108 protein-coding genes and 1 tRNA gene (1 of these 109 cut by a window edge) are annotated in these 111,439 nt (G+C 71.6%); 49 read left to right on the plus strand and 60 right to left on the minus strand.

The features are described from left to right. Positions 1-393: 393 nt before the first annotated feature. The 3 genes from ACTOWY_RS36490 to ACTOWY_RS36500 all read right to left on the minus strand — a co-directional run bounded on the left by ACTOWY_RS36490 (position 394) and on the right by ACTOWY_RS36500 (position 3,657). Positions 394-1,272 carry a glycosyltransferase family 2 protein gene (locus tag ACTOWY_RS36490; protein WP_441314150.1) on the minus strand — a complete coding sequence of 293 codons (879 nt, stop codon included), beginning with the start codon at positions 1,270-1,272 and terminating at the stop codon, positions 394-396. 19 nt (positions 1,273-1,291) lie between these two features. Beyond that, the gene (locus ACTOWY_RS36495; RefSeq protein WP_441314249.1) at positions 1,292-2,422 is read right to left on the minus strand and encodes a glycosyltransferase family 4 protein; all 1,131 of its coding nucleotides are present in this window, start codon (positions 2,420-2,422) and stop codon (positions 1,292-1,294) included. A 104-nt stretch (positions 2,423-2,526) separates the two neighbouring features. After that, positions 2,527-3,657 carry a glycosyltransferase family 4 protein gene (locus ACTOWY_RS36500; RefSeq protein WP_441314151.1) on the minus strand — a complete coding sequence of 377 codons (1,131 nt, stop codon included), beginning with the start codon at positions 3,655-3,657 and terminating at the stop codon, positions 2,527-2,529. A gap of 42 nt (positions 3,658-3,699) precedes the next feature. Here ACTOWY_RS36500 and ACTOWY_RS36505 point away from each other — a divergent pair, with 42 nt between their 5' ends. After that, complete coding sequence (locus ACTOWY_RS36505; RefSeq protein WP_441314152.1) at positions 3,700-4,614, plus strand: glycosyltransferase family 2 protein; 915 nt, start codon at positions 3,700-3,702, stop codon at positions 4,612-4,614. Here ACTOWY_RS36505 and ACTOWY_RS36510 read toward each other — a convergent pair. Then, positions 4,611-6,743 carry a tetratricopeptide repeat protein gene (locus ACTOWY_RS36510; RefSeq protein WP_441314153.1) on the minus strand — a complete coding sequence of 711 codons (2,133 nt, stop codon included), beginning with the start codon at positions 6,741-6,743 and terminating at the stop codon, positions 4,611-4,613. The two genes, ACTOWY_RS36505 and ACTOWY_RS36510, sit on opposite strands and share 4 nt — an antisense overlap. Next, positions 6,740-7,258 (minus strand): ClpX C4-type zinc finger protein, encoded by a 519-nt coding sequence (locus tag ACTOWY_RS36515; RefSeq protein ID WP_441314154.1) that lies wholly within the window; start codon positions 7,256-7,258, stop codon positions 6,740-6,742. Before ACTOWY_RS36515 ends, ACTOWY_RS36510 begins: the two co-directional genes overlap by 4 nt. A gap of 135 nt (positions 7,259-7,393) precedes the next feature. Here ACTOWY_RS36515 and ACTOWY_RS36520 point away from each other — a divergent pair, with 135 nt between their 5' ends. From ACTOWY_RS36520 to ACTOWY_RS36535, 4 genes are all read left to right on the plus strand, one after another. Continuing rightward, complete coding sequence (locus ACTOWY_RS36520; protein WP_441314155.1) at positions 7,394-9,907, plus strand: glycosyltransferase; 2,514 nt, start codon at positions 7,394-7,396, stop codon at positions 9,905-9,907. A gap of 14 nt (positions 9,908-9,921) precedes the next feature. Beyond that, a complete protein-coding gene (locus ACTOWY_RS36525; protein ID WP_441314156.1) occupies positions 9,922-11,013 on the plus strand; it encodes a glycosyltransferase family 4 protein in 1,092 nt (363 codons plus the stop codon). 122 nt (positions 11,014-11,135) lie between these two features. Then, positions 11,136-12,485, plus strand: coding sequence for a hypothetical protein (locus ACTOWY_RS36530; protein WP_441314157.1), 1,350 nt, complete (start codon positions 11,136-11,138; stop codon positions 12,483-12,485). A 25-nt stretch (positions 12,486-12,510) separates the two neighbouring features. Continuing rightward, positions 12,511-12,584: transfer RNA gene (locus ACTOWY_RS36535), tRNA-Glu, on the plus strand. A gap of 202 nt (positions 12,585-12,786) precedes the next feature. Here the strand turns inward: ACTOWY_RS36535 and ACTOWY_RS36540 are convergent. Beyond that, positions 12,787-14,766, minus strand: coding sequence for a hydantoinase/oxoprolinase family protein (locus tag ACTOWY_RS36540; RefSeq protein ID WP_441314158.1), 1,980 nt, complete (start codon positions 14,764-14,766; stop codon positions 12,787-12,789). A gap of 103 nt (positions 14,767-14,869) precedes the next feature. Further along, positions 14,870-15,514: a GntR family transcriptional regulator gene (locus tag ACTOWY_RS36545; protein ID WP_441314159.1), complete on the minus strand. Its 645-nt coding sequence runs from the start codon at positions 15,512-15,514 to the stop codon at positions 14,870-14,872. A gap of 127 nt (positions 15,515-15,641) precedes the next feature. On the opposite strand from ACTOWY_RS36545, the gene ACTOWY_RS36550 reads away from it, so the two are divergent. After that, positions 15,642-16,526, plus strand: coding sequence for a hydroxymethylglutaryl-CoA lyase (locus tag ACTOWY_RS36550; RefSeq protein WP_441314160.1), 885 nt, complete (start codon positions 15,642-15,644; stop codon positions 16,524-16,526). Between the two features lie 52 nt (positions 16,527-16,578). On the opposite strand, the gene ACTOWY_RS36555 is transcribed toward ACTOWY_RS36550, so the two are convergent. From ACTOWY_RS36555 to rfbB, 3 genes are all read right to left on the minus strand, one after another. Beyond that, the gene (locus ACTOWY_RS36555) at positions 16,579-17,232 is read right to left on the minus strand and encodes a hypothetical protein (protein WP_441314161.1); all 654 of its coding nucleotides are present in this window, start codon (positions 17,230-17,232) and stop codon (positions 16,579-16,581) included. 132 nt (positions 17,233-17,364) lie between these two features. After that, positions 17,365-18,282 carry a dTDP-4-dehydrorhamnose reductase gene (gene rfbD, locus ACTOWY_RS36560; protein WP_441314162.1) on the minus strand — a complete coding sequence of 306 codons (918 nt, stop codon included), beginning with the start codon at positions 18,280-18,282 and terminating at the stop codon, positions 17,365-17,367. A gap of 4 nt (positions 18,283-18,286) precedes the next feature. Continuing rightward, positions 18,287-19,279, minus strand: coding sequence for a dTDP-glucose 4,6-dehydratase (gene rfbB, locus ACTOWY_RS36565; protein ID WP_185001713.1), 993 nt, complete (start codon positions 19,277-19,279; stop codon positions 18,287-18,289). A 167-nt stretch (positions 19,280-19,446) separates the two neighbouring features. On the opposite strand from rfbB, the gene ACTOWY_RS36570 reads away from it, so the two are divergent. From ACTOWY_RS36570 to ACTOWY_RS36580, 3 genes are read left to right on the plus strand one after another with little or no spacing between them, the layout of a single operon-like run. Next, positions 19,447-21,216: an LCP family glycopolymer transferase gene (locus ACTOWY_RS36570; RefSeq protein ID WP_441314163.1), complete on the plus strand. Its 1,770-nt coding sequence runs from the start codon at positions 19,447-19,449 to the stop codon at positions 21,214-21,216. 47 nt (positions 21,217-21,263) lie between these two features. Continuing rightward, positions 21,264-22,901, plus strand: a complete 1,638-nt coding sequence (locus ACTOWY_RS36575) for an LCP family protein (RefSeq protein ID WP_441314164.1) — start codon at positions 21,264-21,266, stop codon at positions 22,899-22,901. A 13-nt stretch (positions 22,902-22,914) separates the two neighbouring features. After that, the gene (locus ACTOWY_RS36580; protein ID WP_441314165.1) at positions 22,915-23,619 is read left to right on the plus strand and encodes a TIGR03089 family protein; all 705 of its coding nucleotides are present in this window, start codon (positions 22,915-22,917) and stop codon (positions 23,617-23,619) included. On the opposite strand, the gene ACTOWY_RS36585 is transcribed toward ACTOWY_RS36580, so the two are convergent. The 3 genes from ACTOWY_RS36585 to ACTOWY_RS36595 all read right to left on the minus strand — a co-directional run bounded on the left by ACTOWY_RS36585 (position 23,616) and on the right by ACTOWY_RS36595 (position 25,516). Continuing rightward, positions 23,616-24,032 carry a DoxX family protein gene (locus ACTOWY_RS36585; protein WP_441314166.1) on the minus strand — a complete coding sequence of 139 codons (417 nt, stop codon included), beginning with the start codon at positions 24,030-24,032 and terminating at the stop codon, positions 23,616-23,618. The two genes, ACTOWY_RS36580 and ACTOWY_RS36585, sit on opposite strands and share 4 nt — an antisense overlap. A gap of 104 nt (positions 24,033-24,136) precedes the next feature. Next, positions 24,137-24,565 (minus strand): DoxX family protein, encoded by a 429-nt coding sequence (locus ACTOWY_RS36590; protein ID WP_441314167.1) that lies wholly within the window; start codon positions 24,563-24,565, stop codon positions 24,137-24,139. Positions 24,566-24,814: 249 nt separating this feature from the next. After that, entirely contained in the window at positions 24,815-25,516 is a 702-nt protein-coding gene (locus ACTOWY_RS36595; protein WP_441314168.1) for a hypothetical protein, read from the minus strand. Between the two features lie 132 nt (positions 25,517-25,648). Here ACTOWY_RS36595 and ACTOWY_RS36600 point away from each other — a divergent pair, with 132 nt between their 5' ends. The 4 genes from ACTOWY_RS36600 (at position 25,649) to ACTOWY_RS36615 (ending at position 28,549) form a co-directional block, all read left to right on the plus strand. Next, positions 25,649-26,722 carry a sensor histidine kinase gene (locus tag ACTOWY_RS36600; RefSeq protein WP_441314169.1) on the plus strand — a complete coding sequence of 358 codons (1,074 nt, stop codon included), beginning with the start codon at positions 25,649-25,651 and terminating at the stop codon, positions 26,720-26,722. Next, the gene (locus ACTOWY_RS36605; protein WP_441314170.1) at positions 26,719-27,381 is read left to right on the plus strand and encodes a response regulator; all 663 of its coding nucleotides are present in this window, start codon (positions 26,719-26,721) and stop codon (positions 27,379-27,381) included. Before ACTOWY_RS36600 ends, ACTOWY_RS36605 begins: the two co-directional genes overlap by 4 nt. A gap of 197 nt (positions 27,382-27,578) precedes the next feature. After that, a complete protein-coding gene (locus ACTOWY_RS36610) occupies positions 27,579-27,974 on the plus strand; it encodes an SMI1/KNR4 family protein (RefSeq protein WP_441314171.1) in 396 nt (131 codons plus the stop codon). Beyond that, entirely contained in the window at positions 27,971-28,549 is a 579-nt protein-coding gene (locus ACTOWY_RS36615; RefSeq protein ID WP_441314172.1) for a DUF3885 domain-containing protein, read from the plus strand. Before ACTOWY_RS36610 ends, ACTOWY_RS36615 begins: the two co-directional genes overlap by 4 nt. A 20-nt stretch (positions 28,550-28,569) precedes the next feature. On the opposite strand, the gene ACTOWY_RS36620 is transcribed toward ACTOWY_RS36615, so the two are convergent. After that, a complete protein-coding gene (locus tag ACTOWY_RS36620; protein WP_441314173.1) occupies positions 28,570-29,727 on the minus strand; it encodes an acyl-CoA dehydrogenase family protein in 1,158 nt (385 codons plus the stop codon). A gap of 144 nt (positions 29,728-29,871) precedes the next feature. Between ACTOWY_RS36620 and ACTOWY_RS36625 the strand changes: the two genes are divergently transcribed. Then, the gene (locus tag ACTOWY_RS36625; RefSeq protein ID WP_441314250.1) at positions 29,872-31,113 is read left to right on the plus strand and encodes a pyridoxal phosphate-dependent aminotransferase; all 1,242 of its coding nucleotides are present in this window, start codon (positions 29,872-29,874) and stop codon (positions 31,111-31,113) included. Continuing rightward, a complete protein-coding gene (locus tag ACTOWY_RS36630) occupies positions 31,097-31,936 on the plus strand; it encodes a MurR/RpiR family transcriptional regulator (protein WP_441314174.1) in 840 nt (279 codons plus the stop codon). Before ACTOWY_RS36625 ends, ACTOWY_RS36630 begins: the two co-directional genes overlap by 17 nt. Before the next feature lie 5 nt (positions 31,937-31,941). Here the strand turns inward: ACTOWY_RS36630 and purE are convergent, their stop codons facing one another. The 3 genes from purE to ACTOWY_RS36645 are packed head-to-tail and all read right to left on the minus strand — an operon-like array spanning position 31,942 to position 34,495. Further along, on the minus strand, positions 31,942-32,442 hold the full coding sequence (gene purE / locus ACTOWY_RS36635; protein WP_441314175.1) for a 5-(carboxyamino)imidazole ribonucleotide mutase: 501 nt from the start codon (positions 32,440-32,442) through the stop codon (positions 31,942-31,944). Between the two features lies 1 nt (position 32,443). Beyond that, entirely contained in the window at positions 32,444-33,637 is a 1,194-nt protein-coding gene (locus ACTOWY_RS36640) for a 5-(carboxyamino)imidazole ribonucleotide synthase (protein WP_441314176.1), read from the minus strand. A gap of 30 nt (positions 33,638-33,667) precedes the next feature. After that, complete coding sequence (locus tag ACTOWY_RS36645; protein ID WP_247763341.1) at positions 33,668-34,495, minus strand: GGDEF domain-containing protein; 828 nt, start codon at positions 34,493-34,495, stop codon at positions 33,668-33,670. A 186-nt stretch (positions 34,496-34,681) separates the two neighbouring features. On the opposite strand from ACTOWY_RS36645, the gene ACTOWY_RS36650 reads away from it, so the two are divergent. From ACTOWY_RS36650 to ACTOWY_RS36660, 3 genes are all read left to right on the plus strand, one after another. Beyond that, positions 34,682-36,907 (plus strand): sigma-70 family RNA polymerase sigma factor, encoded by a 2,226-nt coding sequence (locus ACTOWY_RS36650; protein WP_441314177.1) that lies wholly within the window; start codon positions 34,682-34,684, stop codon positions 36,905-36,907. Between the two features lie 114 nt (positions 36,908-37,021). Continuing rightward, positions 37,022-37,606: a GtrA family protein gene (locus ACTOWY_RS36655; protein ID WP_441314178.1), complete on the plus strand. Its 585-nt coding sequence runs from the start codon at positions 37,022-37,024 to the stop codon at positions 37,604-37,606. Positions 37,607-37,642: 36 nt separating this feature from the next. Continuing rightward, complete coding sequence (locus tag ACTOWY_RS36660; protein ID WP_441314179.1) at positions 37,643-38,302, plus strand: GtrA family protein; 660 nt, start codon at positions 37,643-37,645, stop codon at positions 38,300-38,302. A 3-nt stretch (positions 38,303-38,305) separates the two neighbouring features. On the opposite strand, the gene ACTOWY_RS36665 is transcribed toward ACTOWY_RS36660, so the two are convergent. Together ACTOWY_RS36665 and ACTOWY_RS36670 are read right to left on the minus strand one after the other, a co-directional pair. Then, positions 38,306-39,583, minus strand: a complete 1,278-nt coding sequence (locus ACTOWY_RS36665; RefSeq protein ID WP_441314180.1) for a sensor histidine kinase — start codon at positions 39,581-39,583, stop codon at positions 38,306-38,308. A 19-nt stretch (positions 39,584-39,602) separates the two neighbouring features. Further along, positions 39,603-40,277 carry a response regulator transcription factor gene (locus ACTOWY_RS36670; protein WP_441314181.1) on the minus strand — a complete coding sequence of 225 codons (675 nt, stop codon included), beginning with the start codon at positions 40,275-40,277 and terminating at the stop codon, positions 39,603-39,605. 17 nt (positions 40,278-40,294) lie between these two features. Between ACTOWY_RS36670 and hisN the strand changes: the two genes are divergently transcribed. Beyond that, positions 40,295-41,086, plus strand: a complete 792-nt coding sequence (gene hisN / locus ACTOWY_RS36675) for a histidinol-phosphatase (protein WP_441314251.1) — start codon at positions 40,295-40,297, stop codon at positions 41,084-41,086. 73 nt (positions 41,087-41,159) lie between these two features. Here hisN and ACTOWY_RS36680 read toward each other — a convergent pair whose 3' ends face one another. Genes ACTOWY_RS36680 through ACTOWY_RS36695 form a run of 4 tightly spaced genes read right to left on the minus strand, consistent with a single transcriptional unit; the run spans position 41,160 to position 44,353 of the window. Continuing rightward, positions 41,160-41,441, minus strand: a complete 282-nt coding sequence (locus ACTOWY_RS36680; protein WP_185001696.1) for a hypothetical protein — start codon at positions 41,439-41,441, stop codon at positions 41,160-41,162. After that, positions 41,438-43,579 carry a glycohydrolase toxin TNT-related protein gene (locus tag ACTOWY_RS36685; RefSeq protein ID WP_441314182.1) on the minus strand — a complete coding sequence of 714 codons (2,142 nt, stop codon included), beginning with the start codon at positions 43,577-43,579 and terminating at the stop codon, positions 41,438-41,440. The genes ACTOWY_RS36680 and ACTOWY_RS36685 overlap by 4 nt, the downstream gene beginning before the upstream one ends. Positions 43,580-43,616: 37 nt before the next feature. After that, positions 43,617-43,925 carry a WXG100 family type VII secretion target gene (locus ACTOWY_RS36690; RefSeq protein ID WP_441314183.1) on the minus strand — a complete coding sequence of 103 codons (309 nt, stop codon included), beginning with the start codon at positions 43,923-43,925 and terminating at the stop codon, positions 43,617-43,619. Continuing rightward, positions 43,922-44,353 (minus strand): YbaB/EbfC family nucleoid-associated protein, encoded by a 432-nt coding sequence (locus tag ACTOWY_RS36695; RefSeq protein WP_441314184.1) that lies wholly within the window; start codon positions 44,351-44,353, stop codon positions 43,922-43,924. Before ACTOWY_RS36695 ends, ACTOWY_RS36690 begins: the two co-directional genes overlap by 4 nt. A 99-nt stretch (positions 44,354-44,452) precedes the next feature. Between ACTOWY_RS36695 and ACTOWY_RS36700 the strand changes: the two genes are divergently transcribed. Both ACTOWY_RS36700 and selD read left to right on the plus strand, forming a co-directional pair. Beyond that, entirely contained in the window at positions 44,453-44,899 is a 447-nt protein-coding gene (locus ACTOWY_RS36700; RefSeq protein WP_441314185.1) for a MaoC family dehydratase, read from the plus strand. Between the two features lie 8 nt (positions 44,900-44,907). Next, a complete protein-coding gene (gene selD / locus ACTOWY_RS36705; RefSeq protein WP_441314186.1) occupies positions 44,908-45,879 on the plus strand; it encodes a selenide, water dikinase SelD in 972 nt (323 codons plus the stop codon). Here the strand turns inward: selD and ACTOWY_RS36710 are convergent. From ACTOWY_RS36710 to ACTOWY_RS36730, 5 genes are read right to left on the minus strand one after another with little or no spacing between them, the layout of a single operon-like run. Continuing rightward, the gene (locus ACTOWY_RS36710; RefSeq protein ID WP_441314187.1) at positions 45,852-46,400 is read right to left on the minus strand and encodes a hypothetical protein; all 549 of its coding nucleotides are present in this window, start codon (positions 46,398-46,400) and stop codon (positions 45,852-45,854) included. The two genes, selD and ACTOWY_RS36710, sit on opposite strands and share 28 nt — an antisense overlap. Positions 46,401-46,418: 18 nt before the next feature. Further along, complete coding sequence (locus ACTOWY_RS36715) at positions 46,419-46,565, minus strand: hypothetical protein (RefSeq protein ID WP_441314188.1); 147 nt, start codon at positions 46,563-46,565, stop codon at positions 46,419-46,421. Continuing rightward, positions 46,562-47,098, minus strand: a complete 537-nt coding sequence (locus tag ACTOWY_RS36720) for a hypothetical protein (protein WP_441314189.1) — start codon at positions 47,096-47,098, stop codon at positions 46,562-46,564. Before ACTOWY_RS36720 ends, ACTOWY_RS36715 begins: the two co-directional genes overlap by 4 nt. After that, on the minus strand, positions 47,095-47,577 hold the full coding sequence (locus tag ACTOWY_RS36725) for a hypothetical protein (RefSeq protein ID WP_441314190.1): 483 nt from the start codon (positions 47,575-47,577) through the stop codon (positions 47,095-47,097). The genes ACTOWY_RS36720 and ACTOWY_RS36725 overlap by 4 nt, the downstream gene beginning before the upstream one ends. Further along, the gene (locus ACTOWY_RS36730; RefSeq protein ID WP_441314191.1) at positions 47,577-48,275 is read right to left on the minus strand and encodes a hypothetical protein; all 699 of its coding nucleotides are present in this window, start codon (positions 48,273-48,275) and stop codon (positions 47,577-47,579) included. Before ACTOWY_RS36730 ends, ACTOWY_RS36725 begins: the two co-directional genes overlap by 1 nt. Positions 48,276-48,494: 219 nt before the next feature. Between ACTOWY_RS36730 and ACTOWY_RS36735 the strand changes: the two genes are divergently transcribed. Further along, positions 48,495-51,230 carry an ATP-binding protein gene (locus ACTOWY_RS36735; RefSeq protein ID WP_441314192.1) on the plus strand — a complete coding sequence of 912 codons (2,736 nt, stop codon included), beginning with the start codon at positions 48,495-48,497 and terminating at the stop codon, positions 51,228-51,230. Here ACTOWY_RS36735 and ACTOWY_RS36740 read toward each other — a convergent pair. The 5 genes from ACTOWY_RS36740 to ACTOWY_RS36760 form a co-directional block, all read right to left on the minus strand. Beyond that, a complete protein-coding gene (locus ACTOWY_RS36740) occupies positions 51,199-51,837 on the minus strand; it encodes an adenosylcobinamide amidohydrolase (RefSeq protein WP_441314193.1) in 639 nt (212 codons plus the stop codon). The genes ACTOWY_RS36735 and ACTOWY_RS36740 overlap by 32 nt on opposite strands. Beyond that, positions 51,834-52,784, minus strand: a complete 951-nt coding sequence (locus ACTOWY_RS36745) for a hydroxymethylglutaryl-CoA lyase (protein ID WP_441314194.1) — start codon at positions 52,782-52,784, stop codon at positions 51,834-51,836. The genes ACTOWY_RS36740 and ACTOWY_RS36745 overlap by 4 nt, the downstream gene beginning before the upstream one ends. Continuing rightward, positions 52,784-53,314, minus strand: a complete 531-nt coding sequence (locus tag ACTOWY_RS36750; RefSeq protein ID WP_441314195.1) for a PH domain-containing protein — start codon at positions 53,312-53,314, stop codon at positions 52,784-52,786. Before ACTOWY_RS36750 ends, ACTOWY_RS36745 begins: the two co-directional genes overlap by 1 nt. Positions 53,315-53,397: 83 nt before the next feature. After that, positions 53,398-54,279, minus strand: coding sequence for a biotin--[acetyl-CoA-carboxylase] ligase (locus tag ACTOWY_RS36755; RefSeq protein ID WP_441314196.1), 882 nt, complete (start codon positions 54,277-54,279; stop codon positions 53,398-53,400). Between the two features lie 35 nt (positions 54,280-54,314). Continuing rightward, complete coding sequence (locus ACTOWY_RS36760; protein WP_441314197.1) at positions 54,315-55,067, minus strand: CAP domain-containing protein; 753 nt, start codon at positions 55,065-55,067, stop codon at positions 54,315-54,317. Positions 55,068-55,234: 167 nt separating this feature from the next. On the opposite strand from ACTOWY_RS36760, the gene ACTOWY_RS36765 reads away from it, so the two are divergent. After that, positions 55,235-56,611, plus strand: a complete 1,377-nt coding sequence (locus ACTOWY_RS36765) for a sigma-70 family RNA polymerase sigma factor (RefSeq protein WP_441314198.1) — start codon at positions 55,235-55,237, stop codon at positions 56,609-56,611. On the opposite strand, the gene ACTOWY_RS36770 is transcribed toward ACTOWY_RS36765, so the two are convergent. Next, positions 56,608-57,654, minus strand: a complete 1,047-nt coding sequence (locus ACTOWY_RS36770; RefSeq protein WP_441314199.1) for a questin oxidase family protein — start codon at positions 57,652-57,654, stop codon at positions 56,608-56,610. The genes ACTOWY_RS36765 and ACTOWY_RS36770 overlap by 4 nt on opposite strands. A gap of 108 nt (positions 57,655-57,762) precedes the next feature. Between ACTOWY_RS36770 and ACTOWY_RS36775 the strand changes: the two genes are divergently transcribed. Both ACTOWY_RS36775 and ACTOWY_RS36780 read left to right on the plus strand, forming a co-directional pair. Next, complete coding sequence (locus ACTOWY_RS36775) at positions 57,763-59,412, plus strand: acyl-CoA carboxylase subunit beta (RefSeq protein ID WP_247763318.1); 1,650 nt, start codon at positions 57,763-57,765, stop codon at positions 59,410-59,412. 85 nt (positions 59,413-59,497) lie between these two features. After that, complete coding sequence (locus ACTOWY_RS36780; RefSeq protein ID WP_441314200.1) at positions 59,498-59,710, plus strand: acyl-CoA carboxylase subunit epsilon; 213 nt, start codon at positions 59,498-59,500, stop codon at positions 59,708-59,710. 1 nt (position 59,711) lies between these two features. On the opposite strand, the gene ACTOWY_RS36785 is transcribed toward ACTOWY_RS36780, so the two are convergent. Further along, complete coding sequence (locus ACTOWY_RS36785) at positions 59,712-61,256, minus strand: carboxylesterase/lipase family protein (protein ID WP_441314201.1); 1,545 nt, start codon at positions 61,254-61,256, stop codon at positions 59,712-59,714. After that, positions 61,232-61,849: a TetR family transcriptional regulator gene (locus ACTOWY_RS36790; RefSeq protein ID WP_441314202.1), complete on the minus strand. Its 618-nt coding sequence runs from the start codon at positions 61,847-61,849 to the stop codon at positions 61,232-61,234. The genes ACTOWY_RS36785 and ACTOWY_RS36790 overlap by 25 nt, the downstream gene beginning before the upstream one ends. A 137-nt stretch (positions 61,850-61,986) precedes the next feature. Here ACTOWY_RS36790 and ACTOWY_RS36795 point away from each other — a divergent pair, with 137 nt between their 5' ends. Then, positions 61,987-63,933: a Xaa-Pro dipeptidyl-peptidase gene (locus ACTOWY_RS36795; RefSeq protein ID WP_441314252.1), complete on the plus strand. Its 1,947-nt coding sequence runs from the start codon at positions 61,987-61,989 to the stop codon at positions 63,931-63,933. Between the two features lie 965 nt (positions 63,934-64,898). On the opposite strand, the gene ACTOWY_RS36800 is transcribed toward ACTOWY_RS36795, so the two are convergent. Beyond that, a complete protein-coding gene (locus ACTOWY_RS36800; RefSeq protein ID WP_441314203.1) occupies positions 64,899-66,044 on the minus strand; it encodes an ROK family protein in 1,146 nt (381 codons plus the stop codon). Positions 66,045-66,111: 67 nt separating this feature from the next. On the opposite strand from ACTOWY_RS36800, the gene ACTOWY_RS36805 reads away from it, so the two are divergent. The 4 genes from ACTOWY_RS36805 to ACTOWY_RS36820 all read left to right on the plus strand — a co-directional run bounded on the left by ACTOWY_RS36805 (position 66,112) and on the right by ACTOWY_RS36820 (position 70,124). Continuing rightward, complete coding sequence (locus tag ACTOWY_RS36805; protein WP_441314204.1) at positions 66,112-67,914, plus strand: alpha-galactosidase D; 1,803 nt, start codon at positions 66,112-66,114, stop codon at positions 67,912-67,914. A gap of 43 nt (positions 67,915-67,957) precedes the next feature. Continuing rightward, positions 67,958-68,590, plus strand: coding sequence for a Maf family protein (locus tag ACTOWY_RS36810; protein ID WP_441314205.1), 633 nt, complete (start codon positions 67,958-67,960; stop codon positions 68,588-68,590). A gap of 77 nt (positions 68,591-68,667) precedes the next feature. Continuing rightward, entirely contained in the window at positions 68,668-68,745 is a 78-nt protein-coding gene (locus ACTOWY_RS36815) for a putative leader peptide (RefSeq protein WP_374205690.1), read from the plus strand. A 56-nt stretch (positions 68,746-68,801) separates the two neighbouring features. Then, positions 68,802-70,124 carry a dicarboxylate/amino acid:cation symporter gene (locus ACTOWY_RS36820; protein ID WP_441314206.1) on the plus strand — a complete coding sequence of 441 codons (1,323 nt, stop codon included), beginning with the start codon at positions 68,802-68,804 and terminating at the stop codon, positions 70,122-70,124. A gap of 6 nt (positions 70,125-70,130) precedes the next feature. On the opposite strand, the gene ACTOWY_RS36825 is transcribed toward ACTOWY_RS36820, so the two are convergent. After that, positions 70,131-70,883, minus strand: a complete 753-nt coding sequence (locus tag ACTOWY_RS36825) for a hypothetical protein (protein ID WP_441314207.1) — start codon at positions 70,881-70,883, stop codon at positions 70,131-70,133. 181 nt (positions 70,884-71,064) lie between these two features. Here ACTOWY_RS36825 and ACTOWY_RS36830 point away from each other — a divergent pair, with 181 nt between their 5' ends. The 9 genes from ACTOWY_RS36830 (at position 71,065) to ACTOWY_RS36870 (ending at position 77,729) form a co-directional block, all read left to right on the plus strand. Beyond that, complete coding sequence (locus tag ACTOWY_RS36830) at positions 71,065-72,819, plus strand: acetyl/propionyl/methylcrotonyl-CoA carboxylase subunit alpha (RefSeq protein ID WP_441314208.1); 1,755 nt, start codon at positions 71,065-71,067, stop codon at positions 72,817-72,819. A 5-nt stretch (positions 72,820-72,824) separates the two neighbouring features. After that, on the plus strand, positions 72,825-73,094 hold the full coding sequence (locus tag ACTOWY_RS36835) for a hypothetical protein (RefSeq protein WP_441314209.1): 270 nt from the start codon (positions 72,825-72,827) through the stop codon (positions 73,092-73,094). A gap of 68 nt (positions 73,095-73,162) precedes the next feature. Next, positions 73,163-73,657: a DUF1707 SHOCT-like domain-containing protein gene (locus ACTOWY_RS36840; RefSeq protein WP_441314210.1), complete on the plus strand. Its 495-nt coding sequence runs from the start codon at positions 73,163-73,165 to the stop codon at positions 73,655-73,657. A 9-nt stretch (positions 73,658-73,666) separates the two neighbouring features. Further along, complete coding sequence (locus ACTOWY_RS36845; RefSeq protein WP_441314211.1) at positions 73,667-74,131, plus strand: DUF1707 SHOCT-like domain-containing protein; 465 nt, start codon at positions 73,667-73,669, stop codon at positions 74,129-74,131. Positions 74,132-74,141: 10 nt separating this feature from the next. Further along, positions 74,142-74,681 (plus strand): GNAT family N-acetyltransferase, encoded by a 540-nt coding sequence (locus tag ACTOWY_RS36850; RefSeq protein WP_441314212.1) that lies wholly within the window; start codon positions 74,142-74,144, stop codon positions 74,679-74,681. 20 nt (positions 74,682-74,701) lie between these two features. Next, positions 74,702-75,283, plus strand: coding sequence for a DUF3558 domain-containing protein (locus ACTOWY_RS36855; RefSeq protein WP_441314213.1), 582 nt, complete (start codon positions 74,702-74,704; stop codon positions 75,281-75,283). 100 nt (positions 75,284-75,383) lie between these two features. After that, positions 75,384-75,770 carry a transcriptional regulator gene (locus ACTOWY_RS36860; protein ID WP_441314214.1) on the plus strand — a complete coding sequence of 129 codons (387 nt, stop codon included), beginning with the start codon at positions 75,384-75,386 and terminating at the stop codon, positions 75,768-75,770. Between the two features lie 16 nt (positions 75,771-75,786). After that, the gene (locus tag ACTOWY_RS36865) at positions 75,787-76,938 is read left to right on the plus strand and encodes a PPE domain-containing protein (protein ID WP_441314215.1); all 1,152 of its coding nucleotides are present in this window, start codon (positions 75,787-75,789) and stop codon (positions 76,936-76,938) included. Next, positions 76,935-77,729 carry an ESX secretion-associated protein EspG gene (locus ACTOWY_RS36870; protein ID WP_441314216.1) on the plus strand — a complete coding sequence of 265 codons (795 nt, stop codon included), beginning with the start codon at positions 76,935-76,937 and terminating at the stop codon, positions 77,727-77,729. Before ACTOWY_RS36865 ends, ACTOWY_RS36870 begins: the two co-directional genes overlap by 4 nt. Positions 77,730-77,879: 150 nt before the next feature. Here the strand turns inward: ACTOWY_RS36870 and glpD are convergent, their stop codons facing one another. Continuing rightward, positions 77,880-79,622 carry a glycerol-3-phosphate dehydrogenase gene (glpD, locus tag ACTOWY_RS36875; protein ID WP_441314217.1) on the minus strand — a complete coding sequence of 581 codons (1,743 nt, stop codon included), beginning with the start codon at positions 79,620-79,622 and terminating at the stop codon, positions 77,880-77,882. Between the two features lie 180 nt (positions 79,623-79,802). On the opposite strand from glpD, the gene ACTOWY_RS36880 reads away from it, so the two are divergent. Together ACTOWY_RS36880 and glpK are read left to right on the plus strand one after the other, a co-directional pair. Further along, on the plus strand, positions 79,803-80,540 hold the full coding sequence (locus tag ACTOWY_RS36880; protein ID WP_441314218.1) for an MIP/aquaporin family protein: 738 nt from the start codon (positions 79,803-79,805) through the stop codon (positions 80,538-80,540). Between the two features lie 30 nt (positions 80,541-80,570). After that, positions 80,571-82,091 (plus strand): glycerol kinase GlpK, encoded by a 1,521-nt coding sequence (gene glpK / locus ACTOWY_RS36885; RefSeq protein WP_441314219.1) that lies wholly within the window; start codon positions 80,571-80,573, stop codon positions 82,089-82,091. Between the two features lie 103 nt (positions 82,092-82,194). On the opposite strand, the gene ACTOWY_RS36890 is transcribed toward glpK, so the two are convergent. The 5 genes from ACTOWY_RS36890 to ACTOWY_RS36910 form a co-directional block, all read right to left on the minus strand. Next, complete coding sequence (locus tag ACTOWY_RS36890) at positions 82,195-82,836, minus strand: class F sortase (RefSeq protein ID WP_441314220.1); 642 nt, start codon at positions 82,834-82,836, stop codon at positions 82,195-82,197. Then, on the minus strand, positions 82,817-83,440 hold the full coding sequence (locus ACTOWY_RS36895; protein ID WP_441314221.1) for a hypothetical protein: 624 nt from the start codon (positions 83,438-83,440) through the stop codon (positions 82,817-82,819). Before ACTOWY_RS36895 ends, ACTOWY_RS36890 begins: the two co-directional genes overlap by 20 nt. A gap of 179 nt (positions 83,441-83,619) precedes the next feature. After that, positions 83,620-84,225 (minus strand): class F sortase, encoded by a 606-nt coding sequence (locus ACTOWY_RS36900; protein WP_441314222.1) that lies wholly within the window; start codon positions 84,223-84,225, stop codon positions 83,620-83,622. After that, positions 84,222-84,926, minus strand: a complete 705-nt coding sequence (locus ACTOWY_RS36905; protein ID WP_441314223.1) for a hypothetical protein — start codon at positions 84,924-84,926, stop codon at positions 84,222-84,224. The genes ACTOWY_RS36900 and ACTOWY_RS36905 overlap by 4 nt, the downstream gene beginning before the upstream one ends. A gap of 133 nt (positions 84,927-85,059) precedes the next feature. Next, on the minus strand, positions 85,060-86,463 hold the full coding sequence (locus tag ACTOWY_RS36910) for an NAD(P)H-quinone dehydrogenase (protein ID WP_247763294.1): 1,404 nt from the start codon (positions 86,461-86,463) through the stop codon (positions 85,060-85,062). A gap of 135 nt (positions 86,464-86,598) precedes the next feature. Between ACTOWY_RS36910 and ACTOWY_RS36915 the strand changes: the two genes are divergently transcribed. Further along, positions 86,599-87,060, plus strand: a complete 462-nt coding sequence (locus ACTOWY_RS36915) for a gamma-glutamylcyclotransferase family protein (RefSeq protein WP_441314224.1) — start codon at positions 86,599-86,601, stop codon at positions 87,058-87,060. Between the two features lie 73 nt (positions 87,061-87,133). On the opposite strand, the gene ACTOWY_RS36920 is transcribed toward ACTOWY_RS36915, so the two are convergent. The 7 genes from ACTOWY_RS36920 to xylB form a co-directional block, all read right to left on the minus strand. Further along, on the minus strand, positions 87,134-88,033 hold the full coding sequence (locus ACTOWY_RS36920) for a hypothetical protein (protein WP_441314225.1): 900 nt from the start codon (positions 88,031-88,033) through the stop codon (positions 87,134-87,136). A 154-nt stretch (positions 88,034-88,187) separates the two neighbouring features. Continuing rightward, on the minus strand, positions 88,188-89,474 hold the full coding sequence (locus tag ACTOWY_RS36925) for a M20 family metallopeptidase (RefSeq protein ID WP_441314226.1): 1,287 nt from the start codon (positions 89,472-89,474) through the stop codon (positions 88,188-88,190). Further along, on the minus strand, positions 89,471-90,670 hold the full coding sequence (locus tag ACTOWY_RS36930; RefSeq protein WP_441314227.1) for a M20 family metallopeptidase: 1,200 nt from the start codon (positions 90,668-90,670) through the stop codon (positions 89,471-89,473). Before ACTOWY_RS36930 ends, ACTOWY_RS36925 begins: the two co-directional genes overlap by 4 nt. Before the next feature lie 225 nt (positions 90,671-90,895). Further along, positions 90,896-91,204, minus strand: a complete 309-nt coding sequence (locus tag ACTOWY_RS36935) for a hypothetical protein (RefSeq protein WP_441314228.1) — start codon at positions 91,202-91,204, stop codon at positions 90,896-90,898. Between the two features lie 99 nt (positions 91,205-91,303). Beyond that, the gene (gene xylA, locus ACTOWY_RS36940; protein ID WP_441314229.1) at positions 91,304-92,467 is read right to left on the minus strand and encodes a xylose isomerase; all 1,164 of its coding nucleotides are present in this window, start codon (positions 92,465-92,467) and stop codon (positions 91,304-91,306) included. Between the two features lie 2 nt (positions 92,468-92,469). Next, the gene (locus ACTOWY_RS36945; RefSeq protein ID WP_441314230.1) at positions 92,470-93,723 is read right to left on the minus strand and encodes an ROK family protein; all 1,254 of its coding nucleotides are present in this window, start codon (positions 93,721-93,723) and stop codon (positions 92,470-92,472) included. A 173-nt stretch (positions 93,724-93,896) separates the two neighbouring features. Further along, entirely contained in the window at positions 93,897-95,297 is a 1,401-nt protein-coding gene (gene xylB, locus ACTOWY_RS36950) for a xylulokinase (protein WP_441314231.1), read from the minus strand. Positions 95,298-95,496: 199 nt separating this feature from the next. Between xylB and ACTOWY_RS36955 the strand changes: the two genes are divergently transcribed. From ACTOWY_RS36955 to ACTOWY_RS36965, 3 genes are read left to right on the plus strand one after another with little or no spacing between them, the layout of a single operon-like run. Then, positions 95,497-97,122, plus strand: coding sequence for a serine/threonine-protein kinase (locus tag ACTOWY_RS36955; protein ID WP_441314253.1), 1,626 nt, complete (start codon positions 95,497-95,499; stop codon positions 97,120-97,122). Positions 97,123-97,159: 37 nt separating this feature from the next. Beyond that, positions 97,160-97,963, plus strand: a complete 804-nt coding sequence (locus ACTOWY_RS36960; protein ID WP_441314254.1) for a purine-nucleoside phosphorylase — start codon at positions 97,160-97,162, stop codon at positions 97,961-97,963. Then, on the plus strand, positions 97,960-99,624 hold the full coding sequence (locus ACTOWY_RS36965) for a phospho-sugar mutase (RefSeq protein ID WP_441314232.1): 1,665 nt from the start codon (positions 97,960-97,962) through the stop codon (positions 99,622-99,624). The genes ACTOWY_RS36960 and ACTOWY_RS36965 overlap by 4 nt, the downstream gene beginning before the upstream one ends. A 69-nt stretch (positions 99,625-99,693) precedes the next feature. On the opposite strand, the gene ACTOWY_RS36970 is transcribed toward ACTOWY_RS36965, so the two are convergent. The 4 genes from ACTOWY_RS36970 to ACTOWY_RS36985 all read right to left on the minus strand — a co-directional run bounded on the left by ACTOWY_RS36970 (position 99,694) and on the right by ACTOWY_RS36985 (position 101,762). Continuing rightward, the gene (locus tag ACTOWY_RS36970) at positions 99,694-100,686 is read right to left on the minus strand and encodes an aldo/keto reductase (protein ID WP_441314233.1); all 993 of its coding nucleotides are present in this window, start codon (positions 100,684-100,686) and stop codon (positions 99,694-99,696) included. After that, positions 100,683-101,084 (minus strand): MerR family transcriptional regulator, encoded by a 402-nt coding sequence (locus tag ACTOWY_RS36975; RefSeq protein WP_441314234.1) that lies wholly within the window; start codon positions 101,082-101,084, stop codon positions 100,683-100,685. The genes ACTOWY_RS36970 and ACTOWY_RS36975 overlap by 4 nt, the downstream gene beginning before the upstream one ends. A gap of 63 nt (positions 101,085-101,147) precedes the next feature. Further along, entirely contained in the window at positions 101,148-101,534 is a 387-nt protein-coding gene (locus ACTOWY_RS36980; protein ID WP_185001645.1) for a type II toxin-antitoxin system death-on-curing family toxin, read from the minus strand. Between the two features lie 21 nt (positions 101,535-101,555). Then, the gene (locus ACTOWY_RS36985) at positions 101,556-101,762 is read right to left on the minus strand and encodes a ribbon-helix-helix protein, CopG family (protein WP_185001644.1); all 207 of its coding nucleotides are present in this window, start codon (positions 101,760-101,762) and stop codon (positions 101,556-101,558) included. 90 nt (positions 101,763-101,852) lie between these two features. Between ACTOWY_RS36985 and ACTOWY_RS36990 the strand changes: the two genes are divergently transcribed. Then, entirely contained in the window at positions 101,853-102,455 is a 603-nt protein-coding gene (locus ACTOWY_RS36990) for a TetR/AcrR family transcriptional regulator (RefSeq protein WP_441314235.1), read from the plus strand. Positions 102,456-102,520: 65 nt separating this feature from the next. Here the strand turns inward: ACTOWY_RS36990 and ACTOWY_RS36995 are convergent, their stop codons facing one another. From ACTOWY_RS36995 to upp, 3 genes are all read right to left on the minus strand, one after another. Next, entirely contained in the window at positions 102,521-103,864 is a 1,344-nt protein-coding gene (locus tag ACTOWY_RS36995) for a glycoside hydrolase family 18 protein (protein ID WP_441314236.1), read from the minus strand. 78 nt (positions 103,865-103,942) lie between these two features. Next, positions 103,943-105,886 carry a glycosyl hydrolase family 18 protein gene (locus ACTOWY_RS37000; protein WP_441314237.1) on the minus strand — a complete coding sequence of 648 codons (1,944 nt, stop codon included), beginning with the start codon at positions 105,884-105,886 and terminating at the stop codon, positions 103,943-103,945. Between the two features lie 506 nt (positions 105,887-106,392). Beyond that, complete coding sequence (gene upp / locus ACTOWY_RS37005) at positions 106,393-107,016, minus strand: uracil phosphoribosyltransferase (RefSeq protein WP_247763280.1); 624 nt, start codon at positions 107,014-107,016, stop codon at positions 106,393-106,395. Between the two features lie 97 nt (positions 107,017-107,113). On the opposite strand from upp, the gene deoC reads away from it, so the two are divergent. Genes deoC through ACTOWY_RS37020 form a run of 3 tightly spaced genes read left to right on the plus strand, consistent with a single transcriptional unit; the run spans position 107,114 to position 110,419 of the window. Beyond that, positions 107,114-108,118 (plus strand): deoxyribose-phosphate aldolase, encoded by a 1,005-nt coding sequence (gene deoC, locus ACTOWY_RS37010; protein WP_441314238.1) that lies wholly within the window; start codon positions 107,114-107,116, stop codon positions 108,116-108,118. 2 nt (positions 108,119-108,120) lie between these two features. Continuing rightward, positions 108,121-109,560: an aldehyde dehydrogenase family protein gene (locus ACTOWY_RS37015; protein WP_441314239.1), complete on the plus strand. Its 1,440-nt coding sequence runs from the start codon at positions 108,121-108,123 to the stop codon at positions 109,558-109,560. Continuing rightward, entirely contained in the window at positions 109,553-110,419 is an 867-nt protein-coding gene (locus ACTOWY_RS37020) for an aldehyde dehydrogenase family protein (RefSeq protein ID WP_247763278.1), read from the plus strand. Before ACTOWY_RS37015 ends, ACTOWY_RS37020 begins: the two co-directional genes overlap by 8 nt. Positions 110,420-110,457: 38 nt before the next feature. Here ACTOWY_RS37020 and ACTOWY_RS37025 read toward each other — a convergent pair whose 3' ends face one another. Further along, positions 110,458-110,979, minus strand: a complete 522-nt coding sequence (locus ACTOWY_RS37025; protein ID WP_441314240.1) for a hypothetical protein — start codon at positions 110,977-110,979, stop codon at positions 110,458-110,460. A 73-nt stretch (positions 110,980-111,052) separates the two neighbouring features. Continuing rightward, positions 111,053-111,439, minus strand: partial view of an SMI1/KNR4 family protein gene (locus ACTOWY_RS37030; protein WP_441314241.1) — the 3' portion only. The gene runs 195 nt beyond the window's last position; 387 of the gene's 582 nt are visible here — the last part of the coding sequence; its start codon lies off the right edge, out of view; its stop codon occupies positions 111,053-111,055.

The following is a 111,439-nucleotide window of genomic DNA, read 5'->3' on the forward strand; positions in this document are numbered from 1 at the left end:
CGGGTTAAAACACCAGCGGACGGGCAGGAATCAAAGGATAGGGGGAAGAGCTGAAGAGCGAAGAGCAGTGCTCGTGTGCGGTTCCCCATCCTCGTCAGCCCTCCGATACCAAACCACATCCCGGGCAGCGGCCCGGTCGCGCTGGGTTCGCCGGGCAGCGGATTGTGTTGCAGGGCCGCTGCCCGGGATGCGGTGTGTCCTCTCCAGGCTGACGGGGATGGGGAACCGCTCGGGGAAAGTTTTCGAAAAGCCACCCCGGCCGCCTGTCCCGGGCTTCGCCCGACCGCAGTGCCTACGGCGTACAACAACGGCCAACGTGCCGTACGACAACGGCCAACTCGGCGTCCATAACGGCCAACTCGGTGTACGACAACGGCCAACACTCGGTGCGTCTTATGTGTTGGGGGTGCCTCGGGTTTCGAGTTTGAGGCGGAGGGACAGGCCGAGTTTGATGGCCAGGCGGAGGGGGGCGTTGAGGGGGCCGGGGTTGCGGTCGGCGAGGAAGCGGTAGGCGCTGTCGTGGTGGGCGGCCAGCATTTTGGGTTTGACCTTGGCTGTGGAGACGCCGCCGATGTGCATGACCTCGGCCGCTGGGACGTAGACGTTCAGCCAGCCTGCCTTGCCCAGGCGGTCGCCCAGGTCGACGTCCTCGAAGAACATGAAGTACCGGGGGTCGAAGCCGTGGATGGAGTCGAAGGCCTCGCGGCGCAGCAGCAGGCAGGAGCCGGACAGCCAGCCCGCCGGGCGTTCACCGACGGCGCGGCCCTCCTGGCGGTAGGCCCGGGTCCACGGGTTGCCCGGCCAGATCTTGCTGAACAGGGCGTGGCCCACGCCGCGGCCCAGGGACGGGACCAGGCGGGCCGAGGGGTAGACCTCGCCGTTGGGTTCGCGGATCAGGGGGCCGAAGGCGCCCGCCCGGGGCCAGCGCTTGGCGGCATCCAGCAGGGTGTCCAGGGAGCCGGGGCCCCATTCCAGGTCCGGGTTGGCGACCACGACCCAGCCGTAGTCGTCCGGGAGCTGGACCACGCCGCGGTTGGCCGCGGTGCCGTAGCCGACGTTCTCGCCGATGACCAGCAGCTGGACGTGCTCCCGCTCGGCCGCGGCCTGCTCGGGCGCGCCGTCCACCGAGCCGTTGTCGGCCAGCACGACGGTCACGGGTGACTGGCTGCTCGCCTCGTCCAGGGTGTCCAGGAACCGCTCCAGCGTCTTGCCGGGCGAGTAGGTCACGGTGATGACGGCGAGGCGATCTCCGTACTGCTTCTGCTCGGCCACGCCGAGACATTCTGCCGTCTCAGCGGCCTCGGCGGTGCAGCACGTCCGCCCTGGCGTAGGCCTCGCGGTGTTTGACCGCGCTGACCTGCCAGGAGAAGTCCTTCGCCCGTTGCTGGGCGGCGGTGGCCAGTCCGGCGCGCCGGGCCGGGTCGTCCAGCAGTTCGGCCACCGCGGCGGCGATGTCGCCCGCGCCGACCCCACAGTAGGCGACCGCGTCGCCGCCGACCTCGGGCAGGCTCAGCCGCCGGGTGGTCAGCACGCACGCGCCGCAGGCCATCGCCTCCAGCACGGGCAGCCCGAAACCCTCGCCGAGGCTCGGGTAGGCGACCAGGTCAGCCCCGCCGAGCAGGCCGGAGAGGCGCTCGAACGGCACATACCCGGCCCGGATGACCCGCAGCCGGTGCGGCACCGAGTCCAGCGCGCGTTCCACATGGGTGTCCCAGCCGGGCTGGCCGGCCAGCACCAGCGCGGGCGGGTTGGCCCGGCCACGGCAGGCCCTGGCGAAGCCGCGGATCAGCGCGGGCACGTTCTTGCGTGGTTCCAGCGCGCCCAGGAAGGCCACGTACGGGGTGTCGGCCAGGTCCAGTTCGGCGCGGACCGCGGCCACCTCCTCCGGCGCCGGCGGGTGGAAGCGGTCGGTGTCCACCCCGTGCGGGGCGACCTGCAGCACCCGCCGGTCCGCGCCCGCGACCCGCACCAGCTCGGTCGCGGTGGCCTTGGACGGCACCACGCAGACCTCAGCGCGGCGCAGCGAGGCCCTGGTCCAGCCGCGGAAGAACCGGGACTTGACCGGGGAGTGCAGCGCGGAGTCGGTGAAGAAGGTGGCGTCGTGCAGGGTGACCACCGAGGCGACCGGGTTGACCAGCGGCAGGGTGTAGTGCGGGGAGTGCACGACCTGCACCGCGAGTCGCCTGGCCAGCACCGGCAGGCTGCTCTGTTCCCAGGTGAGCCGGGCGGTGCGGGTGGCCACCGACTCGGTTGCGACCACGATCCGGGAGCCAGGGGCCATCTGGTGGTACAGCTCGGCGTCCCTGGGCTGGCAGACCACGCTGATCAGGGCCCCGTCCGCGTCCAGCGCGGCGACCAGCGAATCCACGTACCGACCGACGCCACCACGGTCCGCCGGGACGGCCGTCGCGTCGATCAACACGCTGGGTTCTGCTTGTGCCACCCATGCAGACTAAGGCCAGCCCGAACAACGCATTGCTGGAATGCGAACTTCTCAGGTTTAGCGGCTGGTCACCGTGCCCTTGATCACCCACGAGTGGGACGCCGGTACAGCCCAACGTGCACCCGCCAGACCGCCTCGGCCGCGGCTCGCCAGCTGTACCGCCCGGCCCGCCGCCTGCCCGCTGCCACCATCGTGGCCGCCCGCCGCGGATCGCCGGTGACCTGCCGCAACGCCGCCGCCAGCGCCGTGGCGTCGCCGCGCGGCACGGTGATCCCGGCTCCCCCGGCGACCTCGGCCAGCGCGGGCGCGTCCGAGTGCACCACCGGCACCCCGGCGGCCATCGCCTCCAGCACCGGCAGCCCGAAGCCCTCGGCCCGGCTGGGCGCGGCCAGCACGGTGGCCCGGCCGAGCACCACGGACAGCTCCCGGTCGCTGATCCGCCCGAGCACGACCAGCCGCTCCGCCGCCAGCCCGTGCCGCCGGGCCAGCTCGCCCACCGACACCCCGCCCCAGCCGGGCGGTCCGACCAGCACCAACGGCAACTCGGGCGCGTCCGGCCGGGCCATCGCCTCGATCAGCACGTCGATGCCCTTGCGTGGTTCCACGGTGCCGACGGCCAGCACGTACCGCTCCGGCAACCCCAGCCGCCGGAGGATCGTGGTGGCCGAATCAGCCGGGATGGCCTCGGTGAGCACGCTCGCCACCCCCTCCCCCACCACGTGCACCCTGGCCGGTCCCGGCACGAACCGGGCCAGTTCGGTCTCCACCGCCGCGGTGGGCACCACCAGCGCGTCCGCCCGGCGCACCGCCCGGCCGATCACCGACCGGTGCCAGGCCACGCCGCGGCGGGTGAGGGTCTCCGGATGCGTCCACGGCACGGTGTCGTGCACGGTGACCACCAGTCCGCGGCCGCGACGCGGGGCGGCCGGGGCCAGCGGGGTCGGCGCGTGCACCGAGTCCCCGCCCGGCCACAGCGGCAGTCCGTACTGCCAGGCCAGCGTCAGCGCCCGCCGCGGCAACGGCAGCATCCGGGGCCCGAGCACCCCCGGGATCACCGCCGCGGCCGGATCGGGATGCCGGGCGATCACCCCGGTCACCTCCCAGCCGGCCGGCGCGGTCACCGCCAGCGCCGCGGCCAGCTCCCTGGTGTAGCGGCCGGTGCCGCCGGGGACGGGCGCGAGCAGCTGTTCGGTGAGCACGACTAGCTCGGGCATCCGGTCAGCCTGCCACGTGGCCGACGCATTAACGTCCACCGCATGTCGCAGCAGCCCCGCACGACGGTCGTCGTCGTCACCTGGCGCGGCCGGGACCACATCGTGGACTGCCTGGACGCCCTGTCCGCGCAAAACCGTCCACTGTGGACGATCATCGTGGACAACGCCAGCGACGACGGCACCGCCCAGTTACTGGCCGAGCACCCGATGGCCGGCACCATCCTCCGCCTGGACGAGAACGCGGGCTACGCCGGCGCGCTGGAATCCGCCCTCTCCATCGTCGACACGCCCTACATGGCCTGGCTCAACGACGACGCCGCCCCCGAACCCCGCTGGCTGGCCGCCCTGGAATCGGCCCTGGACGCCGACCCCAAGGCCGCCGCCGCCAGCTCCCGCCTGGTGACCGAGGCGGGGGTGGTGCAGTCCCTGGGCGTCCGGCTGACCGCGGATGGCCACGGCGCGGACCGCACCGAGGTCGGCGAGCCGTTCGGCTTCTGCGGCGGCGCGGCCCTGTTGCGCACCGAGGTGCTGCGCTCGGTGGGCGGCGTGCCGGGCGACTTCTTCTGCTACTACGAGGACACCGACACCTCGTGGCGGCTGCGGCTGGCCGGGTGGCGGGTGGTGAGCGTGCCCTCGGCGGTGGTGTGGCACCGGCACGGGGCGAGTTCGATGCCGGGGTCGCCGCGGTTCCACCGGTGGAATGAGCGCAACCGGTTGCTGATGCTGTTGCGCTGCGCGCCCGCGGTGGTGGCGGGGTGGCAGTTGCTGCGGTTCTGGCTGCTCACGGTGAAGTTGTTGGTGCGCAAGGATTCTTCCGGGGCGCCGAATTTCCGGGTGGGGTTACGGGTCGGGGTGCTCGGGGAGGTGTTGCGGCGGTTGCCCGCGACGTTGCGGGAGCGGCGTGGGGTGAACGGGAACCGGAAGGTGCTGTGGCACGACTGGGCGGGGCGGGCTTAGCCGAGGCTGGTGCGCAGCATCTCGGCCAGTGTGCGGAATGTGGGCTCGTGGTGCCGTTCCACGATCGCCAGCGCCCGCAATCGGCACTCCCGGGCTGCTTCCGGTTGTCCGGCTTCGGCCAGCAGCGAACCGAGCAATCCGAGCGCCTGCCCGGCCACGCTGTCATCCGCTACCTGCTCGCCCAGTTCCGCTGCTTCCCGGCAGCACTCGATGGCCTCGGCGTGGCGGCCCAGCCCGGCTGCTACGGCGGCCAGCCGGGCCAGGCCGATGGCCAGGTTGGTCCGGCTGCCCAGTCCCCGGCTCAACTCGACGTAACGGCGCAGGCACCCGGCGGCCTCGGCCGCCCGGCCGAGCCGCTGGAGGTCCCCGGCGAGGCGGAACCACCCAGCCGCCTCCGGCCCCCGTTGCCCGAGCTGACCGCAGAACCGCACTGACTCGGCGACCAGCGCCAGCCCCTCGTCCACCCGGCCGAGCCCGAGGTGGGCGCGGCCAAGACCGTCGAGGGCGTCCGCGACGCCACCGGGCTGTCCGAGTTCGCGGCTGAGTTCGAGTTGCCGCCCATGGCATTCCAGTTGCACCGCGAAGTCACCGGCCCGGTGCAGTGCTGCCCCGAGCGTGTTTCGCGCCTTGACCGCGAGCCACGGGTCGTCGGTCTGCTCAGCGGCGGTGACCGCGTGCTCGGCGCAGCGCACCGCCTCCGCCACTTCTCCGGCGCTGAGCAGGGCCTCGGCGCGTTCCACCCCGGCCAGGTACCCCAGATACGGGTCGGCGAGCGCGGTCGCCGCCTCCAGTGCCAGCCCGGCCAGCTCGACGTGGTCGGCGATCCGGCGCCGCAGGGAGAGGTAGGTGGTCAGCGTGGTGGTCACCAGTAGCACCAGGCCGTGCTCCTGGTAGGCGCGGGCGAGATGGGCCAGTTCGAGCAGGGTGCGGTACTCCAGGTCAAGCCAGTCCACCGCCTCCGCGAGCGTGGCGAATCGGTTGTCCGGCGGAGTGTCCCTGGACATCACGTGCTCATTGGCCTGCTCGGCCACCGAGCCGTAGTACTCGACCATGCGGCCCATCGCCGGTCCGCGCTCCTCTTCCGCCAGTTCGGCGGCGTACGCGGCGAGCAGGTCGTGCAGCCGCCACCGGTCCCAGCGTGAGCCCTGTTCGATCAGGTGCGCGCGAGCCAGCTCGGACAACAGCCGCCGTGCCGCGGGCTCGGACAGGTCGGCGATGGCCGCTGCGGCCTCGGTGCTGACCTGCTCGCCAGGATTGACCGGCAGCAGCCGGAACATCCGGGCCTGCTCGGGCGGCAACTGCCGATAGGACAGGTCAAAAGACGCGCGGACCGCCAACTCCTGGCCGAACTCCAGCTCGGACAGCAGTTCTCGCTCATCGGCCAGCGCCTGGACGCGGGCCGAGAGTGGCTGACCGGGGTGGGCGGCGAGGTCGGCGGCGGTGATGCGCAACGCCAGGGGCAGGTAGCCGCACAGCCGGGCCAGGTCAGCGAGTTCCGGACCTAGGCGGGAGTCGTCGCCGATGGCCTGGCGGAGCAGCTCCGCGAGCAGGGCCTCAGCCTGGTCTGGCGGCAACACAGCCAGGTCGAGCAGGCGGGCGTCGAGGTCGGCCAGGGTGTGGCGGCTGGTGACCAGGAGGCGGTGTGTGCCGCCGGGGAGCAGGGGCTGGACCTGGGTGGCGGTGCCCGCGTTGTCGGCGACCAGGAGCAGGGGCTGGTGGCGGTCCAGAGCCGAGCGGTAGCTGCGTTCGCAGGCGTCCTGGCCGGTGGGGGCGGGTTCGCCGAGGGCGGTGAGCAGGTCGGTGAGGGCTTGTTCCGGGGTGACCGGGGTGTCGTAGCCGCGCAGGTCGAGGAACAGGACGCCGCCGGGGAACTCCGGGCGCAGCTCGTGTGCGGCGCGGACGGCCAGGGCGGTTTTGCCGACGCCGGGCAGGCCGGTGACCACGACCGAGCCCGCGCGCAGGCCGTCGAGCAGCTCGGCCAGTTCCCGGTCGCGGCCGACGAAGACCGGCTGGGGCGGCACCCCGGACAGGGCCTGGGACGGGATCACCGGCTGCTGCACGGTGATGTCCCTGCCCTGCACGACCAGGTTGGCCCACACCTGACCGCTGATCCGGTTGTGCGTGCTCACCCGCCCAGTGTGGCGGCAACCACCTCGGCGGCGAAGTTGGCGCAGCCGCCGCAGATCCGCACGCCGGGGCCGGTGGCCAGTGGGCCGGTCTCGGTGGCGGGTTTGGCGCAGAAGGAGCAGGTGAAGCGGCCTGCGGCCTGGTCGAGGCGGCTGGGGTGGCCGGCGAGGACTAGTTGGGCCTGGTTGACGCAGTTGTCGCAGATGAAGATCTGTGGCCCGGCGACCAGGCGGCCGCACTCCTCCTCCGGGGCGGCGCAGAAGGAGCAGGCGAGGCCGGAGGGGGTCTTCCTGGGGCGCCAGTCCGGGACGCCGCCAGCCGCTTCGACCAGCTGGTGCACCCGCTGGTGGCTCAGGTCCAGGGCGTCGGCGATCTCGCGCAACGAGGCGCCGGAGAGGTGCAGGCGGCGGATCGAGCGCTGGTACTCGGCCTTGGCCGCCTCGGTGGCGCGCTGGGCGGCCCGCCACTGCTCGGTGGCGGCGCGGGTGGCGGCAAGCAGGGTCTCGTCCACGGGCATGCGTCTAGGGTAGGTAGACAGTGTGAGGCTCGTCTAGGTGCGATTGACACCTTTTGGGTGCGGGCCGTACCTACGATCAACATCGGATGAGGCAGGCTTAGCGAGTTCGCGCAGTCTGCGGGGAGGAGTCGGGACGTGGCGGAGTTGCCCCTGGTGTCGGTGGTGGTGGTCAACTACCGCGGCGCCGAGGACACCATCACCTGCCTGCGGGCGTTGCGCGAGCAGCTCGACTACCCGACCGAACGACTCCAGCTGATCTGCGTCGACAACGCCTCCGGCGACGGTTCGGCCGAGCGGATCGAGGCCGAGGCGGACGGGGTCATGCTGGTACGCGCCCCGGCCAACCTGGGCTTCGCCGGTGGCTGCAACCTCGGCGTCGAGCACTCCCACGGCGAGGTGCTGGCCTTCCTCAACAACGACGCCCGGCCGGATCCGCAGTGGGTGCGGGCCGCGGTCGCGGTGCTGCGCGCGGAGCCGACCGTGGGCGCGGTGGCCAGCAAGGTCCTGGACTGGGATGGCAAGGCCATCGACTTCGTCGACGGCGGGCTCACCTGGTTCGGCATGGGCTACAAGCGGCACGCCGGGGAACCCGACGACGGCTCGCACGACGCCCCGCGCGACGTGCTCTTCGGCACCGGGTCGGCACTGTTCGTGCGGGCCAACCTGTTCCGCGCGCTGCACGGCTTCGACGAGCGCTTCTTCATGTTCTACGAGGACGTGGACCTCGGCTGGCGGCTCAACCTGCGCGGCTGGCGGGTGCGCTACGAGCCCGGCTCGCTGACCTACCACCGGCACCACGCCTCCATGTCCGGCGTGCACTCCGCCCGCGAGCACTACCTGCTGGAGCGCAACGCGCTGGCGATGCTCTACAAGAACCTCTCCGACGCCTCGCTGGCCAAGGTGCTGCCCGCCGCGCTGGCCCTGGCCGTGCGCCGCTCCACCGCCCGCGGCGAACTGGACCCGACCCAGCTGGAGATCACTCGCCGCCCGGCCGACCGGGCCGAGGACGACGCACCCGTCGAGATCTCCCGGGAGACCCTGGCCGGGTTCCTGGCGATCGACCAGTTCGTGGAGCTGCTGCCCTCGCTCGGCCCCTCGCGGGCCGAGGAACAGGCCGCCAGGAGGTGCACCGATCACGACCTGCTTCCGTTGATGCGCAAGGCGATGGAGCCCGCCTACCCGCTGCCGCGCTACCTGGCCGCACACGAGGTGCTGGTCAAGGCCTTCGGTCTGGATGAGGTGTTCGGGCGGCCGCGGCGGATCCTGGTGATCACCGGCGATGTGGTGGCCGAGCGGATGGCCGGACCGGCGATCCGGGCCTGGAACATGGCGCTGACCCTCGCAGGCGAGCACGAGGTCCGGCTGGTCAGCATCAACAAGTCCTTCGCGCCGCCGCCCGCGCCGTTCGCGGTTGTGCAGGCGCCGCAACGGGATCTGCCGCAGCACGTGGACTGGGCCGACGTGGTGGTGCTGCAGGGCCACGTGCTGGAACTGGTGCCCTCGCTGAAGCGCAAGGACTCCACCAAGATCGTGGTCTGCGACGTCTACGACCCGATGCACCTGGAACTGCTGGAACAGAGCAAGGACAACGACGACGAGCGCCGGGCCAAGGACGTCATCGGCGTCACCAAGGTGCTCAACGCCCAGCTCCAGCGCGGTGACTTCTTCCTCTGCGCCTCCGAACGCCAGCGGCACTTCTGGCTGGGCAACCTGATGGCGCTGGGCAGGCTCACCCCCGCGCTCTACGACGCCGACCCGACCGTGCAGTCCCTGCTCGCGGTGGCCCCCTTCGGCCTGCCCGGCAAGCCGCCGGAGCGCAACGGCCGCGGTATCCGCGGCGTCGCGCCCGGCATCGGCGAGTCCGACAAGGTCGTGCTGTGGGCCGGTGGCGTGTACAGCTGGTTCGACCCGCTGACCCTGATCCAGTCGGTGGATCTGTTGCGGCACAAGCGCGATGACCTCCGGCTGTTCTTCCTCGGCATGCGCCATCCGAACCCGGACGTGCCGGAGATGGGCATCACCGCGGAGACCCGGCGACTGGCGCACCAGCTCGGCCTGGTCAACCGGCACGTGTTCTTCAACGAGAGCTGGGTGCCCTACCACCAGCGGCAGAACTTCCTGCTGGACGCCGACTGCGGGGTCACCACGCACTTCGAGCACGTGGAGACCACCTTCGCCTTCCGCACCAGGGTTTTGGACTACCTGTGGGCCGGACTGCCCATCGTGACCACCGACGGCGATTCCTTCGCCGACCTGGTCCGCGCTGAGGGCCTTGGCCTGGTCGTCCCGGCCGAGGACCCGGCGGAACTGGCCGAGGCGCTGGACCTGGTGCTCTACGACACCGAGTTCGCCGCGGCCTGCCGGGACCGGATCGCCGCCATCCGGGACGAGTTCACCTGGGAGAACGCGCTGGCGCCGCTGGTGGAGTTCTGCCGCAACCCGCGCCCGGCCGCCGATCGGCTCTCCGCCAGCTCCCCGCTGACCAGGACACCCCCGCTCAACTCCAGCCAGCGACTGCGCCGGGACCTTGGCCTGTTCCGGGAGTACCTCAACGCCGGTGGCGCGGGCGAGGTCGCCCGGCGGGCCGGTGGGCGACTGGCGCGGCTGGCCAAGGACCGGCTGCGCGGCGGGGACGAGAGAAGCCAGTGAGAGGAAACGCTGACGTGAAGCCGCTCCGGGTGCTGCTGGACGGCAACCCGCTGCTCGGGGACCGGACCGGGGTCGGCCGGTACACCGCCGCACTGGCCGAGGAACTCGCCTCGATGTCCACTGTGGACGTTCGCGCGGTGGCCTTCACCCTGCGCGGCTGGCGGGCGCTGCGCTCGGCCGTGCCGCACGGGGTGCGCGCCCGCGGCCTGCCGGTGCCAGCCCGGCTGCTGCGCGCGGCCTGGCTGCGCTCGCCGCTGCCGCCGATCGAGGTCTTCGCCGGGTTCACCGACGTGGTGCACGCGACCAACTTCGTGCTGCCGCCCTCGCTGCGCGCAGGCAGTGTGCTCACCATCCATGACCTGGCCTTCCTGGACGCGCCCGCGGAGATCCCGGCCAGCGAGTCCGACCTGCCCGAACTGGTCCGGCGCTCGGCCAAGCGCGCCGACGTGGTGTGCACGCCGACGCACGCGGTGGCCGAGACGGTCAGCGAACGCCTCGGCGTGTCCAAGGAACGGATCAAGGTCACCCCGCTGGGCGTGGACCCGGCCTGGTTCGTGGCCAGGGCGCCCAGTGAGAACCTGCGGCGACGGCTCGGGCTGCCCGAGCAGTACCTGCTCTTCGTCGGCGCCGAAGGCCCGCGCAAGGGCCTGGCCAGCCTGGTCGCCGCGCACGCGGCCGATCCGGAACTGCCGCCGCTGGTGCTGGCCGGGCCAGGCACGGACACCGTGGACGGAACCGATGGCCGGGTGATCCGCACCGGGTACCTCTCCGAGCTGGACCTGCGCCGGGTGGTCGCGGGGGCCGCGCTGCTGGTGCTGCCGTCCCGGGACGAGGGCTTCGGCCTGCCGGTGCTGGAGGCCATGGCCTGCGGCGTGCCGGTGGTGTGCTCGGACGTGCCCGCGCTGCGCGAGGTGGCGGGCGGACTGGCCACCCTGGTCCCGTTCGGCGACGTGGAAGCGCTCACCGCGGCCCTGTCGTCCACATTGGACGATGGCGTGTCAGCGGACACCCTGGCCAAACGGCGGGCGCACGCCTCGGAGTTCACCTGGCGGCGCTGTGCCGAGGAGACCGTGGCGGCCTACCGGCAGGCGGCGGGCAGGCGCTGACCGCGGCGTTGCCAAGGCGCGTGTGACAGAGCTGTCACGACGGAGTAACCCGTTGCTCCAAACGCGTTCCAGGCACGGGAAAGTCCTCGTGAGCGCGACGTGATGCTGCCAGCATGGAGGTCATGACCCCAGGCGAGGAAGCCGAGTCGGCGCTCAAGGAGCTGCACGCCTCCCTCGACGAACGGCACCGTCCCGAGGACGTCGCCGAACTGGTGCTCCAGGCGCTCGGCGGCAAGCTCACCGCGGCGGAGTCCGCGTTACTCGGGGTCGCCGCGGCCAAGGGCCGGGGCAACGGCTACTTCTCCTCCATGCCGGAGGACTTCGCCCGCCCGGTCGGCGGCACCGCGCAACTGGCCTGCGCGGCCAAGGTCTTCGGCCTGCCCGAACCACCCGCGGTCAACCCGGACGACCCGCAGGCCCTGCGCGCGGTGGCCAACTCCCTCGGCGAGACCGTGGGCTGGCACACCGACCACGCCGACTTCCTGGCCCACCGGCTGGACCGGCAGGAACGCCAGCGGGCCGGGATGGAGATCACCGCGCGGCAGTACAACCGGCGCTGGCGCGCGCTGCACCGGCTGGCGGCCAAGGCGAAACAACTCGAACACGAGCAGTTCAAGCGGCGACTGGTGATGCTGGGCCGCTCCGGGTTCGCCGGACAACTGGACTTCGCCCGCTTCCGCGCCGATGAGGACGCGGCCTGCTTCATCGCCTACTACACCGCCCGCCGCAACCTGCGCCGCGAGTTCTCCCTGGCCGGGCGGGCAAACCCGTTCGACCAGATCGCCGACGCGCTGCTGGCCCGCTGCGAACGCGGGACGGCGACCGACTGGGCGATGATCGCACTCGTACTGCCCAGCCAGGAGGTGCTCTACCGGCTCGACGACGCCCAGCGCGGCGAACTGCTGGGCCGCTGGTCAGCGGTGATGCACCAGGCCGCGACCCTGCTGGGACGGATGTGGCGCACCGGCGGCTTTGATCGCGTGCGGATGGTTGTGCGCCGAGGCAACGATTCCAGCACCTGGAACCTGCTCGCCCAGGGCTACAACGCCGCCCGCGCGGCCTGGCTGTCCTGCCTGGCCGCCACCGGCACCGAACGACTGCTGGAGATCGCCTGCCCCGGCAAGGCGATGCGACTGATGGCCGCCGACCTGGTGCAGTGGCACGCGGCAGGCGCCGACCTGTCCCCCGACACCGCGGTCTGGGCCGGCCTGCCACTGCCCTGGGACGTGCTGGACGGACACGTGGAATGCGGCCGGGCCAAGGTCGAGGAGGTCTGCGCCCGGGTCGGCCTGGACCCGCGCCTGTCCGGCTGGACCGCCCCCCGGCCGGCCGACGGAGTCGCCGAGTTCACCCCGACCCCGGAACTGGTGCACGGGGTCAGCATCGCCGATCCGGCCTGGGCACAGGTGCTGCGCCGGTCCGGATTCTTCAGCGGGCGGCCGATCGGGCGAAGTTCTGGCGCGACCGAGTAGTCCTGTGCCACTGTGGAAAGTCCGACTCGCTGTAGCTCAGTGGTAGAGCGCTCGGCTCTCAGGACCGAGTAGTCACCGGTTCGAGCCCGGTCAGCGAGGCTGTATCGATTGGCGTGCTCCGCACGCTGGATTTTTCGCTCTTAGTCGCCTCGTCGCGCATCCGCCACACGCGAAGCAAGCTTCGGATGTGTCGGACGCACGACAAGGCAACGCGAAAAATCGGCACCCCGCCACTGGTTAAAGGCTCGCCGTGTCGCTGCGCGCCACGCCTTTTCGCAACAAGTTGTGGTGGTTGCGTTGGTTACTCGGGGTTGATCAACAGGCAGCCGCTGGGGTGGACTTTGGCTGCGTGTCCTGGTTGGACCAGGGTGGTTGAGTCTGGTTCAACGATCAGGGCTGGGCCGCTGACTATGTTGCCTGCCAACAACTTGGTTCGGTCGTAGACGTCTGCCGCTACTAGGGTTGAGTCGACCATGATCTTTTTGGTGCGCAGGAGTGCGTCTGGGATCGGGTTCTTGCGGCCGGGTAGGGGCTCGTGGGTGAGCAGTGGGGGGCGGGGGCCGCGGACGATCACTCGTAGGTCGAGGATTTCGGCTTCTGGTTCGATGCCCAGGGCTTTGCGTGGGTCTTCGGCGCTCAGCACTGAGTTGTCCAGGTTGGCCAGTAGTTCGGTGGTGCGGCCGCCGGGGAGTTGCAGGGTTATGTCGGCCTGGGCTTGTAGTTCTGTGCGTGGCACTCCCCTGGCGGCCAGGCGGTCGCCTGCGGAGTGGACCAGGTCGGCCAGTACCGCGCGTAGGCGGACTGGGCCTGCGCCGGTGAGGCCGGGGGGTGCCACTACCTCTTCGCTGGGTTCGGTGGCTGCCAGGCCGTAGGCGGCGAGGGTGCCTGGGGAGGGGGGAACGATTACTGGCCAGGTGCCGGTGATTCTGGCCAGGGCGTTGGCGTGCAGGGGGCCCGCGCCGCCGAAGACGACCAGGGGGAAGTCCTTGGGGTCGTGGCCGTTGCGGACGCTGACCAGGCGCAGGGCCCGGAAGAGTTTGTCGTTGACCAGGGCCAGGACTTCGCCCGCGGCGCGTTCGGGGGTGGGCAGGGCGAGGGCGTCGGCGAGGGCGGCCACTGCTTTGCGGCCGCCTTCCAGGTCGAGGCGGATCCGGCCGCCCGCGATGGCTTCCGGCAGGTAGCCCAGGGCCAGGTTGACGTCGGTGACGGTGGGTTTGGTGCCGCCGTTGCGGTAGGAGATCGGGCCGGGCAGCGCGCCTGCCGAGGCCGGGCCGATGCGCAGTTCCATGGTGCTCTTGGAGACCCGGACCAGCGAACCGCCGCCGAGGGCAACCGTATGCACGTCAACGCCGGTGGCGCGCAGGGTCAGGTCGCCGACCGCGGTCTGGCGGTCGATCCGCGGGCGCCCGTCCCGCACCAGCGCGACATCGGCGGAGCTGCCACCCAGGTCCAGGCTGAGGAAGTCGGTGAACCCGGCCAGCCCGGCGAAGTGCGCGGCCCCGAGCAAACCGCCTGCCCGGCCGGAGGAGACCGCGGCGATCGGGCGTTCCGCGGCGTGCCCGGCGGCGGTGACGCGGCCGTCGTTGCGCAGCACCGAGATCCGCGCGGTGATCCCGGCCGCGGCCAGCGCGGTCTCCAGGTCCCGGACCGCCCGGCTCGCCTGCGGACGCAGGTAGCTGTTGACCACCGCGGAGACCGTGCGCTCGTACTCGCGCGGCTCGGTGAGCACGTGCGCGGACAGCGACACCGGCACCCCTGGCAGCTCCTCGGCGGCCAGCCTGCCCAGCAGCCGCTCGTGCCGGTCGTTGACCCCGGCGTTGAGCAGCGAGATGGTCAGCGCCTCCACCCTGGCCGCGCGCAGGCGGCGCAACGCGATCCGGGCCGCGCCGGTGTCCAGCGGCAGCAGCACCGAACCGTCCGGGCCGATCCGCTCGATCACCTCGACGGTGTCCTCCGGGCGGGCCAGCGGTTCGGCGGCGTAACTGCGGGCCAGTTGCAGCACCTGGCGGAAGCCGCTGGTGGTGACCAGGCCGACCCTCGCGCCGCTGCCCTGCAGGATCGCGTTGCTGGCCACCGAACCGCCGTGCAGCACGTGCCCGATCAGCTTCGGGTCGACCCCGGCCGCGCGGCAGGTGTCCCGGATGCCGTTGAGCACGGCCACCGCGAGGTTGTGCGGGGTGGTCGGGGTCTTGGCGCGGAAGGCCGCGCCGGTGCGCTCGTCGACCAGCAGGACGTCGGTGAACGTGTCTCCGACGTCGACCCCGAGTCGAAAGCCCCCCACCGAGTTCTCCCTGTGCCCCACCCTGTCGCCATCCTTGTCCCAGGACCCTAGAGGACCCTACGCGCCTGCCGCGCAAGGACTTCCGCCGCCATCCCACGCCGGTCTACCTGGTATACACCCGGAGCAGAACCCGTTTCGCGGCCAGCACATGCGCCCGCATCACCGCCTCCGCCCAGTCCGGATCCCGCTCGGTCAGCGCGTCCACCAGCTCACGGTGGTGGGAGAGGCTGCGGGCCAGCTCGGCGGGCTGGTAGTCGTGGAAGGTGCGCAGCACCAGCGGCATCTCGATCACCGTGGTCAGCATGGTCAGCACCCGGGGACTGGCCGCGGCCGCGCCGATGATGGTGTGGAACTCGCAGTTGGCCTCGGCCACCCTGGTCAGGTCCTGCGCCGCGCCCGCGGTCGCCGCGGCGGCCATGATGTCGCGGAGCTGGGCCAGCCGGGCCAGCGCGCCCTGGCCGATCCTGGTCGCGGCGCGGGCGGCCACGAAGGACTCCAGCAGCATCCGCAGGTCGTACAGCTCCTCCACGTCGGCGCGGGTCCACTGGGCCACCCGCGCGCCGCGGTGCGGCTCCAGCTCGACCAGGCCCTCGACCTCCAGCCGCCGCAACGCCTCCCGGACGGGGGTGCGGGACAGGCCGAGGCCCTCGGCCAGCTCGACCTCGGCCAGGCGCTGAGCTGGCTGATGGGTGCCGTCCAGGATGCCCGCGCGCAGGGTTTGGTACGCCTTCTCCGCCGCCAGCGCCATTGATCACGCTCCGAAATGCAAGCTGCATCATTTTGTATGCAAACTAGAGCGATGCAGCGACTTGACACAAGTTGTCAGCGCCTGGATGCTCCGCTCGAACGTTTGCTTTGTATACATGGAGCCGTCTGTGGACGCTGTTGAGCTGGTCGAGATCGCACCGCGGGACGGCCTGGCCGGCGGCGGCCTCGCGCTGTCCGCGGTGGACACCATCGAGCTGGTGGAATGCCTGGCCGCGGCCGGATTGCGGCGGATCGAGGCGGCCTCGTTCTGCCCGCCGTTCTCCCCGGCGGCCGAGCAGGTGCTCAGCGCGCTGCCCCGGCTGCCCGGCCTGCGCTACGGCGCGCTGGTGCCGGACCGGGCGGCCCTGCAGCAGGCGGCGGCCTACCTGGACGAGGCCCAGTTCGTGCTGCCTGCCACCGAGGATTTCGCGCAACGGCAGGAAAAGCGCTCCCAGGACCAGCTGCTCGCCGAACTGGCCGAGGTGACCAAGGCCGGACTGGCGGCCGGGGTGCCGGTCTCGGTGGGCATCGCGGTGGCCTTCGGCTGCCCGTACGCCGGCGAGGTGCCCAGGGCCGCGGTGGTCGAACTGGCCGCGAAAGTGGCCGACACCGGCCCCGCCGAACTGTCCCTGGCCGACACCCTCGGCGTGGCCACCCCGGACCAGGTGCGCGCGATGATCACCGAGGTGCGCGCGGCCGCGCCGGGGATCCGGCTGCGCTGCCACTTCCACAACACCCGCAACACCGGGTATGCCAACGCGATCGCCGCGGTGGAGGCCGGGGTCAGGGTGGTGGACGTTTCCGCTGGTGGCTTCGGGGGTTGCCGGTTTGCCCCAGGTGCGGCCGGCAACATCGCCACCGAAGACGTGGTTTACGCACTGGAACGAATGGGTATCGCAACCGGCGTGGACATGATCGCGGTGGCCGACACGGCGGGCTGGCTGGCCCAGCGCCTCGGCAAGCCCGTACCCGCGCTGCTGGGCCGCGCGGGCGTGTTCCCGCCGACCATCTGACCAGCCCGGCCGGCGCCTGACCCCCAGGGGCGCCGGTCGGGCCCCTCGTGGCTCACCGGGCCAGTGCCCGGAGTCGAACCCCGCGCCGGATCGAGTACCAGAGCACCACCACCAGCATCAGCAACGGCGTCGCCCAGGGCAGGAACTGCCCGGCCAGGTAGGCCACCGGTGGCACCGCGCTGGCCGCGTAGACGTGCCGGACCGGCGCGGTGGCCTGCTTGCCCGGCGGCGTCCAGGGCGTGCGCTTGCCCGGTTTGGCCACCGAAAGCCAGGCCTGGAAAGCGATCCCGCCCACCATGAAGGCCGAGGCCACCGCCAGCCACACCGCCGGTCCGCGCCCGCCGGAGGCCGCGGCCAGCACCGAGTCGTGCAGGTTGGCGCTGAGGATGAAGATGCCGATGTAGAGCTGCAGCAGGGTGATCGCGAACTTGATCAGCACCCACCAGTGCCGGAAGTAGCCCCATGGCGTCAGCGCGGAGAGCATGAACCCGGTGAACGCCGAGGTCTCCGCCAGGATCTGCAGCACCCGCAGATCCAGCACCTCGGCCATCCGGAACGCGGCCAGCCGCAGTCCGGGATCCTCGACGCCGATGCCGTAGGTCACCAGCGCGAACAAGGTCAGCGCCAGCGACATCCAGCCGACCGAACTCACCACATGCAGCCACACCAACAGGTTCCGCGCCCGCTGCGCCCCGGATTTCGCCATGCCCCCAGCGTCATCGGGTGGCGGCTCACGGACATCGGGCCAACCCCCGACCCGGTCCCCGACCCCGGTCGACACCCGCCGTACGCCCCGGCTACGACACCCGCCGGACGTGCGGCGGGTGTCGCGGCGTGCTCAGGCCGTGCGGAACCGCTCGCCCTGCTCGGCGAAGGCGGCGGTCAGCGCCTCGCGCCAGGGGCGCAGCGGGGTCAGTCCGGCCGACTCCCAGGACTTCGGCGAGAGCACCGAGTACGGCGGGCGCTTGACCGGGCTGGGGAAATCGGCCGAGGTGCACGGTTTGACCCGGTCGGGATCCGCGCCCAGCTCGGTGAAGATGGCCTGGGTGAACCGGTACCAGGTGGTCTCCCCGCCGCCAGCGCAGTGCAGCAGCCGCTGCTCCGGCGGGTTCGGACCGGTGGCCAGCACGGCCAGGTCCAGCAGGCCGGAGGCCAGGTCCACGGTCCAGGTCGGGCAGCCCACCTGATCGTCCACAACGGACAGTGTGTCCCGGCTGGACTCCAGCCGGACCATGGTGCGCACGAAGTTCTTGCCGGTGGAGCCGTACACCCACTGGGTGCGCACCACATAGGCCAGGGCGCCCGAGTCCAGCACCGCGCGTTCCCCGGCCAGCTTGGTCCGCCCGTAGGCCGAACGTGGTCCGGTGGCGTCGCCCGGCTCGTACGGCCGGGTGCCGTCGCCGGGGAAGACGTAGTCGGTGGAGAGGTGGATCAGCGGCACATCCCTTGCCGCACAGGCCTTGGCGAGCAGCCCGGCGCCGGTGCCGTTGATCGCCAGCGCCCGGTCCTCGTCGGTCTCGGCGGCGTCCACCGCGGTGTAGGCGCCCGCGCTGATCACCACCGGGCGCAGGCCGGCGTCCCTGGCCGCGCAGGCGATCCCGTGCACCGCGTCCTCGACCGCGTCCGCCTCGCTGACGTCCAGTTCGGCCGAGCCGGGCGCGTGCGTCAGCCAACCGTCCTTTGTGGACGCGAGAGCGGCCAGGTCGGTGCCGAGCTGACCGCGGCCGCCGGTGACGAGCAGTCCCAGTCCAGGCACCGGCTCAGCCCTTGGCCAGCTCGGCGCGCTGCTTGAGCGCCTCCCACCAGGTGCGGTTGTCCCGGTACCACTTCACCGTCTGGGCCAGGCCCTCGGTGAACGGCACCCGCGGCGCGTAACCCAGTTCGGTGCTGATCTTGGTGATGTCCACCGAGTAGCGCCGGTCGTGGCCCTTGCGGTCGGTGACCGGAGTCACACTGCCCCAGTCCTTGCCGGTGGCCTCCAGCAGCAGCCCGGTCAGTTCCTTGTTGGTCAGCTCGGTGCCGCCGCCGATGTTGTAGATCTCACCCGCCCGGCCGCCCTCGGCGACCAGCTGGATGCCCCGGCAGTGGTCGTCCACGTGCAGCCAGTCCCGGATGTTGAGGCCGTCGCCGTAGAGCGGCACGGTCTTGCCGTCGATGAGATTGGTCACGAACAGCGGGATGACCTTCTCCGGGAACTGGTACGGCCCGTAGTTGTTCGAGCAGCGGGTCACGCAGACCGGCAGTCCGTGGGTGCGGAAGTAGGAGCGGGCCAGCAGGTCCGAGCTGGCCTTGGACGCCGAGTACGGCGAGTTGGGCTCCAGGATGTGCTCCTCGGTCCACGAGCCGGACTCGATGGAGCCGTACACCTCATCGGTGCTGACGTGCACGAATCGGCCGACATTGGCCTCCAGCGCGCCCTGCAGCAGGGTCTGCGTGCCCAGCACGTTGGTCAGCACGAAGTCGGCCGCGCCCAGGATGGAGCGGTCCACGTGCGATTCGGCCGCGAAGTGCACCACCACGTCCTGGCCGGACATGAGCTTGCGCACCAGCTCCGGATCGCAGATATCGCCTTCGACGAAGGTCAGCCGGGGGTTGTCGGCCACCGGTTCGAGGTTGGTCCTGGTGCCCGCGTAGGTGAGTTTGTCCAGCACCGTCACCTCCGCCTCGGCGAAGGCCGGGTACGCGCCACCCAGCAACTGACGGACGTAGTGCGAGCCGATGAACCCGGCACCGCCTGTGACCAGTACCCGCATCCGTATCCTCCCCTGAACCCTGCCGCGTGATCTCGTGCCGATCCGGTCGCAGTCTGTCACGAGCAGCAACCAGCAAACCCTCTGATGCGTCCACGTTATGTCGGCAACCGCGAACGCGGTGCCAGACCCCAGATAATCTGGTCCGATCGACCGGGAGGAGAACGGAGTTGGACGACCGGCCCCAGCGGCCCGGTGACCCCCAGGGTCGCCCGCGCCGCCCCGCACCGCCAGCTGGCCAGGGCGACCGGCGGCGTCCCGCCCCGGACCCTGGCGCGGCAAGTCGGGGAGGCGGCCGTCCGGCACCGCGCGAGCAGGCCAGACCGCGGCCCACCGAGCGGAAGCCCACCGAGCGGAAGCCCACCGAGCGGAAGCCCACCGAGCGGACCCGTGCCAACGCCGCCGCCGTCACCACCAAGGCACGCACGCCCGGGCAGCCGAAGCTGTCCGCCCAGGAGCAGGGCAAGCGGCAGGCGATGCGGGTGGCCAAGATCGTGCTCGCGGTCAGCTCGGCCACCGTGCTGCTGGCCTCCGGGGTCGCCTACGGCATGCTCGGCAACCTCGACGGCGGGCTCACCAAGAACGACGTGATCGGCAAGAAGCAGCAGGGTGAGATCGCGGCCGACGGGGCAACGGACATCCTGCTGGTGGGCAACGACTCCCGGGTCGACGCGCAGGGCAACCCGCTGCCCAAGCAGATCCTGCAGGAGCTGCGTGCCGGCGACAACGAGGGCCACCTGACCGACTCGCTGATCCTGATCCGGATCCCCAACGACGGCAGCAAGGCCAGCGCGATGTCCTTCCCGCGCGACTCCTATGTCGACGTGCCGGGACACGGCAAGAACAAGGTCAACTCGGCCTACGCCTTCGGCCGCAACGCCGCGCTCAGGCAGCTGCGCAACAGCAGCAAGAGCAAGCCCGAGCAGGAACGCGACGCCAACACCGAGGGCTCCAAGGTGCTGATCAAGACCCTGGAGAACCTGTCAGGGGTGGAGATCGACCACTACGCCGAGGTCAACCTGCTCGGCTTCTACGAGATCACCAAGGCCGTCGGCGGCGTGGACGTGTGCCTGACCAAGGCCACCAAGGAAGAGAAGTCCGGCGCGAACTTCAAGGCGGGCCCGCAGAGCATCTCCGGTGGCGACGCGCTGGCCTTCGTGCGCCAGCGCTACGGCCTGCCGCGCGGCGACCTGGACCGGGTGGTGCGCCAGCAGGTGTTCATGGCGGGGCTGGCCAAGAAGATCCTCTCCGGCGGCACGCTGACCGACCCCACCAAGCTGAGCAACCTGTTCGAGGCGCTGAAGAAGTCCATCGTGCTGGACAAGGACTGGGACGTGATCGCCTTCGCCCAGCAGATGCAGGGCATGGCGGGTGGGCGGATCAGCTTCGAGACCATGCCGCTGGGTGAGTCGATCAAGACCTCGGACGGGCAGGATGCGTTCAGCGTCAACCCCTCCAAGGTCAAGGACTTCGCCAAGCAGCTCATCACCGGCAGCCCGGCCGCGCCCACCAGCACCCAGGCCGGCAGTGGGAACAACGGCGGCAACGACTCGGCGGGCGCCAAGGTCGACGTGTTCAACACCACGACCACCACCGGACTGGCCACCAAGGTGCAGGACGCGCTGGCGGCCAAGGGATTCGCCAAGGGCAAGAGCGACAACGCGCCTGCCAGGCCGAAGACCGTGGTGCGCTACGCCAAGGGCGAGAAGTCGCTCGCGGACAAGGTGTCCGAGGCGCTGGGCGGGGTCGCCGTGGAGGAGAACGCCAAGGTGACCGCGGGCACCGTCGAGGTCTACCTCGGCAAGGACTACAAGGGCCCCGGCGCCCGCGGGTTCACCGCCAGGGGTCCCGTTTCACTCGATGGGGTGGACTCGGTCGCCCCGGCCGCCGCGCCGGGTCAGCAACCGATCACGGCGGACGGTGTCACCTGCGTGAACTAGGCTGGTGACCGGGGGAAATCCAGCACGTTCAACAGGGAGGCAGGGACGTGGAGGAGCAGAAACCACGTCCGAACCAGGACGGCGCGCAGGCGTCGGCCGGGGACATGGATACCGACGCGGCGGCCGGGCGGGCCGCCGAGCAGGACCACGACACCGAGGTGGCCGGGCGGGCCACCACGGCGAGTGTGGATGCGGCGGCCAGGCAGGCCGCCGGGACCGAGGACACGGCAGCCGGGCAGGTTGCCGACAACGCGGTGGCGGGGCAGGTCGACGACGCCGATGAGCGGGCGGCCGAGCCGGTCGCGGGTGCCGCCGAACCGGCGGCCGAGCCGGTCGGCACGGACGCCGCGGTCGCCGCCGTCGCCGTTGGGCCACAACAGAAGTGGGCGCCGCTGGACGGCGCCGAGCCAGTGCCCGTGCCGCGCAGGCGCAGCCGGTGGAAGACCGCGGGCCTGGTCTCCGTGCGCACCGTGGCCGCGGTGCTCTCGGTGGCGGTGCTCACCGCGACCGGGATCAGCTGGGCCACGGTCTCGCGCATCGAGGACAACGTCACCACCACCAACCTGATCGACGAACTGGGCCAGGCGCCGAACGCGCCGGAGGCCAAGGACGGCGCCACCGACATCCTGCTGGTTGGCAGTGACAGCCGCACCGACGCCGAGGGCAATCCGTTGCCAGCCAAGGTGTTGAAGCAGCTGCGCACCGAGGCCAACGACGGCGGGGTGAACACCGACACCATCATCGTGCTGCGGGTGCCCGACGACGGCCGCAAGGCCACCGCCTTCTCCATCCCGAGGGACACCTACACCACGGTGCCCGGCATCGGCGAGGAGAAGATCAACTCCGCCTACACCCGGGGCAAGAACCGCAAGATCGACCAGCTCCGGGCCGAGGGCGTCACCGAGCACGCCCGGCTGGACAAGGAAGGTCACCAGGCGGGGCGGCTGGCGCTGGCGCTGACCGTGCAGGAGCTGACCGGGCTGCGCATCGACCGCTACGCCGAGGTCAACCTGTACGGCTTCTACCTGCTGACCGAGGCGGTCGGCGGGGTGGACGTGTGCCTGCGCCGCTCCACCAGCGATCCGGACTCCGGCGCGAGTTTCCGGGCCGGGCCGCAGACCATCTCCGGCGGCGACGCGCTGGCCTTCGTCCGGCAGCGCAACGGGTTGCCGCGCAGCGACCTGGACCGGATCGTGCGCCAGCAGGCGTTCATGGCCGCGGTGGTGAGCAAGATCCTCTCCTCCGGCACGCTGACCAACCCTGGCAAACTGAGCGCGCTGATGGCGGCGGCGAAGAAGTCGATCGTGATGGACTCGGGCTGGGACCCGTTGCAGTTCGCCCAGCAGATGCAGGGGCTGGCCGGCGGCAACGTGGAGTTCCGCACCATCCCGGTCACCGGCGTTGGCGCCCGCAACGAACGTGGGCAGAGCGTCATCACGGTCGACCGGGACCAGGTGCGGGCCTTCGTGGCCGGGCTGACCAAGCCGGAACCGCCAGCCTCGCCCCAGCCGCCGCCGTCCTCCGCGCCACCATCCTCCGGGCCGCCGCCGGGTTCGCCACCTGCGCGGTTGGGCGGGGCCGGGGCGGTGCGTTTGGATGGGGCGGTCGGCCCGCCCGGCGCCCGGCGGCAGCCGGTCGAGGTGGACGAGCCGATCACCGCCAACGGGGTTCGCTGCGTGTACTGAGTTTGGGGCCCAGATGAGCATCACCGAGAAGCTGTTCCGCCCGCTGCTGCGTGCCGACCCGGCGCGGCCGCTGATCACCTACTACGACGACGCGACCGGCGTCCGGATCGAGCTGTCCAGGGCCACCATGGCCAACTGGGCCAGCAAGACCGCCAACTGGCTGCGCGATGAGCTGGATGTGGAGGCGGGCACCCCGGTCGGGGTGCTGCTGCCCACGCACTGGCAGACCGTCGGGGTGCTACTGGGCTCGTGGTGGTGCGGGGCGAGCGTGCGCTTCGATCCGGCAGGCGCCGAGGTGTGCTTCACCGCGCCCGGCGGGGACGCGCCGGGCGCGCGCACAGTCGCGGTGGCCTCGCTGGACCCGATGGGCCGCGGGCTGTCCAGCACGCCGCCCGGCGTGCTGGACTACATCTCCGAGGCCAGGGTGCACGGCGATGACTTCCTGCCGCACGAGCCGGTGCCCGGCGACACTCCGGCCCTTGGTGAGTCCACTGTGGACGAACTGCTGGACCTGGCGGCCAAGCGGGCGGCCGAACTCGGCTTCGACGCCGACGACCGGATCCTGTCCACTGTGGACTGGAACACGAACGCGGGTGTCGTGGACGGGTTGCTCGCGGTGCTCGCGGGCGGCGGCTCGCTGGTCCAGTGCGTCAACCTGGACGAGGGCAAACTCGCCGCCCGCAAGGAAACCGAGAAGATCACCCGCGAACTTCGTTAGGCGGCAACGGGATGACGGCGTCGGCGGTAGTAGCCGCCGACGCTGACCTCGCCGCCGGCGAAGCCCAGTGCCAGCGCGGTGCCCGCCAGCACCAGCTCGTACTCATAGCCGCCGTTCCCGGCCCAGAAGCCGTTCTTGGCGGTGACGAACAGGATGCCGAGCACCGAGACGATCGCGAGCAGCACGCCGATCAGCGGCAGGGCCACCCCGAGGATGAACAGCGCGCCGCCGATCAGCTCGACCAGCGCGGTGAACCAGGCCATGAACTCCGGGGCCGGGAAGCCCAGCTTGCCGAAGTTGGCCGTGGTGACGTCCATCCCGTCCGTCATCAGCTTGCGCCAGCCGTGCAGGATGAACACCAGACCGACCGCGATGCGGCCGATGAGCAACGCGAAACCCGCTGAGCGCACCATCTTCCGGCTCCTTCGCTCGTTGAGGGGAGTTCCGGGTACCGGAGTTCCCCGTCACACGAGCGAGTGAACGTCGATGCGTCAGCGGGTTTCGGTTGAGCGCGCAATCAGGCGTCTACGGTCTGCCGCGAACGTTTGGGCTGACCGATGCCGAAGACCGCGTCCAGGGAGTAGCGGCCGCCGTTGAAACCGAGGGCCAGACCCGCCGCCAGCAGGGTCAGGATGTACTCGTAACCGCCGGGCAGGCCAAAACCGTTCTTGAAGTGCACGAAGAATCCGGCACCCGCCATCACGACCGCGAACAGCACGCCGACCAGCGGCAGACCAATGCCGACAATGAAGGCGGCGCCGCCGACCAGTTCGACCAGCGCGGTGAACCACGCGGACACCGAGGGCAGCGGAATGCCCATCTTCCCGAAACCTGCCGCAACCCCGTCGATCCCGCCGGTGACGAGCTTCTGCCAGCCGTGGTAGATGAACACCACGCCGACGACGACCCGCCCCAGCAGCAGGGTGAGATCCCGAAGTGGCTGCATTGACTTGACTCCTTCCAGTTCCGGCGCCGCCGTCAGCGCCGGAGGTTCCCCAGTACCGCCGAAAGTACTGGTTCAACTTGGAACCACCTACGGGATTGCGCTTTCCAACAGGAAACAGACAGGAAACCCCCTACGAAAGAAGGGTCATTCCGTCAGGTCATCCCACGTCCGGGGAAATACTTGCGCGGCAACGCATTCGTACGTTAGCGGAATAGGTGCACGACGAAACATCCGCGCTAATTCCGGTGGTCAGCCCATGGTGGAGAGCCAGCCGAGGCCGATCGCGCCGACGGCCACCGCGGCGAACCTGAGCAGGCCCGCGCGGTCCGGCAGGCCGCCGGTGCGCAGCACGCGCACGCCAAGCGGGAGCAGGGCCAGGCACAACGCCGCCGCCGCGACCACCGAGGAGATCGTGCTGCCCTTGAGCACACCCACCGGTAACGCGGCCATGGCCGCCAGCGCCAGCGCGCCTACCGGCCCGAGCACCCCGGCCCGGTAGGCGCCGACGGCCAGCAGCGGCCAGCCGAACACGGCCGCGGCCGCGGTGACGCTGAACACGTGCGGCACGCCGTACCCCGCGGCGACCACCTCGGTGGCCGCGGCCGACTGCTGCGCGTCGACCAGTCGGAAGGCCAGGTGGTCGACGCCTGCGTGGAAGATGCGGGCGAACAGGCCGATCAGCACGAAGGCGGTGCCGAGCGCGCCCCAGGCGTTGCCGATCCGCGCGGACAGCGCGAGCACGGCCGGGCACAGCAGCACCAGGCCGGCCGCGACCAGGCCGTAGGACACGGTCAGCCGTAGCGGTTCGGCGGCGTAACCGGCGAGCTGGGCGGGGAAGAAGAAGTACACGCCGAAGCGGGTCAGCACGCCGGCGAGCAGCAGCACGGGGCCGAGGAGCAGGCTGATCCCGCCGAGCCAGCGGCCGGGAAACTGTTGGGGCTGCGTGGTCATGGCTCCACCGTGCCGTGCGGGCGGCCGCCGCGGATCGGACCACAATGGACAGTTCCGGCCGCCAAGTCATACCTGGGTCTGATCCACCCTGGGCTGATCCCAGATCCCCCGCCGCCGATTAGCGTGCTCCCCATGCCCCCACCTGCCCCACGCCGCCACCTGGTCCTGCTGGACCTGCTCGCCGGGTTGCTGCTGGCCGCCGCCAACTTCGGCGTGGCCGGGAACCTGTGGCTGGCCCAGTCGGACGAGATGCCGACCATGCTGCTGGCCACCGCGGCCGCGTTGCTCGCCGGCACGGCGGTCGCCCTGCGCAGGCGATGGCCGTTGGTATGCCTGGGGATCGCGGTGGCGGTCGCGCTCACCGGGCTGCTGTGGGATCCGTTCGTGACGGTGGCGCTGGTGCTCTACACGGGCAGCACCCGGTGGTCACGGCGGGACTCGCTGCGTGTGCTGGCCCTGTGCCTGGCAGCGGCCGGGCTCGGCTCGTTGTGGCTACCGCTGGGCTGGGTGTTCGGGCCGGTCGCGGCGGGACTGGCCCTGCTGGCCTGGCTGGCTGGGGACACCGTGCGGCAGCGGCGACGGCAGGCGGACCGGCTGGCCGCCCAGCAGGCCCGGCAGATCCGGCTGGACGAGCGATTACGGATCGCCAGGGAGCTGCACGACGTGGTGGCGCACGGGATGGGGCTGATCGCGGTGAAGGCCGCGGTGGCCAACTTCGTGGCCGAGACCCGGCCGGAGGAGACCAGAGACGCGCTGCGGGTGATCGAGGCGACCAGCAAGGAGGCCCTCGCCCAGACCCGGCGGCTGCTCGGTGTGCTGCGTGCGAAGGACCCAGGTCCGCCGGACCTGGACGAACTGTTCGAGCAGGCCAGGGGTGCCGGGGTGCGGATCGAGGCCGCGGTGCCGGTGGCGGAGTTGCCCGAGGCGGTGCGGCTGGCCGTGCTGCGGATCGTGCAGGAGGCGGTGACCAATGTGATCCGGCACGCGGCCCCGGCGGACTGCCGGGTCAGCGTCACCGACACTGGGGAGGTGGTGACGATCGAGGTGACCGACACCGGTCCGGGCGGCGAGCCCCGCCCCGGTGGCCACGGCCTGACCGGCATGCGCGAACGCGTGGCCCTGCACGAGGGCGAGTTCAGCGCGGGCCCTGGCCCGGACGGCGGCTTCCGGGTACACGCCACCCTGCCGCACCGGCGGCGCCCATGACCGGCATCCGGGTGCTGGTCGCCGACGACCAGGCGTTGCTGCGCGGCAGTTTCCGGGTGCTGCTGGAGACCGCGCCCGGCCTGTCCGTGGTCGGCGAGGCGGCCGACGGCGCGGAGGCGGTCCGGCTGGCGGTCGAACTGCGCCCCGACGTGGTGCTGATGGACGTGCGCATGCCGGTCCTGGACGGCATCGAGGCCACCCGCCGCCTGCGCGCCGAGGCCCCGAAGGTCCGCGTCCTGGTCCTCACCATGTTCGACGACGACTCAGCCGTCTTCACCGCCCTGCGCGCGGGCGCCGCGGGCTTCCTGCTCAAGGACACCCCGCCCGCGGACCTGCTGCAGGCGATCACCGTCATCGCGGCAGGCGAATCCCTGCTCGCCCCCACCGTCACCCGCCGCCTGATCGAGGAGTTCACCCGAGGACCCGCCCCCACCACGGTGCCTGCCCGCCCACTCACCGGCATCACCGACCGCGAACAGCAGGTCCTGACCCTGATCGCACGCGGCCACGCCAACGACGAGATCGCAATCGAGCTGCACCTGAGCCTGGCCACGGTGAAGACTTACGTCGGCCGCCTGCTGGCCAAACTGCACGCCCGCGACCGGGCCCAGTTGGTGATCATCGCCTACGAGAACGGACTGGTACGGGCCAACCCATGACCACCCGGCACGCCGAAGAGATCCACTCGCCCCCGGCCACCCCGGCCCAAGCCGGAGATCCAGGACTCCAAGCACCGCCCCGGCATCCACCTGCCCACGGCCTACCGCGCCAGGTCAGCCCCGGCGACCTCCGCAACTGACACCTGACCTGTCCGGCCAACCACACCACCGACCACCGACCACCGACAGGCCACCCCATGACCACCTGGAACGCCAAGCACATCCGCGCCACCCTGGCCACCGCGGCGGCCGAGAACCCGGCGCGCGACTACGCGTTGCACCCGGTCCTGTCCGAGGCAGCCGTGGCCGATTTCGAGGCCCAGCACGGAATCACCCTGCCCGAGGACTACCGCACCTTCCTGCTCCAGGTCGGCAACGGCGGCGCGGGCCCCGACTACGGCGTCTACCCCCTGGCCGACACCGAGCCCAGCTCCACCGGCACCCTGGAAATCGCCGAGATCGGCTGCGGCCACTACCACCACCTGGTGCTCACCGGCCCGTCCCGCGGCCGGATCTGGCTCGACCAGGACTCCGGCGAGGGCTCCGCCGCGAACTTCCACGACTGGTACCTGGCCTGGCTGGCGGCACTGTGACCATCCCCGAGGACCTGCTCCAGCGCTGGCACCGGCAGTGGCACCCCTGCGACCCGATCGGCCACGACCTGCGCGGCCCGCACCGCGACCGCTGGGTCCGCTTCCACAGCCTGCCGGAGTCCCAGCGCTACGCCGACACCGAGGCCGAGTACCGGATCCTGTTGCACCGCTACAACACCGTGCTCGACGAACTGTTCGCCGACGAGGACGTCTACCTGCTCACCCCGGACTGGAACGACCGCCCCGACCCGGACCCGCGCCCCACCGACCACGCCGCCTGGCACCCGGCCGCCGAACACTGGACCTCGGTCCGCACCGACGACGACCCCGAGTACCTCGCCTACACCCACCTCTACCTGAGCCGGGTGTCCTGGCGACCGGGCTGCCTGGACGAACTGCTGCGCGCGGTGGCCGACGACCGCACCGCCGGAGTGCTGATCATGAGCCTGGACCTGACCCGCCTGCACCACCCCTACGACGGCGGCCAGGACATCTTCCTGCCCAGCACCGCCGACCGCGACGCACTACGCGACCGGCACGCCGCCTGGCTGTCCCAACACCCAGGCGGCTACTGACCGCTTAGCCCTTGAACCACTCAGCCCTTGAGCAGGGCGCGGGACATGACCACCCGCTGGATCTGGTTGGTGCCCTCGTAGATCTGGGTGATCTTGGCGTCGCGCATCATCCGCTCCACCGGGAAGTCCCTGGTGTAGCCCGCGCCGCCGAAGAGCTGGACCGCGTCGGTGGTGACCTCCATGGCGACGTCGCTGGCGAAGCACTTGGCGGCGGCGGAGATGAAGCCGAGGTTGGGTTCGCCGCGTTCGGCGCGGGCGGCGGCGACGTAGACCATGTGGCGGGCGGCTTCGACCTTCATGGCCATGTCGGCGAGCATGAACTGGACGCCCTGGAAGTCGCTGATGGACTTGCCGAACTGCTTGCGCTCCTTGACATAACCCAGTGCCGCGTCCAAGGCGCCCTGGGCGATGCCGACGGCCTGGGCGCCGATGGTCGGGCGGGTGTGGTCCAGGGTGCGCAGGGCGGTTTTGAAGCCGGTGCCGGGGTCGCCGATGATGCGGTCGGCGGGGATGGTGCAGTCGGTGAAGTAGATCTCGTTGGTGGGCGAGCCCTTGATGCCGAGCTTGCGCTCCTTCGGGCCGACCTCGAAGCCGGGGTCGTCCTTGTGCACCACGAACGCGGAGATGCCGTTGGCGCCCTTGCCCGGTTCGGTGACCGCCATGACGGTGAACCAGGTGGACTTGGCCGCGTTGGTGATCCAGCACTTGGTGCCGTTGATGACCCAGTTGTCGCCGTCCAGGCGGGCGCGGGTGCGCATGCCTGCCGCATCCGAACCGGCCTCGCGCTCGCTCAGCGCGTAGCTGGCGCTTGCCTCGCCACTGGCGATGCTGGGCATGACCTGCTTCTTCAACTCTTCCGAGGCCGACAGCAGGATCGGCATGGTGCCGAGCTTGTTCACCGCGGGGATCAGCGAGGAGGAGGCGCAGGCGCGGGCGACCTCTTCGATGACGATGCAGGTGGCGACCGAGTCGGCGCCCTGGCCGTCGTAGGCCTCGGGCACGTGCACGGCGGCGAAACCGGCCTTCACCAGGGCTTCGTGCGCCTCGATCGGGTAGCGCTCGTCCTCGTCGACCGCAGCCGCGTAGGGCGCGATCTCCTTGTCCGCCAAGGCCCGCACCGCTTCGCGGAGCGCGTCATGCTCCTCGGCCAGCTGGTAGGTGCCGAAGCTCGAGTCCACGGTATGTTACCTCCGAGTAGCAGCGTCGCTGTCGAGCATGTTAACCCCCGTTCACCCCGCGCGCCCTGTGCCCTCGCCCACCCTGGATGCAAGGGAACTTGCAGGATCCACTGAATCCTCAGCTATCTTTGTAGCGTGCTGGCCATGCTGACCCAGTCCGCGACGCTCGCCACCAACGAACGCATCCAGGCCCTGCGCGCCAGTGGCGTGCCAGTCACCCACCTGGCCTTCGGGGAGGCCGGGTTGCCGGTCGCGCCGGAGATCGCCGCCGCACTCGCCGCGGCCGCCGGGCGCAACTCCTACGGCCCCACCGCGGGCATCCCCGAACTCCGCGCCGCTGCGGCCGGGTACTTCGACCGCCGCGGTCTGCCCACCGAACCCGGCCAGGTCGTGGCCGGGCCGGGCAGCAAACCGCTGTTGCACGCGCTGCTGTCGGTGCTGCCCGGCGATGTGGTGCTGCCGCGGCCGAGCTGGGTGAGCTACGCGGCGCAGGCTTCGTTGCTGGGCAAGGAAGTCGTGTGGGTGCCGGTGCCCGAGGGCTCGGGCGGGGTGCCGGATCCGGCGTTGCTGGGACCGGCCCTGGCAGCGGCGCGGGCGCGCGGGCTGCGGCCCGGCGTGCTGGTGCTGACGTTGCCGGACAACCCGACCGGGGCGCTGGCCGGGGCCGGGACGATCCGGGCGGTGTGCGAGATCGCCGCCGAGCACGGGCTGATGGTGATCTCCGATGAGATCTACCGGGATCTCGCGCACGAGCCGGGCTCGGTGCTCAGCCCGGCGGAGATCATCCCGGAGCGGACCGTGGTGACCACCGGGCTGAGCAAGGCGACCGCGCTGGGCGGCTGGCGGCTCGGGGTCTGCCGGCTGCCGAAGGCGGAACTGACCGCCGCGCTGATCGGGGTGGCCAGTGAGATCTGGTCGAACCCGAGCACGCCGGTGCAGGTCGCGGCGGCCTACGTGCTGGCGGAGCCGGCACCGGTGCGGGCCTTTGTCGCGGCCGGGCTGGGGCTGCACCGGGCGGTGGTGCGCGCGGCCTACGACACGGTGCTCGCGGCGGGGGCGAGCGCTCCGGCGCCGGGCGGAGGTTTCTACCTGTACCCGGATCTGGAAGCGGCACGCGGGAAAGCAAGTACCGCGACTGATCTGGCCGAACTCCTGTTGGCGCGCTACCGGATCGGGGTGCTGCCCGGCTCGGCCTTCGGCGACGACCCGCGGGGGCTGCGGTTCCGGCTGGCCACCAGCCTGCTCTACGGCGACACCGACGAGCAGCGCTGGACCGCGTTGCGCAGCACCGATCCGGCGCGGCTGCCCTGGATCGCCGAAGCACTGGCGCGGCTGGGCACGGCCGTCGCGGAACTGACCGGAAAGGGCCATGGAGACCTTCGCTGAACTGACCTCCCTGCTGCGCACCGCCGAGCTGAGCCCGGCCCAGCGCACGCTGGCCGAGCGGGTGCTCGCCGACCCCGAGGGGGTGGCCTTCCAGACCGCGGCCGAGCTGGCCGGGGCGGTGGGGGTGACCGAGGGGACCGTGGTGCGCTTCGCCCAGCGGTGCGGGCTTTCCGGCTATCCGGCGCTGGTGAAGCTGTGCCGGGCGCACCTGTCCGGGCAGGCCCAGCTGGTCCGCCGGTTCGACGCGCTGGACGGGGACAGCGTGCTGGAACGCGCGGCCGAGCTGGACCGGCAGAACCTGGCCCGCACCTTCGCCCAGGTCGATCCGGCGGCCTGGCGGCTGGCGGTGGGCTCGATCGCGCGGGCCCGGCGGGTGCACGTGATGGGGCTGCGCAAATCGCACACCGTGGCCTACCTGCTGGGTTACCAGCTGGACCTGGTGTGCCAGGACGTCACGCTGGTCACCCCCGGGCCGGGCACGCTCACCGACAAACTGCGGCGGCTGGACCCCCGGGACGTCTTCATCGCGGTCTCGCTGCGCCGCTACGCCGCGGACACGGTGCGCGCGGTCCGGCACGCCAAGGCCGTCGGCGCCACCACGGTGGCCTTCACCGACACCGCCGCCTCACCGCTGGCCGGGCTGGCCGACGCGGTGTTCCTGGCCGATATGGCCGGGGCCGGACTGCTGCGCTCGGTGACCGCGCTGACCAGCCTGGTGCAGGCGCTGGCCACGGCGGTGGCGGTGGAACGCGGCGACGCCGCCTCGGCCGCACTCCGTCAGCAGGAGGCCCTGCTGACGGAGTTCGCCACCTACGAACCCTGAGCGGTTCAGCCCTGGGCGATCCGCTCCCGCAGCTTGGCGTCCTTGTCCAGCACCATGGCCTCCAGGTCGGCCTGGAACTTCTCCACCCGGACCCGCAGCGACTCGTCGTGCGAGGCCAGGATGCGCACCGCGAGCAGGCCCGCGTTGCGCGCGCCGGCCACCGACACGGTGGCCACCGGGATGCCAGCGGGCATCTGCACGATGGAGAGCAGCGAGTCCATGCCGTCCAGGTACTTCAGCGGCACCGGCACGCCGATCACCGGCAGTGCGGTGGCCGAGGCGACCATGCCGGGCAGGTGCGCCGCGCCGCCGGCGCCCGCGATGATCACCTTGAGGCCGCGGCCCGCCGCGTCGCGGGCGTAGTCGAGCATGCGCTGCGGGGTGCGGTGCGCCGAGACGACGCTGATCTCATGGGCCACCTCGAACTCGGTGAGCGCCTCGGCGGCGGCCTGCATGACCGGCCAGTCCGAATCGCTTCCCATGATCACGCCAACCTGCGGTGCCACGTCAGTTCCCTCCGTGCACGTCGTATCCGTCGGTCCACTCGCCGTGGGCGAGCCAGTGCGCGGCCAGCGTGGCCCGCCTGCGCGTCTCGGCCAGGTCCTGGCCGAGCACGTTGACGTGCCCGACCTTGCGACCGGGCCGCTCCGCCTTGCCGTAGAGGTGCACCCGCGCCTCCGGGAACCGGGCGAACAGGTGGTGGATCCGCTCGTCCACGCCCATCTTCGGCGGCGCGGGGGCGCCCAGCACGTTGGCCATCACCACCGCGGGGGCCTTCAGATCGGTCAGGCCCAGCGGGTAGTCCAGCACGGCACGCACGTGCTGCTCGAACTGGGAGGTGCCTGCCCCGTCCATGGTCCAGTGGCCGGAGTTGTGCGGGCGCATGGCCAGCTCGTTGACCAGCACGCCGTCCGCGGTCTCGAACAGCTCCACCGCGAGCACGCCGACCACGCCCAGCTCGGCCGCGATCCGCAGCGCCAGCTCCTGGGCCTGCTGGGCCAGTGCCTCGGACAGGTCTGGGGCGGGGGCGAGCACCTCGACGCAGATGCCGTCGGACTGCACGGTCTGCACCACCGGCCAGGCCGCGCCCTGGCCGAACGGCGAGCGCGCGATCAGCGCGGCCAGCTCGCGGCGCATCGGCACGCACTGCTCGACCATCAGCGGGGTGCCCGCGGCCAGCAGTTCGGGCACGGTGCGCTCGGCGCTCTGCGGGGTGTTGAGCATCCACACGCCGCGCCCGTCGTAGCCGCCGCGGACGGCCTTGAGCACGCACGGCCAGCCGTGCTCGGCGCCGAAGCGCAGCACCTGCGCCACCTCGGTGACCTCGGTGAACGGCGGCACCGGCACGTCCAGCTCACGCAGTTTGACCCGCATCCTGAGCTTGTCCTGGGCGTAGATCAGCGCATCCGGGCCGGGGTGCACGGTGACGTCCTCGGCGACCAGGGCGTGCAGGTGCTCGGCAGGCACGTGCTCATGGTCGAAGGTCAGCACCTCGCAGCCCTTGGCGAAGCGACGCAGGGCCTCAAGATCGGTGTGCGTGCCGATCTGCACGTCCCGCGCGACAAGCGCGGCGGGATCGGCCTCGGAGACGGCGAGCACCCGCAACGACTGACCGAGGGCGATCGCCGCCTGGTGAGTCATCCGCGCGAGCTGTCCGCCGCCGACCATGCCAACTACTGGGGTGCCGGTTCGGGGGTCCACGGGCAGGTCAGCCTAGTGCAGCGGCGCAGGTCAGCCGCGACCGAGGTCGTTGACGAGGTCGCAGGCGGCCTGATGGGTGGGCGGCAGCGCCTCCAGCCACACCCGCAGCGGCACGTTGCCCTCCAGATCCGGGTCGGCCGCCAACCGTTGCTCCACCAACCAGCGGGCGGTGGCCAGTCGCAAAGGCAATCTTTGATCACGCCGGGTGAGCACTGCTCCGACCGAGGGACCCACGACCGCCAGAGTCTCGCCCCGGTTGAACACCAGGCGTAGCACGTCGGCGACCAGCACCATGGCCACCACCCGGGACCAGCCGGTGGCCTGACTCAGGTCGATGCCGACCATGGCCAGCACGTGCCGGTCCTCGGTCCGCTCCCCCGCCGCGGTGGCCTCGTGGTAGACCTCGCGCAGCCGTGTGCGCAGGTAGGAGGCGGTGGCGAGGCCGGTGAGCCCGTCGGTGGCCTCGGCCGAGGTGACCCGGCCGGACATCTCCTCGGCCCAGCCCAGCGCGACCACCCGCAGCAGTCGCGCCGGCACCGCGTCCGGGTCGGCGGAGACGATGCCGTCCCGGCCGTCCGGGGCCTCCAGCACCGCGTGCAGCGCGGCCAGATCCTGCAGCGTCTCGGCCAGGCTGGCCCCGGCCTCCGCCCGCCGGTGCCCCAGCCTGATCAGCGCGGATGCCACATCCCCCGGCTCGACCACGGCCCGGCAGACCGCGTCCACCTCGGGCAGGGTCCAGTCAGCGGGGAACGGCCAGCCGGCGGCCAGGCTCGCGGTCCGCCACCGCGAGCGCAATGCACGCAGGTCCGCGTCGCTGCCACCGCGGCTGGGCCGGGGCGCCACCTCACGCACACTCACGCTCGATCGGTCTCCTTCTCGAAAGGCCCCTGGTTCTGCTCCGATGCGGTGACGCGCCAGACACCTCTTCGTGACGCCGTTCGAGGTGACGAAGCACAAACCGTTCCGTCACACTGAGCGAGCACACCAGGTGGGCGATATCGGAACAGCCGGTGCGATGTCGTGCGCCACACATGGAGGACGGGCGTGGCAACAGTTCAGGACGAGATCCAGGGTCCCAGCGACGCGGAGCTGATCGACTCGGTGCACTCGGGTTCGATGGACTCCTACGCCCTGCTGTACGAACGGCACGTGTCGGCGGCCTACAACCTGGCCCGCCAGATGTCCCGCTCGCCGGGCGAGGCCGACGACCTGGTGTCGGATGCCTTCGCCAAGGTCCTGGACACGCTGCGGGCAGGCAAGGGCCCGGACGCGGCCTTCCGCGCCTACCTGCTGACCGCGTTGCGGCACAACGCCTACGACCGGTCCCGCCGGGAGAAGAAGGTCCAGGTCTCCGACGATGTGGCCGCCTTCGACTCCGGCGTGCCCTTCACCGACACCGCGGTCGCCGGGCTGGAGAAGACCCTCGCCGCCAAGGCCTTCGCCCGGCTGCCCGAGCGCTGGCAGGCCGTGCTGTGGCACACCGAGGTCGAACAGCAGTCCCCCGCCGAGATCGCGCCGATCCTGGGGCTGACCGCCAACGGCGTCTCCGCACTGGCCTACCGGGCCCGCGAGGGCCTGCGCCAGGCCTACCTGCAGGTGCACCTGGACTCGGTGGCCGAGGAGCAGTGCCGGGCCACCGTGGACCGGCTCGGCGCTTGGACCCGCGACGGCCTGTCCAAGCGGGAGACCGCGCAGGTCGAGGTGCACCTGGACACCTGCGCGCACTGCCGGGCGCTGGCCGCGGAGCTGCACGATGTGAACGGGGCCATGCGGGTGTTCATCGCCCCGCTGGTGCTCGGCGGCGCGGTCACCGCCTACCTGGCGCTCTCGGCCACCGCGGCCAAGGCGGCAGGCGTGGCCGCGGTCGCGGTCACCGCGGGCGCCGCGGCTGGCGGCGCGGGTGGCATGGCCGGTGCGGCCAGTTCGGTGCCCAGGCAGTTCCTGGCCACCGGGGCCTCGGCGGCGGCCGTGGTGGCCGCGGTCGCGGTCGCGCTGGCCGCGGGCGAGTCCCCGCAGAACCCGCCGGTGGCCGCCCCGCCGCCGAGCAGTTCGGTGGTGGTGCCCAGCCCGGCCCAGCCAACCCCCAAGCCCCCGCCACCGAGCCCGCAGCCACCTCCACCGGCACAGCCACCACCCAGCACCCAGCCCAGCCAGCCACCGCCGCCGCCACCCCCGCCGCCGCCGACGACCACTCCCCCGCCGCCCGCGCCGACCCCCTCGCTGTCCGCCTCCGCGCCCAGCGAGCCGGTGCAGCTCACCCCCGGTGGCGCCCCGGTCGACCTGCCGGTGACCGTGCGCAACAGTGGCAACGGGGTGTCCGAGCCGGTCACCGCGGCGCTGAACCTGCCGCCGGGCGTGCTGGCCGAGGTGCCCGGCGCTGGGCAGCGTTTCGCCCGCACCGGCGTGCTCGCCCAGGCCGTCAAGGCCATCGGGATCAGCTGTCAGAGCGGTCCGGGCCGGATCTCCTGTGTGACCGGCCGCGGGCTGGAACCCGGTGAGTCGGTGACCTTCGGGTTCCGGCTCAGCGCCGGGCCGGACGTGCAGCCGGGGCGGATCACCGGCAACGTGAACGCGGGCACGGCCATCAGCCTGTCGCTGTCCGAGGTGACCGTGCGGGTCAAGCAGAACGACGCCCTGGAACTGCGCGCGGAGACCTGGCACCACGGCTGGTGGTGGCCGATCCGGATGGATGTCACCGCGATCAACCGGGGCACCAGGGAGGCGCCGCTGGCGGTGACCATCACGCTGCCCGAGCGCACCGTGTCCTTCGCCTGGACCAAGCACTGCAAGGGCCACGGCAACGTGGTGACCTGCACCGGCAGGCTCAAGCCCGGCGAGCGGGTGGTGTTCCGGACCTGGCTCACCTCGCTCGGCGTGATCAAGGACGAGGCGCAGGTCAGCGGCACCCTCGGCGAGGCGCAGGCCGCGATCACGGTGCCCATCCACATCCGCGAGCACCCGGGCCCGGTCGACCCGGACCGCCCGCCGAACCCGCCGGTGCCCGGCACCACCACGCCGCCGACCACGACCACGACGCCGGTGAAGCCGACCACGCCGGGCAGCCGGAAGCCGACCACGAGCGGCCGGGAGCCGGGCAACTCCGAGCAGCCGAGCACCCAGCCACCGCCCGCCGCGCCGCCGTCGACCAAGCCGGTGCAGCCACCCAAACCGACCTCTCCGGCCCGCACCACGACCTCCGCGCCGCCGCCGCCGACAACGTGTAAGCCGACGCTGCCGCCGTGGCTGTCCTGGCTGCTGCCGGAATGCTGATCGGGAGTGTCGGCCGGGAGTGTCTCTGACAAACCCGGCAAACCCGGCCGGTAGTTGGTGAATAAGGCACGGGCCGATCGGGGGGTGTGATCGTCGATCTCTACACTCGCCCGGGTGTTCGCAGCCGAAGCCGTGTTCGCCAAGTTGCCCCCGCGATACCGCGACTGGATTCGGCAGAACCGGGAGATGTTCCGCTTCGCCGTGGTCGGCAGCGCGACCTTCCTGGTCGACACCGTGGTGATGTACAGCCTGAAGTGGACGATCCTGGACACCAAGCCGGTGACCGCGCGGGCGATCGGCGTGATCGTGGCCACCGTGGTCGGCTACGTGCTCAACCGGGAGTGGTCCTTCCGCACCCGCGGCGGCCGCGAGCGCCACCACGAGGCCGCGCTGTACTTCCTGATCAGCGGCGTCGGCGTGGTGATCAGCTCGGCGCCGATGTGGGTGGCCCGGTACGCGCTGTTCCTGGAGGAGCCGCACGTCAGCTGGGCCGTGCAGGAGATGTCGGACTTCCTCAGCGGCCTGATCCTGGGCACCCTGCTGGCGATGGTGTTCCGCTACTGGGCCTTCCGGAAGTTCGTCTTCCTCGCCCCGAAGGCCGCAGCGCCGAGCAAGCCCGAGGTGCACACCATCATTCACTCGGCCCGCGCGGAGAAGCGCCTGGCCAGCGCGGAGGAGCGGTCCGTTCCGCTGCGCTGAGGCCAACCGGGTGAACGGAATCCGTAGACTGCCGGAGTGGCCGTTGTGGAAACCGTGCTCGGATTGCTGCCGCAGGGCCTGCGGCGGCACCTGCTCAAGCACCGTGAGCTGCTGAAGTTCGCCCTGGTGGGCGGAACGACCTTCCTCATCGACAGCGGCATCTTCTACGGCCTCAAGCTGACCGTGCTGGAGGCCAAGCCGCTGATCGCCAAGGGCATCGCGGTGCTGATGGCGACCATCGTCTCCTACGTGCTCAACCGGGAGTGGTCCTTCCGCACCCGCGGCGGCCGCGAGAAGCAGCACGAAGCGGCGCTGTACTTCCTGGTCAGCGGTATCGCGGTGGGCATCTACACGGCCCCGCTGGCCTTCTCCCGGTACGTGCTGGACCTGCGCTACCCGGACGTGAGCCTGCTCTCCCAGGAGCTGGGCGACTTCTTCATCGGCCAGATCGGCGGCGTGCTGATCGGCATGCTGTTCCGCTGGTGGGCCTTCCGGAAGTTCGTCTTCCCGGAGGAGGGCGTGCGCCCGCACAAGACCTACCGGGTGGGCGAGCCGGTGCTCACCGACCACGAGATCAACGGCAGCGCGAACGGGACCGCGACCAACGGCACTGGCGCGGCCAACGGCAATGGCAAGGCCCGGCGGAGCACGCCCAAGCGCACCGATGAGGACGAAGAGCAGCTCGGCCACTCCTGACCGTCAGCGCGGGCTGGCCTCGGTCGGCCAGCGCAGGTCGGGCACGTCGTCGGCACGCGGCACCGGCAGGAAGATGCTGAAGGTGGCCGTGCGCGGCACGGACAGTTCCAGCCGACCGCCGTCGGCCTCCACCAGCGCCCTGGCCAGCGCCAGGCCCACGCCGGTCGAGCCGCCGCCGGAGACGCCGCGCTCGAAGATGTGCGCGGCCAGGTCCTCCGGCACCCCGCCACCGCCGTCGGTGACCTCCACCACGATCATCGCGTCGCCGCGCCGGGCGCTCACGTGCACGGTGCCGCCGCCGTGCCGCAACGCGTTGTCCAGCAGCACGCCCAGGGTTTCGCGCAGCCGGGACGGGGTGGCCCTGGCCAGCAGCCCGTTGGGCGCGCGCAGCCGCAGCGCGCGGCCGTGCTGGCGCAGCGAGGCCCGCCACTCCTGGACCATGATCGGCAACTGCGAGGCCAGGTCCACCGGTTCGGCGTCCACCGCGCGGGCCGCGTGCGCGGCGGCCAGCAGCTCGTCCAGCACCGTGGACAGGCGTTCGGACTGCTCCAGTGCCGCGTTGGCGTCCTCGGCGGTGGCCTCCTCGGCGTGCATGGCCAGCGATTCCAGCCGCAGCTGCATCGCGGTCAGCCTGCTGCGCAGCTGGTGCGAGACATCGCCGATCAGCTCCCGCTCCCGTTGCAGCAGCTGGGCCAGTGCCGAGGCCGAGGTGTCCAGTGCCTCGGCCAGCTTGTCCAGTTCGTTTATCCGGTAGCGCCGCGGATCGGGCCGGAAGTCACCGGCGCCCAGCCGGGCGGCCCGGTCGGCGACGTGCCGCAGCGGCTCGGCCAGCCGCCGCGCGGTCACCGTGGCCACGGTCGCGCCGATGCCGACCGAGAGCACCACCAGCAGGGCCACCACCCCGGCGACCTCCAGCTGGTCGGTGCGCAGCGGCGCGGCGCTGGCGGCAACCGTCACCTGGCCGTGCTGGGCCATCGGCACCGATTCGCTCATCTCATCCGGCGCGGGACTGCCGCCCAGTGTCCGGTCGCCGGAGGAGAGCCCGGTGACCCTGACCTGCCCGCCCTCCGGCCGCAGCACGTCCACCGCGGACATGTCGATCTGCCTGCGCTCGGCGAGCTGGTTGTCCAGCACCGCGGCGATCTGCCTGGCCCGGTTGGCCAGGTCCCGGTGGGTCACGTCGTGCACCACGGTCAGCGCCGTGTATCCCAGCGGCAGCCCGAGGGCGACCCCGGTCACCGCCACCGCCAGCAGGGTGGACTGGAGGATTCGGCGACGCACCGGCACCCCTCCTCACGACCTAATCGCTGTTGAACCGGAAGCCGACGCCGCGCACGGTGGCGATCCGGCGTTCGGTGTTGCCACCCTGGGTGTCCCCGATCTTGCGGCGCAGCCAGGAGATGTGCATGTCCAGGGTCTTGCTGCCGCGCAGTTCGGGGTCGTTCCAGACCTCTTCCAGGATCTCGTCCCTGCTGACCACCTGCCCGGCCCGCTGCATCAGCACCCGCAGCAGCTCGAACTCCTTGTTGGCCAGGGTGACCTCGTGCCCGTCGACCAGCACCCGGCGCGCGGCCAGGTCCAGCCGGACGCCGCTGGCCTCCAGCGTGCCCGGCGAGCGTCGGCGCAGCAGGGCCCGGATCCGGGCCATCAGCTCGGCCAGCCGGAACGGTTTGGCCACGTAGTCATCGGCCCCGGCGTCCAGACCGACCACGAAGTCCACCTCGTCGGCGCGGGCGGTGAGCATGAGCACCGGGATGCCCCGCCCGTTCGCCCGCAGCCTGCGGCAGACCTCCAGGCCGTCCAGCCGGGGCAGGCCCAGGTCCAGCACCAGCAGGTCGACCTCGCCGTTGCTGGCCGCCTCCAGCGCGCTGACCCCGTCCGCGACCACGTGCACCGAGTAGCCCTCGCGCTGTAACGCGCGGGACAACGGGTCGGCGATCGCGGGGTCGTCCTCAGCCAGCAGCACCACACTCACGGCACCAGCCTAGGCTGCTGGACGTGACCACGTATTCCGCGGATCTTGATCTCGCGCTGCGCCTGGCCGACACCGCCGACTCGATCACCCTGGACCGCTTCCGCGCCCGCGACCTGGTGGTCGAGCGCAAGCCCGACCGAACCCCCGTCACCGACGCCGACCTGGCCGTCGAGGACGCCATCCGGACCGTGCTGACCGCCGAACGACCGGACGATGAGGTCGCGGGCGAGGAACGCGGCGGCACCGACTCCGGCGCGGGCCGGGTCTGGGTGCTGGACCCGATCGACGGCACCAAGAACTTCCTGCGCGGCGTGCCCGCCTACGCCACCCTGATCGCCCTGGTCGAGGACGGCCGCCCGGTCCTCGGCGTGATCAGCGCCCCCGCCCTGCATCGCCGCTGGTGGGCGGCTCGCGGCGCCGGGGCCTGGGCCGCGCCCACCGGTGGCGAACCGCAGCGGCTGGCCGTCTCCGGCGTGCGCGAGCTGGCCGATGCCTACCTGTCCACGACGCACCTGGGCTCCTGGGTGGAATATCACTCCCGGGATGCCTACCTGCGGCTGGTCGACGCCTGCTGGGAGAACCGGGCCTTCGGCGACTTCTGGCAGCACTGCCTGGTCGCCGAGGGTGTCATCGACCTGGCCGCCGAGGCCATCGTGAACCCCTGGGACGTGGCCGCGGCCCAGGTCCTGGTCGAGGAGGCAGGCGGCCGCTTCACCGACCTGTCCGGCAAACCCGACTACACCGGCGGCAGCGTCCTAACCAGCAACGGCCTACTCCACCAGCCAGCCTTGGACCAGCTCGCCCACTGACCCTCTCCCGCCCGACTTGGGCCAACCGGTACGCCAACTTGGGCCAACCGGGCGTACCAGTTGGCCCAAGTCGTCAGGGCACCTGCTGGACCACGCCCAGCGCGCCGCGGCTGACCTGGGCCCAGGTCAGGCGGCCGAACAGGTAGAAGCAGGCGACCTGTTCGTTGGAGAAGCGGGCCCAGTCGTAGCGGTTGCCCTGTTCGCGCCAGAAGACCTCCCAGCCGAACTGGCCCTCCTCGTCGGCGACCTCGTCGCGCAGCAGGCACCAGGCGTTGTCGGCCTCCGCGCCGATGGACACCACCTGCGGCGGCACGCCCAGCGCGCGCAGCCATTCCCCGATCGACTCGGCGTTCACGCGTTGACTTCCTCTCCCAGTTCGACCAGGAATCCCAGGGCGAGCAGCTCGGCGGCGGCGTGGGTGGCCCGGAACCGGACCCCGCCGCCTGCCTGACCGAACCACGGCGCGGCCACCGTGCGCCACACCGGCAGCTCACGGGCCACCTGGAACCGGTGGTAGCCCTGGCCGATCAGTTCCGGCGGCAGGCCGCGTTCGGTGAACGGGGTGCCGTCCACGGCGAAGACCCGGCCGTCCCGCGGGCCGAACCGGTCCACGATCGAACCGACCGAAAGCACGATCGGCTCGGCCCCGTCCGGGTCGACGCCGCCCTCCGGGCACAGCTCGGCCGGCGGCCAGGCGTACTCGGCGGCCCGGTCGTCCTGGGCCGCGCGGGCCAGGAAACGGCGGTCCCAGTCGCGTTCGTGCTGGCCGCCGAGCGGGTCGTAGTCCGGGATCAGCGCGAGCACGGCCGGGTGGTCGGCGGCCAGGCCCGGGGTGCGCGGCACCGGGGCGACCGGGTAGCCGGTGATCAGCCCGGACCGCGGGTGGTCGTGCGGGGCGAAGCGCAGGCCCGCGGCGTAGTCCAGTTCGGCGCGTGGCCGGGGCAGCTGGCGGTCCGGACGGTTGGCCGGCCTTGGCATGTGCCCCAACGGGAACAGGTGCACCAGGAACAGCGCCAGCTCGTCGTCCTTGCGGGCCGGGGCCGGGATCTTGGCGGCCACCGGGCGGTCCGGTTCGACGATCGGCTGCACGCCGGGGGCCATGTCCAGGTACCCGGCGCCGGGGCGGACTCCGCGCCAGTCCTTGTTCGGCCCGAACCCGCCGTCCAGCCCGACGCCACCGCGGCCGCCGGGCACCGGCACCGGCGCGACACCGGCCGCGCCGCCCGCCGCCGCGCCCGCGTGCGGGGCGCCGACGGCGGAGTGACCGGGTCCGGCGATCGGCTGGGCGGCCGGCGGTGGTGCCGGCGGCGCACCGGGCGCACCCGGGCCGAACTGCTGGAAGTTGGGTGGCGGCTGCGGCGGGGGCGGTCCGGGGGCCGCGGTCACCGGCGCCGGAGCGGCGGGTGGGGCGGCGACCGGTTCCGGCGAACCCGCCCAGGACAGCTGGACCTGGTTCGGGGCCGGGGCGGCAGGCGCGCGGTGCACCGGGGTCGGCGTGGGGTCGTAGTAGACCGGCGGCGGCGGTCCCGGCTGGTTCTGCCGGGGCAGCTCGATCGGGCCGGTCTGCGGGCTCGGGTCGTAGTACGGCGGCGGCGCGCCCTTGCCCGGCTGCGGGCCGAAGGAGGGCTGCTCGTGATCGCCCGCGCGGCCAGGGTCCGGCTGACGCGGATCCGTGGGCAGGCCGGGCTGGGTGCCCGGCGCGGCGGCCGGGGGCGCCCCGGACGCACCGCCGGGGAGCGGGTACTCGCCGTCCCTTGGCTGGAGCACCTTGGTCAGATCCACCGGCTGGCCGGAGTTCTGGTAGACGAGGTTGCCCTCGCCGTCGCGCACGTACTCACCGGGCATGCCCAGCAGGTTGCCGCTTTCCGGGTGGATCAGTCGACCGCTCTTCGGGTCCAGCAACCAGCCGGTGGCCGGGTCGACCTGGTATCCGGTCTTCCCGTCCCTGGCCCCGGGGCCGGTGACCGGGTAGACGTCGGACTCCACCGAGCCGTCGCCGCCGAGCACCACGGTGCCCGCGAGCTTGTCGGTCAGGCTGGTCAGGTTGGCCAGCGCGCTGCTGGCCTGGGAGTTGCCAGAGGCGAGTGCCTCCAGGCCGCCCTCGGTGGCCAGCAGCTGGGCGACCTCGCTCTGCCGGACCAGCTTCAGCAGCTCCGCGATGATCTTGGTCTTGGTGGCCGCGATCTCGGTGGCCGCGTGCTCCAGCCGCTGGGCCGCGCGCAGGCAGCCCTTGGCGATGGCGGGCATCCGGCCGGTGTCCGCGGCGACAAAGCCGTTCCAGTGCTTCCTGGCCGTCTCGGCCGCGTCCCCCTTGGCCGTCTGCAGCGCGTGCTGGGCGACCGCGTCGGTCTCGGTGGACAGCCGGGTGACCCCGTCACCGGCCGCGCGCCAGGCCTTGGCGGCCAGCCGCATCTTGTCCTCATCGCCCTTGGGCCACTGCACCCGCAGCGCCTTGGCGACCTGGGCCACCTCCGGCGGTAGCTCGATCCCCATACCGTCCTCTCCCCGACTTCCCGGCGCTCACCTGAACTCAGGTGAGTTTCAGCTTCTGCTCGGCGTCCCGTTCGCTGCTCTGGTACTCCTCGGCGGTGTCCGCGAGCTTGCCGCTGACCGCCACCAGTGCCTCCGGCAACTTGCCGAGGGCCGTCAAGGTCGCCTCCGCGTCCGGCAGGTAGGTGCGGGCGAAGTTGCGGCCCACCGCGTCCGAACCCCAGCACTCGCCCTGTTCGGTCAGGGCCCGTTGCAGTTCGGCGAAGATGGTCCCGGCCCGGTCGCCGTAATCGTCGAAGTCCCCGGCGGCCCGGCTGAGCCGCTCGTGTTCTACCCGGAACCCGCTCACCGCTCTCCTCCCGCACGCAGCCAGTTCTGCTGTTCGAAGTCCTCATCGGCCCGTGGCGGCCGCAGGTTCAGCTCCGCCTCGGTGAGATCGCCGCTGCCGTCGAGCACCGCCTGTGGATCCGCGTCGGCCGGCAGCAGCGGGGCCAGGGCGCGGGCCGCGCTGGCCGCGGCGAGCGCGGCGGCCGCCTCGGTCACCTGGAGCACCACCTGGGCCAGTTCGGCGGCCCGGTAGCGCTGGTAGGCGTTCTCGGTGATCCGGAGATCGACCAGGGTGCCGCGCGGGCCGACGGTGACCGTGACCAGGCCGTCCTCGCTGCTGGCGGTCTCCCTGACCTCGCGGAAGGCGCGCTGCACGGTGCCCAGCTGGTCACGGCTGCGCCGGTAGTCGGCGATCAGTTCGGCCACCTGGGCCTTGTGGTCGGTCGGCACGAGACCTCCAGGGGTGGGACGCAGGTCACCCCTTTGACGGCCGAACACCCCTCCCGGTTCCCGCTGGATCGAAGGCTTTTCAGTGGCACGATCGTTGGCATGCCAGCCATCGCCTTCGAGGACCTCATCCCGGGACGGATCATCCCGCTCGGCGAGATCGTGATCGACAAGGACGAGATGCTCGATTTCGCCGAGCGTTTCGACCCGCAGCCCTTCCACCTGGACGAGGAAGCGGGCGCGGCCTCGGTGCTGGGCGGGCTGTGCGCCTCCGGCTGGTACACCAGCTCGCTGTGGATGCGGTCCTATGTGGACCACGTGCTGGCCGGTTCCACCTCGCAGGGCTCGCCGGGCTGCTCCGAACTGCTGTGGCCCAAGCCGGTCTTCCCCGGCGACGTGCTGCGCAGCGAGCTGGAGGTGATCTCCGCGCGCCGGTCCAAGAGCCGGGAGCGGCTGGGCCTGGTGGAGATGACCGGACGCGCCTACCGGGGTGACGAGGTTGTCATGCGGACCACCTTTGTCGGCATGTTCGGCACCCGCGAGCCATGATCGGGTGAGTGAGACTCACTCAGTACGCGCGCGGCGGCGGCTGCGCCTGCAAGATCCCGCCCGGTGAGCTGGAGTCGGTGCTGGCCGGCCTGGCCGCGCCGCACCCGGACCTGGTGGTGGGCGCGGAGAACGGCGACGACGCGGCCGTGCGCCGCCTCGACGACACCCGGGGGCTGGTGCTGACCACCGACTTCTTCACCCCGGTGGTCGACGACGCGGCGGACTGGGGCCGGATCGCCGCGGCCAACGCGCTCTCCGACGTCTACGCGATGGGCGGCCGCCCGGTGCTGGCGGTGAACCTGCTGGCCTGGCCGCGCGAGGTGCTGCCGATGGAGCTGGCCGCCGAGGTGCTGCGCGGCGGCGCGGAGATCGCGGCCAGGGCGGGCTGCCCGATCGGCGGCGGGCACAGCATCGACGACGCCGACCCCAAGTACGGGCTGGCGGTGACCGGGCTGGTCGAGCTGGCCAGGATGCTGCGCAACGACGCCGGACGCGCGGGGCTGCCGCTGTCGCTGACCAAACCGCTGGGCACCGGCGTGCTCAACACCCGGCACAAGCAGACCGGCGAGGTCTTCCCGCAGGCCATCGCCACCATGATCGCGCTGAACGACCGGGCCGCCGAGGCCGCGGTGGCCGGTGGCGCGCGCTGCGCCACCGACGTCACCGGCTTCGGCCTGCTCGGGCACCTGCACAAGCTGGCAAGGGCCAGCGGGGTCACCGCGGTGCTGGACCCGGCCGCGGTGCCCTACCTGGACGGGGCCCGCGCGGCCGCCGGGGCCGGGTACGTCAGCGGCGGCACCCGGCGCAACCTGGATTGGGTGCGCCCGCACGCCGAACTGGCCGGACTGTCCGAAGTGGACGCCCTGCTGCTGGCCGACGCGCAGACCTCCGGCGGTCTGCTGGTGGCGGGCGAGGTGCCGGGCGCGCCGGTGATCGGCGAGCTGGTGCCAGCTCAGGGCCCGACGATCACGCTGGTCTGAGCCAGCGCGAAAGCCAGGCACAGCAAGGCGGTCAGCAACCGGGAGTGCCGGAGCCAGGCCGCGTCCCAGGCGCCGGGCGGACCGTGCCAGCGGACCCCGAAGGTCATCACGGACCGCCCGGCCCCGAACGCCAGCCCGGTGAGCAACGCGGTCAGCGGACTGGCGAACAGGGCGAGCAGCACCAGCGCGGCGTACGGCAGACCACTGGTCACGTAGGTGCGCAGGCCGGTGCCCATCTCCAGCCCGAACTGCAGCGGGCCGAACACCGGGCCGTGCCGGAACACCGTCTCCGGCACCAGCCGGGCGTTCTGCGGCAGCGGGAACCGGAGCAGCCCGAACTCCCGCAGCACCAACGTGATCAGCCACCCGGTGACCAGCCCGGCCGGCACCACCGCGGGCAGCAACGGCCGCAGCACCGAGCCGATCACCAGGAACCCGAAGGCACTCAGCACGCCGCCGAGCAACAATCCCCCCGCGAACGCGAAGGGCGCGACACCCCGCCAGACCGGCGAGCCCAGCACCGAGGCTGAGTTCCGGCTTCAGGTGGAGCCGCTGACCGCGAAGCCCGCGGCGGCGCCGACCACCAGCCAGGACCAGCCGGCGCCACCGCGGTCGAGGGCGAATCCGGCCAGCGCCACCAGCGCGAGCAGGACCGCCGCGGTCAGCGGATGCCAGAACCTGGTCATCGCACCAGGGCGCGGCAGATGGTGAAGTAGGTGTTCGTGGTGCCGTTCTTGGTGACCGTGAGGTTGCCGTCGGAGCAGCGGTACACCCGGCCGTCCGGGGTCCGCCACTTCCACGCGTTCTTGCCGTTGCACGAGCTGCTCACGGTGGCGTAGACCTCCGCGCCGAAGGTGCCGGAGCGGTGCCAGCCGTTGGCGCAGTACTCACTGGAGCGGAACTCGCCGCCGAAGCAGGCGCCCGCGGCGGTGCGGAACTGGCCGCCGGTGTCCTTGTCCTCCTCGTAGCCCTGCGGGTAGGCGTCCTTGCAGTCGTTGCGGTCCCAGCCCTCCAGGCCACCCGGCCCGGTCTCGGCGTGCGCGCTGCGGTTGCCCCAGGTCAGCGACAGGGTGCCCAGGGTCAGCGCGGACAGCGCCACCCCGCGCAGCACGCCCCGGCGGCTGGCCGGGGTGCGCAGCGCGCGTAGACCGCCGGTGGAGGAGTAGCCGCCCTCGGGGAGGACGTCGGCGTGCGGGATGAGGTCGAGGCGGAGGGTCACGAGGGCTGCCTTTCCGGGGCACGCAGCGCGCGGAGCACGTCCGCGGCGGAGGTGGGCAGGACCAGGGAGTCGATCCGGCCGTCGGCGGCCACCGACAGCAGCATCGGCGGGTTGAGGTGGGCCAGGCCCTGCCAGGCGTCCCGGTCGGTGATCAACTCGACCGAGTCGGGCAGTTCGGGCCAGGCGGTGCGGTCCTCGTAGGTGAGCAGCGCCGGGCGGTCGGCGTGCCGGGCCAGTTCGGCGGCGGTGAACTGGCACAGCGGGCAGCCGGAGTCGGCGACCAGCACGGTGCGCGGGCCACCCAGCTTCGCGCTGACCGAGTCCGGCAGCCGCAGGCCGGTGCCGCCGAGTCCGGTGGCCTGGCCGGCGGTGAGCCCGCGGCGCAGCAACCGCACCTCGCGCAGCACCGCGGCCAGGCCCAGGTACAGCAGCACGATCGCGGCCCAGGCCAGGATCAGCAGGGCGAGCACGGGATCCATCAGCGGCCTGCCCAGGCCACGTCCAGGCGGCCCACCCAGTCCAGCAGCTCCTCGGTGGAGGCCACGGTGTCCCGGCTGAGCTGCACCTCGGCCGCTCCACGCGGTCCGGCCAGCACGAACAGGTAGTCCCTGGCATCGGCCGAGCCCGCGCGGCCGGGCAGCGCCAGCCGCCACAGCTCGCCGCCGGGGGTGGGCGCGCCGCGGTGCTTGGGCAGCACCTGGCGGGCGGTCTCCGGACCGGGAATGGTCACGGTGCCGCGGCCGTGCACGGTGAGCGTGATCCGTTCCAGGACCTGCTCGACCACGGCCCGCACCCGCAGGCCCTCGGGCCGGTCGTCCAGGTCGAGTCCGGCGAACAGCGCGACCAGGGTCTCCCGGTCCGGCGCCGGACCGCTGAACACGGTGAGCAGCTCGTGGAAGGGCCCCAGCCAGCTCACCACCGTGGTGTCCCGGTCGGCGGTGGCCGCGACCACGATCTCCCGCCCGGCGCCGAGGAACCGGTCCACCGGGGTGGCGGGCAGCACCTCCCGGCAGGCGAACTCGTGGTAGCCGCGCGGGCCGATCTGGAAGCCCCGGCTGTAGACGCCGCCGGCGAACCGCACCTCGGCCGCGACCGCGGTCACCCGGGCCTGATCCGGTAGGCCGACGGTCACCTCCCGGCCACTCGGACCGCGCAGGCGCAGTGTTGAACCGGCCACTTCGGACCTCCCGTTCACTCATCCGTGGTCATTCGTTCGTGTGCACCTTTGAGCCTGCTCATCAGCGAAAGTCGCGGCCTCTCGGCAGGGTCCGAAAGGTTTCGGGTTTGCCGTGCTCCCGGTAGGACAGATCACGAGAGGTATCGCTCAATCGGGTCAACCTGAGTGAGGATCAGGCGTCCATGCTGAAGGCGGCCCGCGAAGAGAAAGAGGGAGTGGGTGGATCTCGTCGGACGTGCGGTCGAGCTGAACGCGGTCGACGAGCTGCTCTCCCTCGCCCACGCAGGCCACGGGACCAGCGCGCTGCTGCGCGGCCCGGCCGGAGCGGGTAAGAGCGCGCTGCTGCGGGCCGTGCTGGCCCGCGCGCGGGCCGCGGGCGATCTGGTGCTGGCCGCGGGCGCGGACCGGTGGGAGGCGGATTTCCCGCTGTGCCTGCTGCGCCAGCTGTTCTCCGAACGTTTGCTCGGCCAGGAGATCGACCGCGGCCGGGAGCTGACCGCGGTGAGCGCTGGCGGCCGCGCGCCCGGCGTGCCCGCCGCCGCGGTGCGCTCGCTGGGCAGGCACGAGACCCGCTACCTGCCCTATGACGCGGTGGACGAGCTGTACCGGGTCGCGGTGGGACTCAGCGAGAAACGCCCGCTGGTCATCGCCATCGACGACCTGCACTGGGCGGACACCGCCTCGGCCCGCTGGCTGGCCTACCTGCTGCGCCGGATCGGCGGCGAACGGGTGCTGGTGCTGGGCACCACCGCGCCTGCCGAGGTGTGGCCCGCCGATCTGGCGGACCGGTTCGCGCACCACATCGTCCTGGACGGACTGTCCATCCCGGACGTGACCACGATTGCAGGCGCGCTGCTCGGGGTGCCGGTGGCCGAGGGGGTCGGCGCGGCCTGCCACGCGGCCACCGCGGGCAACCCGTTCCTGGTGCACGCCCTGCTGCGCGGACTGCGCCAGGGCGGCGTGCCACCCACGGTGAGCACGGTGCGGGCACTGCTGGAGCGGCCGCCCGCGGAGATCGTGAGCTGGCTGCGGCTGGTGCTGGCCGAACTCGGACCGGGCGCCGCCGAGCTGGCAGGCACCCTGGCCGCGCTCGGCGAGGAGGTCGAACTGGACCTGGCGGGCGCGATCCGCGGACTGTCCCCTGAACGGGCCGCCCGGCTGGCCGACGCGCTCACCGAGGCCGGACTGCTGAACTGGCGGCGGGACCAGGTGTCGCTGCGCCAGCCGCTGGTCCGCGCGGCCGCGGCGGCCGATCTGAGCCAGGAGGCCCGCCAGCACGTGCACGGCGGCGCGGCCCGGCTGCTGCACGCCAGGGGCGCCGGCGCGGAACGGGTCGGCGCCGAACTGCTGCGGGCCGGACCGCTGGGCGAGGCGTGGGCCGCGCAGGTGCTGGAACTGGCCGCGGCCGAAGCCGTCACCGCGGGCCGCACCGGACACGCCGTGCGCTACCTGCGGGCCGCGCTGCGCGAACAACTCGGCAACCGGCAGCGGGCCGGGATCCTGGTCCGGCTCGGCTCAGTGCTCAGCCACCTGGACGTGGCAGGCGCGGTGGCCGCGCTGCGCCGGGCGCTGACCGTGAGCACCGAACCGGCGCAGCGCGCGGAGATCGCCCGCCAGCTGGCCGGGCTGCTCTGCCTGAGCCGCAGGCACGAGGACGGGCTGCGGGTGCTGACCGAGGTGCGCGAACAGTGCGCCGACCCCGAGGTCACCGAGGCGCTGCTGGTCGGCGAGGCCCTCCTGGCCCTGCTGCATTCCTCCACCGCCGCGGCCCGGCTCACCCCGGCACCCGGCGCGGAACTGCCGCCGGTGCTGTGGAGCGTGCGCGCCATCCTGGCCGGGTCCGAACGCGACCGGGTGCTGTCCTGGGCCTGCGCCGAGGCGGACACCGCGCTGCTGTCCGGACCGGCCACCGCGCTCGCGCTCAGCATCGCCGGGGCCAACGCGGCCGCAGCCGAGGAGACCGACCGGCTCTTCGAGGCCGCCAGCTCGCCGGCCGACCTCGCCTTCGCGCTGGCCGTGCGCACCGAGGTCGGCTACCGGCTGGGCAGGCTCACCCAGTGCCGCGACGACGCCCGCGCCTGCCTGAACGCGCTGGTCCGCTTCGGCCCGCGGTACGCGCACGGCCTGGCCGTGACCGCGGCGACCCGGCTGGCCGACACGCTGTCCGAAACCGGCGACGTGGAAGGCGCGCACCGGCTCTACGAGGAGATCCTGGCCGCCGACCAGCTACCCGGCGGCCTGGCCGGGGCCTGGCTGCTGGCCGGACGCGGCCGGTTGCGGATCGCCACCGGCGCCCCGGCCGAGGGCGTGGAGGACCTGCTCTGCGCGGGCCGTCGGCTGGACGCCTGGCGGATGCCCAACCCCGCCGTGCTGCCCTGGCGCTCGGCCGCCGCCATCGGGCTGGCCACCCTGGGCAGGCTCGGCACCGCCAAGGCCCTGGCGATGGAGGAGCTGGAACTGGCCCGCTCCTGGGGCAGCCCGCAGGCCATCGGCGGCGCGCTGCGCGTCTCCGGCGTGCTGGCCCGCGGCAGCGCGGCGGTGGAACTGCTGCGCGAGGCGGCCCGGGTGCTCGCCGGGGCCGAGGCGCCACTGGAACACGCCCGCGCGCTGGCCGATCTGGGCACCGCGTTGCGCAAGACCAACCAGCTCGCCGAGGCCCGCGACCAGCTCCGGCTGGCCGGCGCGCTGGCCCAGCAGTGCGGGGCGACCGTGGTGGACCGGCGGATCCGGGCCGAACTCCGGGTCTCCGGCGCCCGGCCCCGGCGGCAGGCGCACAGCGGCCTGGAAGCGTTGACGCCAACGGAGTTGCGGGTGGCCAACCTGGCCGCGCACGGACTGAGCAACCGGGAGATCGCGGCCCGGCTGTTCGTCGTGCGCCGGACCGTGGAACTGCACCTGAGCAGCGCCTACCGCAAACTCGGCATCACGAGCCGAACCGAACTTCCGCCGCCGTGAGCCGCAGCCCGGTGCTGATCGCGGTGTGCACCGCCTGCGCCAGCGCCGACCCGACCAGCGAACGCGGCCCGCCATACCGCTCCGCGTAACCATCCGCCGGGCACAGCAACACCGTGGCGTCCGTGCAGGTCCCGGTGCCCTCGATACCGGCCTGCACCAGCGCCTGCGCCTTGGCCTCGGCCACCGTGGCCACCGCGTTCACCAGCGCGCCCTCGGTCAGCCGCACCGGCAGCCAGCCCACCACGTTGATGGTGCCCGGCCGCGGGAACCACACCGGCGGCTCAGCCGAGGCCGCCCACAGCGGCTGGCCCACCCCGGTGGTCACGGTGACGCTGACCCCTTCGCCCTCGCTGAGCACCGCCTGCCGCACGTCCACCGCGGTCAGCAACGCGGTTCCGTTGCCGGACAAGCCGACCCGCTCCGCCAGCTGTGCACAGTGGACTTCCGGATCGGTGCGGTCGTAGCCGGTGGGCACGGTGGCGTTGAGCACCCAGTCCCGCTCGCCCACGCCGCCGCCGAGCACCGCGGAGGAGATGGCCAGCCAGGGCCGGTCGAGTTGCCAGGCCAGCAACGGAAAACCGTCCAGCCACTCGGTTTCCGGGGTCACTTGGCCAGTGCCTGCACCACCCGGGACGGACTCGGCCTGCCCAGCCGCTCGGCCATCCACACGCTGGTGGCGACCAGCTTGTCCAGGTCGACCCCGTGTTCGATGCCCATGCCCTCCAGCATCCACACCAGATCCTCGGTGGCCAGGTTGCCGGTGGCCGATTCCGCGTACGGGCAACCACCAAGCCCACCGGCTGATGAGTCTATTGTGGACACTCCGCAGTACAGCGCGCTCAACGAGTTCGCCAGCGCCTGCCCGTAGGTGTCGTGGAAGTGCACCGCGAGCATGGACGGGTCCACCCCGGCCTCGATGAAACCGCCGAGCACCGCCTCCACGTGCCCAGGGGTGGCCACGCCGATGGTGTCGCCGAGGGAGAGCTGCCAGCAGCCCATCTCCAGCATCCGGCGGCCGACCTCGACCACCTGCTGCACCGGGACCGGGCCCTCCCACGGGTCGCCGAAGCACATCGAGACGTAGCCGCGCACCGACATGTCCGCCTCCAGGGCCCTGGTGACCACCGGGTCGAACATGGCGAACTGCACGTCCAGGCTGCTGTTCAGGTTGCGCTGGGCGAAGGTCTCGGTGGCACTGCCGAAGATCGCGATGTGGTCCACCCCGGCGGCCAGCGCGCGGTCCAGGCCGCGTTCGTTGGGCACCAGCACCGGGTAGATCACGTCCGGGCGGCGGGTCAGCCCGGCCAGCAGGTCCTCGGCGTCGGCCAGCTGCGGCACCCACTTGGGGTGCACGAAACTGGTCGCCTCCAGCACGGACAGGCCGCTGTCGGCCAGCCGGTCCAGGAACTCCAGCTTCACCTCCACCGGCACCGCGCTCTGCTCGTTCTGCAGCCCGTCGCGGGCGCCGACCTCCCAGATGGTCACCCGGCCGGGCAGATCCCCGGTGTTGACCGGCAGCACCGTGCTCGGCAGTCCGACCTCACGCGCGCCCATCAGCGGCCGTCCTCACGCGGTTGACGATTGCGGACGAAGTCGTCGTCAGGGTCATCGTTGACCTCTCGGTAGAGCAGGGTGTGCACGCGTTCCACGCCGGGGATGTCGTCGAACTCCAGTGGTTCGTCCGAGGCGGACTCCACGATCAGGGTGCCGCAGCCGAGCACCCGGTCCAGCAGGCCGTGCTTGAACCGGACGCTGTTGATCCGGGACAGCGGGATGTCGATGCCGGTGCGGGTGACCACGCCCTCCCGGACCATGATCCGCTGGGTGGTGACCACGAAGTGCGTTGACCGCCAGCGCACCAGCGGCACCAGCACGAAGATCACCACCAGCAGCACGCCGAGCACGCCGAGCACGATCCAGCCGATGCCCGCCCAGCTCAGGTCCTGGATGAGCGCGGCGAGGTAGAGCCCGAGCCCGATGGTGACCAGCAGCACCAGCACCGGGATGAGCAGCATCTTCCAGTGCGGGTGTTTGTGGACCACGACGTGCTCGTTGTCGGCGAGCAGGTCGTCCGGATAGGCCACGGCACTTCCTCCAGGAATGGCACACCATTCAGTCGACGATCACGGTACCGGCGCGCACTGACCGCGCACCCCGACGACCGGCCCTAACCAGCCACCCCGGTCGGTGTGACCGGCCGCAGGTGCACCACGTCACCTGCGGAAACCGGTTTGAGTTCGCCGGTGGTGGTACGGATCACCAGGCGGCCGTCCAGGTCCACGTCGGCGGCGAAGCCGGTCAGCTCCGCGCCGCCGGGCAGTTCCACCCTGACCTGTTTGCCCAGGGTCGAGCAGGCCGAGCGGTAGTCCCCGACCAGCCCGCACCGGCCGGGATCGCCCTCGGCCTCCCGCCAGTGCGCCTCGGCCCTGGCCAGTTCTGCCAGCAGCCGGACCGCGATGAGCTGGCGGTCCAGGCAGGCGGCCTGCTGCAGCGCGAGCGAGGTCGGCCGCAGCCCGCCGGGTCCCACCGGCAGCTCGTCCCTGGTGTGGTGCACGTTGACGCCGATGCCCAGCACCACCGCGGGTTCGGGCTGACCGGCGACCACCTCGGCCAGGATGCCGCCGCATTTGGCCAGGTCCGGGCCGACCAGCAGGTCGTTCGGCCACTTCAGCCGGGCCTGCACCTCGCACAGCTCGCCGACCGCGTTGACCACCGCGACCCCGGCCAGCATCACCAGCCAGCCCAGCCGCGGGAACGGCACCCCGCCGGGGCGCAGCAGCACGCTCAGGTACAGCCCGGCCCTCGGCGGGGAGAACCACTGCCGGTCGTGGTTGCGGCCACGGCCCGCGGTCTGGGTCTCGGCGATCAGCACCGTCCGGTCCGCCGCGCCGGACTGCGCGGCGGCGACCAGGTCGGAGTTGGTGGATCCGGTGCAGGAGACGACCTCCAGCGCCGCGTACGGCCCACCCGGCCGCACGAGCTTCTCGCGCAGCCCCTCGGCGTCCAGCGGGGGCCGTTCCGCGGGCGCCTGATCGTCCCAATCACGCACCGGACCAGTGTACGAAAACCCGGGTGAGCAGCCCGTCAGGCCAGGCCGAAGTTCTGCGTCCAGTAGAAGCGGTAGCTGCCGCCGCGGTGCAGGCCGACCCCGAGCGACTTGTAGTCGCAGTTGAGGATGTTGGCCCGGTGCCCAGGGCTGTTCATCCAGGTCTTCATGACCGATTCGGGAGTGTTCTGGCCTGCGGCGATGTTCTCGCCCGCGCCACCCTGATAACCCTCGGCCTTGACCCGGTCGGACGGGGATCGCCCGTCCTGGGAGGTGTGCGAGAAGTAGTCCTGGTTCGCCATGTCCGCGCTGTGCTTGGCCGCGGCCCTGGCCAGCCGGTCGTCCCAGCGCAGCGCGGCGCAGCCGGCCTTGCCGCGTTCGGCGTCGACCAGCTCGCGCACGGACTGCTCGGCCGCGTCCCCGGACGGCGGGTTCGGGGTGCGGCTGGGCGCCGGGCTGCTCGGCTTCGGCTTGGGGCTGGGCTTCGGGCTGCTCGACGGGCTGACGCTGGTCGGGCTGGGTTTCGCGCTGGTCAGGCTGGTCGGGCCGGTGCTGCTGGTGATCGCGCTGGTCTCACTCGGGTCGGCGGAGGCGGACGGGGCAGGGCCACCCACGCCGGAACCGGGGTCGACGATCCCTGGCGGCAGTGTCGCCGATGCCGCCACTGGCAGCGGCTGCCGCTCCGGCGTGGTCAGCCATGCCGCCACACCCACTCCCACCGTCGCCGCGGCCAGCACGGCGATGATCGTCCGGTTCCGCCGCCATCGTCTGCTCCTCTCGAGTGCGGTCACTTGTCAGGGGGTCCTTTCCGGGGTGCCGGACACGGGTAGTGGCTGGGCCCGAGCAGGGGTGCGGGCCCAGCCACTCGTCTGGAGGACGGAAACTCGCCCGGAGGGATTACGGTCTGAGTCGAAAAAGTCCGGGAAAGGTTCGGCACTCGCGTCCGGAGGCCCCGCTCGTGCAGACCCAGGAACCCACTGACGCGGATCTGGTCCGCGCCGCGGCGGCCGGTTCGTCGCAATCGTTCGCGACCCTCTACGCCCGGCACTGGCCCGCGGTCGCCGGTTTTGTCCGCCGGATGGTCCGCGATCCGCACCTGGCCGAGGACATCAGTCAGGAAGCCTTCGTCAACGCCCTGCGTAACCTTGCTGACCTGCGCGAACCCGAACGGTTCCGGCCCTGGCTGGTCAGCATCGCGCACCGGGCCGCGCTGGATCACCTGCGCAGGCCGGGTCCCGCGCTGCTGCCCGAACTACCCGAACTCGTCGACGGCGAGGCGTCCCCGGCCGAGGCCGCCGCCGCGCACGAGGCGGCCCGGCTGGTCTGGGACGCCGCGGCCAGCCTGGAGCCGCGGCAGCTCGCGGTGCTGGAGCTGACCGTGCGCGAGGGCCTGTCCGGTCCGGAGCTGGCCCAGGCCCTGGACGTGCGGGCCAACCACGCCGCGGTGCTCGCGCACCGGGCCCGCTCCGCGCTGGGCAACGCGGTGCGGATGCTGCTGGTGGCGCGCAACCCACGCCGCTGCCCCCGGCTGGCCGAGCTGGTCCCCGGCCGGCCGCAATCGCTGTCACTGCCGCAGCGGATGAGCGTGGACCGGCACCTGCGCCGCTGCCCGCAGTGCCGGGACCTGGCCGGTCGCCTGACCACGCCGCTGACCGTGCTGGGCGTGCTGTTCGCGGGCGCCTCGGTGGCCGCCGACCACCCGGCGCTGCTGCCGGTGAACGCCGGGAACTCCCTGGTGTTCAAGGCTTCCGTGCCGGTCGCGCTGGCCGCCGCGCTGGCCGTGGGCTACTACCTGCTGCCGCACCCGGTCGACCCGCCGCAGGCCGCGCCACCACCGGCCACCAGCAGCTCGACCACCACCACCGAACCGGCCACGACCACCCCGCCACCGCCGAGCAGCTCTACGCCGCCGACCTCGACCACCCGCCCGCGACCGAGCAGCGCGCCACCGAGCACCGCCCCGGCCGGTCCCGGCGAGGCGCTCACCGTGCTGATCAACGACCGCCGCTCGGCCGCGGGCTGCCCGCCGCTGCGCCAGGACCCTCGGCTGAACACCGCGGCCAGGCAGCACAGCGCGGACATGATGAAGAACAGCTACATCGGCATGTCCAGCCCGGACGGCACCTCGGTGGACGACCGCGCGCGGGCGGCGGGCTACCAGCAGACCGCGGGCGCCTACGTGGCCGCCTACCGGGAGAGCGCCAAGGACATGGCGGCCACGGTCGCCGACGACGGCTCGCCCGCGCTGCGCTGCGAGGTGCGCTCGGTGGGCATCAGCCGGGCCGTGGGCGGCGAATGCCACTACTACTGGACGGTGATCTACGGCCGGGCCTAGGGCCAGCGGTCCGCCATGGCGTAGGCGGCGTGCAGCAGCGCGGCGTCGCCGGTGCGCGCGTGCTCCCGGAACGCGGCCTCGGTCAGCTTGATCACGTGCGCGTCGCCGGAGGCCACCGCCCGCGCCACCAGCTCCTCGGCGGCTGGCGGCTCGGCAGGAACGACGTCCAGGCCGTCGAGCCGGTCCGGGGAGAACGCGGCCACGATCCCGCCGACCACCTGCCAGGACGCGGCCACCGCCGGCGCGGCGAACTCCGCTGGCAGGTGTGGCAGCACCAGCCGGACCGCGGCGGGCGCGGTGACCGCGTGGCAGAACTCGATCGGCGCCTCCGGCCTGGCCAGGAACACCCTGGCCGCCGCGCTGATCAGCTCGTCCAGCACAGCCGCAGGGTCGGCCGGGGCGCCGTAGCCGGCCAGGCCCTCGGCGAACCCGGGCAACTCGTCCAGGTGGGCCAGATCGCCGCTGATCCCGCCGCCCAGCCCGATCTTGTCCGGGGTGAGCCGGGGCAGCCGGGTCAGGGCCATCCCCAGCGGGTCCGGGCCGCGCAGCGCGGGCGAGCCGGGCAGTTCCTGGTAGCGGGCGGCCCAGAAACCCAGGCCCTTGGCCAGCTCGTCCACCAGCAGCGGGTCCGGGTCCGCCCCGGCCAGCGCCAGCGCGCGCACGCCGTGCGCGGTGCGGATCACGCCGTGCGTGGCGCTGGCGGCCAGTCCGGGCAGCAGCCGCGGCCACCAGGCGCGCAGCACCTCTGGCCAGGGCCGCTCGCCGAGTTCACGGCGGAACAGGCCGGTCCAGTCGCCGAGCCGGTCGATCTCGCCGAGGTGCTCGGGCCAGTCCGCTGGGTCCAGCCGGAACCGTTCGGCGGGTTCGGGTTCCAGGATCGGCCGGTACCGCAGGGTCCAGTCCGGGGCGGCCGCGGACTGGCCCAGTGCCACCAGTGCCTCGGCCGCCATCGGGCCGTGGTTGGCCAGGTAGCCGCGCCGCTCGGCCCCGGTGCCGGCCAGAACTTCCAGGCTGGCGAGGAGTTTGTCCAGGTCATCACGCATGGGTCCACGGTGTGACCTCCAGCGCGGTGGAGGTCAAGGGGTGACGTCGACGTGACATGGGCTACGGGCCGGTAGCTTCCGCCGTGATGCTGGTTACGCTGCCTGGTCATGAGCAGTGCCACCGCGCCGATGGGGCAGCCGCTGGAGTCCGCCCCGGCCGAACCGGATATCCACACCACGGCAGGCAAGCTGGCCGACCTGTACCGCCGTAACGACGAGGCGGTGCACGCCGGATCGGCGCGGGCGGTGGAACGCCAGCACGCCAAGGGCAAGATGACCGCCCGCGAGCGGATCGACCTGCTGGTCGACCCCGGTTCGTTCGTGGAGCTGGACGAGCTGTCCCGGCACCGCTCCACCAACTTCGGCCAGGAGCACAACCGGCCCTACGGCGATGGCGTGGTCACCGGCTACGGCACCGTGGACGGGCGGCCGATCTGCGTGTTCAGCCAGGACGTGACCGTCTTCGGCGGCTCGCTGGGCGAGGTCTACGGCGAGAAGATCGTCAAGGTGATGGACCTGGCGCTCAAGACCGGGCGCCCGCTGGTGGGCATCAACGAGGGCGGTGGCGCGCGGATCCAGGAGGGCGTGGTCTCCCTCGGCCTCTACGGCGAGATCTTCCGGCGCAACACACTGGCCTCCGGAGTCATCCCGCAGATCTCGCTGATCATGGGCGCGGCCGCGGGCGGGCACGTGTACTCCCCCGCGCTGACCGATTTCACCGTGATGGTGGACAAGACCTCGCACATGTTCATCACCGGCCCGGACGTGATCAAGACCGTCACCGGCGAGGAGGTCGGCTTCGAGGAGCTGGGCGGCGGGCGCACGCACAACACCAAGTCCGGCAACGCGCACTACCTCGGCTCGGACGAGGAAGACGCGATCTCCTACGTCAAGTCGCTGCTGTCCTACCTGCCCGCGAACAACCTCTCCGAGCCGCCCGCCTACCCGGGCCCGGCGCTGACCGAGTCCTCCATCGCCGACTCGCTCACCGAGGAGGACCGCGAGCTGGACACGCTGATCCCGGACTCGGCGAACCAGCCCTACGACATGCACGAGGTGCTCACCCGGGTCCTCGACGACGGCGAATTCCTTGAGGTGCAGCCGTTGTTCGCGCCGAACATCCTGATCGGCTTCGGCCGGGTGGACGGGCGCAGCGTGGGTGTGGTGGCCAACCAGCCCACCCAGTTCGCCGGCTGCCTGGACATCGACGCCAGTGAGAAGGCGGCCCGGTTCGTGCGCACCTGCGACGCGTTCAACGTGCCGGTGCTGACCTTCGTGGACGTGCCGGGCTTCCTGCCGGGCACCGACCAGGAGTGGAACGGCATCATCCGGCGCGGCGCGAAGCTGATCTACGCCTACGCCGAGGCCACCGTGCCGCTGGTCACCGTGATCACCCGCAAGGCCTACGGCGGCGCCTACGACGTGATGGGCTCCAAGCACCTGGGCGCCGATGTGAACCTGGCCTGGCCCACCGCGCAGATCGCGGTGATGGGCGCGCAGGGCGCGGCCAACATCGTGCACCGCAAGACACTGGCCCAGGCGGCCGAGCGCGGCGAGGACGTGGACGCGTTGCGCGCCAAGCTCCAGCAGGAGTACGAGGACGCCCTGTGCAACCCGTACGTGGCCGCCGAACGCGGTTACGTGGACTCGGTGATCCCGCCCTCCTATACCCGGGGTTATGTGGCCCGCGCGCTGAATTTGCTGAAAGACAAAAGGGAAACCCTGCCGCCGAAGAAGCATGGGAACATCCCGCTGTGAGAACCGGTTTCCTGCTCCTGGTCGCCGCGGTCGGCGACCAGGACCTGGTGCTCAAGACGCTGGACAAGCTGCGGGAGTTGAAGCCATGAGCGACCGTCCCCTGCTCAGGGTCGTCCGGGGCGCCCCGGACGACCTCGAACTGGCCGCGCTGACCGCGGTGGTGGCCGGACTGGCCAGCGCACCGCGGGCCGAGCCGGAGCCGGAGCCCCGCTCGGCCTGGGGTGATCGCGCCCGCCTGCACCGCCCAGAGCTGCGGCCCGGCCCCGGCGCCTGGCGTGCCTCGGGGCTGCCGCGCTGACTCAGCGCGGGTTCCGCCAGAACTCCAGCCGGTGCTGGGCCGCGAAGTCGACCTGACGGGTGCCCTCGCCGGGCGCCAGCGCCTGCACGTATTTCTCGCCGCCGAACTCCGCCCAGCGCGGCAATCCTGGCCCGTTCGGATCGCCGGTGCGGGCGAAATTGGCCCAGTACTTCAGCATCCGCTCGGACAGCTCGCGCTGCCCCGGCCCGGCCTTGTCCAGAAAACCCTTGTCCGGGAACAGGTACGGCGTGTCCGCGGCGTGGAAAGCCCCCGGCGGCACAGTGTCCGGGAACGGCAGGTACACCGGCGCGTCCCGGTCGGCGAAGGAGTAGGCGAAGGTCTTTCCCTTGTGAGCGGCCAGTTCCGCCTGCTCGAAGGTCGCGGTGGCCCAGAGCCCGTCGGTCAGCACAGTGGCCCAGGCCAGCGCCGGTGAGTCGAATTTGCTCAGCGGGTACTCACGCAGGATCGCCGCCGCTCGCCCGCCGAATGCTTCGGCCACCAGCCGCGGGTACTCCTGCGCGGTCAGCTTGTCCCGGAACAGCCCGACGAAGGTCCGGTGCTCGTCCCTGGTCATCCCGGTCATCATCGACACCGCCTGGGATCGCCCTTCCCGCAACGCCTTCGGCGGCAACTCCGGCAGCACCTCGCCGCCGTAGGCGTAGCTCTGGAACAGCCGCATCAGCGGGAACAGCTTGTCCACCGGGAGTTTCCGCAGGCAGTCCAGGTCCGCGCAGCCCAGCTCCGGCGCCATGGCCGCGCCCAGCTGCTCGGTCTCGGCCAGCGACCGCCAGATGAACCAGTCCACCGCCGGGATCCCCGGCGTCACCGCGCCCGCGGGCAGCGGCATCAACGCCTCTCCACTGTGGACGGACGCCCGCTGGAACAGCCCTTGTCCCCCAGGCGAAACCAGGTGCGCGCTGATCGAGGAGGCCCCGTAGGAGGAGCCGATCACGGTGACATTGCCCGGATCCCCGCCGAACGCGCCGATATTGCGCTGGACCCAGCGCAGCGCGGCCTGCTGGTCGGCCAGCCCGAATGTGCCCGACCCGGCCAGTCCCGGATACCCGAACCCGCCGAACACGCCGAGCCGGTAGTTGATGGTCACCACCACCGCGTCTCCGGTGGTGGCCAGCGGAACCCCGTCGAACAACGCCCCGGAGCCGACCACCCCGTCCCCGTGGATCCACACCAGCACCGGCTTGCGCCCACCCGGTTTTGGCGTGGTCACGTTGAGGTACAGGCAATCCTCGGTGGTGCTGCTGGTTTTCGCGTACTCGGTGCCCTCCTGCGGACACGCGTTGCCGGGCTTGTCCGCCGCCCGCACGCCGGTCCAGGCCGCGGCCGGTTTCGGCGGCTGCCAGCGATCCGCGCCCACCGGCGGCGCGGCGTACGGAATCCCTTGGTAGCTCAGGTGATTCGCCGCCACCGTGCCGCGCAGCTCACCCGTGTCGATCCGCACCAGCCCGTCCACCGCCGCCGGCGGCGCGCTCGTGCAGCCGGCCAGCAGCAATGCCGCCAGCGCTAGTCCCGCTGTTCTCCCGCCCATGTCTCCCCCGGTTCACACGTGGCCAACTCGAACATCCGCACCACCTCCACCGCGCAGGCCGCCAGGTCCAGTTCCGGCTCGGCCGCCAGCCTGCGCAACACCCCGTCCCGCACGGAGCGGATCGCCAGCGCCAGCACCTTCGGGTCGAACTCGCGGAACTCCCCGCGCCGCTGACCCTCGCGCAGCAACTCCGCCAGCCCGGCCAGATCGCGTTCCAGCAGGCCCGGATCCCCTGCGGCAGGCCGCAGGGCAGGGCCGATCTCCAGCAGGGCCAGCAACTTCGGCCGGTGCGCGGCCATGAAGTCGAAGTTGGCCAGCAGGAACGCGCGCAGCTGTGCACCGGCCGAGTCCAGCCCGGCCATCCTGGGCAGCACGTGCTCCCGGAACTCCGCCAGCACGGTGGCCGCCACCTCGGTGATCAGTTCCTCCTTGCCCGCGAAGTGGTAGCTGATCAACCCGGTGCTGCTCAGCCCGGCCCGCTTGGCGATCCGGGCGAACGAGGTCCGCGCATGGCCCAGCTCGGCCAGCGTCTCGATCGCGGCGGCCACGATCTGTGCCCGCCGCGCGGTCTCGGTGAAGGTCTTTTTGCTCATCTGAGCAAAAGGTAGCACAGTCGAGCAAGGCCGAGGGCACGCCCAATAGTCCGGACAGTCGGACCTGGCAACAGAAAAGGAGTGGGCCTAGCGTCCAAGCCAGATCACAGGAGGTGTTCGTGACCCACCGCCGACCCGTGCGCGCGCTGACCGCGCTGCTGGCCACCGTGGCCAGCAGCATCGGCGCGCTGACCCTCGTACCCATGGCCAGCGCCGCACCCGGGCAGGCGCTCCAGCCGCGGGCCAGTGACCCCGTCTACTCCTACCCGAACGCGATCCGCGAGACCGTGTACGTGCCCACCGGGTTCGACCTGGACGGGGACAACGTGATCGACCGGGTCGCCGCGGACATCGTCCGGCCTTCGGAAGCCGCCCAGCAGGGCAAGAAGGTCCCGGTGATCATGGACGCGAGCCCGTACTACGACAACCTGGGCCGGGGCAACGAGAGCGAGAAGAAAACCTACGACGGCCAGCAGCGGCCGCAGGGCTTCCCGCTGTTCTACGACAACTACTTCGTGCCGCGCGGCTACGCGGTGGTGCTGGTGGACCTGGCCGGGACCACCCGGTCGGAGGGTTGCAGCGATATCGGCGGCAAGTCGGACGTGGCCTCGGCCAAGGTGGTCATCGACTGGCTCAACGGCAACGCGGACGGGTTCACCACCAAGGCGGGCAACGTCAAGGCGTCCTCGTCCTGGAGCACCGGCGCCACCGGCATGATCGGCAAGTCCTATGACGGCACCATCGCCAACGGGGTGGCCGCCACCGGCGTGCCCGGCCTGAAGACGATCGTGCCGATCGGCGCGATCAGCTCCTGGTACGACTACTACCGCAGCGACGGCGTGTCCTTCGGCTTCAACCCGGTCGGCCTGGCCAACACGGTGGAGAAGGGCGGCCGCCCGGACTGCGGCGCGCAGAAGACCAAGCTCACCAACGGCGCGGTGAACAACGGCGACTACAACGCCTTCTGGGCCGAGCGGGACTACCTGCCGAACGCGAGCAAGGTCAAGGCCAGCGTGTTCGTCGTGCACGGCCAGGGCGATCTCAACGTCAAGGCGCTGCACTACGGGCAGTGGTGGGACAAGCTCGGCGCGGCCGGGGTGACCCGCAAGATCTGGCTGACCCAGGCCGGGCACGTGGACCCGTTCGACTTCCGCCGCTCGGTGTGGGTGGACACCCTGCACCGCTGGTTCGACCGCTGGCTGCTGGGCGTGAACAACGGCATCGAGAACGAGCCGAGGGCCACCATCGAACGCGCCCCCGACACCTGGGTGAACGAGCCGACCTGGCCGCTGGCCAGTACCGAGAAGGTGAACCTGCGCATCCGCAAGGGCCAGACCGCCGGCCTCGGCCAGCTGGGCACCACCCAGGCCACCCCCGGCAGCACCGAGAAGTTCACCGACACCGCGGGCCAGGGCTCGGCGAACTGGGCCGCCAACCCCAACGCGGCCTCCACCGCCAGGACGCTGTTCAGCACCGGCCCACTGGCCAAGGACCTGCGCATCTCCGGCACCGGCTCGGTGACCGTGCGCGTCACCCCGAACACCAGCACCGCACACCTGAGCGCGGTCCTGGTGCACTACGGCCCGTCCACCATCCGCAACTACACGGGTTCCGGCGAGGGCATCAGCACCCTGGCCACCGAGTCCTGCTGGGGCGACGCCACCGCCGCCGACAACGGTTGCTACAAGAACACCGCGACCACCACCGCGAACGTCGGCCTGGAGGTCTTCTCCCGAGGCTGGGCCGACCTGGCCAACTCGGAGTCCCTGACCAGCCAGACCCCCATCGTGCCCGGCCAGGCCCGCACCATGACCTTCCGCCTGGCCAGCACCGACCACGTGATCCCCGCGGGCCACCGCCTCGCGGTGATCATCGCGGGCACCGACTCGGGCCGCATCGTGGCCCCCGCCAACCGCCCCACGGTCACCATCGACCTGGCCCGCTCCTTCGTCACCCTCCCCATCGTGGGCGGCGCGGCCACGGTGCCCCCAGCAGCCCCCGACACCCTGACCCCTGACCTGCCCGGCCACCTCCCGCAACTCGACCCGGCCGAGCACAGCAACGGAGACTTCGTGCGGCGCTGACACTCCACACGAATCCCAAGGCGGGGCACCCCTCCCCCAGGGGCTGCCCCGCCTTCCCCTTTCCCGAGTGTTGGCCGTTATGGACGCCGAGTTGGCCGTTATGGACGCTGAGTTGGCCCAACTCGTACGCCACGTTGGCCGTTGTGGGACGGGGCGGGACGGGGCGGAGGGGTGAAACCCCCACGACGAGGGCCCTCGCGTGTTCTCCGTACGGCCTGGAGCATGCAGACCACACCTCGCCGAGCGGCCCCTGCAACCTGCCTCCACCTGCCCTCGGAGCCGCAACGGGGGCCGCTCGGTGAGGTGTGGTTGGCTGGCGGAAGGCCGTGCGGAGAACACGCGAGCCCTCGGAGCCACGCTGGGTCTTGAGTCGGCAGCACAGACCCCGCCCCGCAACCTGCTCGCCCGGGTGTTGATCTGCCCCACCCCTCCGGTGGTCTGCCCGGCCGGCGAGGCCATCCCTTTTTGATCTTCGGGTTTTGATCTAAACCAAAATCAAGATCAAGATCGTCCTCGCCGGACGGGCAGGAATCAAAGGATGGGGGGAAGAACAAAGTCAAGGGCGAAGAGCAGTGCTCGTGTGCGGTTCCCCATCCCCGTCAGCCCTCCGATACCAAACCACATCCCGGGCAGCGGCCCGGTCACGTTGGGTTCGCCGGGCGGCGGATTGTGTTGCAGTGCCGCTGCCCGGGATGCGGTGTGTCCTCTCCAGGCTGACGGGGATGGGGAACCGCTCGGGGAAGTTTTCGAAAAGCCACCCCGGCCGCCTGTCCCGGGCTTCGCCCGACCGCAGTGCCTACGGCGTACAACAACGGCCAACGTGCCGTACGACAACGGCCAACTCGGCGTCTATAACGGCCAACTCGGCGTCTATAACGGCCAACTCGGCGTCTATAACGGCCAACTCGGTGTCCATAACGGCCAACTCGGTGTACGACAACGGCCAACACGCCGGTGGGGTTGGGTCAGGTGGGGCTGAGGAGGGCCTCGATGCCTACTACGGCGGCGCCTCGGGCCCAGTCCTCGAAGGAGAGGGGGCGTAGTTCCAGGGTGCAGCGGGCTGCGGCGCCGAAGGCGTGGGCGGTGAAGGTTTCGCGGAGGCGTTCGCCGATCAGGTCGTAGGCGGCCAGGCCTTCGCCGGAGACCACGATGCGTTCCGGGCCGACCAGGTTGGCCAGGGCGGCCAGGCCCAGGCCGATGGCGTGGCCTGCTTCGGCGAAGACCTCGCGGAGTGGCTCGTCGCCGGAGCGGGCGGCGGCTACCGCTTCGGTCAGGGACAGGTCGGTGCCGGTGACCTCGCGGGCGCGGGCCACGATGGCGCGCTCTGCCGCCACCGCTTCCACGCAGCCGGTCCGGCCGCAGGGGCAGCGCGGGCCGTCCGGGACCACCGGCACGTGGCCCAGTTCGCCTGCCACGCCGTGCGCGCCGGCCACCAGCGAACCGTTGACCACCAGGCCGCAGCCGACGCCGGTGCCCAGGGTGACCAGGGCGAAGGAGCTGGCGCCCAGGCCACTGCCGAACCAGCGTTCGGCGGCGGTGAGGGCCTTGACGTCGTTCTCCACCAGTACTGACAGGCCGGTGGCCGCGTGCAACTGGGCGGCCAGGTCCACCTGGGTCCAGCCCAGGAAGGGGGAGGAGCGGACCACGCCGGTGGCTCGGTCGATGTCGCCGGAGACGGCCACGCCCAGGGTGCGGACCCGGGGTCTGCGGCCGGGTTCGGTCAGCAACTCCTCGACCAGGGTGGCGATGGCGGGGACCACGGCCTCGGGGGTGCACCCGGGCAGGGGGCGGCGGGTGGTGGCGCGGACGCCCGCGCGCAGGTCGGTGACCACCGCGATCAGTTCGGCCGCGGTGACCTTGACGCCCAGGAAGAACTCGCGGTCCGCGCGGATGGCCAGTGGGCTGCGCGGTCTGCCCCGGCCCGAGGGATCCTCGGCCCGTCCCTCCACCAGGTAGCCGTTGTCCAGGAACGGCCGGGTGGCCTTGGTGACCGTGGCCGAGGACAGCCCGGTCAGCTCGCCGATCTCCACCCTGGACAGCGGACCCCTGGTCAGGACCGTGGTGAAGACCAGCGCACCGGCCGGCGTGGGCTGGGGGCTGTTGTAGTGCACACCACGATGCTAATTTTCCTTCCCAAGGAAACAAAACCCGGTCCCCGCCAGTGAAGGGTCAGCAACGATGCGGTCCTTACCCCGAATCCTGCTCGCGCTCGGCCTTGTGGCCAGCGGGCTGGGCGCCGCCGCGCAGGCCGCACCCGCTGCCCAGGCGCCGGTGGTCCAGCAGGAAAACCAGTCCGCCGACGCCCAGGCCGCGCCCGCGGTGCGGCCGTATCTGGGCTGGAGCAGCTGGAGCCTGCAGACCACCTCCTACCCGGGGGTGAACCCGAAGGGGCGCGCCAGCTTCCTCACCGAGGCCAACGTGCTCAAACAGGCCGAGGTCATGGCCCGCGACCTCAAGCAGTACGGCTACAACTACATCAACATCGACGCGGGCTGGTGGCACACCTGGGGCTGGGTGCCGCAGTTCGACGAGTACGGCCGCCCCAAGGCCGACGCGGAGAAGTTCCCGCGCGGCATCAAGTGGCTCTCCGAGCAGCTGCACCGCAAGGGCCTGAAGTTCGGCATCTACCAGCCCGTTGGCCTGCAGAAAGAGGCTTTCGGCCTGGACCAGGCCAACCGCAAGAACTTCCCCATCCAGGGCGCGCCCGGCTGCACCGGCAACGACATCGTCTACCCGGACTGGCGCACCACCAACGGCTGGGACAACGCCTACAAGATCGACTTCGACCAGCCCTGCGCGCAGAAGTACATCGACTCGATCACCCGGATGTTCGGTGACTGGCAGGTCGACTTCTTCAAGCTGGACGGCGTCGGCCCCGGCTCGTGGAAGGAAGGCCCCAACTACGACAACCGCCCGGACGTAGCGGCCTGGCGCAAGGGCCTGGACAAGACCGGCCGCAAGATCATCCTTGAGATTTCCTGGTCCATCGACATCAAGGCCATCGACTTCTGGAAGGAGCACGCCACCGGCTGGCGGATCAACACCGACGTCGAGTGCTACTGCCCGACCCTGGTGACCTGGCAGAACTCCGTGGACGACCGGTTCGCCGACCTGCCGCAGTGGATCCAGCACGCCAAGCCCGGCCAGTGGAACGACCTGGACACGCTCAACGTGGGCAACGGCGTGATGGACGGCCTGACCCCGGACGAGCGGCGCAGCTACATGACCCTGTGGTCGATCACCAACGCCCCGCTCTACATCGGCGACGACCTCACCCAGCTGGACAGCTTCGGCAAATCGCTGCTGACCAACCGCGAGGTCCTCGCGATCAACCAGAACGGCATGCCGGCCAAGCCGGTGCGCACCGGGGTGGACCAGCAGGTCTGGTCGGTCAAGAACGCCGATGGCAGCCACACCGTCGCGCTGTTCAACCTGGGCGCGGCCAAGGCCCCGGTGGACGCGGTCTTCGCCGAACTGGGCATCACCGGCCCGGCCCAGGTCCGCGATGTCTGGGCGGGCGCCTCGATGGGCACCTACCAGCACGGCTTCACCGCCGAGGTGCCCACGCACGGCACCCGGCTGCTCAAGATCACCCCGGGCGGTCAGCCCAGCGGAGCAGAAGCCGAGGCGACGGACAGCGTGCTCGCCGGCGGCGCCAAGCTCGCCGACTGCGCGGGCTGCTCGGGCGGCCGCAAGGTCGGCGACCTGGGCAACGGCTCGGTCACCCTCAACGGGATCACCGTGCCGCGGGCCGGTGACTACACCGTGCGGGTGGGCTACGTCTCCGGCGATCCGCGGACCTTCGCGGTCGGCGTGAACGGGGCCGCCAACATCAACTTCGACCTGCCGCCCACCGGCGGCTGGGGCACCCCTGGGGTGGCCGAGATCGTGGTCAGGCTCAAGGCCGGGACGAACTCGCTGAAGTTCAGCAACCCTGGCAACTACGCCCCGGATCTGGATCGCATCGAGGTCGTGAAGTAGAGCCAACCCGAAGCGCACGGCCGGGCAACTAAGCTGCCCGGCCGTGCGCTTTGTTCTGGCTTCCCAGTCCCCCGCCCGGCTCAACGTGCTCCGCACCGCGGGCATCAACCCCGTGGTACACGTCTCCGGCGTTGACGAGGACGCGGTCGCCGCCGCGCTGCCCGACCCCAAGCCCGCCGAAGTCGTGGTCGCGCTGGCCGCGGCCAAGGCCGAGGCCGTGCTGCCCGCGGTGACCGCCGAACTGACCGAGGCGGTGGTGGTCGGCTGCGATTCGATGCTGCTGATGGACACCCCGGACGGCCCGGAGATCGTCGGCAAGCCCGCGACCACCGAGATCGCCCGGCAGCGCTGGCTGCTGATGGCCGGGCGCACCGGCGAGCTGCTCACCGGGCACGCGGTGGTCCGGATCAGCGGCGGCCAGGTGGTGGCCCGCGCGCAGGAGACCATGAGCACCACGGTGCGCTGGTCCGCGCCGAGCGAGGCCGAACTGGATGCCTACCTGGCCAGCGGCGAACCACTGCACGTGGCGGGCGGGTTCACCCTGGACGGGCTGGGCGGCTGGTTCGTGGAGGGCATCGACGGCGACCACGGCAGCGTGATCGGGATCAGCTTGCCACTGACCCGCCGGCTACTCAGCGCGGTCGGCGTCTCGGTAGTTGATCTTTGGGTTAAATAGCCTGCTCAACGTGACTGTCCTCACCCGTCAGGGGGTCGGGGAAGACGTGAACAGGATTTACAGTTCTACCCATAGTCATGGGCATCCGATGGTTCTTCACTGAGCGCCGCCACGTCGATCTGGGACGTCTGGCGAGTTCGCTCTGTCCGGCCTGAGCCTCGCCCCCGCTCAGTCCTGAACCATCCCAACCCATGATTCCCTGGGGGAATTCGTGCTGTCCGCACTCAAGAGGTTTCCGTTCTGGGCGCAGACCGTCACCGGTCTCGTGCTCGGCGTCCTGCTCGGCGTTCTCGCCAGGGCAAACGATCTGACCTGGCTTTCCACCACGCTGGCCACCATCGGCAGCACCTTCGTCCAGCTGCTCACGCTGGCCGTGGTGCCGCTGGTGTTCACCGCGATCGTGGTGAGCATCGCCAACCTGCGCAACGTCAACGGCGGGCCAGGCACGGTGGCCAGGCTGGCAGGCAAGACACTGCTCTGGTTTGGCATCACCTCGCTGATCGCGGTGCTCGTCGGCATCGGCGTCGGCCTGCTGACCAACCCCGGTCAGGGGGTCACCCTGCCGGTGGACCCGGGCTACAAGCCGAAGAGCCAGGGCGGCTGGCTGGACTTCCTCAAGGGCCTGCTGCCGACCAACCCGATGCTGGCCTTCACCGAGGGCCGGGTGCTGCAGATCGTGTTCCTGGCCGTGGTGATCGGCATCGCCGCGTACAAGATCGGCGGCAAGGCCGAGCCGTTCGTGAACTTCAGCCGGTCCCTGCTGGAGATCACCCAGAAGGCGCTGTGGTGGGTCATCCGGCTCGCCCCGCTGGGCACCCTCGGCCTGATCGGCAAGGCCACCGCGCAGTACGGCTTCGACCTGCTGCGCCCGCTGGCCACCTTCGCCATCGCGGTCTACGCGGGCTGCGCGATGGTGCTGTTCGTGGTCTACCCGCTGCTGCTGGCCCTGGTCGGCAAGGTCAACCCGGTGCGCTTCTTCGCCAAGGCGTGGGCGCCGATTCAGCTGGCCTTCGTCTCCCGCTCCTCCATCGGCACCCTGCCGCTGACCCAGCAGACCACCATCCGCCGCCTCGGCGTGCCCGAGCAGTACGCCAGCTTCGCGGTGCCCTTCGGCGCGACCACCAAGATGGACGGCTGCGCCGCGGTCTACCCGGCCATCGCCGCGATCTTCGTGGCCCAGGTCTACGGCGTGCAGCTCTCCTTCACCGACTACGTGCTCATCGCCGCGGTGTCGGTGTTCGGCTCGGCCGCGACCGCCGGGCTCACCGGCGCGATCGTGATGCTCACCCTCACCCTGTCCACGGTGGGCCTGCCGCTGGCCGGGGTCGGCCTGATCATCGCCATCGACGCGATCCTGGACATGATCCGCACCGCCACCAACGTGGCCGGTCAGCTGGTGGTGCCGGTGCTGGTCGCGCGCAGCGAGGGCACCCTGGACGACGAGGTGTTCAACGCCCCGGCCACCGGCGACCCGCTGGCCGTGGACTCGACCGAGGAGATCAGGACCGAGCAGCGGGTGCCCGCCACGGTCTGAATCCGCTCAGCACTCCCGGAGCTGCTGCTTGGTCGGCGCCAGATTGGGCCAGCCGGGCAGCAGCTCCTTGCGGTTCACCACCGCGGTGCAGCCGACGAAGCTGCCGTCGTGGTTGAACACCCTGAGCACGAACCGCTTGCAGCCCTGGAAGTTGCCGTTGCCGTCGCAGGCGGTCTCCACACTGAGCACCTCGGGGATGCCGTCGTTGTTCACATCCCGCAGCTGCAGCACACCCAGGTCGGACGGGTAGGAGGCCTCCACCCGCACCCACGGCCTGCCCGGCGGCTTCTCGTACAGCGTGCCCATCCTGGAGCCGTCGTCGGACTGGGCGAAGGTGACCAGGCAGGCCTGGTACTTGCTGGCGGCCACGCAGGTCAGCGAGCCCTTCTGCACCCGGCCGCCCAGTGAGATGGCCAGCGTCTCGTGCACGTTGAGCGGGGAGTCGCCGCCCTCGTTGAACCGCACCCGGCTGAACCCGCCAGCCGAGTCAGCGAGCAACTCCACCTTCACCCCGTCCAGGGTGGCGCTGTCCACCTCGACGCACGGACCGGAGCCGCAGCGCAGCGCGGGCCCGGTGGGCGCGCTGCTGGCCGGGGCGCGCAGCTCGGTGCTGGGCAGGGCCGAACCCGACACGCCGCCGGAGGCCGTTGGCGCTTCCCGCAGCACCGCCGAACCCAGCAACGCCGCGACCGTCAGCACCGCGGACAACCACATCGCGACCTTCACCGCCCGTGGCACCCTGGCCGTTTGCTCGGCCACCGCAGCTCACCTCCGCCTTTCACCCAACGCGCTCATACCACCGACGCGGACACACCACGTGAGGTTGCTCTCGCTCAGTGCATCACCCCTGGACCCTAGACTCGCCGAACACCACCCTTTTCGATGACGTGTCGTCTCGTATGAACGTGTCGTTCCGGGGTCGCCAGCACATGGAGGTGCCGTGCCACTGCGCAAGGTGCTCATCGCCAACCGCGGTGAGATCGCCGTCCGAGTCATCAGGGCCTGCCGGGACGCCGGGCTGACCAGCGTCGCGGTCTACGCCGACCCGGATCGGGACGCGCCGTTCGCGCGCCTGGCCGATGAGGCCTTCGCGCTGGGCGGCACCACCGCGGCCGAGTCCTACCTGGTCGCGGACAAGCTGATCGACGTGGCCAAGCGCGCGGGCGCGGACGCGGTGCACCCCGGCTACGGCTTCCTCTCCGAGAACGCCGAGTTCGCCCAGTCGGTGCTGGACGCGGGCCTGACCTGGATCGGCCCGACCCCGCAGGCCATCCGCGACCTCGGCGACAAGGTGACCGCCCGGCACATCGCGCTGCGCGCGGGCGCCCCGCTGGTGCCCGGCACCAAGGACCCGGTCAACGGGCCGGCGGAGATCATCGCCTTCGCCAAGGAACACGGCCTGCCGGTGGCGATCAAGGCCGCGTTCGGCGGCGGCGGGCGCGGGCTGAAGGTGGCCCGCACCCTAGAAGAGATCCCGGAGCTGTTCGACAGCGCGGTGCGCGAGGCGGTCACCGCCTTCGGCCGCGGCGAGTGCTTCGTGGAGCGTTACCTGGACAAGCCGCGGCACGTCGAGGCCCAGGTGCTGGCGGACACGCACGGCAACGTGATCGTGGTCGGCACCCGCGACTGCTCGCTGCAGCGCCGCCACCAGAAGCTGGTCGAGGAAGCCCCCGCGCCGTTCCTGTCCACCGAACAGCGCGCCACCATCCACACCGCGGCCCGCGCCATCTGCGCCGAGGCCGGCTACCACGGTGCGGGCACGGTGGAGTTCCTGGTCGGCCAGGACGGCACCATCTCCTTCCTGGAGGTCAACACCCGGCTGCAGGTCGAGCACCCGGTCAGCGAGGAGACCGCCGGGATCGACCTGGTGCGCGAGCAGTTCCGCATCGCCGCCGGGGAGAAGCTGCGCTTCGACGCCGACCCCGAACCCCGCGGCCACTCGATCGAGTTCCGCATCAACGGCGAGGACGCAGGCCGCAACTTCCTGCCAGCCCCCGGCACGGTCACCCGGTTCCTGCCGCCCACCGGCCCCGGTGTGCGGGTGGACGCGGGCGTGGAGAGCGGCAGCGTGATCGGCGGCCAGTTCGACTCGCTGCTGGCCAAGCTGATCGTCACCGGCGAGACCCGCGAGCAGGCCCTGGAACGCTCCCGGCGCGCGCTGGACGAGCTGGTGGTGGAGGGCATGGCCACCGTGGTCCCGTTCCACCAGGCCGTGGTGCGCGATCCGGCGTTCACCGCCGAGGACGGCTTCACCGTGCACACCCGGTGGATCGAGACCGAGTTCGACAACACCATCCCGCCCTTCGGCGCCGGCGCCGAGGCCGAGGAGGACGCCCCGCGGCAGACCGTGGTGGTCGAGGTCGGCGGCCGGCGGCTGGAGGTCTCGCTGCCCGGCGACCTGGCCATCGGCGGCGGCGCCCCCGCGGCCAAGGCCAAGCCGCGCAAGCGGGCCGGTGGCAAGGCCGGGGCCGCGGTCTCCGGCGACGCGGTGGCCGCGCCCATGCAGGGCACCATCGTCAAGGTCGCGGTCGAGGACGGCCAGCGGGTCAGCTCGGGCGAGCTGCTCGTGGTGCTGGAGGCGATGAAGATGGAGAACCCCGTCACCGCGCACAAGGACGGCGTCGTCACCGGCCTGTCCGCCAAGGCCGGGGAGACGGTGACCCAGGGCTCGGTGCTCTGCGAGCTGAAAGACTGACCAGAGTGGACAGTCCAATCCAGACTGAGAACCAGAGTCTCCTGCTGGTCCTGCACGACCGCCAGGAGGCGGAGGACGTCGCGGCCGAGTTGCGCGCCGACGGCTGGGTCCTCGGCGGCGTGCACCGCGAGATGCTGGCAGGCGAGGACGACGCCGAGGACGTGGACTGGGTGGTGGTCCTGGAGACCGCCCCCGACGGCCTGGCGGCCACCTGCTGGCAGGACCACCTGGAGGAGCTGGCCGAGGCGCACGACGGCTTCGTCAGCCAGCCTTAGCCAAAAGTCGGCGACCGATAGCCAAAAGGCCGAGGGCGCGGCGGTCCCCGATCCCTAACGTCGACCCTGTGAGCACACATGGGGATCACGTCGAGCTGCGGATCGGGGACACCGAGCGGACCGAGGCCGAGCGGTTGCTGGGCGAGCACCTGCGGGTCGGCAGGCTGACCGCGGAGGAATTCGGCGAGCGGGCCAACGTCGCGGTCTCCGCGCGCACCCGCCGGGAGCTGTCCATGCTCTTCGAGGACCTGCCCGCGCCGCACCCGACCTTCGAGCTGCCCGCGCCGCTGCAGTACCAGCCGCTGACCGAGCAGGTGGCGATGCCGATCGGGATGGCGCCGATGCGGTCGCCGTCCACCGACAACGCGCACACCGTGGCCAAGGTGCTGGCGGTGCTGGTCGGCATCCCGGTGGCCGGGCTGACCCTGTTGGCCGGCGGTGGTTTCACCCTGGCCATCGTGGACCGGCTGCCGCCTTCGCTGGCCATGCTGACCGCGGCCGCCATCGGCGTGCTGGTGCTGGCCGGGATCGTGGCCGGAGTGCAGCGGTTCAAGCCGAAGTAGCATCGGGTTGTGCCGGACAACGAGCCTGAACTGCGGATCAGCGACACCGAACGGTCCGCGGCGCTGAGCGCGCTCGGCGAGCACTTCGCCGTGGGCAGGCTGCAACTCACCGAGTACGACCAGCGGGCGGGCCGGGTGGCCGCCTCGATGACCCGCGGCGAGCTGCGCGAGCTGTTCGCCGACCTGCCCGAACCGCACCCGCGCTTCGACGGCGTGCCCGCCACCGCCGCGGTGGCCAAGGTCGAGGGCGGCGGCGAGGTCGCGGTGCCCACCGATCCGCGCACACCCGCCCAGCGGGCCGCCGCGGTGAGCCTGGTGGTGCTCGGCGCGGCCTGGATCCCGCTGCTGATCTTCCTGGGCTGGTGGTGGTGGATCTTCGTGCTGATGGGCGTCGGCGCGGTGTACGGCTCGCTGTGGGGTGAGGACTGGAACGGCGGGCAGGGCAGCAAGAAGCGCAAGAAGAAGCGCAAGTAGGTTCTGCGGCATGGAGCCGGTGGAGATCAACGCGGGCGCGTACTACCTGCGGCAGCTGCGGGCGGACCGGCTGCTGGACGACCGGCCCGCGGTGCTGGCCGCCTTCGTCGACCCGGAGCTGCTGCGCTGGGTCACCGGCTACCAGATCGAGGACCTGGACAGCGCGGGCCGCTACATCGCGCTGCGTGAGCGGGAGTGGCAGGACGACCTGCGCTGCTCCTGGGCGGTGGCCGAGCCGACCACCGGCGAACTGCTCGCCGAGGTCGGCCTCAAGGACCTGGACCTGGTGCGCGGCATCGGTTCCGCGGCCTGCTGGACGCATCCGGAGTACCGCGGCCGCGGCGTGATGACCCAGGCCCTGCAGACCGCCGTGCGCTTCGGCATCGACGGCCTGGGCCTGCGCCGGATCGGCTACCGGCACGCCGCGGCCAACGAGTCCTCCCGCCGGGTCGCGGAGAAGTGCGGCTTCACCCTGGAGGCCACCCTGCACCAGGCCACCACGGTCGACGGCGAACTGCACGATGTGCTCGCCTGGTCGCTGGTGGTCTGAGGTCGGCTAGCGTGCCCAGCATGTCGAGACCGCCCTGGCTCCCTGTGCTGCTGCTCGGCTGCCTCGCCATCGCCGCGTGCACGCCCCCGCCGCCGAAGCCCACCGCGCCCAACCCGCCACCGGTGGCGATCACCGCCCCGTCGATCTCGCTGCCGCCGCGCCCGCGCGAGATCAAACTCGATCGGGTGGACCCGTGCGCGCTGCTGACCACCCGCCAGCGCCGGACCCTTGGCATGGATCGCCCGCCGCTGGCCACCCGCTACCCGACCATGGGCAACGCCAAGGTGTGCGACTTCCGCGACTCCACCAGGGCGCTCACCGTGCGCATCGGCCTGGTCCTGGTGCAGGGCGTCGGGGTCTGGCTGGAGGAGACCGCCCAGGCCGACGTCAAGGCCGCCACCGTGGCGGAATTCCCCGCGGTGATCGTGCGCACCGCCGAGCAAACCCGCTTCTGCAACGTCGAGGTGGACGTGGCGCAGGGCCAGTTCCTGGACATCCAGTTCGGCGACGCGGGCAACGCGGCGCCGCCGAGCCTGGACGCGATGTGCGCATCCGCACAGGAGGTGGCGACCGCGGCCATGACCACCCTGATGGCCCGTTGACAGTTCACCGGTAGGTGGGATCGTTACGGAGACCACCCCAAGTGATCACTGTCGGTCGCTACAGTGGCCGCGCAAGGATTGTCCAGTTCGGGGAGACACCGTGCCGCGCACCAATTCCGCCAGTGGCGACGCAGTGCAGTCCGGTCTCGACGCCGTCAACGGCGGCGGATCGCGGGTCCGGGTCGAAGAGGCCGCCATCCCGACCATGCGCAAGGCGTTCCAGAAGGCGCTGGACAAGCTGACCCCGCAGATCGGGCACGCCCGCACCGACCTGCGGATGCGGCCATGGGCCGGTGATCCGGTGAGCGATGAGGCCGCGCAGAAGTTCAACGACCGCTCCATGGACGGCGGCGATGCCGCGCTCAGTGCCCTGGAGGGCTACCAGCAGCAGCTGCAGACCGCGGTCCGGGCACTCCAGGAAGTCGAGTACGAGTACCGCGCCACCGAGCGCGGGAACGCCGACTCGGTGCGCACCAGCGGCTGCTGAGTGAGGGGGGCGAGGAATGAGTGACCACCGCTGGCAGGGCTACTCGCACGCGGAGCTGTACGGACAGCTGCACAACGGACCGGGGCCTGCCGCCTCGGCCGCCTCGATCACCCGCTGGTCGGACATGTCCGCGGCGCTGGCCGACATCGACGCCGACATCAAGCAGGCCCTTGGCAACTCCAGGGCGGACTGGACCGGCAAGGCCGCCGACGCCGCCGACGCCGCGCTGCATCCGCTGGCCCAGTGGGCCAGGGACGCGCAGGCGGGCGCCGAGGTGATGCGGGTGTCCGCGGAACTCCAGGCCGAGTACGTGGGCAAGGCCCGCGCCGACATGCCCGCGCCGAAGGAGGTCAGCGCGGAGAAGCCGAACCCGTTGGTCACCGGTGTGGTGCACCTCTTCGGCGGGCAGACCGACTACGAGATCCAGGAGGCGGCGCAGAGCGCGGCCGAGCAGCGGGCCTTCGAGGTGATGGAGGTCTACCAGACCACCACCGCGGCCAACGTGTCCACGCTGGGCCAGTTCAGCAAGCCGCCGGAACTGCACCTGGACACCGGCCACGGCAGCCCGCAGAGCAGCGGCCCGATCGGCGCCACCGCGCCACCCCCGGCCCGGCCCCGCCCGATCCCCCCGGCCCGCAGCGCCCCCAGCCCGGTCAGCGGCCGTTCCGGCTCCGCACCGGTGCCCGCCCCGCCCCGCCCCGGCGCACCCGTGTCCACCGGCAGCAGCAGCACCACCACTCCGGTCGGGCCGGGCACCCGGCTCAGCGGCGTCACCCCGGCTCCGGCCACCCCCGCGCCCAGCCCCGGCACCGGCGCCACCGCGCCCTCCGGCACCGGCACCACTCCGGCGCCCGCCCGCGGGCTGCCGCACTCTCGCGTCGAGAGCACCACCTCCTCGGCCGCGACCACCCGCCCCGGTCCGCAGCACCGGCCGGCCTGGGACGCGGCCGAGGCCACCCACCTCGCCGAGTCCCGCCGCGGCGGTGCCGCCCCGGACGGCGTGCTCGGCCTCGACCCGGAACCGGCTCCGGCCGCCCGCTCGGCCGCCGCGGCGCCGGCGGGCCGGGCCCGGCGCGAGGAGGACGGGGAACACCAGAGCTTCCTGGTCGAGGACGACGATGTCTTCGGCGACGCCCGCCAGTACGCGCCCCCGGTGATCGGCGAGTGACCCTGTTCGAGCAGGGCCTGCGGGAGCCGTTCGCGCTGACCGCGCTGGAGTTCGACGTGCTGTGGCAGCACCTCGGCCTCGGCCAGCCACCACTGGTGATCAAGGTGCCCTCGCCCGGCCGCACGCACACCGAGCGGGCCGGGCTGGAACGAGCGGCCTGGGACGCGCTGGAGTCCCGTGGCCTGGGCCGCCCGGTCGCGGTGGACGCCGAACTCTCCGCGCTGCTGCACCTGCTCGCCGATCCGGCTCGTGAGGTGGACGGCAGGCTGTGGCTGGGCCGCAGCGTGCGGGTACTGGCCGCCGCGCGCGAGGAGGAGGGCGCGCTGGCCGTGCTGGACTCCGGGCAGCTCACCGTCAAGGCCGTCTCCGGCCTGAGCCTGCCCCGCGAGGCCATCGCCGTGCTACGCCCGCTGCCCGCGGGCCCCGGCCGCTCGGTCACCCTGCCCAGCGCCGACCTGGACGCCGCCGCCGCGGCCGCGGGCAACGCCGCGGACCGACTGGGCCCGGAACTGATCGAACGCGGCATCCGCCCGGAGGACGCCCAGGTCATCACCGAGATGACCAAGGACGCCGGCGACCTCGGCCAGTTCGGCGTGGCCGCCAAGGAACAGTGGGCCCGCCGCCGCCGCGCAGACCGGGTGATCGGCTTCTTCGACACCCCGGCAGGCCGCTACCTGCAAACCCGCCGCAGCCAGGACGGCGGCGCCGCCTGGAGCACCATCGCCCCGGTCGACACCCGCCGCCTCACCCAGCACCTCGAAGAGGTCCTCACCGACCTCCTCACCCCCTGACCCACAACAGCCAACGTGCCGTACAACAACGGCCAACACACCGTCCCAGAACGGCCAACACTCGCGGAGGTTCAAACCCCTCCGCGAGTGTTGGCCGTTGTTGTACCGAGTGTTGGCCGTTGTTGTACGCCGGGTTGGCCGTTGTGGGCGTTAGCTGACTGGTTCGATGACCTCGGGGCGGGCTTCCGGGGCGGCTGAGCGCCGGGCGTCGGCGGCCTGGTCGTCCGGCTGGGTCTGCGAGTCCCGTTCGGCCTCGACCCTGGCGGTGTAGACCTCGATCTCGTGCGCTACCCGCTTGTCGTCCCAGCCGTGCACCCCGGCCATCAGCTTCGCCGCGGCCTCCGCGCTCTCCACACCGCGGTGCGGGTACTCGATGGAGATCCGGGTGCGCCGGGTCAGCGCGTCCTCCAGGTGCAGCGCGCCCTCGCAGGCGGCCGCGTAGACGATCTCGACCTGGAGGTAGTCCGGCGCGCCGGCCAGCGGGCGGAGCAGCTCCGGATTGCCGTCGGCGGTGGCCAGCACCTGGTGCACCAGCGAGCCGTAGCGGTCCAGCAGGTGCCGCACCCGGTAGGGGTGCAGGCCGTGCTTGGCGCCGAGCTGGTCGGCCTGGTTCACCAGCGCGTGGTACCCGTCCGCGCCCAGCAGCGGCACCTTGTCGGTGATCGAGGACATGATCCGGCCGGGCAGGTCGGGACTGGCCGCGTCGATCGCGTCCGCCGCCATCACCCGGTAGGTCGTGTACTTGCCACCGGCGATCGCCACCAGGCCGGGCGCGACCCTGGCCACCGCGTGTTCCCTGGAGAGCTTGGAGGTGTCCTCGCTCTCCCCGGACAGCAGCGGCCGCAGGCCCGCGTACACACCCTCGATGTCGTCATTGGTCAGCGGCGTGGCCAGGACCTTGTTGACGTGGGTGAGGATGTAGTCGATGTCCTTCTTGGTGGCCGCCGGGTGCGCCAGGTCGAGGTTCCAGTCCGTGTCGGTGGTGCCCACGATCCAGTGGTTGCGCCACGGGATGACGAACAGCACGGACTTCTCGGTACGCAGGATCATGCCGCTCTCGGACACGATCCGGTCCCTGGGCACCACGATGTGCACGCCCTTGCTCGCGCGCACCCGGAACCGCCCTCGGGTGCCTGCCAGCCGCTGGATCTCATCCGTCCACACACCGGTGCAGTTGATCACCGCGTGCGCCTTGACCTCGATCTCCGCGCCGGTCTCCACATCGCGCACATGCACGCCGGCCACCCGGTCGGCCTCCCGGAGCATGCCGGTGACCTGGGTGGAGGTGCGCACCACCGCGCCGTAGTGGGCCGCGGTGCGGGCCACCGTCATGGTGTGCCTGGCGTCATCGGCCTGCGCGTCGTAGTAGCGGATGCCGCCGATCAGCGCGCTGCGCTTGAGCGCGGGGACCATCCGCAGCGCACCGGCCCTGGTCAGGTGCTTCTGACCGGGCACGGACTTGGAGCCGCCCATGGTGTCGTAGAGGAACAGCCCGGCCGCGGTGTAGGGGCGCTCCCAGATCCGCCTGGTCAGCGGGTAGAGGAAGCTCACCGGCTTCACCAGGTGCGGGGCGATCCGGGTGATCATCAGCTCCCGCTCCCGCAGGGCCTCCCGGACCAGGCCGAACTCCAGCTGTTCGAGGTAACGCAGGCCGCCGTGGAAGAGTTTGCTGGAACGGCTGGAGGTGCCAGAGGCCAGGTCCCGCGCCTCGACCAGGGCCACCCGCAGCCCGCGCGTGGCGGCGTCCAGGGCCGCGCCCGCGCCGGTCACGCCGCCGCCGATGATCACCACGTCGAAGTGCTCGGAACCCAGTCTGCGCCAGGCTTCCTGCCGTTCGGCCGGTCCCAAACGACCCTGCACGATCTCCGCGCTGCTCTCCTTGGCCTTGGCCACTGAACGTCGCCTCCCTGCTCGGCTTGGACGCGGGGCCTACGCTACCGGGCCACACGTGTCCACGTGCACTGACAGTAATAACGAAACTGTCCCGTTTCGAATTCTACCGTAGACAGTTGATCGGCCTCGGACTACGTTCCCGACCTCAGACGCAATGGAGCGGACTGAGGGAGGACGCGCATGTCCAGCGGAGCAATCTTCGTCTGGGAGCTGATCGGCACCGCGGTGCTGATTCTGCTCGGCGCCGGCGTGGTGGCCAACACCGTGCTGAAGAACTCACTGGGTAACAGTGGCGGCTGGCTGCTGATCAACTTCGGCTGGGGCTTCGCGGTCTTCGCCGGCGCCAGCATCGCGGCCCCGAGTGGCGCGCACCTCAACCCGGCGGTGACCCTCGGCCTGGCCACCGCGGGCAAACTCGACTGGGCGCTGGTGCCGGTGTACTTCGGCGCCCAGCTGCTCGGCGCCTTCATCGGCGCGGTGCTCTGCTGGCTGGCCTACAAACTCCAGTTCGACACGCACGACGACCCCGGCGGCACGCTCGGCATCTTCTCCACCGGCCCGACCGTGGACAACAAGCTCTGGAACACCGTCACCGAGGTCATCGGCACCTTCGTGCTGGTGCTGTGGATCCTGTTGAGCCCCAGCGCCAAGGCCGCCACCGAAGGGGTGCCGCAGTTCGGCAACTCCGCGCTGGGCTACGCCGCGGTGATGTTCGTGGTCGTCGGTATCGGCGCCTCGCTCGGCGGCCCGACCGGCTACGCCATCAACCCGGCCCGCGACCTCGGCCCCCGGATCGCCTACGCGCTGCTGCCGATCAAGGGCAAGGGCGGCGCGAACTGGGGCTATTCCTGGGTTCCTGTCGTCGGTCCGCTCATTGGCGCGGTGCTCGCCGGCCTCCTGTCCCTCGCACTGGCCTGATCCACGTCCACACGAAAGGCAAGCAGCATCATGTCCGCTGAGAAGCGCTATGTGGCCGCCATCGACCAGGGCACGACCTCCACGCGTTGCATGGTCTTCGACCACTCCGGCCGGGTGGTCTCGGTCGTCCAGACCGAACACGAGCAGATCTTCCCCAAGGCAGGCTGGGTCGAGCACAACGCCGAGGAGATCTGGGAGAACACCCGCAAGGTGTGCGGGGGCGCGCTGGCCAAGGCCGACATCCAGAACTCCGAGATCGCCGCGGTCGGCATCACCAACCAGCGCGAGACCGCGGTGGTGTGGGACAAGGCCACCGGCAAGCCGGTGTACAACGCGATCGTCTGGCAGGACACCCGCACCGACGCGATCTGCGACTCGCTGGCCGCGCTCGGCGGCGGTCAGGAGCGCTACCGCTCCCGCACCGGCCTGCCGCTGGCCACCTACTTCTCCGGCCCCAAGATCCGCTGGATCCTGGACAACGTCGAGGGCGCCAGGGCCAAGGCCGAGGCGGGCGAACTGCTCTTCGGCAACATGGACACCTGGGTGCTGTGGAACATGACCGGCGGCCCGGACGGCGGTCTGCACTACACCGACCCGACGAATGCCTCCCGCACCCTGCTGATGGACCTGGACACCCTGAACTGGGACGAGGAGATCTGCGGCGAGATGCGGATCCCGCTCTCCATGCTGCCGGAGATCCGCTCCTCCTCCGAGGAGTACGGCAAGGTCCGGGAGCGCGGCGTGCTGGCCGGAGTGCCGATCGCGGGCATCCTCGGCGACCAGCAGGCGGCCACCTTCGGCCAGGCCTGCCTGTCCCCCGGCGAGGCCAAGAACACCTACGGCACCGGCAACTTCGTGCTGCTCAACACCGGCAACGAGAAGGTGATGAGCGAGAACGGGCTGCTCACCACGGTCTGCTACAAGATCGGCGAGAACGCCCCGGTCTACGCCCTGGAGGGCTCGATCGCGGTCACCGGCTCGCTGGTGCAGTGGCTGCGGGACAACCTGGGCCTGATCAGTTCGGCCGCGGAGATCGAGACCCTGGCCAAGGGTGTGGAGGACAACGGCGGCGCGTACTTCGTGCCCGCCTTCTCCGGCCTGTTCGCGCCGTACTGGCGGGGCGACGCGCGCGGCGCGATCGTCGGCCTGACCCGGTTCGTGAACAAGGGCCACCTGGCCCGCGCCGCGCTGGAGGCCACCGCCTTCCAGACCCGCGAGGTCATCGACGCCATGAACGCCGACTCCGGCGTGCCGCTGACCTCGCTCAAGGTCGACGGCGGCATGGTGGTCAACGAGCTGCTCATGCAGTTCCAGGCGGACATCCTTGGTGTGCCGGTGATCCGGCCGGTGGTCAACGAGACCACCGCGCTGGGCGCGGCCTACGCGGCCGGGCTCGCGGTCGGCTTCTGGGCCGGTGAGGACGACATCCGGGCCAACTGGGCGCATGACAAGCAGTGGGACCCTGCGATGGACGAGACCCACCGCGACAAGCAGTACCGCAACTGGAAGAAGGCGGTCACCAAGACCTTCGACTGGGTCGAGGCCGACTGACCAACCGGTCTGACCGAACGCGAGAACGGGGCGTGCCGCTTGGGCACGCCCCGTTCTTTTCGCGGTGAAGTCGCCGCTGGGGGTCGGCGCTTCAGCGCGGGTCTCAGGCCACCAGCGTGGCGTAGACGATGGTGTTGTCCCGGTAGCTGCCCGCGGCGCGGTCGAAACTGCCGCCGCAGGTGATCAACCGGAGTTCCGGGCTGGTGGTGTTGCCGTAGACCTCATCGGTCGGGAAGTCGGACTTGGGCACCTGTGCCGAACGCCGCACCACGAACTTCGCGGTGCTGCCGTCGGCCCGTTTGACCAGGATCTCGTCGCCCGGCTTCAGCTCGCGCAGCTTGTAGAAGATGCCCGGCTTCTTCGCCCCGTCGATGTGCCCGAGGATCACCGCCGGTCCCTGCTCGCCGGGCGTCGGACCCTTGGCGTACCAGCCCGCCTGCATGGGCTGGCTCACCGGCGGCACCTGCACGGTGCCGTCCTTGTTCAGGCCCAGCTTGCTCAGCGAGGACCTGGCCCCGATCTTGGGGATCTCGATGGAGACCGGGTCGGATTTCCGCATGGGCTTGCCCGGCGTGCCCGCGACCGGCTGGCCGCCAGCGGGATCGTGGGCTGCCTCGGCGAACACCTGACCCCAGAGGTCCCGTGCGCCACCGCTGAGGAGCACCGCCCCGCCGGCGAGCAGCAGTACGGACAGGACCGCGGCGAAGACACGGCCGCCCCGCCGATCAGCCCTGCGCGGACGCACGACGCCGCCGCAGCGCCCACACGCCGAAGCCGGCCCCGGCGGCCAGCGCGGCCGCGCCACCGGCGATGGCCAGGCCCTCGCCGCCACCGTCCGCGGTGCCGCCGCCACCGGTCTCCGGCGCGCCCTTGGGGGTCTTGGCGCTGGTGGAGGTGGTCGGCGCGGTGGTGCTCGGCTTCGGCCGGGCCGAGGTGCTCGAGGGCACCGGCTTGGCCGTGGTGGGCCGGACGCTCGGCTCGGTGGGCTTGCTGGGTTCGGTCCCGGTGGCCGAGACGGCGAACTTGGTGTTGCTGGTCTGGTCCTGGCAGGCGAAGGAGACCTCGTACGGACCGGGCTGCGCGTCCTTCTTCACATTCGCCGACCACTTGGCGATCAGGGTCTTGCCGTCATAGCTGACCCGCTTCACGTTCTCCAGCACCGCGGCGCTCGGCTCGCGGAAGTTGGAGGTGAGCCCGCATTCGGTGGTGATCTCCACCCGGCTGCCCGGCCGCACATCCGTGGCGGACATGCTGATGCTCGGAACCGCGGCCAACGCGATCGGCGCCGCGATGAGCACGCCGGTCGCACCCAGTGCGGAACCGGCGGCAAGAATGCGACCAATACCCATTGTTACTACCCCTATTCCCCGACTTGTCCCAGTGGCGGGCAGTTCGCCTGCCTACACCACCTAAGACGCCAGGGCCGCCACTGGGTTGCCTGGATCGGCGCTGGTCAGCGACCTATGACCAGATGGCCATTCTTCGAGCATCCAGGCAACCCCGACGTTGATCGAACGTCCTACGCGGACTATTCGACCATGGTTGCATACACGATGATGTTGTCCTGATAACTGCGCGCACCCTTGTCGAATACCCCGCCACAGGTGATCAGGCGGAGTTCCGGACGGTCCGTGTCGCCGTAAACACGGTCCGTCGGAAAACCCTTCTTCGCGACCTGCTGGGTCTCGTGCACGACAAACCGGACGGTTTTCCCGTCCTGCCGGTCGATCAGGATCTCATCGCCGATGGCGACATCGCGCAGCTTGTAGAAGATGCCCGGTTTCCCGGCCCCGTCCACATGGCCGAGCACGATCGCGGGCCCCTTCTCCCCCGGGGTCGGCGCGCCGTCGTACCACCCGGCCTGCATTGGCTGGGTGACCGGCGGCACCTGCACGGTCTGGTCCTTGTTCAGGCCCAGCGACACCAGGCTGGAGTCCGCGCCGATCCTGGGCACCCGCACCCTGGTGGGCGTGGATCTGGCCAGCGCGGCCACCTCGGTGGTCTCCGGCGGCGCGGACGCGCTGCTCCCGGCCGGTGCGGCAGGCGGCGGTCCCGCGGCCGGCGCGGGCGCACCGCAGCCGGTCAGCAGGACCATCGCGGCCAGCACCAACCCGGCCGCACCGACCTTGCTCACGCCGGTCCACCCCCTCCGGTCTCCACGCCGCCCACCGGCTTGATCCGCACCTGCCCGCCACTCACCGGCGGTGGCGGCTGCTGGCCGGGCGGGGCCTCGACGGTGAAGAACACCGTACGGCTGGTCCCGCCACAGCGGAACGACACCTGGTAGCGACCGGGTTTGACGCCCGTCCTGACCTTGGTCTCGAAGGTCTGCTCGTACGCGGTGCCGGTCCAGCGCGTCATCGGCTCCAGCGCGGCCGAGACCGGCGCCGTGTTCGGATTGTTGGCCTTGTAGCAGGTCCGCACGACCTTGACCTGCTCGCCGGTCCGGCCCAGGCCCGGACTGACCTGCAACCGCACCTGGCCGATGGTCTGCGGCGGCTGCACGGTCACCTGCTGGGTGCGGCTGACCGCGCCGCAGCCGTAGCTGACGATGTGTGTGGACCCGGCGGTCAGGCCCTTGGCCAGGTTCCCGGTGCCGAAGCCCCAGGTCGGATCGGCCGGAGTGGATGTCAGTGGCACCGGCTCGGTGAACAGCGTCGAACGCACCGGCTGCCAGTCCTTGTCCGCGCACACCACGTTGAGCGAGATGTGCCCGGCGCCGAGGTAGATCACCGGCAGGTGCAGCACCGGCTCGGCGCCCGCCACCGCGGGCCCCGCGGCCAGCCCGGTCAACAGCGCCGCGGCCGCCAGCACTCCCATGGTCCGTGCCCTCATGACGAACCGCCCCAACACTCGCGCGTGTCGCATGCAGTGCCTCCCTCATCAGCGAGTGATGTAGGGGACACGCGTGAGTGCCGGTATTCGTTGTCCGCGGTGACCAGGTCGAGACCTGGTGTCTGGAGTCCGCTCAGTCGAGGTCGTCGTGCCGCATCAGCTTGCGCCCGGCCTCGGTGATCGAACCGGACAGCGAGGGGTAGACCGAGAAGGTGTAGGCCAGGTGCTCCACGGTGAGCTGGTTCTGCACCGCCAGCGCGATCGGCGTGATCAGCTCACTGGCCACCGGGGCCACCACCACGCCGCCGATGACCACACCGGTGGCCGGGCGGCAGAACAGCTTCACGAAGCCGCGGCGCAGGCCCTCCATCTTGGCCCGCGCGTTGGTGGCCAGCGGCAGCATGATCGTGCGCGCGGGCACCTCGCCGGCGTCGATCGACTGCTGGCTGATGCCCACGGTGGCGATCTCCGGGTGGGTGAAGACGTTGGCCGCCACGGTTTTGAGCTTGATCGGCTGCACGCCCTGGCCCAGCGCGTGCCACATCGCGATCCGGCCCTGCATGGCCGCGACCGAGGCGAGCATCAGCAGTCCGGTGCAGTCACCGGCGGCGTAGATGCCCGGCACGGTGGTGCGGGAGACCCGGTCCACCGGCACGAACCCGCCGGGGCCCGCCTCGATGCCGACCTTGTCCAGGCCGATGTCGGCGGTGTTCGGGATCGAGCCCACGGTCATCAGCGCGTGGCTGGCCTCCACGGTGCGCCCGTCGGCCAGGAAGACCTTGACCCCGCCGGCGGTCCGCTCGACCTTGTCCGCCCGCGCGTGCTTGAACAGCGCGGTGCCCCGCTCGGTGAACACGTCCTCCAGCACCGCGGCCGCGTCGGCGTCCTCGTGCGGCAGGATGCGGTCCCGGCTGGAGACCACGGTGACCTTGACGCCCATCTCGGTGTAGGCGGAGGCGAACTCGGCGCCGGTGACCCCCGAGCCGATCACCACCAGGTGCTCGGGCAGCTGCGGCAGGTCGTAGATCTGCCGCCAGGTCAGGATGCGCTCGCCGTCGGGCTGGGCGCCGGGCAGGATCCGCGGGTTCGCGCCGGTGGCGATCAGCACCACATCGGCGGCCAGCTTCTCCACCGACCCGTCGGCCCCGCGCACCGCAACCCGGTGCTGGGCCAGACCGGGTGCGTCATCACACAGCCGGGCGTGCCCGTTCATGATCCGCACACCCTCACGCTGCACCCGCGCCCGGATGTCCGCGGACTGCGCCAGCGCGAGCCCCTTGACCCGACCGTGCACCACGGGCAGCTCGATCCCGGTGGGACCGTCCCCGGTGTTGATGCCGAGTTCGGGCCCGTTGCGGAAGGCGGAGCGGGCGCCCGCGGAGGCGATGAAGGTCTTGGAGGGCACGCAGTCGTACAGCACACAGGCGCCGCCGAGGCCGTCGCTCTCCACCAGGGTGACGTCGGCTCCGTGCTGGGCGCCGACCAGCGCGGCCTCGTATCCGGCCGGCCCGCCTCCCATGATCACGATGCGGGTCACGGGGGTCCTCCTGTGGTGGGTGGTGCGGTCAGGTTGTCGGCGGGTCCAACCGTACGCGCTACCCGTCCGGGGTCAGTTCGGAGGCTGTGCGCACGGCGCGTCCCGATGGCGCGGGCGGGTCGCTAGGCTAGGGCCGTGCCGCTCTATGCCGCTTACGGGTCCAACATGGATCCGGACCAGATGACGGAGCGCGCTCCGCACTCGCCGATGGCCGGTACGGGGTGGCTCGTCGGCTGGCGAATGACCTTCGGAGGCGAAGACCTCGGCTGGGAGGGCGCGCTCTCCACCATCGTCGAGGATCCCGGCAGCCAGGTCTTCGTGGTCCTCTACGACGTCATCACCGACGAGGACCGCCTGGACCGCTGGGAAGGCGCCGAACTGGGCCTCTACAAGAAAATCCGCCTCCGCGTGCAGACCCTGGAGGGCTCGGTCCTGGCCTGGCTCTACGTCCTGGACGCCTACGAGGGCGGCCTCCCCTCGGCCCGCTACGTCGGCGTGGTCGCCGACGCCGCCGAAGCCGCGGGAGCCCCAGCCGACTACGTCAACGACCTCCGCACCCGCCCCTGCAACGGCATAGGCCCCAACAACAACAACTGACCCCACCCGCGTGTTGGCCGATCTCGTACGGCGAGTTGGCCGATCTCGTACCGGGTCTTGGCCGTTGTGGACGTCATGTTGGCCGTTCCCTGCGCGCGAAGGCCGCCCGGAGCCGCTCGAACAGCGCCTCCGGCGACCGGAGGTCCCGCGCGCCGGCTCGTACCGTGATCCAGCCCCGCCCTGCCATCCGCTCGTCTCGATCGGCATCCTGCTCAGCCCGGCTCTCGTGCGCCTCGAACCCGTCGTACTCCAGCGCTATCCGGTGCCGCGTCCAGGCGAAGTCCAGCCTGCACACCACCCTGCCGTCCAGGTCCAGGATCTCGTGCTGGAGATCCGGAATCGGGAACTGGCCGTCGAGCACGAGGGTCAGCAGCATCAAGCTCTCCGCGGGTGACTCCGGCAACCCGGTGGCCAGCTCGAGCAGCAGGAGGGCCCGCCGCACCCCTCGGGGATCGTCCCTGGCCCGCAAGCGGGTGTCGATCTCCCGCCGAAGCTCCTCCTGGAGTCCCTGCGGCAGCGATCGGAACGCCTGATCGGCGCAGGCGAACCCGGCCCGGTGCGCCCGGCCGCACAGCAAGTCGGCGAGCACGTACTCCGGTGCGAGCACCCGCAGGTCGTCCAGCACGACGACGTCCTCCGGCGTGAACCGGTCGTGGTGCACGACCAGCCCCGGCCGGTTCTTGGCCCAGCGCGAGTACGGCACCGTGACGTGCACAGCTGAGCTGGTCAACGGGGTCCACCCGTACACCTCGGCGGCGGTCGGCCCGCTCAGCGCGGCCTCCGGACCGGCCAGCAGCAAGGCGGCCCTGGCTCTGGTCCGAGGGTCGTGTGCACGGGTGACGGGCACGAACAAGTTCCGCCAGATCCGGGTCAGCCAGCCGGAGTTCAGCGCGGTGCGCAGGCCGCGTTCGCCGAGGGCGGCGACGGCCTGCGCGCGGGTACAGGGGACAGGGAGCGGGATGGTCGCGGGCATGCCATGACGATCGACGCTGACCCGGGGTGCGGGCCAGCCGTCACTCGACGAGCTGTGGATAACTGCCCGGTTGTGGACAACTCCGTCCCACATCGGCCAAGACCCCGTACAAGTTCGGCCAACTCACCGTACGAGATCGGCCAACACGGGTGGGTTAGGACTGGAGGGAGTCGAGGGCGGCTTGGGTGAGGATGCGGATGCCGACGGGGAGCGCGCGCTCGTCCAGGTCGAAGGTGGGTTGGTGGAGGTCCTTCTGCGGGCCCTGGCCGGACCAGACGCCCAGGCGGGCGAAGGAGCCGGGCACGTGTTCCAGGTACCAGGCGAAGTCCTCGCCGCCGGAGGACTGCTCGGTGCCGGTGATGGCGTCCTCGCCGAGCGCGGTCTGGGTGGCCGTGCGCAGCAGGCGGGTGCTCTCCCGGTCGTTGACCACCGGCGGCACGCCGCGGCGGTGCAGCAGGTCGAAACCGATGCCCAGCGGGGCCAGCAGAGCGCCGACCAGATCGCGGACCACCGGTTCCAGCTCGGCCCAGGTGTCCCGGTCGCCGGTGCGCAGGGTGCCGCGCAGCAGACCGTCCTGCGGGATGGCGTTGGCCGCGTCGCCCGCGTGCACCGCGCCCCAGACCAGCACCGTGCCCGAACGCGGGTCGACCCGGCGGGTGAGCAGCTCGGGCAGCCGGGTGATCAGCGTGCCGAGGCCGTGCACCAGGTCGGCGGTCAGGTGCGGGCGGGAGGTGTGGCCGCCGGGCGAGGTCAGCCGGATCTCCAGCAGGTCGCTGGCGGAGGTGATCGCGCCGATCCGGGTGCCCAGCTTGCCCACCTGCAGCCGCGGCGCGCAGTGCAGGCCGAAGATCCGCTCCACGCCGTCGAGGCCACCGGCGGCCAGCACGTCCAGCGCGCCGCCGGGCATGACCTCCTCGGCGGGCTGGAAGATCAGCCGGACCCGGCCGGGCAGTGAATCGGCACTGGCCAGGGCCAGCGCGGTGCCCAGCAGCACGGTGGTGTGCGCGTCGTGCCCGCAGGCGTGCGAGACGCCGGGCACGGTGGAGGCGAAGGGCAGGCCGGTGTCCTCGGTCAGCGGCAGCGCGTCGATGTCGGCCCGCAGCGCGACGCAGCGCGAGCCACTGCCGACCTCGCAGATCAGGCCGGTGCCGCCGGGCAGCACCCTGGGCCGCAGGCCGGCGTTGGCCAGCTCGCGGAAGAGGAACTTGGTGGTGTTGTGCTCGTTGCGGGACAGCTCAGGGCTGGCGTGGATCTGCCGCCGCCAGGCCACCACCTGGGCGAGGTTCTTGCCCAGCCACTTGTCCAGCCAGGACGGTCCCCGTCCCGCGCCAAGATCCTCCACAGTGGACATGGTGCGGCCGGAGCCGGGGCTCAGCACGTCGATGGGTCCGCGGGACTCCGGTCCGAAGGGCGGGCCGGGTCGGGAATCCAGGACTGTCACGCCTCAAAACCTCCTGCCGTGGCTGGCACGGCAACGCGGCTGTTCACACGATCTGCGGTGTCCGCGAGCAGCCGGGCTCGCTGGGCATCATCCGCGGCGGCGGCCACCGCGGTCCAGGCCAGCGCGAGCGCGCCGTCCAGCACCGCCTTGTCCGCGGAGGGCGAGGCGCAGGCGGCCGCGAACTCCGGCTGGTGGTTCACCGAACTGCCACAGTCGATGGCGATCGTGGGATGGATGGCGGGCAACGCGTGGGTGATGTTGCCCATGTCGGTGCTGCCGGTCTGGCGGTTCGCCTCCTCGGCGGGGCTCAGCGGCTCCCGGCCCAGTTCCGTCACGGCAGCGCGGTACGCCAGGGCCAGCCACGGGTCCGGGGCCAGCTCGGCGTAGTTCGGGGACACCTGGGTGATCTCGTGCGCGCAGCCGGTGGCCACGGCGCCGGCCTCGAAGCACCGGCGGATCCGCTCGTCCAGGTGGCTCAGCGAGTCCATGTTCTCGGCTCGCAGGTAGAACAGCCCGGCGGTGCGCGCGGGCACGATGTTGGGCGCGGCGCCGCCGTGAGTGACGATGCCGTGCACCATCTGCCCGTGCTCCAGGTGCTGGCGCAGCAGACCGATGGAGACCTGGGCCACGGTCAGCGCGTCCGCGGCGTTCACGCCCAGGTGCGGCGCGGCGGCGGCGTGCGAGGCACGGCCGGTGTAGGCGACCTCGAGGTCGGTGATGGCCAGCGAGGAGCAGGCGCAGGTCTCGTGCGGGGCGGGGTGCACCATCATCGCCATCGACACCTCGTCGAAGGCCCCGCGCTCCAGCATCAGCACCTTGCCGCCACCGGCCTCCTCGGCCGGGGTGCCGAGCCGGTCGGCGACCTCGCGCAGGGCGAGCGCGGCGCCGACCGAGGAGGCGGCGATGATGTTGTGCCCGCAGGCGTGCCCGACCTCGGGCAGCGCGTCGTACTCCGCGCACAGCCCGACCACCAGCTCACCCGAGCCGTAGGTGGCGGTCAGCGCGGTGTCCAGGCCCGAGGTGCCACGTTCCACCTTGAAGCCCTCGCGGGCCATCAGCTCGGCGACCTTGTCGGCGCTGCGGTGCTCGGCGAAGGCCAGCTCGGGTTCGGCGTGAATGCTCCGGGAGAGCCCGACCAGCGCGTCCGAGTACCGCTCGACGGCGGAGCGGCACTGGACTTTGGTGTCGGTACTCATTTGCATCCAATCCTGCACTACCCGTTTTGGCCAAGATCCAAAGATCGACAACGAGCCGCCTGGCGGTTGGTTCGCTGCGCCGAGCGGAGCCGTGCCCTTCGGTCTGGCTGTACCCCGGTCCCGTCCATCGGAACGTGCCCACTCCACCACGTCAATGCGGACGAAGGGGTTTCGATCCGGCCTATCTCTTCTTCCGGCTAGGTAAAATACCAGGTCAGAGCGGGGTCACCCGGCGCTCTTACCCCACTTCTTGCGGTATTTCCGCCCGAAGAAGACGATCGCCAGCAGCAGCACCGCGATGATCGCGATGGTCACCCGGCGCTCGTTGTCGGCCTGCTGTTCCGGTGTGACCGGCGGCGCGGTGCTGGTCGAGGACGGGCTGGTGCCACTCGGCTTCGGCGGGCTCGGGGGCTGCTCTCCGGCGAGCACCCGGACCACGGCCACCGGCTCGGCCGCGGCGGCCGCGGTCGGCGTGGCCAGCAGCGCGAGCCCACCCAGCAGGGCGGCTACCACCGCGTTGGCCCGACCTCGCATCGTCGCCTCCCCTTCGGAGTGTGCACCGTCGAGAAGAGCATGCCCTGTCGCTCGGTCGACGGTCACCCCACCCGGGGGTCTTGGTGGCGGATCGTGAGTTCAGCGCACCCCGAACAGGTGGTCGAGTGCCAACTGATCGAGTCGCTCGTACCCCATTCCACGTTCTGCCGCCGACTCCGGGTCAAAGGACTCGGCCCGCAGTCCGGCCAGGTCCTCCCCTGGCAGCAGGGTGGGCACGGCCAGCGCGCCGATCCGGGACGCCTCCTTGGCCGCGGCCACCTCGGGATCGGCGTGGAAGGCCGCCGCCCGCTCGGCGAAGATCAGGTAGTTGCGCATGCAGGCGGCCGCGGCGGCCCACACGCCGTGCTCGTCCTCGGTGCGCGCGGGCTTGAAGTCGAAGTGCCGGGGACCGTCGTAGCCTGCCCGTTCCAGCAGGTCGACCAGGTGGAAGGCGGCCTTGACGTCGCCGTTGCCGAAGCGCAGGTCCTGGTCGTAACGCGGCCCGGTCTGGCCGTTGAGGTCGATGTGGAACAGCTTGCCGGCCCACAGCGCCTGGGCCACCCCGTGCGGCACCGACAGCCCGGCCATCTGCTCGTGCCCGACCTCCGGGTTCACCCCGACCAGCTCGGGATGTGCCAGCCGCTCGATGAAGGCCAGCGCGTGCCCGATGGTGGGCAGCAGGATGTCCCCGCGCGGCTCGTTCGGCTTGGGCTCCAGCGCGAACCGGATGTCGTAGCCCTGCTCGCGCACGTACCCGCAGAGCAGGTCCACCGCCTCCGCGTAGCGGTCCAGCGCGACCCTGGCGTCCTTGGCCACCGGGGTCTCCGCGCCCTCGCGCCCGCCCCACAGCACGTACACGCCCGCGCCCAGCTCGGCGGCCAGGTCCAGGTTGCGCAGGGTCTTGCGCAGCGCGAACCGGCGCACATCGCGGTCGTTGGCGGTGAACGCGCCGTCCTTGAACACCGGGTGGGTGAACAGGTTGGTGGTCAGCATCGGCACGGCCAGCCCGGTGTCGGCCAGCGCCTTGCGGAAGCGGTCCAGGATGCGCCCTCGGCTGAGGTCGTCGGCGCCGAACGGGATGAGGTCGTCGTCGTGCAGGCTCACCCCCCACGCGCCCAGCTCGGCCAGTTTGCCCAGCGCGTGCCCGGGTTCCATGACGGGCCGGGTGGGCTCGCCGAAGGGGTCGTTGCCGCGCCAGCCGACCGTCCACAGCCCGAAGCTGAAGCGGTGTTCCGGCCGCGGCCGATAGGGATCAGTGCGCACGACTACCTCCGGCTGTCCACTGTGGACTGTGCTGGGACGAGTTCCCAGCGGTTGCCCGGCGCGGGCACGGGGGCCAGCGTCGGGTCGGTCAGCACGTGCTCCATGGCCGCGTACGCGCCGCCGCGCACGGCCGCGGTGAAGCCAAGATCCGAGGGCAGCAGGCGGCAGGTGGCGGGCTGTTCGGCCCCGGTGGCGACCACCCTGGCGGTCAGCTCGCGCTCGGCCGGGGCGATCAGCCAGTCGGCGAGCACCGCGAAGTAGCCGCCGAGCACCACCGCGGCCGGGTTGAGGATGTTGACCAGGATGGACGCGCCAACGCCGAGCGCGGCGCCTATCCGCTCCAGCGCGGCCAGCGTGCGCTGGTCCCCATCGCGGGCCCGGCCGACAATGGTGGCCAGCCGTTTCTCCAGGTCAAGCGAGGGATCACGGACCGGGTCGTCCTCCTCGGCGACCGAGCGCAGCAACGCGCCGAGGCCGACCTGGGTCTCCCAGCAGCCCGTGCGCCCGCAGCCGCAGTCCGCGCCGGCGGGATCCAGTGGCATGTGCCCGACCTCGCCGGTGAACCCGGTGGCGCCCCGCAGCAGCCGTCCGTCGGCGATCACGCCGCCGCCCACGCCGACCTCGCCGGTCAGGTAGAGCAGGTCGGTCGCGCCCGCGGCCACCCCGGTGACGTGCTCGGCCACCGCGGACAGGTTGGCGTCGTTGTCCACCGCGATCCGCCCGGCAGGCAGGTCCAGGCTGGCGCTGAGCTGGTCGACCACGGGCGCGTCCCGCCAGTGCAGGTTGGGCGCGAACCGGACCACGCCGCCGTCCACGTCCACCAGGCCGGGCACCGCGGCGGTGACCCCGGCGACCCAGCCGCCCATGGCCTCCACCGTGCGGCGGGCCTCGGCGGCCAGGCCGGCCAGCAGGTCGACCGCGGCGACCGCGCCCAGCCCGACCACGTCGGTGGGCACCCTGCGGTGCAGCACCAGGTCGCCGGAGAGGTCGAGCACGGCGACCGCGGCGTAGTCGACGTTGGCCTCCAGGCCGATGCCGCACACGGTGCGCGGGCGCAGCTCGACCAGTTGTCCCGGCCTGCCGATGGCGCCGCCGACCACCGCGCCGAGCCGGACCAGCCTGCGCTGCTCGAGTTCGGCGACCAGGCTGGACATGGTGGCCTTGTTGAGCCCGGTCATCCGGGCCAGCCGGGCGCGGGACTGTGGCCCGTCGGCCCGCAACGCACGAAGCACCAGGGCCAGGTTCGCCTTGCGCAAGCCGGCATGGTCGGCGGGACGGTCCGGACCCTGCACCCTGCACCTCGATTCGTTTGTTGCCCAGTCAAACTAAGACTCCGACGGCCGCAGGTCAACCTGACCCCGCCCGGACTGCCTATCGGCTGAACGGCCGCACGTCACCCCGCTGATGAGTGGATCACCCGTTCAGTCCATCAGTAATCGTGTACTTGACCCCGGGCGGAGGAATAGGCCGCCCGGACCTCGGCGTAATCGTCCGGGTTCGCGGCCGGGCAGGGCTCGGAGCGCAGCTGCCACACCGGCGGCTCCGCAGTACCCGCCGCGGCCCAGGCGGCCTGCCTGGCCGCGCCCAGCGCCACGTACTCAGCGGGCTCGGGCGCCTCCACCGGCGCGGCGAAGAGTCCCGGCGCGACCGCGCGCACCGCGGCCGAGCGGGCCGCCCCGCCGACCAGCAGCACCCGGCGCACCTCGACCCCGTGCGCGCGCAACGCGGCCAGCCCGTCGGCCAGCCCGCAGAGCATGCCCTCGACCGCGGCCCTGGCCAGGTTCTCCGGGGTCATGTTGGCCCGGCGCAGCCCGGTCAGCGTGCCGGAGGCGGTCGGCAGGTCCGGGGTGCGCTCGCCGTCCAGGTAGGGCAGCAGCACCAGTCCGCCCGCGCCCGGCGCCGCGGCCAGCGCCAGCCGGTCCAGTCCGGCCAGGTCCACGCCGAGCAGCTGGGCGGTCGCGGTGAGCACCCTGGCCGCGTTGAGCGTGCAGACCAGCGGCAGGTAGCGGCCGGTGGCGTCGCAGAACCCGGCCACCGCGCCACTGGCGTCCGCGGCAGGCTGCTCGGCCACCGCGAACACCGTGCCCGAGGTGCCCAGCGAGACCACCACGTCGCCTGGCCCGGCGCCCAGGCCGAGCGCGGCGGCCATGTTGTCCCCGGTGCCCGCGCCGAGCAGCCAGCCTTCCGGCGTCTGACCTGCGCTTTCCGCCGGGCCGAGGATGCGCGGCAGCTCCGGCACGCGACCGAAGGCGGCGGTGAGGATCTCCGGCAGCCACTCGCCGGTGGCCGGGGCGAAGTAGCCGGTGCCGGAGGCGTCGCCGCGGTCGGTCGCGGGCGCCTGGCCAGGTTCGGCGAGCTGGGCGGTCAGCCAGTCGTGCGGCAGCAGCACCCTGGCCACCCGGTCGGCGAGTGCGGGCTCGTGCCTGGCCAGCCAGGCCAGCTTGGTCACGGTGAAACTCGGGCCGGGCACCGAGCCGGTCCGCCGCGCCCACTCCCCCGGCCCGCCCAGCCCGGCGGCCAGTTCGGCCGCCTCCGGGGCCGAGCGCAGGTCGTTCCACAGCAGCGCGGGCCGCACCGGCGCGCCCTCGGCGTCCACGGTGACCAGGCCGTGCTGCTGCCCGCCCACCGCCAGCGCGCGGACCGGTCCCGGCAGCCCGGCGGTGGCCTGGGCGAGCGCGTCCCGGCAGGCCGCCAGCCAGACCCTCGGGTCGACCTCGGTGGCGTCCGGGTGCGCGGCCCGGCCCTGTGCGATCACCTGGCCGGTCTCGGCCTCGACGACGAGGGCCTTGGTGGACTGGGTCGAGGAGTCGATGCCGATGGTGAGTGCCATAGCGCGGCATCATGCGCCGCCGGTGGCGGAGCGCGCCAGCGTCCGGCCGAGCGGGCGAACGTGCAAAATGGACCTTGTGCCACCCGCTGACACCCCCTCCGACCAGCCCGAGCCGACCGATGTCCCGGTCGAGCCGGACTTGCCGGTCCGCCGCATCGCCGAGCGCTACCGGCTGAACGGGCTGCTCGGCCGGGGCGCGATGGGCACGGTGTGGTCGGCGCACGACGAGATGCTCGGCCGCCGGGTCGCGGTCAAGGAGGTCCGGCTGCCCCCTGGCATCCCGGTGCCGGAGGCGGACGCGCTGCGCGAGCGGACCCTGCGCGAGGCGCGGGCCATCGCGGTGCTCTCCCACCCCAACGTGATCACCCTCTACGACGTGGTCCGCCAGGACGGCGAGCCGTTCGTGGTGATGGAGCTGCTGCCCTCGCTCAGCCTGGCCGAACTCGTCCGCGACCAGGGCCCGCTGTCCACCACGCAGGCCGCGGCCATCGGCGACGCGGTGGCCGCCGCGCTGGAGGCCGCGCACCGGGCCGGGGTCACCCACCGCGACGTCAAACCCGGCAACGTGCTGGTCGGGGTGGACGGGCAGATCAAGCTCACCGACTTCGGCATCGCCCGCAGCGTCAGCGACCACACGCTGACCAGCACCGGGATCATGCTCGGCACGCCCGCGTTCATCTCACCCGAGGTGGCCTCCGGCGATCCGGCCACGCCCTCGGCCGACCTGTGGGGACTGGGCGCGACGCTGTTCGCGGCGCTGGAGGCGCGGCCGCCCTATGACGCCGACGGCGACCCGCTGGACACCGTCACCGAGGTGGTGCACGGCGAGGTGCCGCAGATCGACGCCGGGCACCCACTGCACCCGGTGATCGCCGGGCTGATGACCAAGGAAACCGGCTCCCGGATGTCCCTGGCCGAGGTGCGCAGGCTGCTGCACCCGCTGCTGCCCGAACCCGGTGAGCGCCTGTTCGAGGTGAAGCCCAAGGACCTCCAGCCGGAGTCCGCCGAACTGCTGGAACAGCCGCGCACGCCCACCCCCGGCTCCGGGGTGCTGCCCGCGCTGCTGGCCAGCGACCCCGGCCCGCTGCCGTTCCTGACCAGCGCCGGCGAGCCCAAACGCCGCTCGCGCGCGGGCAAGGTTCTACTCGCCGCGCTGGCCTTCGTGCTGTTCACCGGTGCAAGCGGCGGCGGGTTCGCGCTGGCCAGGGTGCTCGGCGGCAAACCAGTGCTGCCCACGACCGAACCCGTCCACACCACCGAGCGGCTGCTGTCCCCGGTGCTGGGTCTGGAGCCGCGCACCGAACGGGCCAGCAGCACGCCCAACGACAGCGGCGGCGAGTTCACCGTGAACGTGCCCAAGGACTGGACCACCTTCCGCGAGCTGCGGGTCGGCTCGCCCGCGGTCAGCGCCGCGGTGCGTTTCGTCTCCGCCGACGGACGGCAGGAGCTGGTGATCGAGCGCTTCGCCAACTACTACCCGCAGTTCCGGCTGACGAACTTCCTGAGCAGCCTGGCGCGCAACGCGGTCAGCCCCCAGGGCACCTACAACGAGACGCCGGCCCGGACCGGGACCAAGGCCCAGGATTCGCCGGAGGCCTCCGTCGAGTTGCTGTACCGGGTCGCCGACCCCGGACCGCTCACCACCATGGCCAAGCAGCCCGACGTCGGCGAGGGCAACCTGGTCCGGCGCTCCACCTACCTGCTGCTACTGCCCAAGGTGCGGGATCTGTGGGTGGTGCAGGTCACCGTGCCCACCGAGTCCGAGGACACCGGGCAGAAGGAGCTGTTCGGGCCGATGGCTGCCAGCTTCATCCCCGCTGGCTAGGGTCCTTGGTGTGACCGAGACAAGCACTTCTCTGAACGTGAGCCCCGCGGCGGACCCCGACGCGGCGGCCGCCGCCGCTGCCGCGGAACTGGCCGCTCGCACCGGCATCGCCACGCACGACATCGCCCTGGTGCTCGGCTCCGGCTGGCGGCCCGCCGCCGATGTGCTCGGCGAGGTGGTCGCCGAGGTCCCCATCGGCGAACTACCCGGTTTCGTCGCGCCCAACGTGGTCGGCCACGGCGGCACCGTCCGCTCGGTCCGGGTGGGCGAGAAGAACGTGCTGGTGCTGCTCGGCCGCACGCACTACTACGAGGGCAGGGGCATCCCGCAGACCGTGCACGGCGTGCGGGTGGCCACCACGGCCGGTTGCACCACGGTGGTGCTGACCAACGCCGCCGGTGGCCTGCGCCAGGGCATGCGGGTCGGCCAGCCGGTGCTGATCAGCGACCACCTGAACCTGACCGCGGCCTCGCCGCTGGTGGGCGCCAGGTTCGTCGACCTCACCGACCTGTACTCGCCGCGGCTGCGCGGGATCGCCAAGGAGATCGACTCCTCACTGGAGGAGGGCGTCTACGCCGGGCTGCCAGGTCCGCACTTCGAGACCCCGGCCGAGATCCGGATGCTGCGCACCATGGGCGCGGACCTGGTCGGCATGTCCACCGTGCTGGAGGCTATCGCCGCCCGCGCCGCCGGCGCCGAGGTGTTCGGGCTGTCCCTGGTGACCAACCTGGCCGCGGGCATCACCGGTGAGCCGCTCAACCACATCGAGGTCCTGGAGGCGGGCAAGGCCGCGGCCACCGAGATGGGCGAGCTGCTGCGGAAGCTCGTGGAGCGCGCATGACGAAGCTGGGCACGGAGCTGCGCGACGCCGCGTTCCGCTGGATCGCCGATGACGTCGACCCTGATGCCCGGCTGGAGCTGCAGAAGGTGCTGGCCTCGGCGATGGCGGGCGATGAGTCCGCGGTGGCCGCACTGGCCGACCGGATGGCCGGGCCGTTGCAGTTCGGCACGGCCGGGCTGCGCGGACCGCTGCGGGCCGGGCCGAACGGGATGAACCGCTCGGTCGTGGTGCGCACCACCGCCGGCCTGGCCGAGTACCTGCGGGTGCAGGGCCGCTCCGGCGGGCTGGTCGTGGTCGGCCGGGACGCCCGGCACGGCTCGGAGAACTTCTGCTCCGACGTGGCCGAGGTGCTCACCGGCGCGGGCTTCGACGTGCGGGTGCTGCCCCGGCCGCTGCCGACCCCGGTGCTGGCCTTCGCGGTGCGCGCGATCGGCGCGGTGGCCGGGGTGCAGGTGACCGCCTCGCACAACCCGAAGGCGGACAACGGTTACAAGGTCTACCTGGACGCGGGCGCGCAGATCGTGCCGCCGGCGGACCGGCAGATCGAGGCGGCCATCGCCAAGGTGCCCGCCGCGGTCTCGGTGCCCAGGATCGCCGCCTGGCAGCCGGTGGGCGAGGACCTGATCGAGGCCTACGCGGACCGGGCGGCCGGCCTGCCGCGCGGGAAGGCGCGGGAGCTGCGGGTCGCGGTGACCGCGTTGCACGGGGTGGGCTCGGAGACGTTGCTGGAAGTGTTGGAGCGGGCCGGTTTCACCGATCTGCACCTGGTCGAGTCGCAGGCCAGCCCGGACCCGGACTTCCCGACCGTCTCCTTCCCCAATCCGGAGGAGCCGGGCGCCACCGACGAAGTGCTCGCGCTGGCCGCCGAGGTCGAGGCCGATCTGGCGATCGCGCTGGACCCGGACGCGGACCGGTGCGCGCTGGGCGTGCGCGGCCCGGACGGCTGGCGGATGCTGCGCGGCGATGAGACCGGCGTGCTGCTCGGCAACCAGGTTCTGTCCACATTGGACAGACAGGCGCACCCGGATCCGTTGGTGGCGACCACGATCGTGTCCTCGGAACTGCTGCGCTCGGTGGCCAAGGCGCACGGCGCGCGCTACGACGAGACGCTCACCGGGTTCAAGTGGCTGGTGCGCGCCGGCGATGGCAACGGCACCGGTCTGGTCTATGCCTACGAGGAGGCGCTGGGTCACTGCGTGGACCCGGACTACGTGCGGGACAAGGACGGCATCAGCGCCGCCGTGCTCGCCTGCGACCTGGCCGCCACGCTCAAGGCCGAGGGCCGTGACCTGCTGGACGCGCTGGACGACCTGGCCGTGGCGCACGGGCTGCACCTGACCGACCAGGTGTCGCTGCGGGTGGCCGACCTGGCGCTGATCGGCGCCACCATGCGCCGGTTCCGCGGCACGCCGATCACCGAGCTGGGCGGCGCCGAGGTCAGCCAGACCGATCTGGAGCCCAAGGCGGATGTGCTGGTGCTGCGGGCCGAGGGCCTGCGGGTGCTGATCCGCCCCTCCGGCACCGAGCCCAAGGTGAAGGCGTACCTGGAGGTGGTCACCCCGGTCACCGGCCACGACGCCCTCCCCCAGGCCCGCGCCGAGGGCAAGTCCCGCCTGGCCAAGGTCCGCGAGGCCATCACAGCCCTGCTCACCGCCCCCTGACGCCCCACTTGGCCCAACTCGTACGCCGAGTTGGGCCAAGTGGGCGTACGAGTTGGGCCAACTCGACGGTCAGCCGTTGAGGAGGGTCATGCCCTGGTCGGGGTAGCGGCTGCCGGCGATCTCCTCGGCGGGCACGGCGGCCTCGACCGAGGCGATCTCCTCGGCGGTGAGGGTGATCGTGGCCGCGGCGATGTTCTCCTCCAGGTACTTCAGCCGCTTGGTGCCCGGGATCGGCACCACGTCCTGGCCGCGGGACTGCACCCAGGCCAGGGCGAGCTGACCGGTGGTCACCCCGCGCCCGGCCGCGATGGCCTCCAGCGCGCGCACGATGCCGAGGTTGCGGGCCAGGTTCTCCTCACTGAACCGGGGCTGTCCGATCACCCGGAAGTCGTTCGCGTCGAAGTCCTTGGTGCTGGCGTACTTGCCAGTCAGGAAGCCGCGGCCGAGCGGGGAGTACGGGACCAGCCCGATGCCCAGCTCCCGCGCGGCAGGCAGGATCTCCGCCTCCAGGTCGCGGGTCCACAGCGACCATTCGGTCTGCAGCGCGGTGATCGGGTGCACCGCGTGTGCCCGGCGCAGGGTGGCCGCGCTCGCCTCGGACAGGCCCAGGTACCGCACCTTGCCCTGCGCCACCAGCTCCGCCATCGCGCCCACGGTCTCCTCGATCGGGACCTTCGGGTCGACCCGGTGCTGGTAGTACAGGTCGATGTGGTCCACGCCGAGCCTGCGCAGCGAGGCCTCGGCGGCTTCCCGCACGTAGGCGGCGTCGCCGCGGACCCCGCGCTCGTGCGGGTCGGCAGTGCGCACGATGCCGAACTTGGTGGCCAGGGTGACCTGGTCCCGCCGGTCCTTGATGGCCCGGCCGAGAAGCTCCTCATTGCGGTGCGGACCGTAGACGTCCGCGGTGTCCAGCAGGGTCACGCCGAGGTCCAGCGCGCGGTGGATCACCTGGATCGAGGTGGCGTCGTCGGTCTCGCCGTAGAACTCGCTCATCCCCATGCAGCCCAGGCCCTGGGCCCCGACCTGCAACGCACCGATGTTCCGGGTGGGCAGGGTGGTCATGCGCTCGCCTCCTCGTGGATCAGCTCGGCCGCGGTCATCTGCTGCTCGATCTGGTCGTAGTGCTCGATCTTGTAGTCCAGGACGTCCAGGCAGGCCTGCAGCTCGGCGATGCGCTCGCGCACCGAGGTGCGCTGGTCGGTCAGGATCGCCTTGCGGCGGCCGTAGCTGGCCGCGCCGCGATGCCGGAGCTGGGCATATTCCCGCATCATCCGGATCGGCATGCCGGTCAGCCGGAGTTTGGTGAGGAACACCAGCCAGCCCAGGTCGTCATCGGAGTAGGACCGCCGCCCGCCGGAGTCCCTGGCGGGCGGGTCCAACAGGCCGATGCGCTCGTAGTACCGCAGGGTGTCCACGGACAACCCGCTGCGCTCGGCTGCCTGGGCGATGGAGTAGCTCACGTCGTCGACGGTAGGAGCTGGAGTGCACTCCAGGTCAAGCCGGATCCACGAACGGGTTTTCGCTCAGTCCTCGTCCTTGGGACTGGCCCACTCCTCAAACCGGTCGGCCACTTCAGAAACTTCGATCAGACCGCGGCCCAGATCGCGGACGACGTCGAGCGCCTCATCCTCGTCGGCGTCGATCCACCAGCCGTTGATGTCACACAGGGTCACCGCGGCAACCCAGCCCAGTCGCCAGTTCCCTTCCAGCAGCGGACGGGTGCGCACAATCGAATCGAGCAGAGCGGCGGCCTTCAGCCAGAGCGTCGCGTACGCCTCGACGCCGAGCACGGCGGCACGAGGTCGGTGCGCGGCGGAGTCCAGCAGTCCGACGTCGCGCACCACAAGGTCACCCCCAGTGACCGCGGTGGCCAGCACGAGCAGGTCGCTGGCATCCAGATAAGTGATCACTAGCCAGGGAATACCAGAAAATCAGGTCGAGCCGAGCCTTTCCAGCAATCCCCGATAGCGGGGAAGAACACGTTCCAGCGCATCGGAGAGCTGTTGCTCCTTGTGCAACCGGGACCACCGGTCGGCCAGCGCCAGGCGCACGATCTCCTGTTTGGAGCGGCCCTCGACGGTGGCTAGCTCGTCGAGTTGCCGATTCTCCTCTTCGGTCAGCCGCAGCGTCATGGCCATGCGGGGGATGGTACCGATCTGGTATCACCGTATCCAGAGGTCAGATACGTCCATTCGGGTTACGTAACAGTGTTCCGGTACGATTGTGCGGTGCCTCGACCGAAGACGCACGACGAAGCGCTGCGCGGGAAGCTGCTCGACCGGGCCGGGCAACTGCTGGCCGCCCAGGGCCCCGGCGCACTGGGCCTGCGCGGGCTCGCCCAGGACGTCGGCACCTCCACCACCGCGGTCTACTCGCTCTTCGGCGGCAAGCCGGGGCTGCTGCGCGAGCTGTACCTGGAGGCGTTCCGGCGCTTCGGGCGGTGGCAGGCCGCGGTGCCGGTGACCGCGGACCCCGCGCACGACCTGACCCAACTCGGGCTGGCCTACCGGGCCGCCGCACTGGCCGACCCGAACCTGTACCCGGTGCTGTTCAGCTCACTGGAACTGGACTTCGAGCCGGACGAGGAGACCATCGCGGCCGCGATGAGCACCCTGGCGCCGCTGCTCTCGGTGGTGCGCCGGGGCATCGAGGCGGGCGTGTTCGTGGCGGAGTCGCCGGAGGAGCTGGCCAACTCGGTCTGGGGACTGACCCACGGCCTGGTCAGCCTGGAGCTGGCCGGGCGGCTGGTGTCCGGGCCAGACGCGGAGCGGAACTACCGGCGGGCGATGGCCGCGCACACCCGCGGCTGGCTCGCGCCCCTGTCGCAATGACAGAGGGCGCGAGGCCCGGGACACCCCGCCGCCAACGGTTCCCCGGGCCTCGCTGAACTGTCCGTCTAGGACAGTCCTCTGTGGATCGCCGAGAACAGCTCACCGTTGTCGGTGTCACCGTCCAGCGACCAGACCATGGCGCCACCCAGCTTCTGCTGCCGGATGTAGCGCGTCTTCGCCCCGATGGAGACCGGGTCGTCGAAGTTCCAGAACGTGCTGCCGTCATACAGCCAGCCGGTGGCCGCCTTCGGGTCCCGGTGCAGGGTGAACCCGGGCAGCTGCTTGATCTTGTTGTAGTTCAGGTAGCCGCACTCGTGCGTGCTGGGCGCGCAGCCGGTGGCCTGCTGGAACAGGCCGTTGCCGCCGCCGGTCACGCCGGTCCAGCCACGCCCGTAGAAGGGCACGCCGAGCACCAGCGAACGCCGGGGCGCGCCGCGGTCCAGGTAGTCCTTGATCACCTGGTCCAGGTCGAGCTTGCCGGGTGTGGGGTCGTTGTCCGGGGCGTGGATGGCGGACTGGTGGTTGGTCACCGGGTCCCAGGCGCCGTGGATGTCGTAGCCCTGGATGGTGGCGAAGTCCAGCAGCCGGAACACCTTGGGCACCTCGATGCCCGCGTCCAGGGTGCCCGCTCCGGCCGGCAGGAAGGCGGTCAGCTCGTAGCGCTTGCCGGTGCGCCAGGACAGTTCGGCGAACTGCCCGCGGAACTCGGCCAGTGCCAGGGTGAAGTTCTGCTTGTCCTCGGGCCGGACCACGTTCCCGGGCGCGCCCGCCGCGCCGGGCCACTCCCAGTCCAGGTCGATGCCGTCGAACAGCCCGGCGGCCGCGCCCTGGCCGCCCTGGGCCAGTCCGTCCAGCTGGGGCAGGTCGCCCTTGAGGTAGAGGTCGACGCAGCTTTTCACGAACGCCTTGCGGGAGGCGTCGGTGAGCACCGCGTTGGAGAAGTACCTGGACCAGGTCCAGCCGCCAAGGCTGATGTTGACCTTGAGGTTGGGGTACTTCTTCTTCAGCTTGCGGATCTGGTTGAAGTTGCCAGCCAGGGCCTGCTCCGGCTTGTCCGCCACCCCGTCCACCGATTCGGCCGCGGTGTGCAGCCGCTGGTAGTCGGCCTTGGCGTCACCGAGTCCGGTGGTGCTGCTGGCGAAGCACTTGCCCTCCTCGCTGACGTTGCCGAAGGCGTAGTTGAGGTGGCTGAGCTTGCCGGCGGTGCCGGAGCTGACCAGCTTGTTCACGGTGTAGCCGAACTGGTTGGCGCTCCACTGCGTGTAGTAGCCGACCCTGCGCTGGGACTGCCCCCAGTGCTCGGCCGCGGCCTCGTCGGCCACGGCTGCCGGTCCCAGTGACGCCAGGAGACCGGCCAAGGTGGTGACAACGACCGCGGCGATCCGGCCACGGCGCTGAGTGGTCCTCATCTGCGAGCACTTCTCCTTGATTCCGGGGGGTGGTCGCGGCCCGGGGGCAGGGATTCCCGGGCCGCGACCGTGGTTTTCCTAGCCGAGCGCGGTGGCCAGGGCCTTGATCAGCTCACCGTCCGCGGTGTCGCCGTCGAGGGACCAGATCATCGCGCCGCCCAGGCCCTTGCTCTTGGCCCAGTTGACCTTCCTGGTGATCTCGGTGGGATCGTCGAAGGTCCAGAAGGTGCTGCCGTTGAACAGCCAGGCGTGTCCCGCGGTGGTGTCGCGGTGCACCGTGTAGCCGGAAGCGATCAGGTTCTTGATCTTCTTGTAGTCCTCGATGCCTGCCTCGAAGCTGCCCGGCGCGGGACCGGTGGCGGCCTGGAAGAGACCGTTGTTGGCGTTGGTCACCCCGGTCCAGCCCCGGCTGTAGAAGGGCACGCCGAGCACGACCCAGTTCGCGGGCGCGCCCCGGCTGAGCCAGGCGTCCACCGCGATCTCGTCGGAGTAGGCGGTCGGGCTGGGGTCGCCCGCGGGGTGCTTGACCGAGGACTGCTGGTTGGCCACCTTCTCCCAGCCACCGTGGAAGTCATAGCCCTGGACGTTGCCGAAGGTCAGGTTCTTCACGACCTCGCCGACCTCGAACCCGGCGTCGACCTTGCGCGGGTCGGCGGGCAGGAACGCGGTCAGGTCGTACTTCTTGCCGGTGCTCGCGCCGAGCGCGGCCAGCTGCGTCCGGTACTCCGCGGCCAGCAGGGTGAAGTTGCGCTTGTCCTCGGGCCGCACGATGTTGCCGGTGTTGCCCTCGGAGCCTGGCCACTCCCAGTCGAGGTCGACGCCGTCGAAGATGCCGGCGCCGGAGCCCGGTCCGCCCTGCGGGTCGCCGCCCATGACCGGCAGGTTGCCCTTGATCCACATGTCGATGCAGGAGCTGACGTGGGCCTTGCGGGAGGCGTCGGTGAGCGCGGCGTTGGAGAAGTACTTGGACCAGGTCCAGCCGCCAAGGCTGATCAGCACCCGCAGGTTCGGGTACTTGGCCTTGAGCTTCTTGAGCTGGTTCAGGTTGCCTGCCAGGGGCTGGTTGTAGACGTCGGCGACGCCGTCAACGGCCTGCTCGGCCGGCAGCCTGCGCTGGTAGTCGGCCCAGGAGTCGCCCTGGCCAGCCTGGTTGACCTGGAAGCACTTGCCCTCGGCGTTGACGTTGCCGAAGGCGTAGTTGAGGTGGGTCAGCCGGGCCGCGGTGCCGGAGGTGTCCAGGTTCTTCACGTGGTAGGCGCGGTCGTAGACGCTCCACTGGGTGTAGTAGCCGACCTTGCGGTTGCCGCCGGGGCCAGGGTCGCCGCCGCCGGTGGCGGTCTTGCCGCTGACCGAGGGGCTGGCCGCGGAGGTGTTCCCGGCGGCGTCCTTGGCCCGCACGGTGAAGCTGTAGGAGGTGTCCGCGGCCAGGCCGGTCACGGTGGCCGAGGCGCCGGTCGCGGTGGCGACCACGCCACTGGCGCCGAGGATCTCGTAGCCGGTGACGCCGACGTTGTCGGTGCTGGCAGGCCAGCTCAGCGAGATGCTGGAGCTGCTGACGCTGGTCACACTCGGCTGGCCGGGCGCGCTGGGCGCCTGGGTGTCGGGCTCGCCGCTGCCGCCGTCACAGGAGGCGCCGTTGACCTTGCAGCCGGAGGGGTCGGCGTAGGCGCCGGTGAACTGGACGCCGAAACCGAAGCTCGCGGACTGACCGGCGGCCAGATTCCCGTTCCAGGACTGGCTTTTCGCGGTCACGTGCTGGCCGCTGACGGTGTGCGTGGCCTCCCACAGCGAACCGAGCCGCTGACCGGCAGGCAGGTCGAACTCCACGGTCCAGCTCGCGATCGAGGCCGGGCCGTTGTTGGTGACGGTGAACCTGCCCTCGTAGCCGGTTTCCCAGCCGGAGGTCTTGGTGAACTTCGCGGTCACCCCGGTCGCCGCGTGAGCGGGCAGGGCGGCCAGGCCCACCAGGGTGAGCAGCAGGGCGGTCAGCATCGCGGTGGCACGCCATCGGCGGATGGGCATGTCTCTCCTCGCGTCAGGAGCGAAAGGCGCAGCAGGGGTGGTGAGACTGGAGGTGCGGTGAGACCGGCCGGGCTCCGGGGGACTAACGGCACCCCGGAGCCGGCCGGAAGCCGGTCACCTCGGTCAGCCGGGCGCAGGGAGTCTTGACGCGGGTACGGCGATCTGCGGCAGCCATCGCGACCTCATCTCTTCAGGGCTCCCTGGGTTGGCGGACCCATGGCGTGGATGGAGCACGTGCGAGGCGGCGGCGAAACTCAGGTGGTGCTTGCGCGGTGTTCCCGCGCTTGCAATCACCATGTGGTTCAGACCACAGAACGTCAAGGTCTAGACCAATCAGTCACTCGTTCGGCCTAGCAAAACGCGAAAGTCGTTCAACCCCAACCGTTTGGGCCAACCGGCCATGTGTGCACTGGTCCAAACGGACCCACGAACGGGCTAACTCAAAGGGCCTCCTCACGACTGTCGCGAGGAGGCCCTTCGGCGGGTTGACCGGCTGGGAGCTGCGGTTACACCGCCCCGTACAGGCGGTCCCCGGCGTCACCGAGGCCGGGCACGATGAACCCGGAGTCATTGAGCCGTTCGTCCACGCTGGCGGTGACCACCCGCACCGGAAGGCCCGCGGAGGCGAGTTTTTCCACCCCTTCCGGCGCGGCCAGCACGCACACCGCGGTGATGTCGGTGGCGCCCCGGTCCACCAGCAGCCGGATCGTGTAGATCATCGAGCCGCCGGTGGCCAGCATCGGGTCCAGCACCAGCACCGGGCGCCCGGCCAGGTCCGCTGGCAGCGACTCCAGGTACGGGGTCGGCTGCAGCGTCTGCTCGTCGCGGGCCAGCCCGACAAAGCCCATCTGGGCGTCCGGGATCAGGTTGTGCGCCTGGTCGGCCATGCCCAGCCCGGCCCGCAGCACCGGCACCAGCAGCGGCGGGTTGGCCAGCCGGAAACCGTCGGTGCGCGCCACCGGGGTGTGGATGCGCTCCACCGCGACCGGCGCCGCCCGCATGGCCTCGTAGATCAGCATCTGGGTGAGTTCCTGGAGCGCGGCGCGGAAGGCCGCGCTGTCGGTCCTCGCGTCGCGCATGGTGGTCAGACGGGCGCGGGCCAGCGGGTGTTCGACGACGAGAACGTCCATGGTCGAAGACGGTAGCGCGGTAGGCCATTTGGGTCTTGAACTGCCGGTTGTGGATGGATTACCGGGTGAGCCGGGTCACGACCCTAGACTCTGGCGCATGGCTGCACCGTCATCGGCGACGGCTGCCGGACCGGGCGTACCCGCCCCCTCCGGTGGACCGGCGCTCCCTCCTGAACTGGCCGACGCGACCAGGGACGACACCGCACTGCGCCGGTTCCTGCACGGCCTGCCCGGCGTCGACGCGGTCGGGCTCGAACAGCGCGCCGCGACCCTGGCCACCCGGAGCATCAAGAAGGCATCCAAGCTCTGGGCCATCGACACCGCCATCAGCATGGTCGACCTGACCACGCTGGAGGGCGCGGACACCCAGGGCAAGGTGCGCACCCTGTGCGCGAAGGCCCGCAGGCCCGATCCGGAGTACCCGGAGGTGCCCAGGGTCGGCGCGGTCTGCGTGTACCCCGACCTGGTGGCCACCGCGGTCGAGGCGCTGGGCGCGAGCGGGGTCGGCATCGCCAGCGTGGCCACCGCCTTCCCCTCCGGCCGGTCCAACCGCACGGTGAAGCTGGCCGACACCGAACTGGCGGTGCAGGCGGGCGCGACCGAGATCGACATGGTGATCGACCGGGGCGCGTTCCTCTCCGGGCGCTACGGCCAGGTCTTCGACGAGATCAAGGCGGTCAAGGCGGCCTGCGGCTCGGCGCACCTCAAGGTCATCCTGGAGACCGGCGAGCTGGCCACCTACGACAACATCCGGCGCGCGTCCTGGCTGGCGCTGCTGGCCGGTGGCGACTTCATCAAGACCTCCACCGGCAAGGTCTCCCCCGCGGCCACCCTGCCCACCACGCACCTGATGCTGCAGGCGGTGCGGGACTGGAAGGACCAGACCGGCGAGCTGCGCGGGGTCAAGCCCGCGGGCGGCATCCGCACCACCAAGGACGCCATCCGGTACCTGGTCGCGGTGCACGAGGTCGCGGGCCCGGAATGGCTGACCAACACGCTGTTCCGGTTCGGCGCCTCCAGCCTGCTCAACGATCTGCTGATGCAGCGGCGGACCCAGCTTGAGGGCCACTACAGCGGCCCCGACTACGTGACGGTGGACTGACCATGAACAATCCCGTGTGGGAGTACGCCCCGGCCCCGGAGTCCAGGGCGATCGCCAACCTCAAGGCGAACTACCAGCTGTTCCTCGACGGCGCCTTCGTCGACGGCGAGGGCGAGCCGCTCAAGACGGTGAACCCGGCCACCGAGGAGGTGCTCGCCGAGGTGAGCACCGCCGCGCCAGCTGATGTGGACAAGGCGGTCAAGGCGGCCCGGCGCGCCTACGACAAGGTGTGGGGCCGGATGCCCGGCGCCGAGCGGGCCAAGTACCTGTTCCGGATCGCGCGGATCATGCAGGAGCGCGGCCGCGAGCTGGCGGTGCTGGAGAGCCTGGACAACGGCAAGCCGATCAAGGAATCGCGGGATGTCGACATCCCGACCGCGGCCGCGCACTTCTTCCACCACGCCGGCTGGGCGGACAAGCTCGGCTACGCCGGGTACGGACCGGACCCGAAGCCGCTGGGCGTTGCCGGTCAGGTCATCCCGTGGAACTTCCCGCTGCTGATGCTGGCCTGGAAGATCGCGCCCGCGCTGGCCTGCGGCAACACCGTGGTGCTCAAGCCCGCCGAGACCACGCCGCTGACCGCGCTGGTCTTCGCCGAGATCTGCCAGCAGGCCGGACTGCCAGCCGGGGTGGTCAACATCCTGCCCGGCGCCGGTGACGTCGGCAGCGAGCTGGTCAACCACGGCGGCATCGACAAGGTGGCCTTCACCGGCTCCACCGACGTCGGCAAGCTGATCCAGAAGTCCCTGGCCGGCACCGGGAAAAAGCTGACCCTGGAGCTGGGCGGCAAGGCCGCCAACGTGGTCTTCGACGACGCGCCGCTGGACCAGGCGGTCGAGGGCATCGTCAACGGCATCTTCTTCAACCAGGGCCACGTCTGCTGCGCGGGCTCCCGGCTGCTGGTGCAGGAGTCCATCGCCGAGGAGCTGATGGCCAAGCTGCGGGCCAGGGTGTCCACGCTGCGCCTCGGCGACCCGCTGGACAAGAACACCGACATCGGCGCGATCAACTCCAAGCCGCAGCTGGACCGGATCCGCGAGCTGGTGGCCTCCGGTGACGCCGACGGCGCGGAGCGCTGGACCAGCCCGTGCCCGGTGCCGGACAAGGGTTTCTACTTCGCGCCCACGGTGTTCTCCGGCGTGCAGCAGGCCATGCGGATCGCCCGCGAGGAGATCTTCGGGCCGGTGCTGTCGGTGCTGACCTTCCGCACCCCGGCCGAGGCGGTGGCCAAGGCCAACAACACCCCGTACGGCCTCTCCGCCGGGATCTGGACCGAGAAGGGCTCGCGCATCCTGTGGATGGCCGAGCAGCTGCGAGCCGGTGTGGTGTGGGCCAACACGTTCAACCGGTTCGACCCGACCGCGCCCTTCGGCGGGTTCGGCGAGTCGGGCTTCGGCCGCGAGGGCGGCCGGGCGGGTCTGGAGGCGTACCTCGATGTCTGAGCGGATCAGCGTGGCCAAGACCTACAAGCTGTACGTGGGCGGGAAGTTCCCCCGCTCCGAGTCCGGACGGGTGTACCCGGTGAACGACGCACGCGGGAAGTTCCTCGCCAACGCGTCCCTGGCCTCGCGCAAGGACGCGCGGGACGCCGTGGGCGCGGCCCGGTCGGCCTTCGCCAAATGGTCCGGCGCCACCGCGTACAACCGCGGCCAGGTGCTCTACCGGGTGGCCGAGATGCTGGAGGGCCGCCGGGAGCAGTTCATCGCCGAGGTGGCCACCGCCGAGGGCATCGCCGCCAAGAAGGCGGAGACCCTGGTGGACGCCGCGGTGGACCGCTGGGTCTGGTACGCGGGCTGGACGGACAAGCTGGCCACCGTGCTCGGCTCGGCCAACCCGGTGGCAGGCCCGTACTTCTCCTTCACCACCCCCGAGCCCACCGGCGTGGTCGCGGTCTTCGCCCCGCAGGCCTCCTCGCTGCTGGGCCTGGTCAGCGTGGTCGCCCCGGTGATCGCCGCCGGCAACACCTGCGTGGTGGTCACCAGCGAGGACCGCCCGCTGCCCGCGATCACCCTGTCCGAGGTGCTGGCCACCTCCGACCTGCCCGGCGGCGTGGTCAACCTGCTCACCGGCAAGGCCGCGGAACTCTCCCCGTGGCTGGCCGAGCACGCCGACGTGAACGCGATCGACCCCACCGGCGTGCCGGTGGCAGCCAGGGCCGACCTGGAGCGCTCGGCCGCGGGCACGGTCAAGCGCGTGCTGCGCGCCCCGGCCAAGGAACCGGACTGGACCGCCACCCCGGACATCAGCAGGCTGCGCGGTTTCCTGGAGCACAAGACGGTCTGGCACCCGACCGGCGTCTGAACCGACGGTGGGGGCGGTTCCGGCCGCCCCCACCCCGCTCACCTCGGCACGTCCAGCCAGTACTGGCTCGGCTGCACGTTCGCCGCCCGCTTCGCCTGGACCCTGCGGTGCGCCAGCGCCCCGGCCCAGCTCACCAGCCCCGCGGCCAGCAGGCCCGCGAGCAGCAGTGCGACCGGCACCAGCGCCGGCACGTCCACCAGCACGCTCCGGCGCACCTCCGGGCCCAGCTGGTGGAAGAGGAGTCCCTGGCCGAAGACCGTGGCGCCGACGAAGAGGACGAACCCCACCGCCGCCAGCACACCCCACTTGGCCAGCGCCTTGGACCGCTCCGGCCCGGTGCGCCCGGCCGAGACGGCGAACAAAACCAGCACGAGTGACACCCCGCTCAACGTGCTCAGCACCGTGCCTGCCGCGTCAATCAGCTCGTCGCCAGTCAGCACGGTCCGCCCCTGCCCGGTGTGCAGCAGGCCCTGGAAGGCCGCGGCGAACAGCAGCACACCGACCACCGTCCCCAGCACGTACCAGCCTAAGAACGGCCGGTCCTTTGCAACGTTGTACATCCGCCCCCCAGTGCTCCCGACGTGCAAGCCCATCGTATCCGGGAAAGCACCGCACAGGCGGGAAAACCCGAGGTCAGCGGATGCGCCAGTCCAGCCTGCCGTCCGGGGTCACGGTCGGCTGACTGTGCCGCACCGGGGTGCCCGTCTCCAGGGCCTCGGCCACCTCGGACACCATCTCCGCCAGGCTGGGCCACTCCGGCTTGTGCACCTCGGAGCGTTCCTGGTCCCACTCCAGCACGCAGCCGTGCAGCGGGCCTGGCCGCAGGTCGACGACCAGGGCGTCGCCGCAGCCATCGAAGGCGATGGGCATCCAGGCCGGGTGGAAGCTGCGGGCCGCGGTGCCCGCCTCCGGTTCGGCGTCCGGTTCGGCCCAGGTCGCGCGGTAACGCAGCCGGCGCCACTCTCTGGCGTCGAAGGCGCTGCGGGTGCTGTGCGGGGTGTAGAAGGGCGGCAGGATCTC

The organism is Crossiella sp. CA198, from assembly GCF_052078295.1.
In the GTDB taxonomy this organism is placed as follows: domain Bacteria; phylum Actinomycetota; class Actinomycetes; order Mycobacteriales; family Pseudonocardiaceae; genus Crossiella.

What these genes read in the sequence shown, in the direction of transcription:
- ACTOWY_RS36500 (WP_441314151.1), bottom strand. Translation starts at nt 3,657, where the DNA reads ATGCCCGAGCTAGTCGTGCTCACCGAACAGCTGCTCGCGCCCGTCCCC.
- ACTOWY_RS36505 (WP_441314152.1), top strand. Translation starts at nt 3,700, where the DNA reads ATGTCGCAGCAGCCCCGCACGACGGTCGTCGTCGTCACCTGGCGCGGC.
- ACTOWY_RS36515 (WP_441314154.1), bottom strand. Translation starts at nt 7,258, where the DNA reads ATGCCCGTGGACGAGACCCTGCTTGCCGCCACCCGCGCCGCCACCGAG.
- ACTOWY_RS36530 (WP_441314157.1), top strand. Translation starts at nt 11,136, where the DNA reads ATGACCCCAGGCGAGGAAGCCGAGTCGGCGCTCAAGGAGCTGCACGCC.
- ACTOWY_RS36545 (WP_441314159.1), bottom strand. Translation starts at nt 15,514, where the DNA reads ATGGCGCTGGCGGCGGAGAAGGCGTACCAAACCCTGCGCGCGGGCATC.
- ACTOWY_RS36555 (WP_441314161.1), bottom strand. Translation starts at nt 17,232, where the DNA reads ATGGCGAAATCCGGGGCGCAGCGGGCGCGGAACCTGTTGGTGTGGCTG.
- rfbB (WP_185001713.1), bottom strand. Translation starts at nt 19,279, where the DNA reads ATGCGGGTACTGGTCACAGGCGGTGCCGGGTTCATCGGCTCGCACTAC.
- ACTOWY_RS36580 (WP_441314165.1), top strand. Translation starts at nt 22,915, where the DNA reads ATGAGCATCACCGAGAAGCTGTTCCGCCCGCTGCTGCGTGCCGACCCG.
- ACTOWY_RS36585 (WP_441314166.1), bottom strand. Translation starts at nt 24,032, where the DNA reads ATGGTGCGCTCAGCGGGTTTCGCGTTGCTCATCGGCCGCATCGCGGTC.
- ACTOWY_RS36590 (WP_441314167.1), bottom strand. Translation starts at nt 24,565, where the DNA reads ATGCAGCCACTTCGGGATCTCACCCTGCTGCTGGGGCGGGTCGTCGTC.
- ACTOWY_RS36595 (WP_441314168.1), bottom strand. Translation starts at nt 25,516, where the DNA reads ATGACCACGCAGCCCCAACAGTTTCCCGGCCGCTGGCTCGGCGGGATC.
- ACTOWY_RS36600 (WP_441314169.1), top strand. Translation starts at nt 25,649, where the DNA reads ATGCCCCCACCTGCCCCACGCCGCCACCTGGTCCTGCTGGACCTGCTC.
- ACTOWY_RS36605 (WP_441314170.1), top strand. Translation starts at nt 26,719, where the DNA reads ATGACCGGCATCCGGGTGCTGGTCGCCGACGACCAGGCGTTGCTGCGC.
- ACTOWY_RS36610 (WP_441314171.1), top strand. Translation starts at nt 27,579, where the DNA reads ATGACCACCTGGAACGCCAAGCACATCCGCGCCACCCTGGCCACCGCG.
- ACTOWY_RS36625 (WP_441314250.1), top strand. Translation starts at nt 29,872, where the DNA reads ATGCTGACCCAGTCCGCGACGCTCGCCACCAACGAACGCATCCAGGCC.
- ACTOWY_RS36630 (WP_441314174.1), top strand. Translation starts at nt 31,097, where the DNA reads ATGGAGACCTTCGCTGAACTGACCTCCCTGCTGCGCACCGCCGAGCTG.
- ACTOWY_RS36685 (WP_441314182.1), bottom strand. Translation starts at nt 43,579, where the DNA reads ATGGGGATCGAGCTACCGCCGGAGGTGGCCCAGGTCGCCAAGGCGCTG.
- ACTOWY_RS36700 (WP_441314185.1), top strand. Translation starts at nt 44,453, where the DNA reads ATGCCAGCCATCGCCTTCGAGGACCTCATCCCGGGACGGATCATCCCG.
- ACTOWY_RS36715 (WP_441314188.1), bottom strand. Translation starts at nt 46,565, where the DNA reads ATGACCAGGTTCTGGCATCCGCTGACCGCGGCGGTCCTGCTCGCGCTG.
- ACTOWY_RS36725 (WP_441314190.1), bottom strand. Translation starts at nt 47,577, where the DNA reads ATGGATCCCGTGCTCGCCCTGCTGATCCTGGCCTGGGCCGCGATCGTG.
- ACTOWY_RS36745 (WP_441314194.1), bottom strand. Translation starts at nt 52,784, where the DNA reads ATGGGCGCGCGTGAGGTCGGACTGCCGAGCACGGTGCTGCCGGTCAAC.
- ACTOWY_RS36770 (WP_441314199.1), bottom strand. Translation starts at nt 57,654, where the DNA reads ATGCGTGATGACCTGGACAAACTCCTCGCCAGCCTGGAAGTTCTGGCC.
- ACTOWY_RS36775 (WP_247763318.1), top strand. Translation starts at nt 57,763, where the DNA reads ATGAGCAGTGCCACCGCGCCGATGGGGCAGCCGCTGGAGTCCGCCCCG.
- ACTOWY_RS36780 (WP_441314200.1), top strand. Translation starts at nt 59,498, where the DNA reads ATGAGCGACCGTCCCCTGCTCAGGGTCGTCCGGGGCGCCCCGGACGAC.
- ACTOWY_RS36785 (WP_441314201.1), bottom strand. Translation starts at nt 61,256, where the DNA reads ATGGGCGGGAGAACAGCGGGACTAGCGCTGGCGGCATTGCTGCTGGCC.
- ACTOWY_RS36790 (WP_441314202.1), bottom strand. Translation starts at nt 61,849, where the DNA reads ATGAGCAAAAAGACCTTCACCGAGACCGCGCGGCGGGCACAGATCGTG.
- ACTOWY_RS36805 (WP_441314204.1), top strand. Translation starts at nt 66,112, where the DNA reads ATGCGGTCCTTACCCCGAATCCTGCTCGCGCTCGGCCTTGTGGCCAGC.
- ACTOWY_RS36815 (WP_374205690.1), top strand. Translation starts at nt 68,668, where the DNA reads ATGGGCATCCGATGGTTCTTCACTGAGCGCCGCCACGTCGATCTGGGA.
- ACTOWY_RS36850 (WP_441314212.1), top strand. Translation starts at nt 74,142, where the DNA reads ATGGAGCCGGTGGAGATCAACGCGGGCGCGTACTACCTGCGGCAGCTG.
- ACTOWY_RS36855 (WP_441314213.1), top strand. Translation starts at nt 74,702, where the DNA reads ATGTCGAGACCGCCCTGGCTCCCTGTGCTGCTGCTCGGCTGCCTCGCC.
- ACTOWY_RS36865 (WP_441314215.1), top strand. Translation starts at nt 75,787, where the DNA reads ATGAGTGACCACCGCTGGCAGGGCTACTCGCACGCGGAGCTGTACGGA.
- ACTOWY_RS36880 (WP_441314218.1), top strand. Translation starts at nt 79,803, where the DNA reads ATGTCCAGCGGAGCAATCTTCGTCTGGGAGCTGATCGGCACCGCGGTG.
- glpK (WP_441314219.1), top strand. Translation starts at nt 80,571, where the DNA reads ATGTCCGCTGAGAAGCGCTATGTGGCCGCCATCGACCAGGGCACGACC.
- ACTOWY_RS36895 (WP_441314221.1), bottom strand. Translation starts at nt 83,440, where the DNA reads ATGGGTATTGGTCGCATTCTTGCCGCCGGTTCCGCACTGGGTGCGACC.
- ACTOWY_RS36905 (WP_441314223.1), bottom strand. Translation starts at nt 84,926, where the DNA reads ATGAGGGCACGGACCATGGGAGTGCTGGCGGCCGCGGCGCTGTTGACC.
- ACTOWY_RS36920 (WP_441314225.1), bottom strand. Translation starts at nt 88,033, where the DNA reads ATGCCCGCGACCATCCCGCTCCCTGTCCCCTGTACCCGCGCGCAGGCC.
- ACTOWY_RS36930 (WP_441314227.1), bottom strand. Translation starts at nt 90,670, where the DNA reads ATGAGTACCGACACCAAAGTCCAGTGCCGCTCCGCCGTCGAGCGGTAC.
- ACTOWY_RS36935 (WP_441314228.1), bottom strand. Translation starts at nt 91,204, where the DNA reads ATGCGAGGTCGGGCCAACGCGGTGGTAGCCGCCCTGCTGGGTGGGCTC.
- xylB (WP_441314231.1), bottom strand. Translation starts at nt 95,297, where the DNA reads ATGGCACTCACCATCGGCATCGACTCCTCGACCCAGTCCACCAAGGCC.
- ACTOWY_RS36955 (WP_441314253.1), top strand. Translation starts at nt 95,497, where the DNA reads ATGGGCACGGTGTGGTCGGCGCACGACGAGATGCTCGGCCGCCGGGTC.
- ACTOWY_RS36965 (WP_441314232.1), top strand. Translation starts at nt 97,960, where the DNA reads ATGACGAAGCTGGGCACGGAGCTGCGCGACGCCGCGTTCCGCTGGATC.
- ACTOWY_RS36970 (WP_441314233.1), bottom strand. Translation starts at nt 100,686, where the DNA reads ATGACCACCCTGCCCACCCGGAACATCGGTGCGTTGCAGGTCGGGGCC.
- ACTOWY_RS36985 (WP_185001644.1), bottom strand. Translation starts at nt 101,762, where the DNA reads ATGGCCATGACGCTGCGGCTGACCGAAGAGGAGAATCGGCAACTCGAC.
- ACTOWY_RS36995 (WP_441314236.1), bottom strand. Translation starts at nt 103,864, where the DNA reads ATGAGGACCACTCAGCGCCGTGGCCGGATCGCCGCGGTCGTTGTCACC.
- ACTOWY_RS37000 (WP_441314237.1), bottom strand. Translation starts at nt 105,886, where the DNA reads ATGCCCATCCGCCGATGGCGTGCCACCGCGATGCTGACCGCCCTGCTG.
- upp (WP_247763280.1), bottom strand. Translation starts at nt 107,016, where the DNA reads ATGGACGTTCTCGTCGTCGAACACCCGCTGGCCCGCGCCCGTCTGACC.
- deoC (WP_441314238.1), top strand. Translation starts at nt 107,114, where the DNA reads ATGGCTGCACCGTCATCGGCGACGGCTGCCGGACCGGGCGTACCCGCC.
- ACTOWY_RS37015 (WP_441314239.1), top strand. Translation starts at nt 108,121, where the DNA reads ATGAACAATCCCGTGTGGGAGTACGCCCCGGCCCCGGAGTCCAGGGCG.
- ACTOWY_RS37020 (WP_247763278.1), top strand. Translation starts at nt 109,553, where the DNA reads ATGTCTGAGCGGATCAGCGTGGCCAAGACCTACAAGCTGTACGTGGGC.
- ACTOWY_RS37025 (WP_441314240.1), bottom strand. Translation starts at nt 110,979, where the DNA reads ATGTACAACGTTGCAAAGGACCGGCCGTTCTTAGGCTGGTACGTGCTG.